This window comes from Neosynechococcus sphagnicola sy1, from assembly GCF_000775285.1.
GTDB lineage: Bacteria > Cyanobacteriota > Cyanobacteriia > Neosynechococcales > Neosynechococcaceae > Neosynechococcus > Neosynechococcus sphagnicola.
This window is the reverse complement of sequence record NZ_JJML01000016.1, coordinates 57,672-173,014: the sequence shown is the minus strand read 5'-3', so window position 1 is coordinate 173,014 and position 115,343 is coordinate 57,672. Positions and strand designations below refer to the sequence as shown.

Sequence of the window (115,343 nt, the reverse complement as noted above, 5' to 3'; positions counted from 1 at the left end):
GGGCATCTACCTGCCGATTCCAGGGATTGACCGTGCTCGCTTCATTCAAGATTTTCACAACAACCCCGTTGTCGGTTTCCTCGACATCTTCTCCGGCGGAGGACTGCGATACTTAGGTATTTTTGCCCTTGGAATTCTGCCATTTATTAATGCCTCAATTATTCTGCAACTTTTAACAGCGGCAATTCCAGCCTTGGAAAATCTTCAGAAGAATGAAGGCGAGGCTGGACGACGCAAGATTGCTCAACTGACCCGTTACGTTGCCCTTGGCTGGGCCATTATTCAGAGTGTTGGCCTTGCCCTCTGGGTTCGCTCCTATGCCCTGCCGTCAGCTGGGCCACTGTTCATGGTTGAGACGGTAATAGCTCTCACGGCGGGTTCGATGTTTGTCATGTGGGTGTCTGAATTAATCACAGAGCGGGGCATCGGCAATGGTGCCTCACTTTTGATTTTTATCAGCATCATTTCTGGCCTGCCGAATTCTTTAGGGCAGACGATTGAACTGGCACAGAGCGGCGATCGCAACATTGTTGGCGGGGTCGTGATTCTGTTGCTGGTGTTTCTGGTCATGATTGTGGGGATTGTCTTTGTCCAAGAAGGAACCCGTCGCATTCCCATCATTTCAGCCCGGCGGCAAGTGGGTCGGCGGATGTACCCGGAAAAGAGCAGTTATTTGCCCCTGCGCTTAAACCAGGGGGGGGTAATGCCCATTATCTTTGCCTCAGCGGTGCTGATTTTGCCAGCTTCATTGGCACAATTTACCCATAATGAACTGCTGGTTCAGGTTGCCAACCATCTGAGTCCCAGCGGCCCGACTCCCTGGCTCTATGTTGTCTTCTATTTGACCCTGATTTTGTTCTTTAGCTACTTCTACTCCTCCCTGATTGTCAACCCCGTTGACCTGTCACAAAACCTCAAGAAGATGGGATCAAGTATTCCAGGCATTCGTCCGGGGCGGGCGACCAGCGACTATGTGGAACGAGTTCTCAGTCGCCTCACCTTCTTAGGGGCAAGTTTTTCTCGGGTTGGTGGCAATTTTGCCCACAGCGGTGGAGAGTGCAACGCGAGTGCGAACTTTCCAGGGCTTGGGAGCCACTTCGCTCTTGATTCTGGTGGGGGTTGCCATTGATACAGCCAAGCAAATTCAAACCTATGTGATTTCCCAACGATATGAAGGAATGGTGAAGCAGTAAAAGTGCCACGACTTATCTTTCTAGGTGCGCCTGGAGCCGGTAAAGGAACCCAATCTCAAACACTGGCCCATTGGTTAAATATCCCCCATATCTCCACCGGAGATATCCTCCGTCAAGCGGTTGCTGAGGACACCCATCTCGGTCAAAAAGCGCAAGCTTACATGGGGCGTGGTGAGTTAGTTCCGGATCAGCTCGTGGTGGAAATGATTCGTGAGCGGTTGGGGCAGCCCGATGCTCACTTGGGCTGGATTTTAGATGGGTTCCCGCGCAATGTCACTCAGGCAGCATTCCTAGAAGTTCTGTTGCAGGAAATTAATCAGGGCTGTGATCAGGTCATCAATCTAGCGGTGCCGGATGACGTGCTGACGACGCGGCTGTTGGGTCGGGGTCGTCAGGATGATACAGAAGCGGTGATTCGGCGGCGTTTAGAAGTCTATCATCAGCAAACAGCCCCCCTAATTCATTTCTACAGCGATCGCAACCAATTGGTGACGGTCAATGGTGATCAGGATTTGGAGGCAGTCACCCAAAGCTTGTTGGCGGTCGTAACATCAACACCTCAAGCCCCGATTTAACGCCTTTGTAGCGACTGTCTCTAGGACTTCCCGGTGTCAGTTTGCTTGCAGCTACCATTGATAATGGTTAATAGGTTGTTCTAGGAGTCTAAATTTGCAGTCAAAGTGAGGGTCGAGGTCGATAGGGACTGACAATCATTCAATATAGGGTTGAGGCAAAACAAATTGGCTAAACAAGATTTAATCGAAATGGAAGGCACGGTAACGGAATCGTTGCCCAATGCTATGTTCCGAGTCAACTTAGACAACGGCTTTAATGTCCTAGCCCATATTTCCGGCAAAATTCGGCGCAACTATATCAAAATTCTTCCCGGCGATCGCGTGAAAGTTGAATTAACGCCCTACGACTTAACTAAGGGTCGCATCACCTACCGTCTTCGCAATAAAAAATAGCAAGCCTTGGGAACCCTTTCAGACCCAACTTGAATTGATTTGATTTTCTTCAAGAAAGCTGTTAGAATGATACTTTTGTAGTGACATAGGACTGGGCATGAAAGTCCGAGCTTCCGTTCGTAAGATTTGTGAAAAGTGTCGCGTCGTTCGCCGTCGCGGTCGGGTCGTTGTGATTTGTTCTAACCCAAAGCATAAACAACGTCAAGGCTAGCATGACTGTCCCAGTCATAGGCAGTCAGTTGCAAGACTGTTTGATTTTTTCGAGATCAATCGTGAGTTCAGTGAAGACCAGGAGAGAGAAGCGTGGCACGAATTGCCGGAGTAGATCTTCCCCGTGACAAACGTGTTGAAATTGGCCTGACTTACATCTATGGAATTGGGTTGTCCCGTTCCCAAGAGATCCTGAGTCAGACTGGCGTCAACCCAGACACCCGAGTCAAAGACTTGAGTGATGCCGAAGTTACAACGTTGCGGGAAGCTGTCGAAAGTAACTATCAGGTCGAAGGTGACCTGAGACGCTTGGAGTCAATGAATATCAAGCGTCTCATGGACATTGGCACCTATCGAGGACGCCGTCATCGTATGGGCTTACCTGTGCGAGGGCAGCGAACCCGGACAAATGCTCGTACCCGCCGTGGTGGTCGGCGGACTGTGGCTGGGAAGAAAAAAGCTCCTAGCAAGAAATAAGTAGCTGAGTCTATGACTCCATGACGCATACGTTATAACCCAGGCGAAGAATTTTGATATGGCGCGACAACCCGTTAGAAAAACTGGCCCTCGCAAACAAAAACGGAATGTACCGAATGGCGTGGCCTACATCCAATCGACTTTCAATAACACGATTGTGACCATTGCGGACACAGGAGGAGAGGTAATTTCTTGGGCTTCCGCAGGCTCTAGTGGCTTCAAAGGTGCCAAGAAGGGAACTCCCTTTGCAGCTCAGACGGCGGCTGAAGGTGCAGCCCGTCGAGCCATTGATCAGGGAATGCGGCAAATTGAAGTGATGGTCAGTGGGCCAGGGGCGGGTCGTGAGACCGCCATTCGGGCGCTCCAAGGCGCGGGACTGGAAATTACCTTGATCCGTGATGTCACCCCCATCCCCCATAACGGTTGTCGTCCCCCTAAGCGTCGCCGTGTCTAGGCAATTGCTTTGAACACCCGTCTTGGTTCTTTAGACAGGAAGGTGTTTCGCAGCCGCTAGAACCTGTATTGGAGCCAGTGGATTCAGGTCTAACCAACTCAGTGAACTGGTTCTCCAATCATCAGCAGCAGGCTGTACAGGCCTGCAATTTAGTCAGCAAAAGGGAGGTTGCTCGGTGGCACAGTTCCAAGTTGAGTGTGTAGAAACCAGCGTTGAAAAAMGATCAATGGCTGTTTAGTAAGTTTGTGCTAGAGCCGCTGGAGCGGGGACAGGGAACCACCGTGGGCAATGCCCTGCGACGCGTCCTCCTGTCCAATCTAGAGGGGGCAGCTGTAACTGGGGTGCGGATCGCAGGCGTCAATCATGAGTTTGCGACGATTCCAGGGGTGCGGGAGGATGTCCTGGATATTCTGCTGAGTATGAAGGCCGTGGTGCTGAAGAGTCATTCTTCTCAGCCCCAGATCGGTCGCCTCCGCATTCAGGGGCCAGCAACGGTTACCGCCGGACATTTTGATTTGCCCTCGGAGGTGGAGTTGGTCAACCCTGGCCAATACATTGCGACGATATCCGCAGGGTCAGTTCTGGAGATGGAGTTTCGAGTCGAACGGGGCAAGGGCTATCGTACCTTTGACCGCAGTCGCGATGAGTCCAGCACCTTAGACTTTCTCCAGATTGATGCTATCTTTATGCCCGTTCGCAAAGTCAACTATAGCGTCGAAGATACCCGGATTGGAGGTGCCTTGGAGAAAGACCGCTTGGTCATGGAAGTCTGGACCGATGGCAGTCTTACCCCCCAGGAATCTCTGAGTCAGGCCGCTAATATCCTCGTCGATCTGTTTAATCCGCTCAAAGATATCACCTTTGAGTCGACGGGGGGAGACTACGAGCCGGATGATGATCCTACCAGCCAAATTCCCATTGAAGAGCTTCAACTTTCGGTGCGAGCCTACAACTGTTTGAAGCGAGCCCAAATCAATTCAGTAGCAGATCTCCTGGACTATACCCAAGAGGATTTGCTGGAGATTAAAAACTTCGGGCAAAAGTCTGCTGAGGAAGTTGTAGAAGCTCTGCAACAACGACTGGGAATCACCCTGCCCCACGAAAAAGCTGCCAAGCCAGCTCCCTAAATTCTCGGAAGAATTATTTCAATTGAGCTTTTAATGTTACTCACTGCTGAAACCTATGCGTCATCGTTGTCGTGTTCCCCAACTTGGAAAGCCTGCTGACCAGCGGCAGGCTCTACTCAGAACCCTCACCACTGAACTAATTCGTCATGGTCGAATTACGACCACCCTGATTCGGGCAAAAGCAGTTCGCAGTGAAGCTGAGAAGATGATCACCTTGGCCAAGAATGGTTCTTTGGCTGCGCGTCGGCAGGCCATGGGCTATATCTATGACAAGCAGTTGGTTCATTCGTTGTTCGAGAAAGCGAGCATTCGCTATAGCGATCGCCAGGGAGGTTATACCCGGATTCTACGCACTGTGAATCGTCGGGGTGATAATGCCGAGATGGCAATTATTGAACTGACTTGAGGTTGAGTATGTTCCCCTCTCTGGCTGCAACCACCCATGATTTACAACGGGTCGCCCTGGTAATTCAATACCTGGGAACAGGCTTTCATGGCTGGCAACGACAGCCTCAACAGCGTACCGTCCAAGCGACAATTGAGGATATTTTGTCTGCAATCCTCGATCGCCGGGTGGTGCTCCATGGGGCTGGACGGACAGACTCAGGGGTTCATGCTGCGGCTCAAGTTGCCCATTTTGATGCCACTGCAACCATTCCGGCTCACCGTTGGGCTGATATTCTCAATCCCCGGTTACCGAACGACGTGGTGATTCGAGCTTCAGCAGCCGTTGCTCCCAATTGGCATGCCCGCTTCTCAGCTCTTTGGCGGCGCTATCGCTATACACTTTACACCGACCCGCATCCCAATCTGTTTGTCCGCCCCCTCACCTGGCATTACTATTACGAACCCTTGGATGAGGATCGCATGCAGGAGGCCTTAACACCGCTAGTGGGTCGCTATCATCTGGCTGCCTTTCATCGTGCTGGCTCCCATCGTGCCCATTCCTGGGTAGATGTTCAAGTAGCGGAATGTAAGCGGCGGGAACAATTTCTAGAGATCGAGGTGCAGGCCAATGGCTTTCTGTATGGCATGATGCGCCTGTTGGTGGGGCTCTTGGTTCAGGTGGGACGGGGGCAGCGATCGCCCGCCAGTTTTACCGAACTCTGGATGAAGGAGCGCCGTGAGGAGGTCAAGCATGCAGCCCCTGCCCAGGGTCTCAGTCTGCTGCGCATTGGATATCCAGACTGTCCCTTTCCGCCAGAAGTCTGGTATGACACCCAACCCAGATGGAGCCTATCGACTGATTGCCCAGCGGGCTGGGTCGTTGTCGAGAACAGTTCGCTGGATGCCCTAGAGGATCCTCCCTTCACCCCGGTGCTCTGCTGTTCAAACTTGGCTTAACCCTCAAAAATCTTGACCTCTACCCTTGATGAACATGAATAAGACCTATCTCCCACCTCTGGATTCCATTGAACGTAACTGGTATGTTGTCGATGCTACCGATCAGCGGCTCGGACGGTTGGCGAGCGAAGTTGCGATGATCCTGCGGGGCAAAAATAAGCCAACCTTTACTCCCCACCTGGATACCGGTGATTTTGTTATTGTTGTCAACGCTGAAAAAATTGCCGTCACAGGGAAAAAACGGACGGATAAAATCTACCGCCGCCATTCAGGACGACCCGGTGGGATGAAAACGGAAACCTTTGCCAAGTTACAGGCCCGGATACCCGAACGGATTATCGAACATGCGATTCAAGGCATGTTACCCAAGAATACCCTGGGACGGCAATTGTTTACCAAGCTGAAGGTGTATGCCGGACCTGAGCATCCCCATACGGCTCAAAAACCCCAAACCCTGATCATCAACACGATTCCTGGAGGAGCAGACTAATGCAGACGATCGAACAAAATGACCGCGTAGTTTATTGGGGAACAGGACGGCGTAAATCTGCGGTTGCCCGGGTGCGGTTGGTGCCTGGAAATGGGCAACTCACGATCAATGGCAAGGCTGGTGACCTCTATCTCCAATTCAACCCAGCCTATCTCTCCGCCGTTAAGGCTCCCTTGGAAACCTTGGGCCTAGAGCAGGAATACGATATTTTGGTCAAGGCCGAAGGTGGTGGGTTGACGGGGCAGGCCGATGCCGTCCGTTTAGGCGTGGCGCGTGCCCTTTGTCAGCTGGATCCGGATAATCGCAAGCCCCTGAAGGTTGAAGGTTATTTGACTCGTGATCCCCGCGCTAAGGAGCGGAAGAAGTATGGGTTACGGAAGGCCCGTAAGGCACCTCAGTACTCGAAGCGCTAACAACAGATTTATCGACAGTCGTCAATTTGGAGCGAAAACCATGCCAAAAGCCGAGATTCATCCCCAGTGGTATCCAGACGCTAAAGTCTATTGCAATGGTGAAGTCGTCATGACCATTGGTTCCACGCGGCCAGAACTGCATGTGGATGTTTGGTCTGGCAATCATCCTTTCTATACTGGAACTCAGAAGATCATCGATACGGAAGGTCGCGTTGAACGCTTCCTCCGCAAGTACGGCATGATGGAAGGTGCCGATATTCCTGGGAATGCCGTAGCTACTTCTCCCGCCAAGGATGGCAAGGCAACCTCCCAAGACAAGAAGAAGCGATAGTTGCCAGCTGAGGGATGGGCTGGTGGAACAAGCTTCATGTCGCCATCGGTTTAGAGATCTCTTGAGCCTGACGATAAGCACTGTCATCTTCCTGTTGTGATCGCTTCTTTATGGCTGAATCCTATCTACTGGATAAGCTCAAATCCGTTGAGCAAACCTTTGATGAACTCACTCGGCGTCTGGGAGATCCAGATATTGCTAGAGATCCGACTGAGTTTCAACGGGTGGCAAAAACACGGTCTTCCCTTGAACAGATTGTCCTCACCTATGAGATCTGGAAACAGACCCATCATCACCTAGCTGATGCTCGACAGATCCTCAAAGAGGCCAGTAGTGATCTCGAGTTGCAAGAAATGGCAGCCCTGGAGGTAGAGCAGCTCCAGAGTCAGCTTGACGAGTTAGAGTCCCGGCTGAAAATTCTCCTGCTGCCCCGCGATCCCAACGATGATAAAAATATCATGTTGGAAATTCGGGCAGGCACTGGAGGGGATGAGGCCAGCATCTGGGCCGGCGACTTGGTACGTATGTATTCTCGTTATGCCGAGAATCAGCACTGGCGGGTAAAGCTGGTCAGTGAATCCCTAGCTGACATGGGTGGGTTTAAAGAGGCGATTCTAGAGATTCAAGGCGAACACGTCTACAGCAAGCTGAAGTATGAAGCGGGGGTGCATCGGGTGCAGCGCGTGCCGATGACGGAGGCCTCTGGACGGGTACATACCTCCACGGCAACGGTGGCTGTTATGCCGGAGGTCGATGATGTGGAGATCCACATCGACCCCAAAGATATTGAGATGAGCACCGCTCGCTCCGGGGGGGCGGGGGGACAAAACGTGAACAAAGTAGAAACCGCTGCTGACCTGTTCCACAAGCCAACGGGGATTCGGATCTTTTGTACCGAGGAGCGATCGCAGCTCCAGAATAAGGAACGGGCGATGCAAATCCTACGGGCTAAACTCTACGAGATGAAGCTGCGAGAACAGCAGGAAGCGGTGACATCAAGACGGCGATCCCAGGTGGGGACGGGATCACGCTCAGAGAAGATTCGAACTTACAATTACAAAGATAATCGGGCAACCGATCACCGTTTAGGACAAAACTTTAGCCTGTTGACAGTGCTAGAGGGTGATCTAGAATCGATCATTCAAAATTGTATTTCTCAAGACCAACAAGAGATGCTAGAAGAAATGGCAGCGGATAGTAACCAACGGTCTGCGGTGGGTAGCTAATCTGCTGTGTGCTCGTCTTCTTTGCATCCCAGCCATGCCCCCTCCCCCTAGGAATATGTCGATCACATCTGCGGCTCAATTACTGCAACAGTATGCAACCGGAGTTCGAGGCTTTCTGCGGGTAGAACTGGAGGGAGCCAATCTACAGGGAGCCAATCTCCGGGGAGCCGATCTGCGAGTGGTGCGATTCTCAGCGGCGAATCTCTCAGGAGCCCATCTGCGGGAGACGATTTTGATTGGAGCCAATCTTTGCCAAACCAACCTCAGAGAAGCGGATCTGACGGATGCAGACCTGCGCGGTGCCAACCTTAGTGGCGCGGATCTCAGTCAAGCGGATTTGACCTATGCAGTGCTCAGCTACGCGGTCATGCGAACTGTGAACCTTCAGGGGACAACGCTTCAAGGAGCGAATCTACCGAAGGCAGACTTGCAAGGATCTGACCTCCGAGGGGCCAATTTGCGGAGTGCCAATCTGCGGGGGGCCAACTTGAGTCAGGCTGATCTGCGCACAGCTGATTTAATTAAGGCCAATCTCAGTGAAACAAATTTAACCGATGTCAACTTCCAGGGGGCGCTCTACAATCAGTACACTCGGTTCGATACGGGCTTTGACCCGTTGTATTGGGGGATGGTTTTTTCAGGGGAACTCTAATCCATGCCCAGGTTTCTGCACATTGCTGATATTCATCTAGGATTTGATCGCTATGACTGCCGCGATCGCACCCTAGATTTTTTCTATGCACTCCAGGACGTCCTAGAACGTTACGCGATCGCCCCTGCCGTTGACTTTGTGCTGATTGCGGGAGATCTGTTTGAGCATCGCAATATTCAACCGGGGGTTTTAAATCAAGCGCAACTTTGTCTGCAACATCTCCAAGCCGCCCAGATTCCGGTGCTGGCGATTGAGGGCAATCATGACAACCGCCCCTACGGCACCAAAACAAGTTGGTTGCGCTATCTGGCTGATTGGGATTTACTGATCTTGCTGGAACCCGGCGATACCCAGGGAGGCGAAGCCCTTTATCAACCCTGGAACCCCGATCGCAAGAGTGGCGGCTATATCGACTTGCCCTGCGGGGTGCGGGTGTTGGGTTCCCAGTGGTATGGTGCCTCGGCTCCCAAGGCGATCGCCCAATTAGCCACCGCCATTCAGGAACTCCCCCCTGGGCCACCCCATCAGATTTTAATGTTTCACCACGGTCTAGAAGGGCAGATTGCGCGCTATCAGGGAGCCTTACGCTACCGAGATTTTCTCCCCCTGAAGCGAGCTGGTATTGATTACCTAGCCCTCGGTCACATCCACAAACACTACACCCTAGAATCATGGATTTTTAACCCAGGCTCCCTAGAGGCCAACAACATCGAAGAGGGAGATTACCTGCGGGGAGCCTATCTGGTGGAGATCACTGCTGAGGGAGTGGTCGCTACTCTCAAACAGGATTACTATCAACGTCCGATTGTGCGGTTAGAACTCAAGACCCAAGGGCATGAGTCGGTTGAGGAAATTTACCAAGGGGCGATCGCCCAAATCCAGGCAGCCCGAGCGTCTGGTCAACTCAATTCTCCCCTCGCTCCCATTGTCGCTTTACGCATCAAGGGCTCGGTGGGATTTGATCCCTTGGACTTAAACACCAAAGATTTACAACGACACCTGCAAGACCTGAGTGGGGCTCTGATCTTCCGTCTGCAATATGAGGTCACCGCCATCCAGTTTCAGACTCCTGTGGATGAAACAGCTACGCCTACGGATCTGGAGCGGGAAGTCTTTAAAGATCTGCTGGCTGCCCATGGAAGTTACAAACATCGGATGGAACCCCTTGCCCAAGGACTGATGGATCTGAAGGGGCTACAGCTAGAGAATCGACCCGAGGCTGATCTCTACAAGTTTGTGCGCCAATTATTCACAGCGCCGCTGACTGTGGAAGTCCCGAATCTTTAGCTTTAGCCGATCCCAGTCGCTAGATGATAGAGCAACGGTGCCAACAACAAGCTGGGGAGAAACGAAGCAACCCGAATCGGAGCTACATCCAAGAGGGTTAAGCCCAACCCTACAATCATCAGTCCACCGACTCCTGTAGACAGCAGAACCCGAGGATCGGTTGTGGGGTTGGGAAGGAATTGAGCTAAGAAACCTGCTGCCAGCGATAATCCGCCTTGATAGAGCAGTATCGACACCCCAGAAAAGCCAACGCCAACCCCTAAACGACTCGACAGGGCGATCGCGGCAAATCCATCCATCGTTGCTTTTAAAGTCAGCAACCGACTATCTCCCGTGAGGCCATTGTTCAAGCACCCTAGCAGCGCCATGGGGCCGACACAGAACAACAAACTCGCAGTCACAAATCCTTCTGTAAAGCTACCATAGCCTTGCACATAGCCCTTGAGTTGTTCGCCGAGGCACCTTAGTCGGGCTTCAATCTGCCACCATTCTCCGAGCAAACCACCCATGAGCATGGAAACTAATCCCAACAACATCCCATCAAAGTAGTGGGTTTGGATCTTTAGCAGGTTGCCAGCCATGGTAAAGCCCACAAACAGCGTGATCAACCCCACTCCCTGGGTTATGATCTGGCGCAGTGCCGGGGCAAGAATTTCCTGGAGGCACAAACCTAGGGCAGTTCCTGAGATAACTGTGAGCACATTGAACCAAGTACCGCTGGTCTTTTGCCACAACTCTAACACCATGATTGGGGCGAGACTTTTTGCCAAGCAGCCTGCAACCTCGTGATTGTCTGTCACCGTCCACACAACCTTAACAAACGTGAGTTCGAGTTAAGCCGGAAGTAAATGTAGATCGAGGGCGAGAGCAGGTTTCTTAGGTTGATGACAGTAGGCAATCAAGCCACAGACCAAGTTGACCAAGAAGTTGACCGGAGAGCGAGGACGAGAATGTTCAATCTGGGAAATGTTCTGGAGTTGATCAATGACCGACTCAATGATGGCCCGCCGCCGGAGCAGCAATCTGTCGATGAGGGGCATTAATCGCCCCTTCATGTCGCGTTTGAGGCGGGTAATCAGTTAGATACTCAAGGTCTTCCAGAGATGCAGAGCTAAGGGTGCAGAAATAAATCCTTTGTCGCCAAAGACTTTGCCAACCAGCCGTTTAAGTAGTTTGGGTAAGGGCTTACGATCGTGGGTGTTGCCTTATCCCGAACACACGTTGTCAAAGGCTCTGCTGGGTTGAACCTCTCTGGTGGTTACTTCCAGTTCATCTAATTTTTGAGGGCGTTCTGGGCAATGGTCATTGGCGTAGCTGCTCCTCAGTTGCTAGATTGCCCTCTGACCATCGCAGCCATGCATCTAGATCAGCGGCACTGGAAAAGTCCAACAGTGCCTCACCCAGAGATTCTAGTTGGTTGAGAGCAAGGGCGCGGATTTGAGATTCACTGAGAGGGGTGATCTGGCCAATGCGACGGTTCAGTAGACGCAATACAAAATTCACCCCCTCCTCTTGACGGCCTTCTTGACGGCCTTCTTGAAGAGCTTCTTCTCGCCACTCTTGATAAATCACTGATTGCTGCATGATGTCTTTCCGAAGCACCTGATTGATCACATCTGTTTCCAATAATAACCCCGCCAAAATCCCCGCAGCGGCTGCTACATTGCTTTGCACCCTGGTTTCTGAAATTGCCTCCACCCGCTCTGCTACCTGGCGTAGCGTTTGTGCTCGATCCGGCGTTTGAGTCAACACAGCCAGCGGTAACAACCCCCTTGACTTCAGAAACAGTTGAGTTGGTTGTTCCCAGAGACGGATGACTTCAAATTCATGACGAGTTCCTGGAATTTCAAACACAGTCTCTTGAACCCGTTCAGAATTGGATGGGGTGAGATAAACTACGACCTGTCGCATTTGCTTTTTAGGAAACCGTCGAAAAACTCTCAGGCGATAATCCACCATCCTGAACCCCATGGTGGAATCCGATTGGGTCTGAAATTCGATGTGGAGGATGACTTCATCTGAATCAAGTAAAATCAGCGAGTCTGCACGAATCGGCTCGATCGACAGTTCCGAAGGACTCAGTGAGGTGAGGGTGATCGGTTCCCCCAGCAACCAGGATGCGAAATCTTCAGGAAAGCTCTCCGCCAGGAACTTACAAGTGTTATCAAACATGGAGCGATTTTAACAAATGACTCCTCGGTCGCTAGACCCGCCTCTGGCGATGGTCAATGATCGCTCTCTGAGCATTGCCCCCAAATGGGCAATTTCATCAGGGGGCTTCTGGGATTAATCAAGGAAGGGAGTCTCACAGTAAGTTCGCAGAATCTGGGCACAGTTGGCGATCGCCCCCAAATGGGTAATTTCATAGCCATGGGTATTTTCGGTGGGGAATCCCAGACAGGCGGCACGGGGAACATGCCCAAACTTCATGGCAATGGAAGCATCACTGCCAAATTGGCTCAGGGTTGCCAGTTGCAGCGGAATGTTGGCCGCCGCCGCCGCTTGACGGAGTTGCTGGTTGAGAGTTTCGTCATAGATGCCATAGCTATCCTGAGAGAGTAATACCGGAGCCACCCCATCTTGAATCGGATACTCAGATGACAAGGGGCAAATTTCCAGGGCAATTAAAGCCGCTAGCGGTTGGCGCTGACTAAAATAAAGGGCACCAACGGCCCCTACTTCTTCCTTGGCCGAGGCCACCAGATAGAGATCACATACAGGTTTCTGGATGGTGCGGGCTAGCTCCAGGAGAATGGCAACCGAGGCTTTATTGTCCAGGGTATAGCTGGCAATATGGTCTTTCAGCCGCCAGGGACGTTTGCGGTGTTTGCCCACCACCATGCGCGTCCCCGGACGAATCCCCGCCGCTGCCAATTCTTCGGGGGTACATTTAGTCTCGACCCAGGCATCTTCCCACCTCAGGGGCGCATTCTCCTGCTGAGCTTTTTGGGGGGATTCATGGGAAACATGGCGGGAGCCAAAACAGAGAATGCCACTCAGCGTGGTGTGATCGCCTAACAGATCCACCACCCCTTCGCCATAGACCCAGGGGAAAGATCCCCCAAGACGACGGACTTCGATCTGGCCAGTGGGACGAATGGCCTTGACGATAGCCCCAATTTCATCTTTGTGAGCGGTAATGGCGATCGCCGCTGCGGAGGTTTCTCCCGGCAGTTTGACAATCACATTTCCTGCTGCATCTTGCCAGACCCGTAAACCCCAGCCCTCGCAGGTCTCGAGCAACCACTGATCCATCGCTGTCTCGACACCACTGGGGGAGTGATGCAGCACCAATGTTTCAATGACCTGGAACCAGTGATCGTAATTCATCGCAATCCCTAACCTTGACTGGATCGATGACCGCTTCTTAGCCTAGCGACAAAGTAGCAGTTCAATGGGCCAGCATACCCAGATGCTCAACGGCAGCGGTATGCTGTTTTTCAGGTGGCTCCCTGCCTTGTCTGGTCTAGCCGATGCTGAAGCAAGCTGAACGCATTGAGTTTCTACTAAATTTGCCTCTGTTTCAAGACCTCGACAGTCCTGAGTTCTTGAGACGCTTGGCCGTGGCGATGGAAGAGGTGACCTTTGCCGCTGAGGAACCCATTCTTGCCCAAGGGGCGAGGGGAGACTTGCTGTACCTGATTGTCTCTGGATCTGTGCAGATCCACATTGGCACCACAGTGCTAGAACAATTGAACCCCAGTGATTTCTTTGGTGAACTCCCTCTCTTTAGTCCCGATCCTCCCCAGATCGCCATCCGTGCCCAGACACCCACCCACTGCTTAACTTTGAGCCAATTGCAACTCTATGGGGCGATCGATGTGGCACCGACCATCGCCCTTGGGATCATCCGCGTCCTTTGTCAGCGCATCCATCGCCTCAACCAGGTGATTGCCTCCCTAGCAGGGGCTTAACTCCGCAGACTGACACCAAATTTTTCCATCAATGCCTCCCGGACGTGCTGATGCACTGGTTCAATGTCCCCATCGGTAAGGGTGCGATCGCTGGCGCGATAGACTAAGCGAAAGGCCAAACTCCGCTTTCCAGCCGGTACCGTTTCCCCCCGATATTCATCAAACAGGGCAACGGATGCTAAGAGGTTCCCCCCTGCCTGGGTAATGACGCGGCGGAGTTCAGCCACAGATACCTGCTCCGGGCTTAAAAAAGGCAATGTCTCGGTCAGAGGCCGGATAGGTCGCATAGGGCTGAAAGATGGGCACCAGTTGCTCGTCCTGGTCCAGGGCATCCAACACCACATCCAGACTCAGTTCAAAGGCATAGACCGCCTCTGGAAACTCCCGCTCTTGCCGCAGTTGGGGATGGAGTTGGCCAAAGGTTCCCAGGCGATCGCCCTGAAACCACAAGGAAGCCGTCCGTCCAGGGTGAAATCGCTGATCCCGCCGATCAGGCTGGTATTCCACCGTCAGTCCTAGGCGTTGAAACACACACTCCAAAACCCCTTTGGCCTCAAACCAGTTCAGCGGTTGCTCCTGACCCCCCCCGTAACCAGCGCTCCTGGATCGGGTCGCCCCCGAAAATTCCGGAGATCGCATCCCCTTCTTGAATGCCGTCTTCTTCCTGCCAGAAAATCCGACCAATTTCAAAGCCCCAGAGAGAACCATTTCCCTGCTCCAGATTGTACTGAAACGCATCCATTAACCCGGTCAGCAAATCCGGACGCAGGGCTGAATACTCCGCAAACAGAGGATTGGCAATCACAACTTGACGGTTCCCCGTGGGTTTCCCCACCGAGTAGTGAATGAGTTCCGTCAAACCCACTGCTCGCAGACTTTCTCGCAGTTTGCGCGTGAGGATTTGATCGGGGGAGAGGTATCCTGGTTCTGTTTTGATCGGCAGGGTATCGCAAAATCGGTTGTATCCGTAGATGCGGGCGATTTCCTCAATCAGATCAATTTCTCGCTCAAGATCCCTCAGTCGATAGGGGGGAACCGTTACCTGCCAAACCCGAGGGTTCGCTGTTATCGTCACCGTACATCCCAGGGTGGTTAAAATTTGATCAATGGCAGTGGCTGGCAGCTCACCTAACTCCTCGCTGGTGCTTTCGAGGGGGAGGGCGGGGGCAGCTTGGGGAACCGCTAAATCCACAGGGCCTAACATCTGATGCACCCGATCCAATCGCAACTCAATGGAGCGAATACCCAAGGCTCCGAGACTATCAGCACTCACCTGGGCACTTACCTGTCCTCCCGCTAACTCCTGGAGCAGTCCCAGGGCACGGCGACAGGCCACATCTAGTTCAGCTTGATTCACCCCCCGTTCATAACGGGTGGATGCTTCTGTTCGCAATCCCTGGGCGCGAGCCGAGCGGCGAATCACAGCGGCATCAAAAATCGCCGCTTCTAGCACCAGGTTTTGGGTTTGCTCGTCCACTTCCGTTGTACTCCCCCCCATCACCCCTGCCAAGGCAACGGGCTGATGATTGGCAGTAATCAGCAGGTTCTGGGACTGGAGGGTTCTCACCTGACCGTCCAGGGTGGGCAGCATTTCCTGGGGATTGGCATACCGCACCCCCAGGGTTAATCCAGTTTCTTGGCCACGGGTGGCAGCCGCCACTAGGCGATCGCGGTCAAAGACATGGAGGGGCTGGCCCCATTCCAACAGGATGTAGTTGGTTACATCCACAACATTGTTAATGGGGCGAATGCCAGAAGCCTGTAACCGACGTTGGAGCCACTCAGGGGACGGGGCGATCTGCACTCCCGTGACAACGGTACCGATGTAGCGGGGACAAGCTGGGGGTTCGGCGATCGCCACATTGAGGGTGCTCACAGGCGACAGTACAGGTAGTTCTGGCGGCAGGGGCAACTTTAACGGTGCTCCAGTAATCGCTGCAATTTCTCGCGCCAAACCAACCATACTGAGGGCATCTGCCCGATTGGCCGTTGAGGTCACCTCTAAAATCACCTCATCCAGCCCCAGCAATGGCCGAGCATCACTGCCTGTGGGCAGGGGAGTGTCCGCCGGGGTGGCAAAAATATGGATACCAGCCGACTCCTTCGCCAATCCCAACTCAGTGAGGGAACAGATCATGCCCTCGGAAGCCACTCCTCGGAGTTTTGCCGCTCGAATCTTCAGATCTACCTTCGGTAGATAGGCGCCGAGAGTAGCCACCGGCACATAAACATCCGCACGGATATTGGCAGCACCACAGACAATTTGCGCGGGTTTGGGGGTACCAATGTCCACCTGACAAACACTCAGTTTATCGGCATTGGGGTGAGGCTGACAGGTCAGCACTTGACCCACCACCACCCCCTTGGCCCAAGTGCGGCGATCCTCAATCTCCTCCACTTCAAACCCAGCCATCGTCAGCATCTCAGCCAACACCTCTGGGGTACTGTGAATCTCTACGAACTCCTGTAGCCAGCTTAAAGCAACCCGCATTGAACCCGCTTATTCTTCATCTAAAGACTTCATTGAGGATGACAGGTAATTTCTGCCACTCCTGTCATATCGATCTTACTGCCTGTTGACGCTCTGCCCTGCGTTATCCCTGGCTCCCGCGACCACATCTGATTGCGAAGCTCTCGGAAAATTTCGGCTATCCTAGATAACAGGCAATATACCTATATCCAGATGGCATCCTCAACCGATTGCCAATCACAAAAGTAACAAAAGTAGATTCAATCGCCCTGAGCTGACGTCAATTGTGATTCACTTTAGAAGCTTTTTGATAGAGCTTCCCCGCAGATCGCCACTTGGTGCAGTCAGTTCTGCCCTGATCATCCGTCGAGAAAACCATCCGGTAATGCTGACCGTAGCGAGTGACAGTGAATGAGCTACTGCTTGAATCCAGCTTGTCCCCAACCAGAAAACCTGACTCACACTGAGCGTTGTCAAGCGTGTGGCTCTAGCTTGTTATTGCGCGATCGCTACCGAGTGATTCAATCCTTGGGGCAGGGGGGATTTGGCGCAACCTTTCTGGCCAAGGATGAATCCTTACCGGGTCAACCCAATTGTGTGATCAAACAATTGCGTCCCACCGCCACCGCTCCCCATGTGGTGCAGATGGCACGGGAACTCTTTGAGCGGGAGGCAAAGACCTTAGGGAAAATTGGTGACCACCCCCAGGTACCCCGACTTCTGGATTATTTTGCCAATAACCAAGAGTTCTATCTTGTTCAGGAATACATCAGTGGCCCAACGCTCCAGCAAGAGGTCAAACAGAATGGCCCCTTTACCGAGGCAGGGGTGAAACAATTTCTCAGCGAACTTTTACCGGTCTTGCAATACGTCCATAGCCAGCAAGTGATTCATCGCGACATCAAGCCTGCTAATATCATTCGTCGCCTGCAAGATGTCAAGCTCGTACTGATCGACTTTGGGGCTGTGAAAGATCAGGTCAGTCAAACCACCTTAATGGGAGAAGGGGGGCAAACTGCTTTAACGAACTTCGCCATTGGCACCGCTGGATTTGCCCCCCCTGAACAGATGGCGATGCGCCCTGTCTATGCCAGTGATATCTATGCGTTGGGTGTCACCTGTATCTATCTACTCACTGGCAAGTCTCCGAAGGATTTGGACTACGATCCGGCAACAGGAGAGATGCTCTGGCAGAAACATGTCCATGCAAGCGATCATTTCATCAGTGTGCTGAAGAAGATGCTGGAAGTTTCGGTTCGTCACCGCTACCAGAGTGCGAACGAAGTTCTGCGGGCATTGGATATGGAGCCATACCTAGACAGCTTGGCAAACAGCATGGTTGCTCAACCCGCACAACGACCAGCAGCACCACCGGACAATCGCCGCACCAGCGATCCTTCATCGATCTCTCGATCCGCGATGGCTATTCGGGCTCGTCAAGCCAAAACCGATCCCAATCTCCAGTCAGGCATGACTCGACAGCGCGCGACCACAGGTTCGATCCCCGACACCCATGCCCAAGGGCGAATGACTTCAGGCCACAAGCCTAAAGTTCCGGCTCGATGGGATGCCAATGGGCTACTGAATTCCTACGCTAGCGGTAATCGAGATTTTACCTCTCAAGATCTGCGGGAAATTAATCTGCAAAAGGTGGATCTATCGGGGGCAATTTTCCATGAGGCAGCTCTTTCAAACGCTAATTTGCAGGGGAGTAACCTGTTTAATGCCAACCTCGGTCGTGCTAACTTAAATGGTACGGTGCTCCGCAATGCCAGCCTGGTGAAAGCCTATTGCAGTCATGCGGATTTTCAAGGAGCGGATCTGCGCGGTGCCAACCTCACTAATGCCTACTTGAGTAATGCCAACCTGCGCGGTGCAAACCTTTGTGGTGCAAACTTAACGGGAGCCAAGGTGACAGACGAGCAATTGGCACTGGCCAAAACCAACTGGTCCACCATTCGCCCTGAGGGTAAAAAGGGGCTCTGGCAGTAGCGCTTAACCCCTGATCAAAAACAGCGCGGCTGATTACCGCGCTGTTTCAAATTGATTTATGTATGGGGCAGGACTAGGCCACCCACTTCTGAGCCACTAGCTCTGCCAGGTCTAAGACCCGTTGGCTATAACCCCACTCGTTGTCGTACCAGGCAATCACTTTCACCAGGTTGCTCCCCATGGTCATCGTTAGACTGGCATCGACAATTGAGGAGGCAGGATTCCCCCGATAGTCACTAGAAACCAGCGGTAAATCACTATAGAGCAGAATTCCCTTCATCGGGCCGTCCGAAGCAGCTTTCAGCGCCTGGTTGACTTGCTCCACGATCGCTGGCTGTTCCACTTCCACAACGAGGTCAACAACAGAGACGTTCGGTGTCGGAACTCGGAGGGCTAATCCATTGAGTTTGCCATTGAGTTCAGGCAGTACTAAGCCCACTGCCTTAGCAGCACCGGTGGTGGTGGGGACAATGTTGATCGCCGCTGCCCGTGCCCGTCGCCAGTCCCGATGACTGGCATCCAGAAGCCGTTGATCTCCGGTGTAACTGTGAGTGGTGGTCATCATCCCTTTGACAATGCCAAAGCTTTCGTGGAGAACTTTGGCAACCGGAGCCAGACAGTTGGTGGTACAACTGGCATTGCTAATGATCACATGCTGATCATGGGTGTACAGTTGATCATTGACACCGACAACAAAGGTGCCATCGTCCCCTTTGCCCGGTGCGGTAATCAGCACCTTCTTAGCGCCAGCATTGAGGTGTTTAGTTGCACCTTCGCGGCTGGTAAAGACCCCTGTTGATTCAATAATTAAATCAATTCCCCAGGCAGACCAGGGCAAATTCTCTGGATTCCGATCGGAGACACACTTAACGGTCTTACCATTGACGATGATGGAACTATCATCTGCACTGATGTCAGCATCAAAGGTGCCAAGCATGGAATCGTATCTCAGCAGATGAGCATTCGTTCTAGGATCAGAGGTATCGTTGACGGCAACTATGTCTATCTGGCTATTTTCTCTGCCCAGCCAGCATCGCATGAAGTTACGTCCGATGCGTCCAAAACCGTTGATGGCTACTCTAATCACTGCGCCTTGCCCTCGATGTTCAGTAAAAAAACCTTGTAATGACCCCAATCATATCCTAAAGCCTGAACAGTTCGACTCGCAGATGGCTCAAAATATTGGCCTGGAATCGTCAGATCTCAAGGTCTGCTGCGTGGAGATAAAGTTGGTGTTTCTTAATGTAAAGCTGTACGGATTCAGGTAGTAGGTAACGGATGGATCGGCGATCTCGCTGATATTGGCGAATCAGGCTTGAGGAGATATCAAGGGTGGGAATTTGCAAGAGTTGCCATCGTAGTCCTACCCCCCGTGCTGCCAACTGCTGGGTAATCTGCTGACACTGTTGCATCGGAGATTGTTTTGGGAGGGGAGGGCTGTGAACCAGATCACAGCAACCCCGAGGGGCCACCAGCCATTCACAGGTGGCGGCGACAGTTTGACACTGTTGCCAGCGGGGTAGGGTCTCAAAGGCATCAAGACCAATCACCCAAAACCATTCGGCATGGGGATATTGAACAGCTAAGTCCCTCAAGGTCGAGATGGCATAGGAAGGCTCTGCACGCCTAGCTTCTAGGGTTGACAGCCGAAAACGAGGCTGATCCGCGATCGCGATCGCCACCATCGCCGCTCGATGCTCGAACCCCGATTGTGGCTGGGACAATTTGTGGGGAGGGAGGTGGGTGGGCACCCAAATTACCTGATCCAATGCACATTGATTCAGTGCTGTTTCAGCAATCAGCAGATGTCCCCAATGAACTGGATCAAAAGTGCCACCAAAAATTGCAATTCTCGGCATGGAAAAATAACAACGGCCTTTAACCAAACGCTAGGCAGCAGCAATTCAACAGTCGATTTTAAAAGTAGCAAAAAGTAGAACTACCTGCCGCCGCGATCGCCATGAGACGGGTGAATCCGGACGGTCGGGAAATTCGTTAGATTGATTGGGATCCAAATCCTTTGAGAACCTTATGTTGTCAGCAAGGAATTCTTGCTATGATATCGCGTGATATCGGTGTGGTGTGGTGTGCAAGGAGTTTGTGATGCTGAAACCCGTTGATTTCAGCGGTCGGCCGTTTCACTTTATCGGCATTGGTGGAATCGGCATGTCTGCCCTAGCCTATGTTTTGGCCCAGCGTAAGCTACCCGTCTCAGGCTCAGATATTCGAGCTAGCCATATCACGGAACGCTTAAAGGCGATGGGGGCCAGGGTTTTTTACGGTCAGGAAGCTGCCAATCTGGGGTCTTTTCAATCCCCTGGGATGATCTCCACAACCCCCTCTCTAGTTCGTCATCTGTCTGTTACCTGACCCCCCCCTTGAGTCCCATCCTGCTATTTCATCCTTTACAGGCTCGGTGGATCTGCCCCAAGTGATTTGCTCCACGGCGATCAACCTGGCCAATCCAGAGTATCAAGCCGCATTGGATCTCGGTTGCCCGGTGTTTCACCGTTCCGATGTTTTGTCGGCACTGATTGCTGCTTATCAAAGCATTGCAGTAGCTGGAACCCATGGCAAGACCACTACCAGTAGCCTGATTGGCTACCTGTTATTGCAAGCGGGGTTCGATCCCACCATCATCGTGGGTGGCGAGGTGGCAGCCTGGGGGGGAACGCCCGACTCGGCAAAGGGGTGCATCTCGTCGCTGAGGCCGATGAATCCGATGGCTCATTGATCAAACATGCCCCGAGCATTGGTGTGATTACCAACATTGAACTGGATCACCCCGATCACTATGAGAATTTAGAGCAGGTCGTGGCAACGTTTCAGACCTTTGCCCACAACTGTCAAATTTCAGTAGGCTGCATTGACTGTCCCACCGTGCGCGATCGCCTGAGTCCCACGATTACCTATAGCTTGCGTCCAGCGACGGGAGCGGACTACGCAGCAGACAGCATTACCTATGGGGCTAGCGGGACGATCGCCCAAATTTGGGAGCGGGGTTCCCTGTTAGGAACGTTGGAAGTGCCGCTACTAGGTCAGCACAACCTGCAAAATGCCTTGGCAGCTGTCGCGGTGGGCCGCACCTTGGGTTTACCCTTTGCTGCCATTACGACGGCGATCGCCACCTTTGAGGGTGCCCGACGGCGCTTTGAAATTCGGGGCGAGTATGGCGGCATTCGCTTTGTGGACGACTATGCCCATCACCCCAGCGAAATTCAGGTGACCTTGGCTGCGGCTCGCCTCCAAGCCCAGAGCATCTGTCCCAGTAGCAATGACCACCGCGTCATCGCAGTCTTTCAACCCCACCGATATAGCCGTACTCTCACCTTTTTGAGCGAGTTTGCCCAGTCCTTTAAGGATGCTGACATTGTTGTCCTCAGTGATATTTATAGTGCAGGGGAACCCAACTCTACCAACTTGCAAGGACAACAGGTTGCCGAAGCCATTGGTAGACATCATCCCAGCGTCTACTATCAACCGTCTGTGCAATCCGTTGCTGCCTTTCTCAAGGAGACGCTCCAGCCCGGTGATACAGCCCTGTTCCTAGGAGCGGGCAACTTAAATCAGATCATCCCCGATGTCATGACTTTTTTCCAACATACGGATGTTGGGCAGGGAGTCGGTCTGTAACATAATTAGCAGCTGATGCGGAACTAGACATTAGTGATCCCATTCATGGGGTAGATGATTGGCCGATGCCTGAAGTTGTCAGACCCTAGGATGAGTTTTCCCAGAACCTATGCTCTTACTCCAACCCGCCGATATTCGGGCGCTGATTAAACCCAAAGTGACCTTGGCTAACTTCACCTCGTTTCGGGTGGGGGGACCTGCGGAATGGTTTGTTGCTCCACGAAATCTGGCAACCTTGCAAGCAAGTTGGGATTGGGCTCAGGCTCAAGGGCTACCCATTACTGTCCTCGGTGCTGGTTCTAACCTGCTGATCAGCGATCGTGGCTTACCCGGCCTGGTAATTTGTACCCGTTATTGCCGCGATACCCACTTCGACGCTGCCACGGGCCAACTCACCGCTGGCGCAGGAGAACCCATTGTCCGTCTGGCCTGGCAAGCAGCGGCCCAAGGATGGCGGGGAATGGAGTGGGCTGTGGGCATTCCTGGCACCCTAGGGGGAGCGGTGGTGATGAACGCTGGGGCGCATCAGGCTTGTATAGCCGATATCTTGATCAACACTCAAGTACTGTCCGCCCATGGCAACCTAGAAACCCTGGAGCCTCAAGACTTAGCGTTTAGTTACCGGACTTCTAAGCTGCAAGTGGATCGCCGCTTGGTGGTACAAGCAACGCTCCAGCTGCAAATGGGGCACGATCCGCAGCAGGTGACGGCGGCTACGAACGCTCACTTACAGCATCGTCATGCGACCCAACCCTACCATATGCCCAGTTGTGGCAGTGTCTTCCGGAATCCCGGTCCTCAAGCAGCTGGCTGGCTGATTGAGCGTACAGGCCTTAAGGGGTATCAAATTGGGGGAGCCCAGGTAGCAGAGCGTCATGCCAATTTTATTCTCAACTGCGGGGGGGTCAACCGCTGGAGATATCTATCAGTTAATTCACCACATCCAGGATCAAGTTGAGCAACGCTGGTCGCTACTGCTAGAACCGGAGGTTCGCATTCTCGGAGAGTTCCAGGCTGCTTGAGCTGACGGCATGCCAGCGGAGTTGGCAATTTAGGCCTTTTTTTGCACCTAGATTATAGAGCTCGAGCAACAGGCTCAGGGACTGTTTGGCATTCATACAGGTCGGTGAAAAGATTGGGGAGCTGGAGTATCTGAGACGAGTTTCTTGGATGGACTCGGAGTCAAAGCCATCAAGTTGCACCAACCGCATCGACCATTCTGTAAAACAACGAGCATCCACTGCCACAAACTCTACGATCTCAGCATTAAAATGACGAGGGTCTTTGAGAATGCGGGCATAGGTTTGACTGACCAGGGAGCGATCGCCCTCCAACGCTTGCAAGAACATGCCATTGCCAGAGCACAATAACCCGGTAATCCCAGCATGGGCATTGTTCGTCTGGGATTTTTCCATAATGTCCATCAGGTCTGGATAGCTTAAACCGGGCGCAGCGGAACTAAAGTAAACCATGCGGTGTAGACTCATCTCAATCCTGCCTCCTAGCCTCAAACCAACATCTCAGTGCTACCCCATGGGTACTCTGATATTGACTAGTCTGGCATGAATAGGGTTCTACTACCGTGGCGAGAATTCCGCCGTCCCCCCTTCGATGTGTCAGATTCAGCAGTAGGAATGCTAAGGTAAATGGCAGGATCGCGCCGCCCAAAGGATACGATTCCATACCCTAGCTGCGGGTACGATGGTTCCCAAAGTTCAGTTTTAGACACTTTATACGGTTAATGCGCTATGTCAAAAGGACAAGGATTTGGCTTCGGTCTGGGGAAGATGAAAGAGTTGACCGATGCCATTAAAAAGGCTCAACAGGTGCAGGAAGGTGCCAAAAAGCTCCAGGAAGAACTGGAACAGATGGAAATTGAAGGAGAAGCGGGGGGTGGCCTGGTCAAGGTAATTCTCAGTGGGAACCAAGAACCTCTGCGGGTTGAGATTGCCCCCCAACTGCTGACAGAAGGCGCAGAAGTGCTCTCTGATTTAGTGGGCGCTGCCATGAAGGATGCCTATCGGAAATCCACCGACACGATGCGAGTCCGCATGGAGGAACTCACCAGTGGCTTGGGACTCCCTGGTATGTAGTCAGGATGAACGCACCGAGACCTTACAAGTTATTGTTTGTCTGTCTGGGGAATATCTGTCGTTCTCCTGCGGCGGAAAATATCATGAATCACTTGGTTCAAGAGGCAGGTCTAGGGGAGCAAATCCAGTGTGACTCCGCCGGAACCTCGGGCTACCATGTGGGCAGTCCCCCCGATCGGCGGATGGTGGCCACTGCTCAGCACCGCAACCTCGTCATTCAGGGGCAGGCGCGTCGATTTCGCCCCCAAGATTTTGAACAGTTTGACCTCATCCTAGCCATGGATCGGGACAACTACCAGAATATTCTCGCCCTCGATCCCCAGGGGCGATACCTGGAACGGGTACGCATGCTCTGTGATTTTTGTACCCACAGCCCCCAGCAGGAAGTACCCGATCCCTACTATGGAGGACCTGAAGGCTTCAACCGGGTGATCGACCTATTGCTGGATGCCTGCACCGGGCTTCTTCAGCATTTAGTCCACCATCGCTACGTGATCAAAACTTAACAATGACAACGCCCTTCCGGGACTTCCAGGGCGTTTTTTGCGTTTGATAGACTTGTAGACTGAAAAATGCGGCATATCGTGTCTTGGGTTGCGGTCATCAATCGCCGTAATCTGGAAGTTTGAGTCATAGTAACGCAGTTCAGCAGTTGGGAGGAACACCCCGTGGAGAATACGCTCGGTTTAGAAATTATTGAAGTGGTTGAGCAGGCTGCGATCGCCTCTGCCCGCCTGATGGGCAAGGGAGACAAAAACGAAGCAGATCGAGTCGCTGTGGAAGCCATGCGAGAGCGCATGAATAAAATCTACATGCGCGGTCGCATTGTCATTGGGGAAGGTGAGCGAGATGATGCCCCCATGCTCTATATCGGGGAAGAAGTCGGCATCTGTTCTCAGCCGAATGCAGCGGAAATCTGTAACCTCGAAGAATTGGTTGAGATTGATATTGCCGTTGATCCCTGTGAAGGCACCAACCTTTGTGCCTACGGGCAACCGGGTTCGATGGCCGTGCTGGCGATTTCGGAAAAAGGTGGCCTGTTTGCCGCACCTGACTTTTACATGAAGAAGCTGGCGGCTCCTCCAGCAGCTAAAGGTAAGGTAGATATTAATAAATCAGCAACCGAAAACCTCAAGATCTTGTCTGAATGCCTGGATCGCGGCATTGATGAACTTGTGGTGGTGGTGATGAAGCGCGATCGCCATAACGATCTGATCAAGGAAATTCGGGAAGCCGGAGCCAGAGTCCAATTGATTAGTGACGGAGATGTTGGTGCTGCGATTAATTGCGGATTCTCAGGGACAAATATCCATGCCCTGATGGGGATTGGTGCTGCTCCTGAAGGTGTGATTTCTGCAGCGGCTCTCCGCTGCTTAGGCGCTCACTTCCAAGGGCAATTAATTTATGATCCCGAGGTGGTTAAAACAGGGCTAATTGGTGAAAGTAAAGAGGCGAACATTGCCCGCCTGAAAGAGATGGGCATTGAAGATCCTGACAAGGTTTACACCGCCGAAGAATTAGCCGGTGGTCAAACGGTTCTATTTGCCGGCACTGGGATTACCACGGGGAACCTGATTAATGGCGTCCGCCTTTTTTAAGGGGGGAGCTAGAACTGAAACCTTGGTGATTTCCAGTCAATCGAAAACCGCTCGATTTGTGGATACCATTCATATGTTTGATTCACCCAAGAATCTGCAACTGCGGTAGATAGAACAGCTGGGGAGGGAGCGACTGTCCTGCTTCCACCGATCTATCTGTCCTTGCCCCTAGTCCTTGCACACAAGAACTAGGGGTTTCCAAGGGGTAACAGCCAAAAGTCAATCACTGTCTTTCGGTGGCTCCTCCCCATGATTTAAATAGCAATGCGGCATAATCTGGCGAGATCACAAAGATGAATATTGTCGTTGTTGGGCTGAGTCATAAAACAGCCCCTGTGGAAATTCGAGAAAAACTTAGTATTCCAGAAACTCAAACAGAGTCTGCTTCTGCACAACTTCAAAGCTATCCCCATATCGAAGAAGTTGCGATCGTCAGCACCTGTAATCGCCTTGAGATTTACCTGGTGACCAGTGAAACCGAGCAGGGTGTCCGGGAAGTCACTCAGTTTTTATCTGAGCACAGCAAAATTCCCATGGCGGCGTTGCGGCAGCACTTGTTTATCCTGCTCCATCAGGATGCCATCATGCACTTGATGCGGGTGGCATCAGGCTTAGACAGCCTGGTGCTGGGGGAAGGGCAAATTCTTGCCCAGGTGAAGCAAACCCATAAACTAGGGCAGCAATTTAACAGCATCGGTCGGATTTTAAATCAACTTTTTAAGCAAGCCCTTACCGCTGGAAAGCGCGTCCGCACTGACACCAGCATCGGTACGGGAGCAGTTTCCATTAGTTCAGCAGCGGTCGAATTAGCCCACATCAAAACCCAAAATTTAGTAGACTGCCGGGTAGCAATTGTGGGGGCGGGTAAAATGTCCCGACTGCTGGTTCAGCACCTCCTGGCAAAAGGTGCCTCTCGAATTGTGATCCTGAATCGTTCCTTGGAACGGGCACAGGAATTAGCCGATCAATTTCAAGGTACCTTGACCGCTCGTAATGGTACGGGGGGATCAGGTTTCTGGAATCCGGGTTCACACCTTGACGGAGATGATGACAATTATTGCCAATTCGGACGTGGTGTTTACCAGTACCGCCGCTACCGAGCCCTTGCTCAACCGTGCCAAGTTAGAAGCGACCTTGGATGCCTGCCAAGCGCTGATGCTGTTTGATATTTCGGTACCCAGGAATGTGGACGCTGATGTCAACCAGCTGGCTCAGGTACAGTGTTTTAATGTCGATGATCTGAAAGCGGTAGTAGCTCAAAACCAGGAGAGTCGCCGCCAAATGGCGATGGAAGCGGAGGTTTTACTGGAGGAAGAGGTAGAAACGTTTCTCGTCTGGTTGCGATCGCTGGATACCGTCTCCACGATTAGTAGTCTCCGAGAGAAGGTCGAGACGATTCGTACCCAGGAATTAGAAAAGGCTCTATCGCGTCTAGGCAGTGAATTCGCCGAACGGCATCAAGAAGTTATTGAAGCCCTTACCCGTGGGATCGTCAATAAAATTCTCCATGACCCGATGGTGCAACTCCGGGCTCAACAGGACATTGAGGCTCGCCGACGAGCCATGCAAACCCTACAAATGCTCTTTAATTTAGAAGCCGCAGGTGAATCCTAAGCATTAGATCTTGGAACCCTCTTGGGGCTAAAGCTCCCAAGAGGGTTCCAACTAAGGGACTAAGATCGTCCACCAATCGATCTCTGAAAGGCTGGACGTTCAGACAGACGTTCTATATAGCTAACAATGGCGGGATACTCACTCAAATCCAGCTTCAGCATGATCGGAATGTAGGCTAAAACAGAACCGACAGCAACATCTGCCACACTAAACCCATCCTCTAGGAGAAACGGGTGCTGCTCCAACAGGTGATTCAAGGGAGACATTAACCGGGGTAGTTCTCGCTCCCGGTTCGATTCTACAAAAATGCCGGACACTAGGGTTGCATTGGCAAATAGAATCCACTGAGCCGCAATCGCCAGAGGTAGAGGAGTTAGCTGACCGTACTTCTGAGCCAGATAGAGCAGAATTGCCCCAGACTCCCAGAGTTGCAAGTCCTCATCCACAATCGCTGGCACCTTCCCAAAGGGATTAATTGCTAGGAACTCGGGTTGAAGATGGGCACCTGCCTGCATATCTAACAGGACAAACTCATAGGGAACAGCGAGTTCCTCTAAGTACCACTGGACAATGGACGCCCGACTCCGGGCACCGCCGTATAGTTTCACTTGAGTAAATTTGTGTTGGGTAAAGAATAAGAACGTGGACTTAACCACTCGCCACTTTAGCACCTCCAAGGGCATCAAGGCAGTGTTTTGAGCAACGATAGCAGTCCTAAGTCACTTGTAAATTTTGACTCTTTCTGGGTAAGGTTTTTAGGCTAATTTAGTTTGCGACTCATTTAGGATTGCTATAGTGCCACCACCCACTACAACGGTGGCAATGCAGAGAGTTCTGGCTTTGTAGACTATGCCTGGATTTCAGGCTTTAGCAGTATCCAGGATGTGATTACGCTCAATCGATCTGCCAGTCAACATAGCGTTTCTCGGTCAAGTGCAGTACACTCCCAGTTCTGAAGCTTTTGCCAGTCAAGAATCGGCTGTACTTCACTAGCTTAATAGCCGTTATATATGCTGGGTAGTAGCCCAGTTAGTGGGGGCAATGGCAGAGCGGTGTATCGGGATTTGGACAGCAGCCAAACGATCGGCTGATTGCTATTTTTATGGAAGTCTTCAAGGTGCTAAGCCAAGGCTAAAATTGCCTCAGTAAGCTCGAAGTTAGCAGCAACACTCTGGACATCGTCTAAGTTTTCCAGAGCATCCATTAACTTCCATAAGGCCCGGGCTTGGTCAGGGTTATCCACCACCACTGTATTCTGGGGAATCCAGCGAAGTTCAGCTTGGGCAACCCCATAGCCTAGAGCTTTGAGATGCTGAGTCAATGGTTCCAATTGCTCAGGAGCAGTAATCAGTTCCACGGCAGCAGCATCTTCAAATTCTGTCCACTCATAGGCATCCGCCCCAATCTCAAGACAGAGTTCCAGTAAGACATCCTCTTCCAGCAGCGAAGCTAGCATAGCCCCTTGGGGCGATCTCCTCGATACCTGAGCACAGGCTAACAATATCACCCCTCGCTGCTGAAATAACCAACCAACACAGCCCGTTTCCCCTAAATTCCCACCGTTTTTGGTCAAGGCAACCCTGAGATCAGCTGCGGTACGATTGCGATTATCGGTAAGCGCTTCCACCAGAATTGCCACGCCTCCAGGGCCATAGCCTTCATAACGGATCGCTTCCAAGGCATTGCCATCCGAGAACTTACCCACTCCTTTGGCGATCGCCCGTTCAATATTTTCGTTGGGAATGCCTGCGGCCTTGGCCTTTTCCACAGCTGACCGGAGTTGAAAATTGCCATCCAGGTCAGCCACCCCATTGCGGGCGGCCACAATAATGGCACGAGAAATCTTGGTAAAGGTTTGACCTTTCACTGCATCAACTCTAGCCTTCTGGCGTTTAATATTGGCCCATTTACTATGTCCTGCCATAGAATTTTGACAATCCGACGATCAACACAACACCAACTACTAGGCTGTCAATTTTTAGTTGATGAATAATTTTAAGAGCGGAAAGTTTAGAGGGGGTTTGAAAATCTCAAAAAAATATTGGGAAGAGTCCTAACTGGTGAATTAGGTTTGTTGCCTAGAATAAGCAAAACTGCTTAAAATTTCCAGATTCAGGCGGAGGTCTGGGCTACCATCCACAGCCACCAGCGATTGAGAGGGTAGTAGACAACCGGTGCCCAGAGACTACTGATAATGGCAGAAGAGAGGGCGACCTGCTGATGACGATTCCAGATTTCTGAGAGAATCTGGTACGCCTGGGGAAGGGAAAAACGACTTTGCTGCCAACTAAACTGGATAGCTGTTACCGTCTCTGCCAGCACAGACATGCCAAAGACAATCAAGGCCACCGAAATAAAGTCTTCCTGAGTGTAACGCTGTTTCTGCAACCGAGCAGTGAGGAAACCAACCATCGCCAAACTGAGGGCGTGGGTCGGGTGGGGTGCAGTCAGGCCATCCTGCAACAACCCCAAGACTAGCCCAGCGACAATTCCCTGGAGTGCAGTGCGTTTGACGCTCCAAGCAACCACCCAGATCAGTAGCCAATGGGGCGCAATACCAGCCAGTTCCATGCCTGGGAGCCGCACAGGGAGCAGTAACAAACACAAGATCACCGAGCCAATGGTGATCGCCCAGTCTAGACAGACACGTCCGGAGGGGAGCCAGGGAGAAAGATAAACCACGAGCTTGCGTCTCCCTAATGCACCTCAGAATCTTGGCCCGCTGACCCTTCTCGGGAGAGCGGCTGGTGGGGGTAAATTAACACGGCCTCCAGGGAACTCAGGGGCACCGCCAACTCAATCACCGCCTCAGGAGCGGGACTTTTGCTGAGATTGATCGATTCCACCCGACCAATGGCGACCCCCGGCGGAAATAGCTGACTGAAGGCTGAGGTGGAAACCAAATCACCCCGACGAACATCCGGATCTTTATCAAAGAACTCCATAATGGCACGACTGCTACCCTGACCACGGATAAACCCAGTGGCACGAGAACGACTGACCACAGCCCCAACCCGACTGGTGTGATCACTAATCAGCAGTACCCGACTGGTGTGATCGGTGACATGGATGACACGACCGGCCAGCCCCCCAGGGCCAGCGACGATATAACCGATTTGGATCTGATCCAGATGACCTCGCCCGATCGTCATCTGCTGCCACCAATGATCGGCACTACGGCCAATAATCGGGGCAACCATACCCTTATGGGGCTGGGATGCGACATAACCCAACAGGGCTTGAAATTGTTGATTTTGACTTTCCAGCTCCGCCAGTCGTGCTTGTAGTTCCAGAATCCGGGCATCGGTAATTTGCGCTTCCTGGGTGGGGTGCACCGTAAACGGCTGAGCCAGCCAGCGATAGACTTCAAAGTAGGCCGTGCCCTGGGTATAACGAAAAAACCAGGCAACTCCCAGAGCCATACCCATCAGTAAAGCCTGATACTTATACTGACTCCACCAGCGACGTATTGTAAGCATGTCCGTCGCTACATATTGCGAAAACGACCACTGAAGACACGCTCCAGTTGTTTGAAGTTCTCCAGCACCCGCCCCGTGCCAAGCACCACACAGCTGAGCGGATCGGCGGCGATGTGAGTCACAATCCCCGTTTCATGGCTGATCAAGGTATCGATGCCTTTGAGGAGTGCCCCACCTCCTGCGAGCATAATCCCACGGTCAATAATATCCGCCGCCAATTCGGGGGGGGTGCGTTCCAGGGTTCGCTTCACTGCTTCTACAATCACCGAAAGAGGTTCTGCCATGCTTTCGCGAATTTCCGGCCCCTTAATGGTCACCGTGCGGGGAAGCCCCGACAACAGATGAAGACCCCTCACTTCCATCGTAGCCTCGTCAATTTCCTGGGTTGGGTAAGCGGAACCAATTTGAATCTTAATTTCCTCAGCAGTGCGTTCCCCAACGACCAGGTTATGTACTTTCTTCATGTACTGGGTGATGGACTCACTGATTTCGTCTCCAGCGACGCGCACGGACTCACTGATCACCGTTCCCTGCAAACTAAGAACAGCAACTTCAGTGGTACCGCCGCCAATATCGATAATCATGTTACCCGTGGGTTCTGCCACCGGCAGTCCAGCACCAATGGCAGCGGCCACAGGTTCATCAATCAGATAGACATCCCGGGCACCCGCCTGGGATGCTGCTTCCATCACGGCGCGACGCTCTACCCCCGTCACACCGCTGGGGATACCAATCACAATCCGCGGTTGAATCAGTGTTTTGCCCTCGTTCACCCGGCGGATGAAGTGTTTGAGCATCAATTCAGCGGTATCAAAGTCAGCAATTACGCCATCCCGCAAAGGGCGGAGGGCTACGACGTTTCCCGGTGTCCGTCCTAGCATTTTCTTGGCATCTTCACCCACTGCCAGAGGAATGCGCCGGTCTTGATCCATAGCAACCACAGAGGGTTCTTGCAGTACAATGCCTCTCCCTGAAACATATACAAGGGTATTGGCGGTACCTAGATCGATACCCATATCCCGAGAAAAGCGATTAAAAAGACCCACGATCTGCCCCCAATCCGATGCCGTTCAGGAAATGTAAAGAAAAAGAAGTAATCGAGCAGGATTTTATTACGTTTTCCTTCTTGAGTCTAGTCAAGGGCCACGGCTCTCCTACCGACTACCGCGACCCAGCAACATATCTTAACGATCCCCACCATGTATGCAGGATCACAAGCAATGGCATCAAGATTACCGCGAATGCAGGCGGGACATTGACGGTAGCATCCCCTATGCGTCTTCACGCAACTTGTCCAAAACGCCCCGATCCTCCAGGGTGGAGGTGTCTCCCAAGATCTCCTGTCCGGCTGCTAAGGATCGCAACAAACGCCGCATAATCTTACCAGAACGGGTTTTAGGCAGGGCATCGGTAAACCGAATTTCACCTGGGCGGGCGATCGCACCAATTTCGCTGACAACATGCTGCTTCAGTGCCTGATTCAGTTCATCGCTGGGGTTGTGGCTGCCTTCTAAGGTGACAAAGGCAACGACCTCTTGACCCTTGAGGTCATCGGGCTTGCCCACGACAGCGGCTTCCGCTACGGCGGGATGGGAAACTAGGGCGGACTCAATTTCCATGGTGCCCAAGCGATGTCCAGCCACATTGATCACATCGTCCACCCGACCCATGATCCAAAAATAGCCGTCTGGGTCGCGGCGAGCTCCATCTCCGGCAAAGTAGAGATAGTGTCCATTCCGGGGCGGGATATGTTCCCAGTAGGTGTGACGGAAGCGTTCTGGATCGCCATAAATGGTTCGCATCATCCCTGGCCAAGGGTAGCGCACCACCAGATAGCCCCCATCATTGTCAGCCACAGGTTCCCCATCCAGATCCACCACATCGGCGAGGATACCGGGGAAGGGCCGAGTGGCAGAACCTGGCTTGGTAGCAATGGCACCGGGGAGGGGGGTGACCATAATGCCGCCAGTTTCTGTCTGCCACCAGGTATCGACAATCGGACAGCGACTGCCGCCAATGACTCGGTAATACCACATCCAAGCTTCAGGATTAATCGGTTCCCCTACGGTTCCTAAGAGTCGCAAGGAGGATAGGTTACGAGCATTGGGGTAATGTTCCCCCATTTTGATGAATGCCCGAATTGCCGTGGGAGCGGTGTAAAAGACATTGACACCATGCTTTTCAATCACATCCCAGGTACAGCCGGGATTAGAAGCACGGGGTGCCCCTTCGTACATCAGGGTAGTTGCACCATTGGATAGCGGGCCATAGACAATGTAGCTATGGCCGGTAATCCAACCAACATCCGCAGTGCACCAATAGACATCGGTATCCTGGAGATCGAAGATCCATTGGGTGGTGATGTGGGTATAGAGGTTATACCCCGCAGTAGTGTGGACAACTCCTTTGGGCTTCCCCGTACTACCGGATGTATAGAGGATAAAGAGTAAGTCTTCACTATCCATGGGTTCCGCCGGACAATCGGCACTGACCCCCGCCTGCAAATCATGCCACCAGTGGTCGCGACCCGGCTGCATCTGAATCTTTTGTTCAGTGCGGCGCACCACCAAGACATTTTCCACACTGGGAACCGCTCCGTCCGCTAGGGCTTTATCCACCTGAGCCTTGAGGGGAACAATGGCATCCTTGCGCCAACCGCCGTCTGCCGTCACCACCAATTTCGCTTGGGCATCAATCATGCGATCGCGCAGGGCTTCGGCACTAAACCCACCAAAAAACCACACTGTCGGGGGGCACCAATCCGCGCACAGGCCAGCATTGCGATCGCTGCCTCTGGAATCATGGGCATGTAAATGCCCACACAATCGCCCTTTTGCACTCCTAATTGCTTGAGCACATTGGCAAATTGACAGACTTCTCGATGCAACTGGGCATAGGTGAGGGTACGGGAGTCCCCCGGTTCCCCTTCCCAGATCAGCGCCGCTTTGTTCCGACGCCAAGTGCTGAGATGGCGATCGAGACAGTTGTAAGCAATATTGAGCTTGCCACCAACAAACCACTGGGCAAACGGAGGTTGCCAGTCTAGAACCTTTTCCCAAGGCTGAAACCAGTGCAATTCCTGGGTAGCCAGATCACTCCAAAATTGCTCAGGGTTAGCCTTGGCGGCATCATACAGCTGCTGATACTCTTCCAGGCTTTTGACACGGGCTTTCTCAGAAAATTCAGCCGGGGGAGGAAATAGACGCTGCTCTTGCAGAATTGATTCGATGGTGGACTCACTCATGGGGCGTGATCACAGAGCTGGACTGTTCCCAAACAATACTGTGTCTGCTGTACCAATGACCCAGCCAAAATCTTAAAGTTCTTGGAAATTCAGTGATACCAAGCCGAGCAGGGGTGATGCCACTCGGCGGCACACCCCAAAAAATAGCGCTGGTCAGGACTATGAGAACATGCTTAGACTTTCAAATCTCAATGCTGGCAGGCTGACTGACCCGCGATCGCACAAGGCTTCATGGCTCTTTTCATGAACCCTCGCCAGTGAGTGCAGATAGTATGAGGAAATAGAAAGTCCCCGAATTTTAAACTAATGTTTAGCTACTAGCATCACCAGACTACACTTGGTATCCTAAAATACATTCCAACATTCTAATCAACCGTTGGGTTAACTCTGCTACGTAAAACTGTCTGACTCGTACCTGACAGCTACAACTGTCAGGTATTTTTATTGCCAGCTCCAGCACCTCCCTGTACAGGTAAAAGTCCTCTGAGGCTGCAATAACTTCAACAGTCTCGATAATAATTCGTCAATCATGCGTCACCAGTACGCCGGGTTCTCGTTGCCAGGGCAACGTGTCAATACAATCTTCCTGGGCACAGTACTTCAGGTCGTCCAGACAATCTAACCCTAGCAATCGTTGCCCATGACTCGCATGGTGGAACATTTCTAGGAGTTGATGTTGCCAATGACTGTAGAGACTGTAGGCGTTAATCACCTCGTCATTGCCCGCCAAAGAAGCTAGGGGACAGTCTAGATGCGCCCGTAGGGCATGGACAATTGCCCCGGCACAGGTCGTATCCTCTAGAGAAAAACTTCCCTCCCAACCCGAACCCACCAACCAGACGGTCGCAGGTTGATGCTGCGCTAAAAAATCCACAACGGCTTGGCGATTAATAAAAGCGGCTGCCAAGACGGTAGGTGCTGACTGAATGCGCTGTAAGCATCGGGTGCCATTGGTCGTACTGATAAACAGTCGTCGCTGCTGCACCCGATCTGGGGTGCAATCGAGGGGAGAGTTACCGAGATCGCAGCCTGGAACTTTGACCCCCCCCTCGCTCTCCGGCTCGGAGGCGACGCTCTGGAGGCCACAAGTCACTCACTTGCATGAGTTCGTCTAGATCACTAAATACTTGAACCGCCTCCGCACCTGCCGCCAGTGCCGTTGCCATTGTCGTCGTTGCCCTGAGGACATCGATCGCGATCGCACAATCGGGAACCACCTCCGGAGGAGCCAATTCGGGGGTGTGGTAGACAAATATCTTCACAACCGAGCTATACCTACAAAATTGAGACTGCTGGAGTACCATTCTAGGATTTTCTGGTTCCGGGATTCGGGCTTGGTGCAGATTGTCCGCCTCCTTAATTCCCCAGAAATTATTAACAAATGTATTTTTTTTGCCGTCAAGCCGCCTTAATGTCTTGACGGCGCTGAAGGCAGTCGCTATCGTGGCTCCTATACCTGGGTAAAGCGATTGAACAGTGATATGCAGCCGAAACAGAAAGTGACGTTATATCTACCTTCAGATTTGCATCATCGCCTCAAGGTAAGAGCGGCCGTTGATTTAGAGCCGATGTCAGATTTGGCGGAGCGGGCAATCGACTTTTATCTAGCCCATCCAGAAGTGGTAGAGGAACAGGCAATCTACGGATGTGCCCATCGAGTCTACGGTTGCCCAGAATGTACAAGTTCCCTGGTCATGCGAGATGGACAGCTACTGACGCTGAGTAAGCAGTCCACAACGCTCACAACCCAAGAAGCTATTTCTGTAGAGAGTGTCAAGGTCAGCTCTAGTCCTGATCAACACGGTGAAGAAACATTAGTTCCATGCTAGGTAGCAGCTGGAGTTCGACCGCGGTTAAGGGATGTTGACACCATTTCTAGAAGGTCAATGGTCATGCAAGAAGAGCTTAGTATCCTGCTTCAGGCTCAATATCCACTCATCTACCTCGTCACTTCTGAGGAAGAGCGAGGTGAGGTGGCGATCGCAGCCATTGCCCAGAACAAGCCGCCTCGGCGGATGTTCCTCTGGACGGTGACCCATGGCATTGTTGAATATGGTCAACCCCGGACGGTAACTCAGCACAACACGATTTCTCCCCAAGCTGCGATTGAGTGGGTCATTCGCCAGCGGGAGCCTGGTATTTTTGTCTTTAAGGATCTGCATCCCTTTGTCGATAGCCCGGAAGTGACTCGCTGGTTGCGGGATGCGATCGCCAGCTTCAAGGGTGCTCAGAAGGCCATCATCCTGATGTCACCCGTCCAACAGATCCCCATTGAACTGGAAAAAGAAGTAGTGGTGCTGGACTACCCACTCCCCAATATTCCAGAATTGAACCAAGTGCTCTCCCAACAACTGGAGCAGGTACGAACCCGACGCATCAACACAGAAACGCGGGAAAAACTCCTGAAAGCTGCCCTAGGATTGACCCGTGATGAGGCTGAAAAGGTTTACCGCAAAGCCTGTGTCACCTCCGGTCGCCTCACCGAAGAAGAAGTAGAGATTATCCTTTCCGAGAAAAAACAACTGATCCGTCGCAACGGTATCTTGGAGTACATTGAAGAGGATGAAACCATTGAGTCCGTGGGCGGACTGGAAGAACTCAAGCGGTGGCTGAAGCAACGTTCCAATGCGTTTACCGAACGAGCGCGGGAGTATGGCCTGCCCCAACCCAAGGGGATGTTGATCCTTGGGGTGCCAGGGTGCGGCAAGTCGATGATTGCCAAAACGACCTCTCGCCTCTGGGGCTTACCCTTGCTGCGTCTTGACATGGGGCGTGTCTACGACGGTTCCATGGTGGGGCGTTCTGAAGCCAATCTCCGGAATGCCCTGAAGACCGCTGAGTCAATTTCCCCAGCAATTTTATTTATTGATGAACTGGACAAAGCCTTTGCTGGCAGCGCGGGTTCCGCAGATTCCGACGGCGGTACTTCCAGCCGTATCTTTGGTTCTTTCCTGACTTGGATGCAGGAGAAAAAATCTCCCGTTTTTGTCATGGCGACAGCTAATCGTCTAGAACGCCTGCCGGGGGAATTTCTTCGCAAGGGGCGCTTTGACGAGATTTTCTTTGTCGATCTCCCCAATAGTGAAGAGCGTCAGGCAATTTTTCAAATTCACCTATCCAAGCGGCGGCAAGATATTTCTCGCTTCGACCTCGACCAACTCGCCAACATTGCCGATGGCTTTTCTGGTGCCGAAATTGAGCAAGGATTGGTGGCTGCGATGTATGAGGCCTTTGCACAGGATCGGGAATTTACCCAGCTCGACATTATTGCGGCGATCAAGTCCACCCTGCCGCTCTCCAAGACAATGAATGAACAAGTCACAGCCCTGCGCGATTGGGCTCGACAGCGTGCCCGCCCTGCTGCGGCCTCCGTTGCTGAATACCAGCGATTGGAGTTTTAAAAGCTTTCTCTCCTGCTCCCAACAGGAGGGGAAAGGCTAGCCCCGTGCTAGCAGTTTCAACACCAGTAACTAACCAGGGGTAACCCACAGATGGTTAGGGGCTGATTCGCAAAAAGTGAACCGCCAATTACCAACGTTGTCCTTTCTTTCAAGTCTCCACAGGAGGAAACTCAAATGTCTCACTTTAGCACACTGCGTACGAAAATTACCGATGCTGAAATCCTCAAAGCTTCTCTCCGCGATCTGGGGGTTTCGGTGAAGACGGATGCTGATGTTCGGGGCTACAATGGCCAGCGCCTGCGCGCCGATATCGTTGCCGTTCTGGAAGGGGAGTATGATCTAGGCTGGACTCGGAATACGGATGGGTCATTTGACCTCATTGCCGATCTCTGGGGGGGTTGCGAAGAAGCACAATCAGACCGAATTGATCAACTCCATCAACCAGAAGTATGCCGTGAACAAGACCTTGGTCGAAGTCAAGCGTCCTGGTTTGCAGAATGCCAATGTAAAGCTGGTGCTGCAATAAGTTTTCTGCGCGTTCCCAAATACACGGGTTAGCCCTAGGGGTTAGCCCGTTTTTTATGTGAATAGGCTAAACTAACGGCTGTTTGGGTTTACCAGCGTTACCTAGGGTGCGGATGATGACCAACGTTTCGGTTACTGATGCTGACCCACCCATTCGTGAGCTACTGCGCCACTGGGGAAAAGAAGCTGAACAGTTATCGATGCAACAGCAGTTTCAGGTGACCCAAAAGGGTCTGGATGATTATGTCACTAGTGTTGATCGGGAGCTGGATCGGCAACTCTCAGCGGCCTTTGCCACACTTTTTCCCCAGGATGGCATTATTACTGAAGAAAATAGCCGCTCTCGTCGGGTATTTCATCAGGGGTATCGCCATCTGTGGTTAATTGATCCCGTGGATGGGACGGAATCTTTTATTGAAGGCAAACCTGACTATTCCCTGATGGTGGGATTACTCACGGCGTATCAACCCATGGCAGGTTGGATTTATGTGCCGGCTCAAGACCGGATGTATTTTGGGGGGCCAGAGTGGGGTCTCTTTCAAACCCGGGGTAACTATGCGCCAGAACCTCTCCCGGTGCGGGAACCCTTGCCTCCCTCGGTGGGTTACTGCCCCGTAATGATTGGAGCCCGTGATCAGATGAACTTTGGCAGAGCGATCGCCACCTTAATTCCCGAGATCCAGTTTCACTCCTTGGGGAGTTTTGGCCTCAAGGTCATTGAGGTAATTTGTGGCCGGGTGGGTCTCTATGTTTACTTAAATCGGCGGGTGAAGTTATGGGATACCACAGGGCCTCTCGCCTTAGCCCAGGCGGCGGGATTGGTGTGTTGCGATCTGACAGGTGAACCGATCCGCTTTCAACCCGATGTCATCCACGCAGAAACCCTCAGCCACCAACAAACCATTGTCATTGGCTGGCCCTCCTACATAGAAGCCCTCCGTCCCCGGATTCGCCAAGCCTTCAACGACTGGAGTCCGGCGGGCATTTACCGGGGATGAGTGCGGCAGCGTTATGGGGCCGGACTGACTGGGAAAATAGCCTGTAATGCCTGCTCCAGAGTTTCTCGCATCACGATCTGGTTTTCGTAAGCAATAATCACTCGGGCGAGGGTGGGGAGACTGTTTTGTTCGGCCTCCAGATACAGCGGTTCGACGTAGAGGAGGGAATGGTCAATTGGAATCACCAACAGATTTCCTTGCAGCACCCGTGAGCCTTCCCGATTCCAGAGGGAGATTTGTTGCGAGATCAAAGGATCTTGGTTAATGCGAGCTTCAATTTGCTCTGGGCCATAGACCAGTTGTTGTTTGGGAAACTGGTAGAGGAGCAATTTACCATAGTGCGCCCCATCGGATCGGGCTGCTAACCAGGCAATCATGTTACTGCGCTGGTTGGGGGTAAAAGGCATTAACAGAATAAATTCTGCCGTTTCAGCCGTGGGTAAGCGCATGATCAGATAGTAGGGATCCACTAACTTGGGCTTGGTACCGTAGATTTCCGTCGCCACCTGCCAGAGATCCTCCCGGTTGTAGAACACCTGGGGATCGGTCATGTGGTAGATCAATAACTGTTGAGCCTGAATCCGGAACAGATCTTCGGGGTAACGCAGGTGCAGTCGCAGGGGGGCGGGCAGGGCACTTAAGGGCTTGAACAAATCAGGAAAAATCGCCGCCCAGGTCTGAATCATGGGGTCGGAGGGATCGGCAATGTAAAAGTCCACACGACCGTTGTAAGCATCCACCACCACCTTGACGGAATTGCGAATGTAGTTGAAGGAGCCTTGTCCTGGGTCAGCATAGGGGTAGCGATCGCTGGTGGTATAGGCATCAATGATCCAGTAAAGGTAGCTGGAATTGGCGGGCGTGGTCGGGGTGGGTGGAATCTGAGCCGTGACTAGGTAAGGATTGGAGTCATAGCGCAAAAATGGGGCGATGGCCTGAATTCGCTGTTTGATACTGCGGCGAAACAACAGCTTGCTCTGGGGGGTAAAATCTCGAGTCAGGAGCATCTGCCAGTCGCGAAGGACTTGGGCAACCACCCAACGCCGCCAGCGGGAACCGAGGGGAATGCCCCCGAGACCATGATAGGTGTTATAGACATTCTCATTGCCACTGGGATAGTCCAACTCCTGAACCCGAGTCCCAGTCATGACATAGTTGTCGGTAATCTCACCGTAGTAGATGCGGGGATAGTTAATCGGAATACTCACCGCTAAGCGATCGCGGTTGGTAGCAAGTCCCTGCTGCGAATTAGCAGTCGGTGTGGCTCCAATATCCTGGACAAAGTAGTAGGGCAGCCCCCCCGGTGCCACCCGATTCACGGGATTCAGGGTATAGCCATAGCCATGGGTATAGACCAGGTGTTGGTTTACCCAGGTTTGGGCCGCCTTGGGAATAGCACGATAATCCAGCTCCCGTGCCGAGATCAACACCTGTTGATTGATAGCAGCCTTTAAGGTTGTCGGGTCTTCCTGCAGAATATAACGGTCAATGTCGGCATCGGGAAATTGATAGTACGGGCGAATCTGCTGGAGTTGGCGGTTGGTTGCTAGAAGCGGGCGGGTATCCCACAACCGGATATTGTCAATGGTGAGGTGGTTGGCTTGGAGATCCGACGGGGTCAGGGTTGCCTTCGGGGTAAAGATCTCCGCCTCAATGGCGTCTAGGGCAAAGGCGCGGCGGGTCAAGGCAATACTGCGCTGGAGGTAAGGGCGCTCCTGCGCCAACTCATTGGGCTGCACCACCAAGCGCTGGATGACGGAGGGCACCAGCAGGCTCAAGCCCCCGGCCATCACCCAGTAGGCACCGATGAGGGCGAGGAGTTGTCCCGCAGCTGCCTGTCGATACCCCACCCCAGCACGCCACCCCAGCACTAGGGCGATCGCCCCTGCCAACAGGCTCAACAAAGTGTAGATCGGCAGGTTAACGTGCAAGTCCGTGAAACTCGCCCCATAGAGCACTCCTTGGCCAGAGAACAGCAGCTCGTAGCGACTGAGACCGTAGCTAACGGCCAAACTCAGCATCAGAATGCTACCGAGGGTGCTCAGGTGGCGTTGTTGCACCCCAGAGAAACCCGGAAATCGACCCTGGCTAAGACTATCCCTGGAGAGCAGGTAGATCAGTAACGTCGATACAAAGCCATAAACACTGATCTCCACCCACCAGAAGGTCAACACCTCTCCCAGGGGGAGCTTAAACACATAGAAGCTGATCGGGCGGTTAAAAACCGGGTCGAACTGACCAAAATCCGTTGGGTGTAGAGATTGCAGGACTGTCATCCACTGTTCTGACAACAGCCAGCCCAAACCGAGGCTGAGGATCAGGGCGATCGCCCACAGCAGCAGGTGGGGATAGACCACCAGGGCGATGGCCAAACCAGCCAGAACAATGGGTTGCCAGGGGTGGTGGGGGAACTGACTGACCATTTGCCACACCAAGCCAGGACGGAGGCGACTGGCCAAGGGGGGTGAAAGTCCTTGAGGATCAGGGTGCCAGTAGCTAGCAGCAATCTGGGCATTGTGGAAGAGCAGCATACCCACCACCAACCCCAAAACCAGGGTCAGGGGGAGCAACCAGCCCAAACCCATCCCCTGCCCCATCTTGCCAGTGTCTGAGGTCGAAGGGTGGTGCCAACGGTGGGCCAAGACAAGATTTCCCAGCAAAAAAACAGCCGTGATCCCGGTGGCGATCGTCCACAGTCCAGCCTGGGTTTGCAACCGTCGCCACAGGACTGGCAGATATCCCACTTCCTGAAACCACCAGATCTCCACCAGGAAGCGGGCAATCAGATCGATCCCCACCCACAATCCTAGGAGCAAAACCCCGAGCCACCAGAGCCAACGCCAGGATTTAAGCCAAATGGGCATAGAAGGAAGAGAAGGAGAGGCAACTGTATCCCCATTGTGCAACGTTCCCTGGGCAACGTAACAATCTGCTGCTGTCAGACTGCGAAGCATGGGGGGAACCTGTTAAGCTGTGGGCGATACTAGCGATCCTTTCAGGAGATCCTGGGAAGAGCTAGTCTGTTTCTTAAAAAAGCAGCAATTTATCTGCGACGGAGGAGTCAATCGATGCGACAGGTGAACTTTGTCATCATCTTTGTCATGTGTTTAGCTTTGGTGCTCTTTGGCATTGAGAATACCGAGCCCAGCGTGATTCGTCTCGTGGAGGGGGTACAAATCCAAGCGCCCCTATCCATAGAACTCATTCTAGCCATGGGGATTGGGGCAGTTCTGGCCTGGGTTTTCAGTGTTTGGACAGGATTACAGGGGTTGATGGATGCCCGTCAATCCCAAGAAGTCCTGGAACAGAAGGACGAGACCATTCAAGAACTGGAGCAGGATATTGAGCGTTACAAGGTGGAGCTTCAAGAACAGCGGCGATTGCTCCCAGCCGCTGATCCCGTGGTCACCAAGGCTGAGGTAGAGGTATCCTGAGACACAGATCCTGAGAGGTACCTGGGATGGAGGAAGTAGGGCAGCTACCCGATGGGCTCTGGAGCCTGGGGGTGCCCCTGTTAATGCTGGGACTCGTGGTGGTAGCTGCAATCTTTTTTAGCCGTATCCAGATCAAGTGAGCAAGTGAGGGTTTTCATGACTGCTTCCCTAGCACAGCACGCGATCGCTCAACTGATTGATCTAGCGGAGCGGGGAGAAATTGACCCCTGGAATGTGCAGGTGATTGAGGTCATCGATCGCTACCTCAGTCAGATTCCTCCGTCTCATACCCAGGCGTCCCGAGAGGCAGAGCTGTCACAATCTGGACAGGCCTTTCTCTATGCCTCAATGCTGGTTCTGCTCAAGGCTGAGAGCTTGGTGCGACTCGATACCGAGTCTCCTGGCTCTGATCTAGAGGATTTCCTAGAAGAGATTGACAGTAGCAGTGAGCTTGTCCCCTCTCCCTTACCACCCCTGCTGGAGCGGCGGCTGCGGCGGCGGGCTGCCGCCCAGCCCTTACAGCAACGGCGAGTCACCCTCAAGGAGTTAATTGATCAGTTACAGCAGATGGCAACCACTCTGGAGAAGGAAACAGTCCCTCGTCCTCGACCCCGCCGGCCCCGTCCTCAGTCCCGCAACCAGGCCGCTCAAGTCATTGCCCAATTGGCGCACCAAGAGAACCTTTCAGAAATTGCCCTAGAACTGGAGCAGCTCTTGGCAGTTCGCACTCCCCAGGCTGCGGGGGAGGAGGGCTGGGTAGACCTGTTGCAACTGCTAGAGTGGCAACAAAAGAGTGATCGAGTAGGGGTGTTTTGGGGGTTATTATTCCTGTCAGCCCAATCCAAAGTTGAGCTAGCTCAGACAGAGTTTTATCAGGATCTGAGGGTACGATTTCTACCTGATTTACTACCAGTCACTGCACCTTCTCTGCCCTAGACCTGCAGCCGAATGATGGGCGAAGCGGCCCTCGATCAGTGACAAGGTGAGATCGCAGCAGCAGTGCCTCTGGTATTTTGGGTATTAATGCCCACTTTAAGTTTATACGTCTAAAGTATTTCCGGATTAAGAGACAAACCTTATGAAAGCCATGATTTTGGCAGCTGGCAAAGGAACGCGGGTGCGTCCAATTACCTATACCATACCCAAACCCATGATCCCGATCTTGCAAAAGCCGGTCATGGAATTTTTGGTGGAGCTTCTGCGTCAACATGGCTTCGATGAAATCATGGTCAATGTCAGCCATCTGGCCTATGAAATTGAGAGTTATTTTCGGGATGGGCAGCGGTTTGGTGTCCAGATTGCCTATTCCTTTGAAGGGCGGGTGGTGGATGGGGAATTGGTGGGGGAAGCCCTCGGTTCTGCCGGGGGGATGCGGAAAATTCAGGATTTCTCACCATTTTTTGACGATACATTTGTGGTGTTATGCGGAGATGCCCTGATTGATCTGGATTTGACCGCAGCCGTGAACTGGCATCGACAAAAAGGGGCGATCGCTACGGTGGTGATGAAATCTGTGCCCCGATCTGCCGTCTCCAGCTATGGAGTGGTGGTTACAGATGATCTGGGACGTATTCAAGCGTTTCAGGAAAAACCCGCCGTGGCCGAAGCCCTGAGCACCAATATCAATACCGGGATCTACATCTTTGAGCCAGAGGTTCTCGACTATATTCCCTCGGGTCAGGAATTCGATATCGGAAGTCAACTGTTTCCCAAGCTGGTGGAAATGGGGGCTCCCTTTTATGGCATTGCCATGGACTTTGAATGGGTGGACATCGGCAAAGTCCCCGACTACTGGCAGGCCGTCCGGGGGGTGTTGACGGGAGAGATCAAAAATGTTGCCATTCCAGGCCATCAGGTGATGCCTGGAATTTACACGGGCTTGAATGTGGCCGTTAACTGGGATCGGGTTGAGGTTCAAGGCCCCATCTACATTGGGGGGATGACTCGCATCGAGGATGGAGCCAGAATTATTGGCCCGACGATGATTGGCCCCAGTTGCCATATTTGTAGCGGTGCCACGGTGGACAACAGTGTGATTTTTGAATATTCCCGGTTGGGGGCAGGGGTCCGCCTCGTCGATAAGCTCGTCTTTGGTCGCTACTGTGTTGATAAAAATGGAGCGACGATTGATGTGCAGGCAGCGGCACTGGACTGGTTGATTACCGATACTCGTCGAGCCTTACCGACTCAATCCTATGAACAACAAGTGATCACGAATGTTTTAAATGCCAGTGAGATAGCTGACCGTAACTCCCAACTCTTAGGCTGAACGGGTTAGTTCGACGGTGATCTGACCCCCAAACTCTGGGATCGGCGGTGCCAACTTGGTGAGCCGGATCTGCACCTTGCCCACAGGGGTTGAGGTTAAGATTGCCTCGACAATGGCAGCCGCCAGCCGTTCCAGCAGGGCAAACCGGGCGCTATGAATCGTCTGCTGCACCATTTGAATCACGATGCGGTAGTCCAAGGTATCTTCGATGAGATCGCTGCAACCGGGCAGACTCAGATCAACCCAGAGGGTAATGTCAGCCTCAAACCATTGCCCTAAAACCTGCTCTTCTGGAAGCAGACCGGTGTAGCCATAGCAACGAAGGCGATTGATGTGAATGCAGTCCATCAGTTTAAGCGCTAGGGATCGCTGGCGAATGTTCTCCAAAAACACCCCAACTCCCGGTTGCAACCGGGAGTTGGGGTGAATTAGATTGTCTCTGAGATCATTGAGGCTGCAACCAATTTCAGGAAGGAACGGCGAAGAAGCTTAAATGATAGAGACTCCGATTAGCCGGGTGAGCATGAACCTCTTGCAACACGGCCTGACCACTCCAGGAGAGTTCAGGAATGCTGACTTGAATACGGGATTTTTTGACCACGGCATCCCGCACCAGAAATTCCGCAGCCTTCGCCGCCACGGTCAATTCTAAAGATTCGACGCCATTGTGGCCGTACAACACGGCTGGAATTAACCCAGAGCGACGCAGGGCATTGGGCTTGCTATCAACTGCACGTTTCTGACATTCAATGGTGAGTTCCATAGGGATATAAGTTCCAGAACAAAAGAAAGGACAACAAACAACAGCATCAAACTCCAGCGGTTTGAGAGGCACCATTGGCATAGAGCAGGGCTCGCTTGGGACCGTGGATGGGATCTTCCACGATAATGGTTTGGTCGCGGCTCGCTCCCAGTGAGACGATCGCGATGGGAACTTTGATCAGTTCAGCCAGGAACTTCAGGTAGTTGAGGGCCTGCACAGGCAAGTCTTCTAGAGAGCGACAGTCAGCTGTAGACTGCTGCCAACCTGGAAGGGTCTGATAAATCGGTTGGCAGCGGGCGAACTGGCGAGCGCTCGTGGGCAGTTCTAAACAACGTTGACCATCGAGTTCATAGGCGACACAGACTTGAATTTCCGCCAGTTCATCCAGGACATCCAACTTAGTAATCGCTAGACAGTCGAGGCCATTAATCCGCACTGCATAGCGGCCAATCACCGCGTCAAACCAGCCACACCGCCGTTGCCGCCCGGTGGTAGTACCGAATTCTGCCCCGCGATCGCACAAAAACTCACCCAATTGACCGTTCAATTCGGTCGGGAAAGGGCCTTCCCCCACTCGAGTGGTATAGGCTTTAGCCACCCCGATCACCCGATCAATCATCGTGGGGCCGATCCCAGCGCCCACACAGGCACCCCCCCGCGACGGGGTTAGAGGAGGTGACGTAGGGGTAAGTTCCGTGATCTAGGTCTAATAGGGTTCCCTGGGCACCCTCAAATAAGATATTGCGTCGGCGTTGAATCGCATCATAAATCTTAAAAGAGCTATCCACCACATGGGGTCGCAGCCGCTCAGCGTAACCGAGGTATTCCTCCACCACCGCTTCTGCGTCTAAGGGCGGTAGATTGTAGAGCTTTTCCAGAATTACATTTTTGTTGGCGATCGCCCAACGTAGCTGTCCCCGCAATTCCTCAGCATTCATCAAGTCAATGATGCGAATGCCGGTTCGCTCTGATTTGTCCGCATAGGTGGGGCCAATGCCGCGCTTGGTGGTACCAATGCGATGGGTTCCCCGCTGTTCCTCAGCAGCCTGATCAATCAGCCGATGATAGGGCATGGTGACATGGGCTGTCTCCGAGATCATGAGCAGATCGCAGGAGATGTTGAGCTCCAGGAGGCGATCCATTTCTTCAATTAATACTTTGGGGTCAATGACGGTTCCCGAACCGATAATGCACTCGGTATCGGGGTAGAGAATCCCAGAGGGAATCAGATGGAGCTTGAAGGTCTGGTCTTTCACCACAACCGTGTGTCCAGCATTCACCCCGCCCTGATACCGTACAACGACATCTGCTGACTTACTCAGCAAGTCTGTGATTTTGCCCTTCCCCTCATCGCCCCACTGGGCACCGATGACAACAACGTTAGCCAAGAGTTTTTAAATACGCTAAAGTTTTCACAAACTACAATTATGGTCAGTGGTTGTAACCACTGTCAACTTACTGGTTTGAATCTTTGAGTGTATTGGCCGATTCCCATACCACCCTATTCGAGTAGCCGAGGTTGCCATGACATTACACGCTGAGCTTCATCGACATCTGGGCGGTTCTGTAGTGCCGCGGGTTCTCTGGCGCTACTTCCATCGCAGCGACGCAGAACTGGCCCAACGATTTCCTGAGTATCCAGGGTTTGAGGAGTTCTACACGAAACCTCGCAAGAGCCTGGATGAATATTTGGAATTACATACCCTGGTGGAAGGCTGCCAAACCCTGAAAACGTTACCCTACTTTGTCTATCGGCTGATTCGTGGGGCTTACATTTTTGAAAATCTTGCTTATTTAGAAATTCGCTATACCCCTTACCTGCGAACGGACGCGGAGTTATCGGAGTCGGAGCGGATTGACCAAATGGCCGAGATTGTGGCGATGGTGGGTCGTGCCAGCCGGTTACCAGAGTATCCCATCGTCACCAGCCAGATCCTCTGTATGCATTCCCGCTTACCCAATGCGGTGAATCGGGCGATCGTGGATCTGGCAGCTCAGATGCCGAGTTACGTGTGTGCCGTCGATCTCGCAGGGGGCGATGCCCAGTATGCAGACCGCTTAGATGAGTTTGTAGAACTCTATGCCTATGCGCGATCGCTGGGATTGAAGACCACAGGACATCTCTATGAAACCCCCCAGGGTTGCTACCCAGAACTGATTCCCTACCTGATGCGAATTGGCCATGGCATTCAGATTCCCTTGCGGTACCCAGAACTGCTCGGGCAGCTGGCAGCGCGCCACCAGTGCCTGGAAGTTTGCCCGACAACTTATTTAAAGACCGGCACCCTTTTAGATCTCCAGGAACTGCAAGTTGTCTTCGATCGCTGCTTTGATGCTGGGGTGGATATTGCTATCTGCACCGACAATGCAGGTCTGCACAATGTCCGTCTCCCCTTTGAGTACGAAAGTCTGCTAACCCATGACATTATTGACTTTAAGCAACTACAGGCCTGTCAGGATGCAGCGTTTCGTCATGCCTTTGCCTGGCCCCACAGCGATCGCCCTGCTTGTTTACTGAGTGAACTTTTGAAGTCCGAAGTCAACACGGTTGCCCTAGAGGCTGTCTAGATAGGGTTAAGCCTCCCGATTCAGGGCAGTTTCTACTTGTTTTAACTCCTGCTCTAGGCGGCTCTTGAGCTTCTCGGGCAGGGGACGATTCGGGTAGGAGCTGTAGTGACCCGCAAGGGAATTCAATGCGGTGCGCATGGTGGTGAAGGAGGAGGATTTAGCAATCGAGCTATCCCGGCGATAGAGAGCTGCAAAATCATTGATCAACTGGCGAGTGGTTGATTGCACGGTGGTTTTGTCAGGAGCATTATCGGGAAGCTGAATCGCCTTGCGCAGGCCGTCAACCAGGGCTAATGTATCTTGACGATAATTGCCTGTAAGCCCAGAGGTGCTATTGCCAGCGCAGCCTGTTAAGCCAATGACGACAACTAAAACAAGAGCCAGCAAACCAGAAAAGTAGCGCTTCATGAGTGTTCGCCCAAACGTTACAAAAGTTTTAACTATTGGTAATCCTACCGCGATTGGGCAACGGGGATCGCATCAGCCAAAGCGTCCGCTGACGTATTCCTGAGTGGATTGCTGTTTAGGGCTACTAAAAATCACATCTGTGCGGTCATGTTCCACCAGGTAGCCAATTCGTCCACCCTTGGCCGTGGGTTCGACATTTAAAAAAGGCGGTCATATCCGACACCCGCGACGCCTGCTGCATATTGTGGGTGACAATCACAATGGTGTAACGCTCCTTGAGTTCATGGAGCACCTCTTCCACCCGCAGGGTAGAAATTGGGTCGAGGGCCGAGCAGGGTTCATCCATCAGAATCACATCGGGTTGCACCGCCAAGGTGCGGGCAATACACAGCCGTTGCTGTTGCCCCCCCGACAGCGCCAATCCACTCTCCTTCAGCTTATCTTTGACCTCATCCCACAGAGCCGACTGTCGCAGCGACTGCTCCACGAGGGCATCCATATCCCCCTTGTAGCCATTAATCCGTGGCCCAAAGGCAATATTTTCATAGATGGACTTGGGGAAAGGATTGGGCTTCTGAAACACCATGCCAATCTGACGACGGACTTCCACGGGATCGACATCAGGGGCATAGAGATTTTGACCGTGATAGGTAATCGCCCCTTCGGCACGGAACACTTTAATCAGATCATTCAAGCGGTTGTAGCAGCGCAGGAGGGTACTTTTGCCACAACCCGAAGGGCCGATGAAAGCGGTTACTTGATGCTTCGGGATATCCAGGGAAATATCGCGCAGAGCCAGAAAACTCCCATAGAAAACCCGGAGATTTTCAGCGCGGAGGACAATGTCGGCAGCGGGGGTGTTCTCAGAGGGAGTATTCATAAAAGTTGCACCAAAATTCAGGATTGTGGCTTAGTAGGTTTTACGGTGGGTTGCCCAACGAGAAATCACACTGGTAAAGAGCACCAGCACAATTAACACCAGAGAAGCAGACCAGGCTAATGCCTGCTGATTCTTGAACGGAACCGTGGCAAAGTTATAGATCAACACCGACAGGGAGGGAGTCGGTTCCAATATCGATCGGGGCCAAAATTGGGTAAACAGCGCCGTGAAAATCAGGGGGGCAGTTTCCCCAGCAGCACGGGAAATCGCCAACATCACCCCTGTAAGAATTGCCGGCAGGGCAGCGGGCAGCACCACCCAAAACACTGTCTGCATATTGGTTGCCCCCAAACCAACGGCTGCCTGGCGAACCTCATTGGGTATCAGTTTCAGGGATTCTTCGGTCGTCCGGGCAATGATCGGCAACATCAAGATAGCAAGAGCAAAGCCACCTGCGATCGCTGAGAAGCCCCCCGTGGTTAATACGACGACCCCGTAGGCAAACACGCCCACCACAATCGAGGGGACACCACTGAGAACATTCGTTGCAAAGCGAATCCAGGAAGCTAGAGAAGTTCCCCCCCCAAACTCTGACAGAAACACCGCTGCCATGACCCCCACGGGCACCGCCAAGCAGGCTCCCAGACCCACCATGAGCAATGTGCCAAGAATAGCGTTGGCAAAACCGCCACCTGGCACTCCTGGGGGGGGGGTTAGTTGGGTGAAGGCATTGAAGTTTAGCTGAGACACGCCCTGAATCAGCACATAGGAGATCACAGCAATCAGAGGGACTAGAGCGATCGCGGCAGCAGCGAAGGTAAGCCCGGTCATCAAGAACCCAAAGAGAGACCGAGGGGAACCCTTGGCTCGGCGAAAATTAGGGCCATTGCCGGGGGGGGGGTAGGAGAGGAACTTGCAGTCATAGCGTCGTAAGGTCTCCCTGGGAGAAAACTAGATCTTTTGCACCCTGCGTACTAACATTTCTGCCAATATGTTGATTAGCAGTGTCAGAAAAAACAATACGAGAGCGGCATACATCAAAGCCGACACCTGAAGTCCCTTGGCTTCGGCAAACTGATTCGCCAGCAAGGACGAGATGGTGTTCGCCGGGGCAAGAATCGATGCAGTAATGGTGTTCGAGTTACCAATTAACATGGTCACCGCCATGGTTTCGCCCATGGCTCGTCCCAATGCCAGCATAATGGCCCCAACAATGCCTGAAAAAGCAGCTGGTAGCATCACCAACAGAATTGTTTCCCAGGGGGTGGCTCCCAACCCCAGGGCAGCCTGTTTCAGCTCTTTAGGCACTGCAACTAGGGCATCTCTGGAAATCGCGGCGATCGTCGGCAGAATCATTATGGCTAGAATCACCCCTGCAGGCAGCATCCCTGGGCCACTCAGGGGGGTACTAAACAGGGGGAACCACCCCAAATGGCTATGAAGCCAGCCCGCCGGGGCTCGCAAAAGGGGAATCAGGACAAAAATTCCCCACAACCCATAGACGACGCTGGGAATCGCCGCCAGTAACTCAACGAAAAATACCAGTACCGTCTGCACCTGGGTTGGCAGGAAGTCCTCGGTTAAAAACACCGCCACTCCGAGGCCGACAGGAATTGCCAGTAACAGGGCCAGAAAAGAACTTGCCAGGGTGCCAAAGATTTGGGGTAACGCGCCGTACTGATCCTTGACGGGATTCCAGTCGGTGGAGGTCAAAAAGCCCAAGGCGAAGGTCTGCATGGCCGGAAAGGCGGCAATCAAAACCTCAAGGGTAATCCAGATCAACACTCCCGCGATCGCAAGGGCAAAAACCTGGGTCATCCAAACAAAGCCCCGATCCAGCTGTCGATCAACAGGGGAGCGGGGTTTTGCGATCGCGTGAGACTGCTTGAGAGTGAGTGTCATGGGCATTCTCGGAGAAAACTAGGGGGAGATGATCCAAGAGGGCTGCTTTCACCTTTGGGCAATACTGTGGAACTCTGGCGTAGAGGAATGCAGTACTGCCCTTGGGTAGAAGACCTAGGGGCTGATGGTGTCAACAGCCGCTGTAACCTTGGTTACAACCTCTGCAGGGAGGGGAACATAACCCAGATCAGGACTGAGTTTCTGCCCATCGGTTAAGCTCCACTTCAGAACCTCTTTCAGGGATTTTGCCTTTTCCGGATTGTCGTAGGTCTTGTAAGCCAGAACCCAGGTATAGGTGACAATCGGGTAGGAACCCTCCCCCTCTGGATCGGGGTCAAAGGCCATCAGGCTCTCAGGCAGCTGAATCTTGGCAAGCGCTGCCGCTGCAGACTCGGGGGTGTAGGTGACAAATTTACCCGCTTTATTTTCCAAGCTAGCAAAAGTCACATTGTTTTCCTTGGCATACCCGTACTCAATGTAGCCAATTGCCCCCGGTGTTTGTTGGATCTGAGCGGTCACCCCTTCATTACCCTTGGCACCGGTTCCCACAGGCCACTGAATTGACTTACCGTTTCCGGGGCCATTTTTCCAGTCTGGACTAATCGCACTCAGGTGTTTGGTAAAGGTTGCGGTCGTCCCGCTGCCATCCGAGCGATAGATGACTGCGATCGGCAGATCAGGTAACGTCACACCCGCATTGTCCTTGGCGAGTTTCGGGTCATTCCACTTGGTAATCTTGCCCTGGAAAATCGCCGTCAGGTTCTCTCGAGACAGCTTTAAATCCTTGACATCGGGCAAATTATAAGCGGCAACAATGCCGCCAGCGGTCATCGGTAACAGCAGAGCCCCGCGAGACACCTTGGCTACCTCATCCGGCTTCATACCGACATCACTGGCCCCAAAGTCTACGGTACCACCAACAAACTGTTGCACACCCGCACCACTGCCAACCGACTGGTAGCTAACTTGGACATTGGGATGGAGTTTGTTGTAGTCAGCAAACCAACGTTGGTAGAGGGGAGCCGGAAAAGTCGCCCCTGCCCCACTCAGGGATACGGTGGCACCAGGACTCGCTGTTCCTGTTCCTGTATTGGATTGAGGCGGATTACTTTGACAGGATGCCAAACCCACTGTCAAGGCCAGGAAGGGCAGGAAAAGGGCTTGACCAGCAGCAGATGGAATTCTTGAGAAGAGTTGCATTTGAGCTCTGGGGTGAACAGTTTTGCAGTAAACGTATCAAAGAGTACTGCTTGATCGTAAAGATTAGGTTAAAGCCTCCTGGGGTCTGAGAAGCAACTAATGGCTGGAAGCTAGGTTTCAGGGGTTTTTCCGCTGCTGGGAATTCTGCCCGCAGCCAGTCCACTGAGGTGATAAAATGCCAGCATTTGCTTCACTGAAACGTTAATTGAGTCCATCGTGCTTCAAGCATCCTTGCCCGGTTGCGCTCCTGATCGATTCGACTGGAATCAGCTTGCTAATTGCGCCTTAGCGGGGGAGCTGATTACTCGCGAACAGGCTCGAGCGGTGCTCCGTGCCCCCGATTCGGTCTTGTTGGAACAGTTGGCGGCGGCCTATCGGGTGCGTCGTCATTATTGGGGAAATCGCGTCCGCTTACATTTTTTGTTGAATGCCCAGAGTGGTCTCTGCCCAGAGGATTGCCATTATTGTTCCCAATCGAAAATCTCCAGCGCTGAAATTGAGAAGTACCCTTTGTTGGGCAAACAGAAAATCCTAGCAGCGGCGGAACGGGCTGCTGATTTGAAGGCCGGTACCTTTTGCCTGGTGATCTCGGGACGCACCCCCAATGAGGCAACCTTCGGAAAGGTTTTAGAGGCTGTTCAAGAGATTAAATCCAACTTCGACCTGAAAGTCTGCGCCTGTTTGGGTCTGTTAAGCGGGGAACAGACCCAGCGCTTAGCAGCGGCAGGGGTGGATCGGGTGAATCACAATCTCAATACCTCGGCAGATCACCACGGCAATATTTGCACCACCCATACCTACGGCGATCGCATCTCGACCCTGGAACAGGTCAAAGCCGCCGGGATTACCACCTGTTCTGGGGGCATTATTGGCATGGGGGAAGGTGACGACGACATCATCGATTTGGCTCTGTCCCTGGGGCAATTGGGCATTACCAGTGTACCTGTGAATTTTCTGATTCCGATTCCAGGGACACCGTTTGCGAATGTACAAACCCTCACCCCCCGTCATTGTCTCCGGGTGTTGTGCCTGTTTCGCTTCCTGCTCCCCTCCCAAGAGATTCGGATTGCCGGCGGCAGAGAAGTCCACCTGCGATCGCTGCAACCCCTAGGTCTCTATGCAGCGAACTCGATCTTTGTGGGCGACTACCTTACCACCCCCGGACAGGCCGCCCAAGCAGATTGGGAGATGATTTGGGATGCTGGCTTTGTGTTGGAAGCTGCCGATGGCTCACCCATGGAGAACCCTACAATGGTGGAAAACGGTGATGCTGACGATTCCCGATTGCACACCGTCCCCTGTTGAATGTCCCCTCTTGAATCACGCAAGTGGCAGCTTCCACTGAACTTCTCTGGGCTTTAGTTGGTTTATTCCTGACGATTAATGGCACCTTTTTAGAAGCCCAAATTACCAATCCTCCTTGGTATTGGAGCCTCAGTGGAATCGAAACCTATCCTCTAGGTGTCACCTACCAGGTGGGGGCGGTTTTACTGACAGGATGTTTGGGGGGGCGGAATGCGGCGTTGATCTCGCAAATTGCCTACCTGGGTCTGGGTTTATTTGGCTATCCAATCATTTCTGTCTTTGCCCAGGGGGGTGGTCTGGACTACCTGACCGAGCCAACTTTTGGCTATTTGCTGGGGTTCATTCCTGCTGCTTGGGTCTGTGGCTATCTGGCTTTTAAGCTACCGACTCGTCTGGAGTTACTGGCTCTGAGTTGTTTGGCAGGGCTGTTGACCATTCATAGCACCGGATTGCTCTACCTGGTGTTGGGACACCTGTTGCAATGGGGAAAGGACTTAGCGGCCTTGTCTCTCCCTGAGGCGATCCTGAATTATTCCCTGGTACCCCTGCCCGGTCAGTTGATTATTACCTGTGCCGTTGCCATCCTGGCGTTTTTTGCTGCGCTATCTGATGCTCTACTAGGATGCTGGGGGTAATCTGTGCCAACGCCCCCTAGAGAGATTGACACAATCCCTGGGAGGGCGATCGCATCTTGAGGGAGACTAAGAGTTAAAACCCTGCTTGAATATTGATCATGGTGACACTGCCCCAATCCCTGGAAGAAGCAATTGATCAGTCTAGAAGTGCTACCCAAGCTGCGATCTCAGCCGGGTACACACGATTACAAATTGAGCTGCTCCTACCGGAACTCAAACCCATGCCAGTCGCCCAAGAATGGCTGCTACCAACGGCTCCAGAAACCTGGCTACCAGCCCCCTGTAAGGTGCTGTTTGCTGATGCGGGGGCCGGAGCCTTGGCGCGGCGGGAGTGGCCGCTCGCCAATGTGGCAATCTACGGGCTGGGGGAGTTGAAAGCAACCGTAGAACCAGGGGATCAATCCTTTGTGCTGATTGCTCCGTCTGCCGTAGAAGTCGAGACGGTGGAAAAGCTGTGTCAGCAAGTTGGGGAGCGTCCCCTGATCATGCTCAATCCCCGCCTGGAAGATGCCAGCGTTACGGGCATTGGCTATGTGGGACGGCAACTGCGGCAGCGTTTTCTCAATACCTTTGAACCTTGTTACTACCTGCGACCGCTGGAGGGTGCTGTCTTGTTCCGCAGCTATCCAACCCCCTGGCAGATTTGGTTGGAGCAAGCGGGGAGCCATCAATGCGTGGCTGAAGTTCCCCTGAAACCCATCGGTGATGAACTGGATCGGTTGTTGATGCAGGCCAGTGGTCAACGGCGCCGTCAGGGAGGGTTTCTAGCAGACTTACAACGCCTCCTGCGTACCCTCAACAGGTAAAATATGATACACAGTTTACAATGACTTTCCCGCAGGTCGCAAGATCACGGAACAATTGCGGCATAATGGGACTAGCCTGACTCAGACACCTCCGTAGAGATGCGATCCCTAGCCCCGTGATTGCTCCGTAGATCGAAGACGGCTATACCCGTTCCGTACCTGAAGTAATGAGTACCAACAGCCAGCGTCAGATCGTTATCGGAGATGTGCATGGACATTACGCTGGCCTTATGACCCTACTGGAGGCGATCGCACCCAGTACAACGGATCAGGTTTACTTTTTGGGGGATTTGATTGACCGAGGACCCGAGAGCTCCCAGGTAGTTCGGTTTGTGAAAGAGGGTTCCCATCAATGTCTTTTGGGGAACCACGAACAATTTTTGTTAGATGCGTTTCCAGACAATCAGATCCAAAATCAAGCCTTGCAATCATGGCTCTATAGCGGCGGCCACATGACTCTGGTGAGCTATGGCGAGGATATGGATCTGCTGCTGGAGCATGTGGAGTGGATGCGAACGTTACCCCTATACATCGATCTAGGAGCTGTTTGGCTCGTCCATGCCGGAGTCAACCCCCAGATGCCCTTGGAAGCGCAAGGGGCTCAGGAATTCTGCTGGGTTCGTGAAGCCTTTCACAGTCATCCCCAGCCTTACTTCCCGGATAAATTAATCATTGCCGGACATACGATTACCTTCACCCTCCCTGGGGTTGCCCCCGGTGAGTTGGCTCAGGGTGCGGGGTGGTTAGATATCGATACCGGAGCTTACCATCCCAAGAGCGGCTGGTTGACAGGGCTGGATCTCACCAATCGCCAAGTCTATCAGGTCAATGTCTACCAGGACTGCCAGCGAACCCTCTCCTGGGAAGCAGCCATTACCCACATCGAACCAGCCCAGGTGATTCGCCATCGCCAGTTGCTAAGACTCTAAGAGACTGAGCAATTGGCGTTTATAGGCCAATCCATCCAGACCCTCCCCTTGGCTGGCTGTCGCCGGATCAATGGCTTGCTGCAAGGCAATAATCCGGGCAGCAGTCGCTGGGTGAGTACTCAAAAATGAGGGAATTGAACGCTCTGCCTGTAGTTTCTTGAGAAAATCCACCATGGCGATGGGGGCATAGCCAGAGCGTTTCAGCATTACCAGCCCTTTCTGATCGGCTTCCAACTCATTCTGACGACTACCGGGGCGGTTGATGGCTAAGTCCACCCCCAGGGAAACCAATCGGCTATCTTCCAGCCCCGCAACCGTCGCTATCCCTTTCTCTAACGCTGCTTTCCGCAATTGCTCGACGGCATGACGACTGCTGATATGTCCAATCTCGTGGGCAAGAACGCTGGCGAGTTGGGCCTCATTATCCGCTGCCCGGAGTAAGCCCGTATTGACGTAGACAAAGCCTCCCATCGTGGCAAAGGCATTAATGCTGCGATCGGCAACCACTTGAAACCGATAGGGGAGATTGGGGCGATCGCTGTTGGCTGCTAGTTGTCGCCCCAAACGATTAATGTAACGAGTCAGGGCGGGATTTTCATACAGCCGAATTTTTCGCCCGACGAGTTCACGGTTAATTTGTTGTCCTAGGGCGACTTCCTGACGATCAGAAATGGTCGAGAGGCGAATGACTTCAATTCCCTGACGCAGCAGATCACCCCAGGGAAATGCCTGGGTACGGGTGGGTGCACCCATGATCAATCCCAGTGCCACCCCCAGTGCCACTAAGGGATAGAGCCAGAAATGACGCAAACCCCTGCTGCTAAATCGATGCAATTGAACCATCGTTCTGGTGTGTGAGCAGTCTCTTAAAAAGACTGAGGTTACTGATCAGATTAGACGCAGGGAAGATGCTCGAAGTTGCAACAGCCATCTTCAGGCTGGGGAACACCAGTGCTGCTGCGTTTGCTATGGTATCCTGACCCAAGTCTAGCTACGAAAACAGCATATGGCTCTGATAGATCCGCAAGGACGTTTATTGGGCAAAATCAGTATTCTTGACCTGGGAGCCGCCTTGGTGATTTTGCTGGTAGTTGTCGGTATCTTTTTCTTCCCTGGTACCTCTGGTTCGGTTGCCCAAATTGGCGTGGCCACAAAGCCCGTTGAGGTCGATGTCATGGTCAAAGGCTTGGGGGTCAGTAATCCCCAAAGCCTAGTCAAGCCCGGTGAGAAGACAAATTTGATTATTCGGAATCAGCCCTACGGTCAAATTAATGTCAAGTCGGTGGAAATTTTGCCCCGTACCACCCCTGTCCCTCAACCCGACGGCTCTGTAAAAGCCTTGCCAGATCCCAGACCGGAACTGAAATTCAGTGCCGATCTCTTACTCACCCTGAGCGGTGAGGCCAAAATCACTAGCAAAGGCCCCGTACTGGGCAATAGCAATATCAAAGTTGGTACCTTGGTAGAACTGGAAGGGTTAACCTATGACTTTAATGCCAGTGTGATTGATGTGCGGATTCAGCCTTAAGTAGCGACATGCCGCCGCCCTTGTGGTGGTGTCTCTGGAAAATTATCAGCAGCAGCGATCGCCAAAAAAAGGGAGGCTCTGACCTCCCTGATGCAAACAAATCATCACCACCCCTCAGAGTACCTGCCCACCCTCCCCTGGCAGCAGGTTGGGAGGCAGTTTCGTTGTGGCAACACTGGGGACTGCTGTCCGAGTAATCTCCGCTTGCAGAACCGAACTATTGACAATGGCATCATTCGCCAGGGTAAACAGGGGATTTGAGAGAATGCCGGCGATGGAAGTTGCCACCACCGTTGAGATCAGGCCAATTTGCAACGGCCGCATCCCCGGTAAATTCCAGCGAATCTCTGGATAATTTTTGACAACCTCTGACATTTCCTGAGGTTCTTTTACCACCATCATCTTGATGACTCGAATGTAGTAGTAAATCGAGACCACACTGGTAATCAAGCCCAAGAGAACCAACCCGTAGGCACCGGCTCGCCAACCAGCCCAGAACAAATACAGTTTGCCGAAGAAACCAGCAAAGGGAGGAATGCCCCCAAGGGACAGCAGACAAATGCTCAGCCCTAGGGTTAACAGCGGATCTTTCTGATAAAGTCCGGCATATTCACTGATCTGGTCGGTGCCCGTTCGCAGAGAAAACAGAATCACACAAATAAAGCCTCCCAGGTTCATAAACAGGTAAACCAGAAGATAGAACACCATACTGGCATACCCTTCTGTGGTTCCCGTTATTAACCCAATCATTACAAACCCCGCCTGACCAATCGATGAGTAGGCCAAGAGGCGCTTCATGCTGGTTTGGGTGAGGGCAACTACATTCCCTAGGATCATGCTGAGTACGGCTAAGGCGGTAAACACATAGTGCCACTGCGCCTCCATGGATGGAAAAGCAGCCGCTAGCAACCGAATCGCCAAGGCAAATCCTGCGGCCTTAGAGCCAACGGATAAGAAGGCAACAATGGGGGTTGGTGAGCCTTCATAGACATCTGGAGTCCACTGATGAAAGGGAACTGCTGAGATTTTGAAGGCAATGCCAGCAATCACAAATACGAGGGCAATCACCAGTCCCAGAGATTCTCCCGTTCCTAGGGTTGCGAGGTTGGTACCAATGGCACTGAGGCGGGTTTCACCCCCTGATAACCCATAGAGCAACGAGATGCCGTAGAGAAAGATTGCTGAACTAGATGCCCCAATGAGCAGGTATTTGAGGGCTGCTTCGTTGGAGCGAGGATCTCGCTTCATGTACCCGGTCAGCAAGTAAGAGGAGATACTGAGGGTTTCCAGGGAGACAAAGATGGTGACAAGTTCATCAGCACCGCAAAGAAACATGCCACCTACGGTTGCAGTCAGTAGAATTGTAATGAATTCCCCTAGGGAGGTTCCTGTCTGCTCCACATAGCGGATCGACATGAGAATTGTCACCGCTGATGACAGGGCAATAATCCCCCGGAAGACCACACTCAGGGGATCTCCGTTAAATTCTCCCAGGAAGGCAATCGGATTGCTGGTATCCCATTGATAATAAAGAGCAATCATCGCTGCGAACAGTCCGGCGATCGCCCCGTAGGGAGTCCAGCGCGCAGAACTACGTCCAGCAATCAGGTCGGCAATCAAAACCAGCAACAAGGTGGTGATGACGATGCCCTCTGGCAGGATTGTCCCGGCATTGAGTTGAGCTACAAGACTGGCAAAATCCATAAGCTATATAAGGGATGGGAGAATGCAGATATTATAAGGCTCCCCAATTCTATCGGACGACCGCTCCCATTCTGGCTGCCTATGGCTGTATATCTAGGACAGCGATATCTTGAAAACTTTTCTCTATGATTGAGTCATCCGCATTGACCCTGGGTTGGCATCCCAGAGAGACTGCCTTACTGTCGCCAATTCGCGCTATACCTGGATCAAGCAAGTCCCGAATGACCCCGCACCTGCCCTTTCCGCAATGAAGGTCAGGGACTGCCATCAACCCACCAGATTCGATTCGCCTTTGCTACGCTGTCTTTGTTCGCGAAGTTACCCGTCCCATGTCAACCCTCGTCATCGTTGAATCCCCTACCAAAGCCCGCACGATCCGTAATTACCTGCCCGCCAGCTACCGGGTTGAAGCTTCGATGGGACATATTCGAGACCTGCCCCAGTCAGCCAGCGAAATTCCTGAGGGCGTCAAAGGAGAAAAGTGGGCACCCCTCGGTGTGAATGTCGATGCGAATTTTGAGCCTCTCTATGTGGTTCCCAAGGATAAAAAGAAGATTGTTAAAGCCTTGCAGGATGCTCTGAAAGAAGCCGATGAGTTATTGCTGGCAACGGACGAAGACCGCGAAGGAGAAAGCATTAGCTGGCATCTGACCCAGTTGCTCAAGCCCAAAGTCCCCGTCAGGCGCATGGTCTTCCATGAAATTACGGAGGATGCGATTCACGCTGCCCTTCGGAACTGCCGTGATATTGATGAACAACTGGTGCACGCCCAGGAAACTCGCCGGATTCTCGATCGCTTAGTGGGATATACCCTCTCACCGCTGCTGTGGAAAAAAACTTGCCTGGGGATTGTCGGCAGGACGGGTACAGTCCGTGGCTGTCCGCCTCCTAGTAACTCGGGAGCGCCAACGCCGTGCCTTTCGCACCGGGAGTTATTGGGATCTTAAAGCCCTCCTAGAACACGAACAGACCCCCTTTGAAGCCCGCTTGACAACTTTAGGGGGCATCCGACTGGCAACGGGGAGTGATTTTGATGAATCAACGGGGCAAATTGTAGCGGGACGGCAGGTGCTGCTGCTGAATGAAGCTCAAGCACGAGAACTGCAAGCACGGTTGCTGACCCAGCCCTGGAGCGTGACCCACCTAGAAGAGAAGCCCGTTACCCGCAAGCCTTCGCCTCCGTTTACCACTTCGACACTGCAACAAGAAGCCAACCGGAAGTTGCGCCTCACCGCCCGCGATACCATGCGAGTGGCTCAGAGCCTTTATGAACAGGGCTACATTAGCTACATGCGGACGGACTCCGTTCACCTGTCTCAGCAGGCGATCGCCGCCACCCGTGAATGTGTGCAGCAGATGTATGGTTCTCAGTACCTGAGTCCCCAACCCCGTCAGTACACCACCAAGAGTAAAGGGGCACAGGAAGCCCATGAAGCGATTCGGCCTGCGGGAAGTGCTTTTCGCACGCCCCAGGAAACTGGTTTAACTGGTCGTGAGTTACAGCTCTATGACCTGATTTGGAAGCGCACCGTTGCCACCCAAATGGCCGAAGCCCGTCAGACCCACATTACGGTGCAACTCCAAGTTGAAGACGCAGGCTTCCGCACCACTGGCAAGCGTATTGACTTCCCAGGATTTTTTCGTGCCTACGTGGAAGGCTCTGATGATCCCGATGCCGCCATTGAAGATCAGGAGGTGATTCTGCCCCTCCTCCGAGTTGGGGATGCCCCTGAGTGCCAGGAATTGAGAGCCGTTGGCCATGAGACCCAACCCCCGGCTCGCTACACCGAAGCCTCCTTAGTTAAAACCCTGGAAAGTGAGGGCATTGGTCGCCCCAGTACCTACGCGACCATTATTGGCACCATCATCGACCGGGGGTATGCCCAGATGGTTGGTCATGCGCTCATTCCCACCTTTACGGCTTTCGCCGTTACCACCCTTCTGGAAAAGCACTTTCCTGACTTGGTCGATCCAGGATTTACTGCCCGGATGGAGCAAACCCTGGATGAAATTTCTACGGGTGAAGCTCAATGGCTACCCTATCTACGGAATTTCTATTTGGGAGACAGTGGGCTAGAGACTCAAACTCGGGAACGAGAGGGGGCGATTGACCCCAATGAGGCTCGCACCGTGCAGTTAGAGTCTCCCTCGGAAGCCGCACTGCCCTATAAGGTTCGCATTGGTCGATTTGGTCCCTATATTGAAGTTGAGAATGATAGCGGTTCGGTTAAAGCCTCGATCCCCAAGGATCTCACCCCCGCCGATCTGAGCTTTGAGCAGGTGGAAATACTGCTCCGTCAGAAAACGGAGGGTCCAGATAAGGTGGGTTCCCACCCAGACACGGGAGAACCAATTTATCTCCTCGTCGGCAACTATGGTCCCTATGTCCAGTTAGGAGAAGCAACGGATGCCAGCCCTAAACCAAAGCGAGCTTCCTTGCCCAAGGGTGTCACCACCGACAATCTCACTCTAGAGACGGCAGTGGGTCTCCTCGCCCTCCCCCGTACCCTAGGCACCCATCCTGAGACAGGGGGTAAAATTCAGGCTGGTTTGGGACGATTTGGCCCCTATATCGTCCACGATCAGGGGAAAGAAGGAAAAGATTATCGATCCCTCAAAGCGGGAGATGATGTCCTGACGATCGCCCTGGATCGATCCTTAGAACTCCTGGCAGAGCCGAAAGGACGCCGGGGCAGTCGTGGCCAGATCAAACCCCTACGGGAGCTGGGGGCACATCCCGAAGATGCAGACCCTGTGAATCTTTATAACGGTCCCTATGGGCCTTATATCAAACATGGCAAAACCAATGTCTCGCTGCCTGAGGGAGAGACGATTGAAACAGTCACCCTAGCCATGGCGCTGGAGCTACTGGCGGCTAAATCCTCCCAGAAGAAGTCGGGACGAAAAACCAGTAAAGCTACTGCGATTCAGACTCCGGCCACCACTAAAACCTCTAAAACCACCAAAACATCCCGCAAAACCGTTGGTACGCCCGCTAAAACAGGGAAGCCGAGAGGGAGTCGCAAAACGACTTCATCAGGATCGTGACGGGAGTTGCAGCGCTTCACAGTTCCTGGCTTGTGATCACGCAACTCGTTTTCTGTAAAGAAGATCGGTGTCCCTAAACCCGTTCAGGCAGAGATCGACCGCTGACAGAGCAGCAGCGCAAACCAGTGTTGGGGATCTGTCCAACTATGGAGGGGTTGCAGTTGATAGGCTTGTAGCTCCGTCTTTAAGGTCGGCAGATCAAACTTGCGGGAAATTTCTGTTTGGATAGTTTCCGCCGCTGCCAGTGCCCCTCGAAAATTCAGGGTTTGTAAGGTAACTGTTTGGGAGACCAAACTCCGGAGGTGCATTTCAATCTGGTTTGCCGCAGTGTTATAAAACGCCCAATGAGCAAATTGCGATAGGTCAAAGTTGCCGTTAAATCGCCAGTTCAGATGCCGTAAGCAATTGAGGTTAAAGGCCGCAGTGATCCCCTGAGCGTCATTATAGGCAGGCTCCAGGATTTCAATCGATTTTTGCAGATCGACACCGAGCAGAAAATAATCGCCGGGTCGGAGTGCCTGCTGGACTTGGAGCAGAAATTTCTGGAGGGTCACAGCATCCAGATTGCCAATCGTACTCCCCAAAAAGATCAACAGTCGGGGGAGATCGGGGTCGGAGATTACCCGTGTTGGTTCCCCGAGGGAGTCACCGGACAAATTGACCAGGGCTTGCTCATAGGTTCCCACTCGGCCACAGATGTGGAGTTGGGGATACTGATCCAGCAACTCCAGGGCACTGGTTTTCAGCATCCCGCCACTGACATCAATCGGACAATAGTGCAAGGGAGCGGCCAGCTGACTATAGGCATCCAGCAGCAAACGGGTTTTGCTAGAACTGCCGCTGCCTAATTCCACCAGTTCGCACCCACCGGTGAACTCAGCAATTTCAGCCGCAGCAGTGGTTAAGATCCGCCGTTCAGTTCGGGTGGGATAATATTCCGGCAGAGTGCAGATTTGCTCGAACAGCAAGGAACCCTGATCGTCGTAGAAATAACGGCAGGGAAGGGTTTTGGGTACCTGACTGAGACCTTGAATCACATCCTCACCGTGATCCACTGTCTGGTCAGGAGTACCCAGGGGAATGTATTGGAACCGGGGTTGTGGCTGAGATTGATTCACCACTTCATAGAAAGTTGTCATTGATGGACTCCCTCACACAGGTTGGCTGGAAGCACAGCGGAACCCCGCTAGAATTTGCCGCACACCGGGATGATACCAGTTACGAAAACTGTTCCGCAGTGCCCAGGGACGGGTTGCCCAACTGCCACCTCTAAGGACACGATGCTGCCCATCAAAGTAAGCGGCAGAGTAGCCAGGGTAAGGATAGCCAACAAAATTGGGGTAGGGGGCAAAGTCAGTGGCTGTCCATTCCCAAACGTTGCCCAAACAGTCGTCACAGCCATAGTAACTTTGACCCTGGGGATAGGTCTGAACAGGGGTGGTGTGCCCTGGTTGATGATCATAGTTGCAGTGAGTTGGCGTTGGCGGTTCCATGCCCCAGGGGTACGGGGTGCGATCGCCCCAATTCTGGATTCCAGCTAGCGGCTTTCTCCCACTCAGCCTCGGTGGGCAGACGCTTGCCAATAAAACGACAGTAGGCTTCGGCTTCGTAGGCACTGACCCCACACACGGGATGCTGGGGTTGAGCTTCTTGCCAGTAGAGGGGCTGGGTCACTCCTTGAGATTGTCGCCAGCGCCAACCATCGGCAGACCACCAATGGGAATGCTCATACCCACCGGCCTGGATGAAGCTAGCAAACTGCCCTTGGGTGACAGGATATCGATCGATCCAGTAGGTGGGGAGATCCACCCAATGCTGGGAGCTTTCGTTGTCTAAGGCATCAAGGCGATCGCTGCCTTGCTGAAATTCTCCGGCGGGGATTTTAATCCAGTCATGGAGCCGCGCTGGGTGACGATGGATCGAGGTGAGGGCGCAAACCTCAGCAGTGTGTTGCTGCTGTATCTGCTTCAGGAAACTCATGGTTTCACCGTGTTGACTCTCGTGCTGAAGTAACCACAGCCAGAGTCGTTCTTGGGTTTCGAGGGGGGCAATGTCTAGAGTCTCCAGGGTTTGCTGTCGCACCGCGTGAACATAGGCCAGCAGAGTTATCAGGGGCGGTAAATGCTCACGCTCCGCTTTCGGTAGCCCATCGGCAGCAAATAAGTGCTGATATCGTCCGGCAAGTTCCCGTCCCTCAGCATGGTGCAAAAGCCAGTAGGCTTCTGTGTAGGCGATGTGTCCCAGGTGCCAACCCAGGGGGCTGAATTCAGCATGTATTTGCGATCGCAACCTTGACTCTTGTAACCCCTCAAGTAAGGCCAATGTCCCTTGACGACACTGGTACATCCATTGACGGATCTGCTGCCGATGGATCGAAGGCATCGGGCAATCCGATGGAGCACTGAGGGCGATCTGACTCAGCCGTGAATAATCTCCCATGAATGATTCGGTAAGAGTGTCATTGTTCAGTATCTCTAAGTATTTGCTGCAAATCTGTGCCATTGATGAACTGGAGATAAGAAAATTTTCAGGACACTAGGACTGTCGATCTAGAGCTGTCAGAGACTGGTGAGGCAAAGTTGGCAGCCTGACTAATCCATTGATGACCAATTCCTGGTTTTCATCGTTACTGGCGGATTTAGCCTGGAAACCAGCTGCTTAACCTATCTGCTACTTCCCCAACGTTTGATTACTCGGCCAGGGCTGACAAAAGATAAGCCCTGATTGCCACTGGCATTGATCATGACTGCCTCGATCACAGGGTCAGAAACGTCCCTTTGAGCCACCCACTCTACAATGAAAGCGGCCCCTGACCCACCACTGTCATCGTCTTGATTGACGACAAACGCTGTCGCAGCCAGGGAGCCAAGCTCTATGGGTTTCTCTATATATTTGCGAACAAGTTTACCGCTCGAATCGTAATAATTTGCAGAGGTAATAATGATTGGTTGAGTCAGGTCTGTGTTCCGCAAACTCAGCGTCGCGGTTAAGTCCAACTTTAAACTCTGCTCCCATGCGTAGATGTGCGAGTAGATGGGAACATAGACCGTTTGACCTGTAACAAGCTTCTTGTGGTCGAGGGTGACAACGTTCAATTGATCAACAGGAGCCCGTGGAGGTGGGGGTGATGTACAGGCTGTCAGAAACCCCAACACAAGGACGAAATAGCAATCTGGATACCGCTTCATGTTTGCCCATCCCTTTGCTCAACAACAGTTTCTGGAGCTGCTTCCAGGAGCAAGGTTGCCTTCTCTGGGGCAGATCGCATCCAGAGGGCAATAATACCTGCGATCGGAATCGAAAGAAACACCCCTAGCAATCCAGCGATCCGTTCACCCATCGAGAGAGCCAGAAAGAGCATCAGCATCAGCTGTCCACGGATAAATCCCAAAAGCTTTGCTGAAAGATGCTGATAAATCGATCGCGGGCATCCCCTGGCAAGAGGTTCAGAATTGATGGGATAGATGGCGGTGAACCCATGGTGGATAGCAAGGGGTAAATAGATTGAGAAAGGCACGATATCAAGCGTCCAGGTTGCGATGAAGCCCAACCTGATAAAGCAACAGCAATGCGATCACAGCTCCAACCAATCCAGACGCGATGGCATTAATCATTGCCTGAATCGCAATCATATTCGAGGGGGTAATCAGCGTTCCCGGTGCTGCAACGGTTGTCCCGATCTGATGGGGAACAACGACCGTTGCACCCTGGGGCAGCGTTAGCATTTTGAAGGTTAATTCCCCCACTCGCGTTAGAGCGATGATCACTGCGATCGTCATGGTGCCAAAATTGGCGAACAATCCAAGCTTCAGATTTCGAAGTACCTGGGACTTTGCGGGTCGCAGTAGGGCTGTCTCTAGACTGGCTGACAGTTGAGTATACCGGAAAGACCAGTAAATACTGAAGATGAGCATGATTAGACAGGCGATCGCTAACCATAACCCGAAAGAAAGCCCGCTACTTTGCCGTTGTTTGGGGTTGAATAGGACGGTTGTTAACACGACTAAAATTGGGATCACCCCGAGCACAGATTGCAGCCAGAAACCAATCCATCCCAGCCAGCGAAAGGAATGGGCAATCTGTTGAGGCGTCAGCCGCGGCGCTTCAACTTTGAGAAAGTCAAACATAAGAGGGGTCATTCTAGCAGAATGGACTGATTTTAATCTCTAAGGGTTGAATTCCCCGCTGCTTGCAGCGTACTCTAACTGATAAGTTGTACAGGATTCCCTACCGGACTCTGATTGATCCGACTGATACTTAAGCGCTTAGAGACTTCAGCCTCAAAAGATGTCATATGGATGCTAGGGATACTGGGAAAATTGGGAGGGGTTGGCTGAGCCGCAAGCGGATTGCCAGTATTGCCAAGCAGTATAGGCTAGGGTCGCCACCCCGGTCGCGATCGCCGCTTCATCAGCGGTAAACAGGGGGTGATGCAGAGGATAGTTGGGTTGATCGACAGACCCCACCCCTAGGCGAAACATCGCACCGGGAGCATGTTCGAGGTAGAGGGAAAAATCCTCAGCCCCCATGGAGGGATCGGGAATCATCTGCACCCGTTCCTGCCCCCAGATTTCCCGTGCCGAGCTTTCTAAGAGTTGGTTCAGTTGGGGGTCGTTTTGAACCGACGGCACCCCCCGACGGTAGTTGAGTTCGTAGCGGGCTCCGGAGGATTGACAAACATGGGAAACAATGGTTTCAATCCAGGAAGGCAGGCGATCGCGGGTCTCAGGATGGAGCGATCGCACCGTTCCCAGAAGTCGCACCTGATCCGCAATCACATTGGCAGCCCGTCCACCCTGAATTTGACCAATGGTCAGCACCACGGGATGCAGCGGGTTGTGGGTACGGCTAATCGCCTGCTGGAGGGTGGTGATGATCTGTGCCGCAATCCAAATGGCATCAATCGCTTCGTGGGGACGAGCGCCATGGCCAGATTCTCCTAAAATCAGCAATTCCAGATCATCTGCCGCCGCTGTCAAGGCTCCGTAGCGAATGCCCACCACACCCACGGGAATGCTGGGAAACACATGGAGAGAAAGAATGCTACTCACAGACTCCATGGCTCCATCGGCAATCATCCATCGGGCACCCTGAGAGGTTTCTTCCGCAGACTGGAAGAGGAAGCGAACCTTACCTGGCAAGTACGCCGCTAATTCCGCCAGTACCATGGCCGTCCCCAGACCAACGGTGGTGTGGATGTCATGGCCACAGGCGTGCATAATCCCCGATCGTTGGGAGGCGTAGGCCAATGGGGTTTGTTCTTGAATCGGCAAGGCATCCATATCGGTACGGATAGCCAGTAATCGCGGGTCATTGCCCCGACCGATTAACTCACCCACCACCCCCACCTTGCCCACGCCCTCACGCACCTGCAAACCCGCTGAAGACAGCACCCCTGCCACATAGGCAGCGGTTTGGTATTCCTGACCACTCAACTCTGGATGGGCATGGAGATGACGGTGGATTTCAATCAGGCGGGGGGTTGAGCTTGTGAGTGAGCTGCCGAATTTGGGTCAACATAAGTGCCGTTAGTCAAAAAAACTTCAACCAGGATCTACAACCTCGGTGCCCAACTTGAGGCCGCGAATGGAGTAGTCTAGCAGTTGCATCGGATGCACCACAGGCACAGTCCGGCCTTGTAGTTTTAAATGATGGGAGATCTGGACATAACAGCCAATATTGGCAGAAGCAATCAACGCAGACCCCCGTCTGCAAGAGATTTTCAACGTTTTTGCCGACCCAACTCTGCGGCTACTTCTGGCTGCAAGAGGTTATAAACCCCAGAACTGCCACAACAGAGGGCGGCATCCACAGGCTCTCGCAACGTGACACCGGGAATTTGCCGTAACAACTGCCGGGGTTGCAGACTAAGTTTTTTGGCCGTGGAGCATGTGGCAGGCATCCTGATAGACCACGGTCAGCGGGGTTTCTTGCAGGGGAGCCAAGGGGGTCGTTAAACCTACCTCAGCTAAAAATTCTTGAACATCCTTGACCTTGAGGGCAAATGCCCGAGCCCGCTCGGCATAATCGGGGTCCTCCGCAAGAATCTGACCATATTCCTTCAAGGTGTGACCACAACCCGAGGCGTTGATGATAATGGCATCAACGTCAATGTCGGCAAAGCTATCGATCATCTGGCGGACAAACCCTTGGGCTTGGACTTCTTGTCCTTGGTGATGGGAGAGGGCGCCGCAACAGCCCTGGCTCGGGGGGACAATCACCTCACAGCCATTGGCGGTCAGAACCCGCACCGTGGCATCGTTCACCTCCGGATTAAACAGCCGCTGCACACACCCTAGAATTAAACCGACCCGGAAACGTCGAACTCCTTGGGCAGGGTTGACTGGAGCCACGCGATCGCCAAAGGCTTGGGACGTCACTTGGGGAAGCAGGGATTCCATGGCCGCCAGTTGGGGAGCCACCGCTTTCAGGAATCCCAGCGATCGCACCAGTTTTTGCAGCCCTGATTGCTGGTACATTCCCAGGGGACGCAGTAGCAACCGCAGACGTTGGGGATAGGGGAAGATCGAGAAAATCAAGTGTCTCAGCAGGCGATCGCCCCAGCCTCGAGGATAGTTGCGTTCAATTTGGGGGCGGGTAGCAGCAATCAACTGGTCATACTTCACCCCTGAGGGACAGGCGGTGACACAGGAGAGACACCCCAAGCAAGAATCGAAATGCGGCACCGTCGCCTGGGAGAGGGTCGCTTACCCCCTGAAGAATCGCATTCATCAAATAAATCCGACCTCTGGGGGAGTCGGTTTCCGTGCCCATCACCCGATAACTGGGACAGGTGGGTAAACAAAATCCACAGTGAACACAGGTGTCGAGCACCTTAGAATTGGGGGCATGGTGGGTATCAAACCCACCCGGCGCGGCGGCGGGGGCACTCGGAGAGGCTTCAGAAGATTGCATAGCTCAAATACCACCAACAAAGCGATGGGGACTGAATAACTGTTGCGGGTCAAATTGTGCCTTTAACCCCTGCATCAACGGCAGGGCATTCCCTGAATACCCCCAAATATCCACCTGTTGCTTCAAGGCCATAGGGGCAGCCAATAGGGTGAGAAACCCTCGGTGACGCTGGCACAAACTGCGCATCTGGTTCAACAGCGAAGGGGAACCCGTACCCGCCGCTAACTGGAGCAGACCCAGACCACTGCCGACTTGCAGGTGGGCAGCCACCGTCGCTCCTGTCCAGGTATCCATTTGGGAGAGAACTGCCACCGCTGATTCAGACTCTACTCCGATTTTGCAAAGGATTCCAGTCATCAGCGGGGGAGCTTCCATCATTGCTCGCAATTGCAACCATAGAGCCGCTTCATCAGCTCCCTGATAAATTTGAGGCTGAAGCCCCAAGGTCTGAGCCAGTTGCAACAACCGCCGCGTCTGTTCTTCCACTCCCGCCGCAATGGTTTGGAACCGAATCAATAGACCTAAACCAGGCTTCTGTCCCAGGGCTGCAACCATGGCCGTGGATAACAGATCCAGAGCCGTCGGGGTTAAGGCCGTGGTCATCAGAGTTTGGAGTCCTTGAGCTAGGCGATCGCTGGCTCCGGTTAACAGGATCGTTTGAGACGCTTCTGGTAATGCATAAATGCGAAAAGTAAGTTGGGAGAGAATTCCCAGGGTGCCAAAGGAACCCGTGAACAGTTTCATCAGGTCATACCCAGCCACATTCTTCACCACCCGTCCCCCGGCTTTCGCCACCTGTCCATCGGCACGCACCAAGGAGATGCCCAAGAGTAAATCCCGCACTCCCCCATAGCGCTGGCGGAGGGAGCCAGCACTGGCGGTGGCAACAATTCCCCCCAAGGTCGCCGTTTCCGGATACAGGGGATCGAGGGGTAGAAACTGTCCAGCGGTGGCCAACCTCGTTTGTAATTCCCTGAGCTGCATCCCAGCTTCCACCGTGACCGTGAGATCCCCCACCGCATGTTCGACTAAATTCTGAAGCCGCTGGGTACTGACCACCAAGTCAATCGGGTGCGCCAGTCCACCCCAGTGAATTTTGCTTCCCCGACCACAGGGTAAGACGCGCCAGCGGTGGCGATGGGCAGCGGCCATGATTGCCCCTAACTCCTCCAGGGTCGTGGGAGAAACAACACAGCTGATCTGGGTCTCAGGGGTCACCGCTTGGCGGAATTTTTGCTGCTGCGTTAGCGCTAGATCCTCCCAAGTAGTAACGGCCTCCGCACCAAGCTGATCAATACAGGCTTGGGCGATCGCGGATGAACTGGACACAACAACTTCCTCCCTAAAACCGCTCAACGGCAGCAAACGGATGGGTCTTGGCCTGGGCCGCCTCGCCACAGGTACGGGGGGTGGGAAAGATTTTTCCTGGATTCGCTAGTCCCTGAGGGTTAAACACCTGACGCACCCACTGCATGGTTTCTAAATCCGCAGGGGTAAACATCTCCGGCATATAACAACGTTTATCGGCACCAATGCCATGTTCCCCTGAGATACTGCCCCCCACCTGCACACACAGTTTCAAAATTTCCCCCCCTAAGGCTTCCACCTGCTCAAGGGCACCGGGAACTTTGTGGTCGTAAAGAATTAAGGGATGGAGATTCCCGTCCCCCGCATGAAAGACATTGGCAATCTGATAGCCATACTCCTGCCCCAGTCGCTGCATTTCCTGGAGCACAAAAGGCAGCTTGGTACGGGGAATCACACCGTCTTGGACATAGTAATCGGGGCTGAGATGACCCGCGGCGGCAAAGGCAGCCTTCCGCCCCTTCCACAGCTTTAATCGCTGTTCGGCATCCGTGGCACTCACAATGCTTCGAGCCCCATTTTGCTGACAAATTGCCCCTACCCGTTCACAGAGGGCAGCCACTTCCACCGCCAGACCATCCAGTTCCACCAACAAGATGGCCGCCGCATCCCTGGGGTAGCATCCCGTGGCCACCACATCCTCCACGGCATTAATGCTGAGGTTATCCATAATTTCCATGCCCCCCGGCACCACCCCTGCGCCAATAATGTCGGAAACCGCTGCCCCCGCTGCCTCCACACTGGTGAAGTCTGCCAGCAAGACCTGGATGGCCTCAGGAACTTTTAAGATCCGCAGGGTAATTTCCGTGGCAATTCCCAGGGTGCCCTCTGAACCGACAAAGACCCCGGTCAAGTCGTAACCGGGCATTTCTGGCACCGCTCCCCCAACCTCAACCATTGAAGCATCGGGCAACACCAGCTTCAACCCTAAAACATGGTTGGTGGTCACCCCATATTTCAGGCAGTGAACTCCCCCGGAGTTTTCCGCCACATTGCCCCCCACCGAACAGACAATTTGACTAGAGGGGTCGGGTGCATAGTAGAAACCAGCCCCACTCACAGCTTGGGTCACCCAGTTATTAATCACACCGGGCTGGACCACGACACGCTGATTGTCCAGATCCACACTTAGGATCTGCCGCATCAGTGAGGTGACGATCAGTACACAGTTCTCAACGGGTAAGGCTCCCCCCGACAGCCCCGTGCCCGATCCCCTGGCCACAAACGGGATTTGATGTTTCACACAAATTCTCACAGCAGCGGCGACTTCCTCAGTGGTTCGGGGCAGCACCACCACCGCCGGACGCTGGCGATAGCTGGTGAGTCCATCACACTCATAGACCAGGAGTTCTTCCTTGCGACCTACCACCCCATTTTTCCCCAACACAACCTCAAAGGCTCGAAGGATGGGCTGCCAATCTCGCTGCAAATCGTGAGCCATGATGGATCGGTTCCTGAATCGTTTGTATCCAGTCTAGATGGGAAGCTTGCGCACCGCTTTGCCGCTGCGGGTCAAGAACCGTCCTAGTTCCGGAGGAGCAGCTACAATCGACAAACCCAGCGCCAGAGAGGATGGCTCTGGCCTTGCCGTCGAATCTGCAGCACTTGGTTCTCCAAGCATCGGCGATCTCGCTTGGGTAACCCCCAGATAATGTTGCGACTTTGCCAAATCAAGGTCGCAACTGTCATTCCGACACAAAAGGCCAGACCCAGGGTGGCCCCATAGTGATCGGCCAGACCATAACGCACCGCCACCCAGGTAAATGACTCGTGCCAGAGACCCATTTCATGGCGCAATGCCCAGAGAGAAAATGGCCCTAGGGTCAGCCACAACAGCAGTACGATCGCCCAGCGACCATAGACCGTCAATTCATGGAGTCGCTGCACTTGTTGCCGAAAAGTAGGGTCGGCAAGTACCTCTAACTCGCGAGTCGTTGAGAAGTCATCGGGAGACTGATGCATAACAAGGGGGGAACTGGCTCAGGTGTCTTCCAGAGAGGGAGCAGTCTCCCCAAGGTCAAGAACCGACTCAGGAACTGGGATGGCATGGCCACTTCGGACTCGCCACCAAGCCAAGAGGGTACTGGCAATAAAAATACTGGAGTATGCCCCCATGGTAAACCCGATGATCAAGGCGAGGGCAAAGTTTTTCAGGGTTTACCCCCCCGAAGAGGAAAATGGCTATAAGGGTGAGTAAGACGGTCAAGGTGGTGTTAATCGACCGGGTCAGGGTTTGATTCACCGCATCTTCCACAATGTCATTAATGTGGCGGTGGGGATGGAGTTGAATTGTCTCACGAATGCGGTCATAGATCACCACCGTATCGTTTACCGAGAAGCCGACAATGGTGAGCAGGGCGACGATGAATAAACTGTCAGCTTCTGTCCCCAGGGTCAACCCCAGGATCGAGAAAATCCCAGTGGTAATCAGGACATCATGGAACAGGGCGACGATCGCTAGGAGGGCGAAGTCCAACTGAAAGCGGAGGCTGAGATAGAGGGTGATGCCAGCAAAGGAAACTACTAACGCTAGCATTCCAGAGGCAAACAACTGCCGACCGATGGTGGGGCCAACGGTATCAATCTGGATGGTTTTCGGATCAAAGGCACCAATTTTTTTCGTCAGGGCACTCAAGAGTTGGGTGCGCTGGTTCACATCTAAGGTTTTGGTTCGCAGGGATAAGGCCTGTTGATCTTGCCCAATAATCTGAATGCTACTGCCCTCCAGACCCTGGGTATCTAAAATCTGACGAACCACCGCCACATCAATCGGCTGGCTACAGGTCTGGGGTTGGGTGCAGTCTAGCTCGAACTGGAGGCGAGTGCCACCGACAAAATCCAGGCTCGGGCGCAAAGGCGCCCCTAGCTGCTGCCAGGAGATCAGCATCGCCACCAGACCGCAGAGAATAATCACGGAAGAAATTGTCCACCACCAGGAACGCTGTTGGATAACTTGCAGTTTCATCAGGCGATCCTCGCGGTTGGATTGCCAGTTGGCAAATTGGGACAAAACAGACGGGGTTTGCGAAACACTGGAATCGAAAGTGCCACCAGCAGCAAGGTACGGCTACAGGTGATGGCGGTAAACATACTGACGACAACCCCGAGGGCCAGGGTGAGGGCAAACCCCCGCACCAGACCAGCACCCAACCAGAACAGCGCTGCACAGGCAATCAGCGTTGTGACATTACTGTCGAGGATGCTGGAGAAGGCTCGATAAAAGCCAGATTCTACAGCCCGATAGAGGCTCTTCCCAGCGCGGAGTTCCTCACGGGTGCGCTCAAAGATCAATACGTTCGCATCTACCGCCATGCCAATACTGAGGATAAAGCCAGCAATCCCTGGGAGGGTGAGGGTAACTCCCAACAGATCAAAGCAGGCAAAGGTCAGCAGGGAATAGATCAACAGGGACAAATCCGCGATCGCCCCTGGTAAGCGATAATAGGCCACCATAAAGATCAGCACCAGCAGCAGTCCGCCGATCCCGGCATAAATACTGCTCTGAATACTGTCTCGCCCCAGGGTGGCTCCCACGGTGCGGTTCTCAACCACCGCTACCGGGAAGGGTAAGGCTCCCCCTCGCAGTTGCACCGCCAGATCCAAGGAGGTTTGGGCATCAAAGTTGCCTTCGATAATCGCCGATCCCCCCGTAATTCCTGTTTCGGCAAAGGTCACCGGCACCACTGGAGCACTAATCAGATCTTGATCTAAGAAAATGCCGATGGCACGCCCGGTACCTGCGAGTTTCTTGGTGAGGGCAGCAAATAACTCCCCACCCTTGGTGTCAAAGCGAATGCCCACATTCCAGGTGTTGGAACTCGACTTGGGTTCCGGGAAGGCATCGGCAAGGTTTTTCCCCGTCAGTCCTTGATCTTCAAACAAGTTCAGTATTTCCTGGCGTGTCACCTTCAGTTCTTGTTGCACCTTGGTGATAGCACTGCGATCGCCCGTCTGATTCAGAACCGCTAGCTGGGTGAGTTTTTCTTGTTTTTGTTGACTCTCAATCCGGAGCTGGGCTTCGGTACCCGGTTTCTGGGCACGAAACTCTAACTGAGCCGTGCCTCCCAGCACCCGTTCAGCCTGTTCTGGATCACTGACCCCCGGCAACTGTACCAAAATCTGATCCTGGCCGGCAGTTTGCACCAGCGCCTCGGAAACTCCCAAGCCATTGACCCGGTTCTCGAGGACACTCCGCACTGCTTCTAGATCCTCAGGGGACGGTGGCTTACTTCCCTGGGGTACCTGCACCTGAATCGTCAGTTGGGAACCCCCTTGCAGATCCAGTCCTAAGTGCACGGGTAACTGCACAATGACGGTAATAGCAGCCATCACCAGCAGCAGGATCAGAATTAAAATCGAACGTTGTTTACCCATGGGTTGCAGACAGGGGAAAGAAATTAGACGTGTAAAGCCATCATTTTCTGAACCGCCTCGACAATTTGAGTCGGTTGCACAATGGTGAGATTTTCCAGATTGCCATTGTAGGGGGTCGGAATATCTTGGGAGGAGAGGCGCACCACTGGGGCGTCCAGTTCATCAAACAGGCGATCGTTAATCGAGGCAATTAATTCCGCCGCAATGCCCCCGGTTCTCATGCATTCTTCAACAATGATCACTCGATGGGTTTTGCGAACCGACTCGCCAATTGTCTCAAAATCTAAGGGCTTGAGGGAAATTAGGTCAATCACCTCTGGATCAAATCCTTGGGCTTCCAGGGTTTTGACGGCCTGTACCACGTGGTGACGCATCCGAGAGTAGGTCAGGAGGGTCACATCCCGACCTCGCCGTACCACTTCCGCCTGATCCAAGGGCAGTACATACTCGGTCTCTGGTAAATTTTCCTTGAGGTTATAGAGCAGGACGTGCTCAAAGAACAACACTGGATTATCATCCCGAATGGCGGATTTGAGCAACCCCTTGGCATTGTAGGGAGTGGAGCAAGCCACAATCTTCAAGCCCGGAACCGCTTGGAAATAGGCTTCTAAACGTTGGGAGTGCTCAGCACCCAGTTGTCGCCCCACCCCACCGGGCCCCCGAATCACCAAGGGAATCTTAAAATTGCCCCCAGAAGTATAGCGAAGCATCCCGGCATTATTAGAAATTTGGTTAAATGCCAGCAGCAGAAAGCCCATGTTCATGCCTTCAATGATCGGCCTCAGTCCGGTCATCGCGGCGCCGACAGCCATCCCCGTGAAGCTATTTTCGGCGATGGGGGTATCGAGCAGTCGCAGTTCACCGTACTTGTCATAGAGATCTTTGGTGACCTTGTAGGAACCGCCGTAATGGCCCACATCCTCACCAAGAACGAAAACGGTCTGATCACGGGCCATCTCTTCGTCAATGGCCTCTCGCAGGGCGTTGAATAGAAAGGTTTCTGCCATCGAAATCGATCGGGTTTAGGGGGTCAAACCCATATATTAGCCTGTCGGGGGACGGAGCGGGGAGGGAAGCAGCCACGTCATCGCCCGTCGTCCTAATGGCAACGATGCGGAGCTTGCCGCCCTCAGTCTCCCAGTCTTGACTGCTGCACCACAGCCACCAGTTGGGCTAAAGCCGCCTGGTGCTGCTCCCCGGTTTTTAAGTTTTGAGGGTAAACGTCCCCGTGGCTAGTTCGTCCGGCCCCATAATCACGCATAGGGGAATCCCCAATCGATCCGCTTGCTGGAATTGTTTACCTAGGGAACGCTCCTCAAAGACTGTCAAGACATTGATTCCAGCCTGCCGCAGTTGCTGGGAGATATGCAGATAGGTACCCATCAAGTCTTGACGGAAGTTGACAACCATTACCTGGGCAGGACTGCTGGAGAGCGGCTTCAGCAGTTGGGCATCTAGCAATTTGCGTAGCAGGCGGGTGAGACCAATGGAAATCCCCACCCCTGGCATTGTCTCACCCACAAACGTCCCCACCAGATCTTCATAGCGTCCGCCAGAACAAATACTCCCCAGGGATTCATAGCCAATTAAGTTGGTTTCATAGACGGTGCCGGTGTAATAGTCCAACCCCCGGGCGATCGCCAGATCAATGCAGAATTGATCCTCTGGAACCTTGAGATCCCGCACCCCCTGAATCACGGTTTGCAACTCTTGAACCCCCGATAGTAATTGCTCAGAATCTCTCAGTTGTTGAGCTGTGTCTGCCAATTGGGTGAGCATTTCATCCGCTGAACCCTGCAACTGGATAAAATTCAAAATCGCTGTTGCCTGCTCCTCCGTTAGGGCTTCAGCCGCTAACGCTGCTTTTACCCTGGTAGCCCCCACTTTCTCTAAGGTATCCATGATGCGAATACAGGGCTTGATTTTAGCCTCCGGCACGGCGATCGCGGCAAAGAACCCCGTGAGGATCTTGCGATTATTCATCCGAATCAAAAAGGGGCCAATGTTAATCCGGCTAAAGATTTCCGCAATGATGGCGGGCACCTGGGCATCGTAAAACAGACTCAATTGACCCCGACCCACCACATCGATATCACATTGGCGAAACTGGCGATAACGCCCTTTTTTAGCTCGCTCCCCCCGAAACACCATATCCATCTGATAACGGGCAAAGGGAAAGCTGAGTTGATTAAAGTGACGGGCAATATAAGCCGCCAAGGGAACGGTTTGGTCAAACTTTAATGCTCTGGTTTCACCCTCCCCTGCCGCCACCTCCGTTGCTGCTCCGGAGTCGTTACGAGCCAAAAGACTCGGGGGGAGAACGGGTTGAATACTGTAGAGAATGTTATCCCCTTGATTGCCCTTCGCCTGCAATACTTCTAAACGCTCAACGGCTGGGGTCTCAATAGGTGTAAACCCATAGCGCTCAAACACTTGGCGAATGGTATCCAGTAACGCCTGCTCCAGACGTTTTTCACCGGGAAGGAACTCAATATCAAAGCCACTGGGGGGCTTATAGTTAATCGCTTCTGCTTTTGCCATATTATAAGGATGCCCAAGGAATCTGTGTCAGAGCTGATTTCTAAACTGGGTGCAGAGCTGGGAGGCAGACAATTCCAGTATGAATAAAAAGACAGGACTTGAGTCCGCAGGCATTAGAATCACCAGCCAGAACTCTAACCATGGAGCTACAGCCCCTCCTCCAGACAGGGTAACTTAGTACTCTGGCAACTTTGAGTTGATGGCTCAAGGGTTTTAATTGGGGATACTTTGAGCGTTTTCAACCCATGAAAAAATTCTTGACGGCCCCCTGATCAATCGAGAACAGGTGGGCATTGTGATTTATCTTGGCAACGACAGCAGACTGCGAGACGCTGGATGAGAGCTATCACTGTTCAATGTGGTCAACAGTTGCTGGAAGGTATCGGACTGGGCACCAAAAATATAGTCCGGTGAAAACACAGCAATATCTGTCCCTCCGGCTTGTCGCAAATGATCCACAGCACGCAACAGGTCGTGTTGTTTGACAATAATCGTGACCGCGTACCACTGGGCATCATCTCTGGCATACACCTTGGCAACGGTGGGTCCGCGCAATCCTGCCAGTTGAAGCAGTTCAGGTTGATTCACCAAGCAGTGGGTGACATCTTCCGCCGATTGGCCACGAATATTGGCGGTAATCGATGCATATTTTTTGGCTTCTAGATGAGCCTCAATGGATTCCAGAATCAAGCGGGTGAGATGGAGTTTGCCTGGGTCTTGCAAGAGGCGCTTATTGCCAATGAGACAGGCCTGGGAACTGAGAATGGTGCCGCCACTGATTTGCTTCAGACGGTTTTCCCGGAGGGTGGTACCGGTGCTAGTGACATCGGCAATCATATCAGCATAACCCATGCTGGGAGCCGCTTCCAGTGCCCCTTTTGCCTCCACCAAGGAGAAGTGAATGACTCGTCGGTTATAGAGAAAATTACGGGTGAGATTGGAATACTTGGTGACAATCCGCAAATCCCGGCCTTTTTCCTTGAAATAGAGGGTGAGATCCGCCAGATCCTCCATAGAGGAGATATCGACCCAACTATCGGGAACTGCTAAGACTAACTCACATTTGCCAAACCCGAGTTTCCCGTAAACCACCAAAACATCCGCATGACCCTCGCCGTCTTCCCGCACCACATCGTAGCCCGTAATTCCCAGATCGACGCTTCCTTCTTGGACTTTCGTGAAGATATCCGCCGCCCGCTGAAACAGAACTGTGACATGGGGAAGTGCCGGAATTGAGCCTACATATTGTCGTTCGTTGGGTCGGGAAACCCGTAGTCCAGAAGCGGCCAACAGATCCAGGGTAGGTTTCTCTAAGGCTCCTTTACTGGGAACGGCCAGTCTCAGGGTAGACGGTGTTCCATTATTCATGGTTGCTCCTGTAAGCATGAATGTGTTGGGCGGCGGCATCCACAGCTAAGGGGTGTTGTTCGCGATTGTGCATCTGCTTTAACACCACAGTTGCCGACTCCCGTTCGATGGAACCCACCACGACGCAGAAGGGAATTTTCTGCTTATCGGCATAGAAAAAACTTGTTGGAGACGCTGCGATCCCGAACATCAAGTTCGACCCGTACCCCCGCGTAGCGAAGTTTCTCAGCCACCTCAATGGCATAGCCGTGTTCTGCCGGACTGACCGGAATCACTAGGGCATCGACGCTGCTCTGGTGTTTGACCCAGGGGGTTTTCTTCCTGCTCCAGCGCCAAGCGCAGTCGCTCAAGACCATAGGCAAAGCCCGTGGCAGGGGTATCTTTACGGCCCCCCAGAGTGGCGACGAGATCGTCATAGCGAACCCCCCCCACAGAGCTGTCGATCTTCCCCCACTCCCCTATGGTGAATCTCAAAAATCATCCCGGTATAGTATTGAATCCCTCGACTTAAGCCTAGATCTAGGCAGACCTGGCTGCCATCCAGGTTGTAAAAGGCCAATAGATCGGCGATCGCCCGCAGATCTTGCAGCGGTGCGCAATCAATCCCATAGGTCGCCAGCACCTGAGTTCCCTGACGGAGAATGGTCTCCGGGTCACCCTTCAGTTGAGCCAATTCACTTAAAAAGTCTAGCGCTAGACTGATGCGAGGGGTTTGATCCTGACGTTTTAGCTTCGTTAGCAGGCGATCGGCAATTTCCTCAGGCTCCCGGTTCCCCCCAAGATCAATGTTGAGGCTTTCCAACAAATCGAGGATCGCCTGCCGGGCAGACTCGTTATCCATGCCCCGAAACAGGTGTACCAGCCGTTGAGTATTGAGGGGATTGTCCTCATCGGTCTCTGGTGCGAGTTCCTCTGGGAGGAGTTGGCGGTCAGTTCCCGGAGCCTCGATTCCAGGCTGAAAGTCTGGATACAGTTCCGCCAAGCGCTGAGCCACCTGCTGCTTACCCTGGGGTTGCTTGAGCACGGACATCTGACCTAATAAAAAACTCCGCAGGCGGCTGTCTAGATCCAGATTATCCAGAAAGCGATTCAAGACTCCGATATTACCAATCACCACCTGATAGTTCCGGAGACCCAGGGACTCCAATCCTCGACAGGCGACTCGGATAATCTCGGCATCGGCCAAAGCCCCCGTAGCTCCAATTAATTCAATCCCGATCTGGGTAAACTGGCGGTAGCGAGCACGCTGGGGTTTTTTCATAGCGAAACACTGGCCCCGCATAGTGTAACCGCACTGGGAGCGAGTCTGCCTGAAAGTTATCGATATAAGCTCTCATCACCGAGGCCGTCATTTCCGGTCGTAAACAGAGACGACGATTCCGATAGACAAAGTCATAAAGACGGTCAATGATCTCCTCACCGGACTTGCGAAGGTACAAGTCTGTGTGTTCAATGATGGGAACATCCAAAGGACGGTAGCCAAAGGACTCAAAACAGCTCTTCAGCCGTTCTGTAATTTGCCGATTCAGTTCGCAGTCATCTGGCAAGGCATCAACAACGCCTCGCACCCGCTCGATCTTGGTCGTTTGCATCATCTCATTTCCAGGTGCCATCCCTACTTTACTGCCTTGCGGGACTGGGTTGGAGGCACAGCAATGGTCTCTTTGAGGAAACAGGTGGCAGCGATGGTGTCCAACTATCCCCCTTTCCCCAAGCAGCAGAAAGCCCCTCTGTTTTTTGATCAGAGGGGCCATCCTTCAAAGCCATAGGTCATCCAGGGCTGATGCCGAGGTGCTAAGGTAACAGCTCAGTCAAAGCAGCAGGGGAAAGCTCAGATTATGAGACCGGCACCAAGTCCGTATCTGCTTTTACAGTGCCCAGGGTGGTACCCGCGAGGAGAGTCGGAAAGCGCTTGTAAGGCACTACATCTTCTCCAAAATAACGGGCATATTCAGGGCTATCGATCATTGCATCCACCGCAGATCGCAGTCCGCCATCCGTTAACAGTTGATGGTACTGACGCATCTCTGTTGAGGTGGCCGGTGACCGACCCAGGAGATGACGGCAGAGGAATTCCACCACCTTGTTACTGGGATACGGGGTATAGAAGCGCTGGCAGTAGATTTCAGAACTAGCCAGTGTGCGGACAAACTCACGTACCGAGATTTCCCCGCTACGGAGCTTGGCTTCTAGATCACGATTCCGGAACTGTTCTGGAACCTGATCACTAAACAGATCCATCACCTGGGAGTAGAGGGCGATTAACAGTAACTCGGTTTCGGCTGCCGCCATGCCCGAATTCATCCGGAAGATGCGCACCGGACGGGTACGAGGAGTACCCAGTTCCCCAGACAGATCATTCTGATTGTGGCTGGAACGACCCAATTCAACCAACTGGGGTTGAGAGTTGGCAGCCTGATCCGCGATCGCCATCCCCATCAGCGGTAGCATGGCACCTTCTAAACGAGGCTTCACCGTGGCAAAACTGGGAACCACTAATTCCTTGTCCTGCCGCTTGAGCTTGTTGTAGAGCCGCTGGGTATTGGGGAAGTTGGCGGCTGGCAAGGTGGGGAATCGGTTGTAAGGAACCGTGTCTTCTCCAAAGGTCTGGGCATACTCAGCGCTGTTGACCATGGCACTGACAAAGCCCCGAATTCCTTGGGAGGCTAGGATTTGGTTATACTTGCGAATCTCTGCTTGATCCAAGGGAGCCCGTCCCAAGAAGTGCTTAGTCCCTAACTCAATCACCTTGGTATTGGGATAGGGGGCGTAGAACTGATTAATGTAGAGACTGGAACAACCTAGGGCTTCAATAAACTCCTTGAGGTTAATCTCGTTATTTCCTAATTTGCTCTCCAGGGCACTAAATTCGTTCAGGATCACATAGGGAGCCATTTCTCGCTCAAAGATTTGACGATAGGCGGCTCCGATCACTAGCTTCAGGTTAGGCTTATCCACCAGACCTGTCAGCTTGAAGACCTTAGACTGAACTCGCTGCTTGGGAACACCCTGGTTCATCCGGAAGTGGACATCGGGTTCTGTCCTCTCTTCCTTCACCGCACCTAATTCCACGTAACGAGGAGATTCTTCCTTGTCAATACGTGCCCCTGTTTCACCAATGCTGCCCAACCGCAGCGATCGCAGCGCCAAACCTGCGGGGGTTAAATACCGCTCGTAGGGAACCGTGTCTTCGCCAAAGCTTTCGCTGTACTCCACCGTATCCAGAATGGCATCGATCAGGGCATAGAAGCCTTTCTTGGCACAGATATCAAAGTAGGCATTGTTTTCTTGACGCCCGTAGGTAGGGCGACCCAATAAGCGGCGATGGATATACTCGACAGCCTTACAGACATACAGCGGCGTCCAATAGAGGGAACGGAAAAGATTGGACTTCGCCAATCGGCGGATAAATTCCCGTACCGTAATCTCACCATTCTCCAACTTAATTTCGTCCACCTTCAGGCGTTGGCCGTCGTAGACATCCCGCCCGAAGACCTGGAGATAGGCAGCCTTGATCACCGCCTGGGTAGAACTCTCCGAGAACTTAACGCTGATGCCCTGAGTTGGGTTACCGCGTTTTCCGCCCAAACCTGTAAAACTAGGCAATTGATCTAATTTGAACACCTTAGGTCCCAGAGAACCTGGTGCTACCCCACGAGCGGCAGGGTTACTCAACTGGTTATTAATTCCAGGCCCCCGGTTGATCAGAACTCGACGGGTATCTTTGCCAAAAGGAGCCGGACTGGCACTGGGATTTCGGGTTTCTTTGGGGAAGATAGCTCCAAACTGGATTTCCAGTGGGTCATTTCCAGATCCGTAGGGATGCTGATCGGGCAAGGCTTGCTCATAGGCCGCAAACAGGGTGATGAACTGCGGTACCTTCCGAAAGGGGGCACTGTAGTTAAACAAATCAAATTGAGGACCCCAATTACGGCATTCCTGAGCTTCCTGCCCTAAGCCCCGCAGGTAGGGAACCGTTTCCTCTCCAAAGTAATCACTGTATTCCACTGAGTCCACTAGGGCATCCACAAGGGCTGCCAGCCCTCCCTGGGAGATCAGGGAAAAGTACTTCTGAACTTCTTCTCGAGAACTGGGAGCGCGCCCCAGAAAGTGACGGAAAGCCAGTTCTAGTGCCCGACTATTGATATAGGGCTCATAGAAATTTTTGCGATAGAGGGGAGACTTACCCAACCGACGGACAAATTCCTTTACGGAAATTTCGCCCCCCTTCACCTTAGATTCCAGATCCGAAATCCGCAAACTATAGGCACGGGTAATATCTCGCTCAAATACCTGGCGGTAGGCAGCCTTAACCACATCATTCTTCTCTGTCGAAGAAAGACCTGGTTTCATCACAAACTTCGGTCGACGCTCAGCCGAGCTGAAGTAAATTTGGGGCAGTTGCAGACCTTGCTGATCCCCGGAAGGACGCTGACGCACTTTACTGGAGGGCGTGGGAGCCTTAAATTCAGTTAGCAGGACATCAAAATATTGAGCAACGATCGCCGCGGCTTCCCCATCTTGACGGAAGTAACCCAGAGCCGCAGCCCGCATCTCTTGCAGAGCAACAATGGTCGCGACACCAGAACAGGCTTGTTCAATAATTTCCCGCAACCCCCGGACATTCACCGTGATAATGTTTGGGTCGCCAGCAACAATCGCATAGGTGATGTAGCGTAAAAACCAGCTCAAGTCCCGTAGGGACTTCTGCATATTGCTGGGACCATAGCGAGCGACGTTGATCGGACGAAATCCTGGGGGAATGGGGCCGCCGCCTGTAGCACTGAACAGCGATCGGATCCCTTCCAGGATACCGCCACTGGTCTCAATATAGCTGGTAGTTCCTAACTTCATGGATTCCTTGGTATCCATAGGCGGAACACCTGCCATCGTCATCACAGGTGCCTCTTTGGGCTTCTCCAGGAAAGCCATGGGCGAACCACCCACAAAGATCCGATTCGCAGCTCGGGACACAATGATCTCAGAGCTTTGGGTCAGAATTTGGGCAATCTCCAGCCGCTTCGCACCCGAATTAAAATAGACTGTTAACTCACTTAGCTCTCCTCGCTCAAGGAAACGGTCTTGTTGTTCCGCTTGAGAGATCGTAGCCACTGGCACCGTTTGATAAAGTTGCGGACGCGCAACTGAGCTTCCACCACTTGCCTTAACACTCATTGGATTTCAAAGGCTCCCTTTTAGACGATCACTGTGTTAAACCTGGAGTGCGACCCAGTTATCCCCTCCAGTCCCGCTTCCCTCTGCGCTGAGTAGGAAGACACCCGGAAAGAATTCATCAAAATTGCTTAAGGTTAATCAACTCAGTTTTTAGATTAAAACGTTTTGGTCAACTCAGGTTTATTTATTAAGAATTGTATATTTTTTCCGGGACTTTGAGGGTGGTTTCGGTACTCTGTGGGAAATTCACCCTGAGAATATTATTAACTCTTGTAAAAAAACAAGGGCGTTATCGTTTATATCTCGGGACTAAGGGTTAGCCTGTCCCTGAAATCTTACAAGATGACGGGAAATAGAGAAATCTTGTACCCACGTCTCGGATGTTGACATGGGTAAGCAGAGTATCCTCTTTGAAGTCAGGGCTGGACATTCGCGCCTGCTACAGAATGTTACTCTGGGCTATCAGGTCAATAATTGGGATAGCGCATCAATCGAATCAGCGCTTTTTGATCGGAAAATCATATTTTTCAGGCTACGTTCGATAAATCGTTGATTGCAGATTGCAGGAAAGATACAAATGGACATCAATACAACTACGGGCTTCGTTGGTCTCTTGCTAGCCCTATCAGCATTGACATCGCCGGAAGCCATGGCTCGTGTCAACTCATCGATTGAAAACCCTCAGCCACCCACCATTGAAGCTCGGATGGCAGAAATTACCGCAACCTTAAGACAAAGAGAGACGCTCTTAGAAACTACATCTTCAGCAACATTACCGCAACCGTCCCCAGAAGAGATCAAACTAGCCAGAGCTGCTTGGGGAAATGGAGGGGGACGTGGGGTTGCTGTGGGCGGTGGAGGTGCAGCGTTCCGCAATAGTGGTGGTGGCGGTGCTGCCTTTCGCAACAACGGCGGTGGGGCGTTCCGCAATGGCGGTAGCTGGGGAAATGGCGGTTGGCGGGATGGTGGGGGCTTTGCTGACTTTCGCAACTGGTAGCTTTCCCCTCAAGCCCAACCTGTCTGTCCATTAGGGGCGAATCTGAACCGGCATCACAAGATAAGTCAGTTTTAGACCGCCCAGGGGTGTGAGTACCACTGGGCTGGTCGCTGTATTGAGCTGAATTTGCATATCAGCCGTTGTGAAGGTCTTCAAGCCATCCGTTAAGTACTTGACATTAAAGGCAATTTCCAGGTTCTCTCCAGACACTTGGGCTGGGATAGACTCCAAGCCACTGCCCACGTCTTGAGCATCCGCAGAGAGCTTCAGTTGCTGCAGCACACTATCAATCGTGAACTTAACGATGCTATTTTTCTGATCCGCCAGTACAGCAATCCGTTCCAGTGCCCCAAGGAGCAGGCGGCGATCCACCGTTATCTGACGCACAAACTGACGGGGAATCAATTGCCGATAGGCAGGATATTGACCTTCCAAGGTACGACTAGTGAGGCGCTGTTCCCCCCATTCAAAGACCACTTGACCTTGATCAATCAAGAGGGACAGAGGCTCCAGAGAGTGACGCACCCCCAAAAGACGCTCCAGTTCCCGCAAGGCTCGGGCAGGAACAGTGACCTCCAGTCCCGTTTCCAGATTGGACTCCGTTTCATCCTCTGCACCCTGAGTTTGCACCACTGCTAATCGATGGCCATCTGTGGCAGCAAATTCTAAATAATCGGGTTGTAACAGCAGGTGCACCCCTGTCAAGATTTGTTTGGTTTCGTCTGTACTAGCAGCAAATAAAGAGCCATGGAGTCCCTCCAGCAGCGCATCAACGGGCAAATGGGTGGCTTCCTGCCCCGTAATGACAGGCAGTTCTGGAAATTCTTCGGCTCCCATACCCCTGACCTGGTAGCTACCGGAACCAGATTGCAGCGTTACTAGCGTTTCACCTGCAGCAGCATCCAGGGTGACGGTATCACCAGGTAAGCGAGACACAATATCGTTCAGCAACTTGGCGGGCAAAGTTAGACTGCCCCCCATCTCGACTTCCGCAACAAAGCTCGTATGCATTCCTAGACTCAGATCAAAGGCGGTAAACCCCACCCGCTGAGTCTCTTCGTCTGCCACGACTCGGACATTGGCCAATACCGGATGGGAGGGCCGTGACGGCACCGCACGACTGACAAGAGAGAGGTGCGTATTCAGATCGTTTTGAGTGCAGACGAATTTCATAGGAATCTCGTAGCAGACCGGAGTAACTTGCGAATGCCTGCTTCTCCAGCTAAATCTTTGTTGGAGCATCCTAACACTCCTGATTCACAACAATCCAGTTGGAATCAATCTAACGCTGGCTTTAAACGGTTCCGGATCTAGATCTTTTTTAAAATAGTAGTAGTAGGGGCTGTGGAAACTGTGGAAAAAATTTTAAAGACCAGCTTCCATCAGGGCTTGAGTTACTTTTGACCTGTGGAAAACCTGTGGAAAAAATACCCTATTTTTCCACAGGGTATTTTTACTTGGATAAGTTTTCCCCGCTCATGGCAGAGTTTTCCACAGACGATCCACAGAAATTTCCACAGAAAAGACGAGGTTTTCCACAGGTTCATCTGTTCTTTGGAAAAATTTACAGGAAAAAGATATAAAAATTTGTACTATCTTGAATCCTCAAGAGTCATTTGCCTCAATAAACTTAATTGCGGCTTTGGGCGCGGCTAGCTAGGTTGATGCGATCGCCCAATTGGCGGAGGGTTTGGGCAATGGTGGGATCATTGTCTTTGAGTTGGGCGATCTTTTCGCAACTATAGAGAACGGTCGTATGATCCTTACCTCCAAATTCCTCTCCAATCTTGGGCAGACTCAAGTCTGTATGGTGTCGCATCATATACATGCCAATTTGTCGGGCTAGGCTGATCTCCCGGCGTCGGGAGTGTCCTTTCAGCTCTTCAAGAGTGATGCCAAAGGTGTCTGCGATCGCTGCCATTACAGTTTCGGGCAATGCTTCCACCTTTTCGGAAGCTGGATTCAGGACTGGCGAAATGTTATCAACGGTCATGGGGAGGCCGGAAATTGAAATATAAGCCACCGCTCGGATCAAGGCTCCCTCAAGTTCTCGAATGTTTGAGGTGTAGCTAGATGCGATGTACTCAATCACGGTGCGGGGCAGTCGCATGTTCTCGTATTCGGCTTTCTTTTGCAGAATTGCCATTCGGGTTTCTAAATCCGGTGGTTGGATATCAGCAATTAAGCCCATAGAAAACCGCGAACACAGACGTTCTTGCAGGCGGGGAATCTGGCTGGGAGGTCGATCTGAGGCCAGAACGACTTGTTTGCCTGCTTCGTGGAGCGTATTAAAAGTGTGGAAGAATTCTTCCTGGGTATATTCCTTGCCTTCAATAAACTGGATATCGTCAACGAGGAGCACATCGACAGCTCGGTAGTGCTCTCGAAAACTTTGCATACTGTCTTTGCGGATGGCCGCGATCAAATCATTGGTGAATTGCTCGGTAGAGACATAGAAAATCCGAGCATCAGGATGAATTTCTAAACGATAGTGACCAATCGCTTGCATCAGGTGGGTTTTGCCAAGTCCAACGCCTCCACACAAAAACAGGGGGTTAAACTCCCGTCCGGGGGATTCTGCCACCGCCAAACAAGCGGCGTGGGCCATGCGGTTGTTCGAACCGACCACAAACCGAGAAAAAACATACTTAGGGTTCAAGTCAGCTTGACGGGGGCGATTGGTCTGGGTCGGTTCGGGAGTAGCAGACACTGGGGGGATGGGCCACAGAAGTTCCGGATCTCCCAAGGTTTGATCCTCGCCCCCATTGGCGATGGTGATGTGAATATCAACTGGATACCCTAGGACATCCTGCACCACCTCGCCAATGGTTTTGATGTAGTACTTTTGGAGCCAATTACGGGCAAAGGGATTGGGGGTCTGTATCACCAGACAACCCTCCTCTAGCCGCTCTACAACTGCTGTTTTGATCCAGGTTTCAAAGGTCGGGCGACTCAGTTGTAGCTGAAGCCTCTCCAGTACTTGATTCCACAGATTTTCGAGAGAAAGGTCCAACACAAGCCTTTACCGTGAGTGTCATGGCGAACTCCTCCCGTTCCATTCCTAGAGGCAAAGACCGCATCTAGCTCGATAGCAGCCAGGAAACCACTCGCTATGCCTCGGAAAGCCCCTGGAAGGGGAGGTAGTCTTTCACCTTAGCAAATTCTATCGGGTGAAAAAACCGGGGTGGCTCCCTGGCTTCATTTTTACACTGCCAATCCCATCAGGACAGTTCTCTCATTACCGTTTTCCAGTAACAAATCACTACAGCGCTGTTAGGGCTTCGCAGGATCACACTTCCAGACCATATCAAACGTGAGTTCGGGATAAGAAAAGGGCGGAACAGATAGGCTGGAAGTACCAAAAAATCTTCATACCTCCACCGCCCTATATTTAGTCTAGAAGCCATATTTAGTCACGTCGATGATATCTGCCAGCAGTTTGAACTGCAATGGCAACAGCATTTGTTGAGTAGTGGAGCGATGCAACGACAGCGAGAACGCGGACTGTGTAACAGCGAGATTATGACGATCTTGGTCGCTTTTCACCAGTTGAGCGATCGCAACTTCAAACGCCCATTCAAGCGCGAAGTTCATCCCCTAGAGATCTTTCCAGGAGGGGCTCATAGGAATAGTCTGATGTTTAGTACAACATTGGGACAGCCCAATCAGCTACATACATCTTACAATTCTCGAATGGTTTGATCTATATTTTATCTATACCAGTTACGGACAACGACGCATCTATCGCTGAGAGAAATTGCGAAGAGAATCAATCGCTTTCAAAGTAGTCTTTCACGGAAGATTAAACGCAATCAATTTCAGGATGGGAGTTATTTGCCAGACACAGCCAAAGCCAAGGCTGAGCAACGAAGACGAGCAGCAAAGCCAAAGGCTAAAGAAATTTAAGCGAACTGTTTAGAAGAGATACAATAAGGGTTGGCAGCGTATCACAGTCCGGGAAAAATATCAGGTCGAACAAAAATGAAAGGCAGGAAATGACTCAGTCATGAAAGCATCTACAAGCTGATCTATACGAGGAAGGATTTCAGGGCGAATATGGATAGAGGAGCGTCCAGAGATCGCCAATCTTAAAATAGAGATAGGACATTGGTAAAGCGTTGTAATTATCGGTGATAATTACAACTAAATTATAATCAAATATGTGGATAAGACATCAAAATTTATATTAGCTTGTTTAGTAAAAAAAACATCTGAGGCGATCAATGCCGTTACATTAGACACTGATGTACTTCAGATTTGAACTGGCGAAATAAAATGGGTAACGGCAGCGATTGAGCTAAGCGTTCTAGCTTGACCTGTTTGACGAGTTGTAGGCTTCCAACGACAAGCACTAGGAGTAGATAGATTGCCTGGTGCAGTTCATTGTCCAGAATTTTCTGATATTGTTTAGCTATCATTTTGATAGGATAGCTCGGGCTTACTATTTCTGACCTATATTTTTTTAACTTATCGTGCTGCTGTATCTCTGGCTATATCAGGCTCCCAATCGCCTTTGTCCCCCTGCTAGGTAATTTCATGAGTCAGAAGCAACTGTCCTCGAAATCATTGAGCGAAACAAATCAAGCAAAGCTTACCTTTCGAGCGAAGGCATTAGAAAATATTTCATCATCAGAAATATTTCGCCAAAGACTTTCTGTCCGCAGCTTAACTCCCTGGTTTGCTTTATCTGTTTTAGGTACAATTGTATTTGCAATTTTGCTCTGGAGTATTTTCGGAAAAATTCCTGTGACCGTTCAAGGGCAAGGCATTTTACTACGTCCTCGTGAAGCTCCCGGCAAGCCACTAGAACTGAGTAACTTTGTCGCTCCCGGTGAAGGACGGATTGACCAGATACTGGTTCAGGAAGGTGATCAGGTTCAGGCTGGTCAGGTATTAGGCTTGATTGATCAACCAGATTTAAAGCTACAACTGAGAAACAAAAATAGAGAGCTAAAGCAGCTGAGAGACCAACAAGACGCATTAGCTGGTTTAGAAAGTGAATCCAAAGATCTCACTCAAAGGGCTATCTTAATTAAAAAGCAGACTATCAAGGCTGAAATCAAATCGCTCCAGGAGAGGGCAAGCTTCATTAGGAATACAAAGCTTAAATCATTAAAAGTGCAATACCAGGGTTTGAACAGCCAACTGAATCGAATGAAAGCTTTAGTAGATCTCCAAGAAACCAAAGTTTCTCGAACAGAACCTTTGGTTAAAGAGGGGGCGATTTCAGAATCCTCATTTATTGAAATTAAGGAAGAGGCGATTAGATCTGAAAACACTTTGAGCCAAATACAGTCTGATATTGAGAAAGTTGATGTGGAAATTACTACGGCAAAGGAGGAATATCAAAATACTATTGATCGAATTGCTGAACTGGGTGCTCAAATCAACGAGTTGGACAGCCAATTTATCAATGTTAATTTACAGGATCAAACCCGGAATGAAGAGCGTAAACTAAAAATTGAATCTGTTAAGGGTGAAATTTCTCTACTCGAATTGACCCTGCGGCAACGTAGCCAAATTATCAGTCCCTACTCAGGTATTATCCTGGATATGCTTGTCTCAGAGGGACAGATTGTTCAGCTTGGGACTCCCGCTGGTCAGATTCAGCTCAACAGATCCCCGTCCGTTCCCTTAACAGCCCTGATGTATTTCACACCTGGAGATGGCAAAAAGGTTGTTCCAGGTATGAAGGTATCCGTAACTCCTGATACAGTTAAGCGGGAAGAACATGGAGGGATTAATGGACGGGTCTTATCTGTGACTCCCTATCCTGTTAGTGAACAGTCAGCTCAAGAATATACTGGTGATAAGACCATTGCTGAAGCTTTGACAGAAAAGGGACGGAAAATTGAAGCTATTATTCGGTTAGAAGCCGATCCTAAAACCCCAAGTGGCTATATTTGGACTGCATCAAAAGGCCCTAACTTTAAAATTACTTCTGGGTCAATTGCTACGGGTTATGTCACGCTTGAGGAAAATCCTCCAATCACCTATGTATTGCCTATTCTTCGTAAATGGACTGGACTTTATTAATTTATTGATTACTCTAAAAGTCATGACTATCTTTTCTTTTTATCAGCCTGTTATTACATAATGAAAAATATTCCTCAGCGTGTTTCAACTCCTACTATCTTACAAATGGAAGCAGTAGAATGCGGTGCTGCTGCTCTAGCCATCATTTTAGGCTTTTATCATTGTTATGTTCCTCTGGCAGAACTGCGTCAGGTTTGCGGTGTATCTCGAAATGGTAGTAAAGCATCCAATATTGTCAAAGCAGCAGAAAAATATGGACTCAAAGCTGCAGGCTATCGGCTTGAGCTTGAATCTACTCAAAAGCTTTCGCCTCCCTTTATTGCTTTTTGGGAATTCAATCACTTTGTCGTCTTAGAAGGGTTTGAAGCCCAATTCGTTTACATTAATGATCCCGCAGTTGGACGACGTCGGATTAGCCTGGATGAGTACGATCGCTCCTTTACAGGTATTGTTTTAACCTTTAAACCGGATACAAATTTTCGCACCAGAGGCCAGCCCCCTAAAATTTTTCCCAGTTTAGTTAGACGCTTTATTAAAAGTAATTCAAAGCTTGAACTCATTTATTTAGTAGTTGCTGGTTTTTTATTGACTATTCCTGGTCTGGCAATAGCAATTTTTTCCAAAACCTTTATAGAAAATGTTTTGATTGAAAATCGACTGGACTGGCTCAGACCTCTACTGAGTTTTATTACTGCTATTGCCTTGCTACAACTGTTGCTTTATTTTTGGCAGTATCAGGGACTGCGTAGACTACAAAATCGTCTGTCAATAATTTTCTCGGCTGAGTTTATAGAACATATTCTTTGCTTACAAACCAGTTTTTATGATCAGCGATCGCCCGGAGAAATCGGTAGTCGGTTCATGCTTAATAATGCTGTTGCTCAACTTCTCTCTGGTGAACTAAGTAAAACCTTGATTGACATTGTTATGATGTCAGTTTATGGCATCATAATGCTAACTTACAGTATACCATTAACATTAATTGCATTATTGCTGGCTGGGATCAATGCACTTGGCCTGCACTGGTTTGCTCGGCAAAGAAGGGATACAAACTTACGCCTGGGTTTAGAGATGGGGCAGGCGATGGCCACCACAATTAGTGGACTACAAGCGATCGAAACAATCAAGGGTTCTGGGCTTGAAACTTACTTTTTTAACCGCTGGGCAGGTCTGTACTCAAAAGCTATTAACTCTCAACAGGAGCTAGCAGTCCCCACACAAATTCTCGGTATTTTACCGTCAACTCTCAATTCTCTGACCAATATGACCTTGATTATTGTAGGTGGCCTACAGGTCATGAAAGGTGAGATGAGCCTGGGTATGCTGGTTGCCTTTCAAGCCTTGATGCAACTATTTCTTGAACCAATTCTACGTCTGGTCGGAATGGGTAGTATTTTACAAGAAATATTTGGTGACATTGCTCGTCTTGACGATGTGCTGGATAACACAGTTTCTAAAGATCAAGATTTTTTTCAGTTTGCCTCTCCTACCCCCAACTCAACTGAACAGGTTGAATTTCGAGGACTCAAATTAGAGGGTAAAGTCTCTCTTAAAAATATTTTCTTTGGCTACAGTCCGATTGATCAGCCATTTATCGAAAACTTTAATCTATCAATTGAACCTGGGCAACGACTTGCGATTGTAGGCGGGTCAGGTTCTGGCAAGAGTACAATCGCAAAACTACTACTTGGCGTTTACCAGCCCTGGCAGGGTGAAATCTTACTTGATGATATTCCTAAAAAGACCATCTCCCGTGCCGTTTTGAATCAATCGATTGGCTATGTTTCCCAGGGTAGTGTCATTTTTTCTGGAACGGTTCAAGAAAATATTACATTATGGGACAAAACGATTTCTGATCTGGATCTTGTGCAGGCGGCGGTGGATGCTAATATTCACCTAAAAATTATGACTTTACCAGTGGGCTACCAATCCTACCTGCTGGAGGGGGGAATGAACCTGAGTGGCGGAGAACGTCAGCGGCTTGAGATTGCCCGTTCTCTGGTCAGGAACCCTACGATTTGTATCTTTGATGAGGCAACGAGTGCGCTGGATACTGAGGCGGAGGAACAGGTGATGCTCAGCTTACAATCCAGGGGACTAACCTGTATATTCATCGCCCACCGACTCAGTACTATTCGAGACTGTGACCACATCCTTGTGATGGAGAAAGGTAAGGTTGTTGAACAGGGAACTCATTCAGATCTCTGGCAAGAAAAAGGAGCTTACTATCGGATGCTGTCGATTCAGAGCGAATGAAAAATGACACATTCTTAGCACACCATTGCTATATCTGACGTCTATAGTTAAATTATTCACAGTTCAGTCATTTCTAAGGAAATATTTATGAACGAGACAGAAGGTCAAGACATTGAACGGCAACTCACCTCGCAAGAGCTAGAAGGCATTGCAGGCGGCTTTTGGGACGAGGTTGGGGACTTTTTTGGCAAAGTGGGTGGGGGTATTGTCGCTGGTCTTTCCGAAGTAGGCAAAGGTGAAATGAAGCGGGGCTACATGGCTACCGGGGATTACGCTGGAACAAAAGAAATTGATGCGAAATACCCCAGCATGAGTGATGTCTATAACTCCGCGAAAGATACCGTAGGAGCAAAAATTGGGGGAGGAAGTGTGGTTGTTGCTGGGGTTGCTGGTGCCATTTACGCTGGTGGTTCGGCTGTCGCTGGTTCTTTGAGCACTCTAGGGGCGGTTGCTATTGTTGCAATACCACTCTCGCAGCTAACAAGTCGCAATAATTCTAGCGGATCTGTAGGCAGTATGCCTAAACCTATAAGTTATGGTTCAGACGGAGTACCAATCTATCAAATCTCTAGTGTTTCTTCCAGTATCTCTGGTTTACAGATTAATGAACAGTCCCCGATCGGTGAGCAGCTTGTTGGAAACACTGTAAACAAGTTTTGTTCTGCTGAGCTACTCCAGAAGATGGGTATTCCTGATGATGCCCGTGTTGTTGGCTATGTCAGTGCCAAAGATGCTGATGCCAATTTCGTGAAAGAATTCAAAGCTGACTCTGGCTTGAACGACAATGCCAAGCTGGGCTATCTCCAGGTAGATTACTCAATTAATTCTGGAAATAATGAAACCCTTATAGTCCACAAGAATGTACCCTTGATCGATCTCGGCAACACCCAGCAGAATAATGCTGAGGAAACGAAACCTGCTACAGGAGGGATAAAACTTCCTGCATCTTCTAAAGGGTTGGGCAGGATCTCACCCTAATTGCCAGTATGGGCGAAATGAAATCCGCCTTAGACCTCTCTCAGCTTGCACTCTTAGCAATTCATCTTCAGCCCACGTTCGATCCACTCTATTAACTCCCTAAGGATATCGCTAGATCCAGGGACTTTTTCATTGTTCGACCAATTCTCAGACCCATGCTAACGGCAAAATCGCCAGAGTATTGACACACCCTGAGCACACTACTGCCACACCCACCTCCTACAGTTACATCATCAACAGTTCAGTCATTTTAGAGTCACAGGATTGGCACATCGGTTGACTATTATCAAACTGTTCATCAATCATTCAACCATTACTCAGGAGGCTTTATGAACGAAACAGAAGGTCAAGACATTGAACGGCAACTCACCCCGCAAGAGCTAGAGGGCATTGCTGGCGGTGGCGCAGTTGATGATTTTCTCGGTGAAGTGGGGGGGTCGCGTTTTAGAATTTGGTTACACTGTTGGACAAGCGTTTAAGGGGCTGTACTACGATGTAACCTCCGACGGTTTCAGTAACATTGAGAAAATGCGTGACATTCAGCAAAATACTGTCTCTCGGGCAGAACAGGTTTATATAGATACTAAAGACTCAGCCGGAACAAAAGTTTTGGGGGGTGGCGTTCTTGCTGTCGGTGCTGCTGCTGCCATTTACGTGGGTAAGGGTGCTGCTGCCGAAGCTTTGGCCGTGCTTGGAATCGGTGTCATGGTTAACAATTCAAGGTCAACCTCGTACTCTCCAAACGTCCCTTCAAATGTCACTTCCCGCTCTCCTAGTCAACAAGGAATGATTAATGAAATGATCAAGTGGTCCAGCTTGAAAGATTTACAACAGAAGCACTTGGACAACGGCGGTTCATTTAGCAATATGCCTCAAAGTCTTTCTTCCAGTATCTCTGGTTTACAGATTAATCAACAAACCCCGATCTGTGAGCAATTTGTTGGTAACACTGTAGACAAGTTTTTTCTTCTGAACAAATTCAGGCTTTGGGCGTTCCTGCTGATGCCCGGATCCTTGGTTACCGGGCAACTGGCGTTTCGGATGACTTTGTGAGAGGAATTCAGGCTGCGGGCTATAGCGGCGATGTCAAAGCAGGCTATTTAAGGGTAGAGTGGGGATCCGCTGCTGCTGGTCAAGTTGAGGGGATGGAAATTCCCATGATTGAGTCTCTTATTCCGACAAACAAAGTTGAGGAAACCAAATCTGTTAAGGCAAGTAATGATATTGATCCAAATCAAGCCTCTACCTCATCCTCCAGCCAGTTTGTTCCCAGGTGGTTAAAGAATGCTCCTAAAGGGGTCACATATAAAGGTTAATACTACCAACCTGTAATTCTAACAACCCGCTTTGAATCAACTTCATTCCCTCCCTCAGACCAGGGGAATTTCATTCTAAATAGAGGTAACGATTTTTGAGCATTTCAGCGATCGAGAGATAAAACCTCTGAAGTCTAGAATCGCGCATTCTCGTAGATGCATAAAATACTAAAATTTAGAATGAAACAGCCCTGCCCTCAGACTGCCCTCACTCCGAGGTTTTTTTCATGGTTTAACAAACGACTCAACCCATTCTAACGGGACAATCTCCAGAGTATTGACACAGGCTGAACACACTGCTGCCATCCCCGCCAACTTGACAAGAGAGTGTAGTATATTTACATTTTAATCTGTTTGTTTTCCTCTCGGCTGATGCGCTGGATTGGCACTGGGATTAGGGTGGCATTGATGATTTGCCCCCCTTACGCCTCATACTCTGACTGCCGCAGAAATCCTGCAAATTCCTCAAAGACCACTTCAATAAGTCTGGCTTGTCTCAATCGCTGGTCAAACCCTCCAAGGGTCGTCGCGTCCGGAATCTCCCCTCCTCCACACAAGCCCACAAACCGTCGGAATCACCCTTGGTCGTGTGCTTGGTATTCCACTTCTTCGTTGCTGAAGTTATAGAGTTGCTTCAAAATTAAGAGTTTGAACAAGATCAGCGGGTCGATGGCTTTCCGTCCACCTGAGCTTTTGCGAGCTTGCCTTGGCAGTTGCTCTAGGACTTAGCGCAATACCTCCCACGGCACTATCTCGTTGAGGTCTCTCAATTTGTCCTGACACGCTTCTAGTCGTTGTCGGCGTTTCTCAATTCTGCTAAAGCCTTTGCCCATCCCTGACTCTCTTCCAGCCTATCTCTAGCTTCAAACAGATCCTGCCTTGTCCTCGCTATTGTCATGAATTCTTTCTGTTTTTCGAGGTGCCCTTACCAGAAACCGTTATAAAGCATGGTATTTATATTTATAAGATTTTAGCTACCTCGTTGCACTGACACCCCAATTATGCACCTTCCAAAGTAACATGCACCCAGTTGATTAAATTGTTCGAGCGTTTCCATTGGCTGGGGGGTAAAATTTAGGGCATACCCTCAGCCTACTATTTGTTGAAATCTTAAACATTTAGCATGCCTGTATTTATTGAAGTATGCTATACATGCCAATAGCTAAAAATTTCTGTAATTAATTCTTAATACTTATGGTCATTGGTAATACATTTGAGCTGACTGGAAAACCAGCTCAAACCTGGTCTTTGGAAAATGGTTTTGCCATATTATTTTATACTTCTGCAGGCAGCAAAAGAAGATACAGATTACTCAATATCCCCCCTGGATTAGTCATATATGGATTACCTGCTTGCAAGGAATTCAGTTTGTTTGTTCAAACTTTAGGTGAAGGAATAATCTATCCGATAGAGGCTGAATTTAGAAATCAGACCATAGCAAGATGGCTTGAAACCCTGTATGGAACTATGCAGCCTTTGTTGTCGAATCCAGCACAGTTAGCAATCACAGATGAAAATATCAATGAATTAAAATCAGGTGAGTTATTTCGTACTGATGCGGGAGGTTGTAACTGGATAGCAGCTGTTCAGGGAAATATTCGCTGGCAGGGCTATGTAGATTTACCGATCGGACTGCCTATTCCAGTTACTCATAGCACAAGGATTGAGGCAATAACATCAGCAAAACTGAAAATTATTGAACCTGATTACTTAGGAAATGAATCTCAAATACTTGGCTTGCAATGGATTCATTCCCAATACCTAAGCTGGCTTAGTAAGATACACACGGAAAGAATTGAACAGGAGAAAAAAAGTTTACACGACTATGGTTATCATAATTTTAAGAATATTGAAAGTGCATACTGTAAGCTTAAAGACGTTTTATCAGGCGACGAAATAAATAATCGAGATGCTGATCCATTATCTGCTTCACTAAAAAAGATCGGCGACAAGATAGGGATTAAGTTTGCTACGAATTTAGTTAACAGAAATCAATCATTAAAAGAGAATTTACAACAGATTTCCAGAGCTTCGCGAATTCGTATGCGAGCCGTTAAATTGTTAGGAAAATGGTGGGTTAAAGACTCAGGTTTTCTGTTGAGCTATTGGCGGGAAAAGCAAGAACCCATTGCTTTAATCCCTCAATCAGGTAGAATCTATAAAGTATTTGACCCCAGTACAAAAAAATTTTCTTTAATCAATGAAGACGTTGCCGGTAAGATTAGTGACGTTGCATTTATTTTTACACGTCCGCTTAGACGTGAGTTACAAAGAGCCTGGGATTTAGTTAGCTTTGCACTTTATGGTAAATGGTTAGATCTAGGTTTGATTTTGGTATTCGCACTATTTATACAGATTTTACTTGTCCATATTCCAGCACAGTTTTATCACATATTAATTGACCAGGCAATTCCAGATTCAAACTATGGATTGCTTGCTCAGCTCGGAATGGGATTAATTGGGTCGGCGATCGCAGTAGCATTTTTTCAGTTTATTCAAAGTATGATCTTACTTAGAGTAGAAACATGGGCAGAATTTGATACGCAATCAGCTGTTTGGGATCGAGTACTTGATCTACCGATGAATTTTTATCGTCAGTATTCCAGTGGTGGGTTAACGAATCGAGTTTTCAGTGTAACTGAAATCAGAAAATTGCTAACTGGCTCAACATTACAGGCAATTATTTCAGGAGTTATATCCTTAACTAATGTTGGCATGATGTTTCTATACAATCCCACCTTAACTTGGATAGCTGTTGGATTGATCAGCTTAATTACCATTGCTACATTAATTCATGCCTATTTCATTCTGAAGATACATGAAGAAATGCGCCAGATGACAGGTAATCTTTATGGAATGATTGTTCAGTTTATTTCGGGAGTTACTACCCTCCAAGTCACTGGAGCAGTACCCAGAGCGTTTCTCACCTGGAGTGAACTATACAGTAAACGGCAACAGCTTATTTTAAGAACTCAAACCTGGGGAGATAGTCTGAGATTAATTAACCACGGTTCGACAATAGCAAGTACAGCAATTTTGTTTGGTGTAATTGGCTTTAACTTAGAGCAAGGGAATATCCTGACTGGAACATTTATTGGCTTTAATATTCTGTATACTAATTTTTTCCAAAATGCAACTCAGTTTACCTACACATTGGTCTCGCTTCTCCCGGTAGTCACTCTGTGGCGACAGGTTGAACCTATTTTAAAAGCACAGCTGGAAATCAAAGCCGATTGCCGTAACCCTGGTCAACTGCAAGGGTATATACAGGTGATCCAGTTGTGTTATCGGTACAATGTCGATCAACCCTTCACCTTAAATCAAGTTAATATTGAGGCTTCTCCTGGAGAGTTTGTTGCTATTATTGGTCCATCCGGGTCAGGTAAATCAACCCTGTTTCGACTGTTGCTTGGCTTTGACCAACCAGAAGCGGGAGCAATATACTATGATCATCAGGAATTAAGCCAACTGGACTTGCCTTTAATTCGCCGTCAGATTGGTCTTGTTCTTCAGCATTCCCGTCTACTATCTGGTTCAATCTACGAAAATATTTCCTGTGGTGAGGATATTAGTCGTGAACAGGTATGGGAAGCCTTAGAAAAAGCAAATCTAGCCGATGAAGTTGCTGCCTTACCAATGCAACTTGAAACTCGGATTAATGAGAGTGGTAACAATTTTTCTGGTGGACAAATTCAGCGTCTGATGATTGCCAGAGCCTTAGGTCATAACCCTAAAATTATCTTTTTTGATGAGGCAACAAGTGCTCTTGATAATCAAACTCAAGCAAGTATTACAGATACTCTGAGTCAACTGCAAGCCACCCGCATTGTTGTGGCACATCGACTCAGCACAATTCGCAAAGCCAACCGTATTTATGTGATGGATCGAGGTCAAATTGTTCAATGTGGTACGTTTGCTGAGTTAATGTCTGAGCAAGGATTATTTGCTAGTCTTGCAAGTCGTCAACTGGAGTAATTTCACAGACTCAACGGCTCCAGAACCAATGGGGATGGGATAGAGAGCCATGGATTGAAGATCAGGATAATTGACAATACGCGAAGCATGTTGCCGCAGATAAGTAAATAAGTACATAAGTTCTGATAGGCATTGCATACTGCATTCTTCAATAAATCTAGAACAGACTCCAGACCAAGGGGTATGCCAATCGATGAGCCTGAATCCAGTCCGTCAGATTCAGGTCATTTCTAAAACAGGCTCTCACCCAATGCTCATTCAGTCAGGGAGCTTTATAGTCTCTCCAATAGCTAGCTTCCCCGAGAATGGGCAAGGGTAAGCAGACTTTGCCGCCATCTAAACTAATAGAGCCAACCACGTCTGGTGTCTCTGGTAAATCTGACCCTATTGATATCGCCGACCGTTACCTTTCTTCCAAAGTGGGATGCTCCCGGTTCAGCAAATGTGATTCTTAGTGATTCATTCGTTGAATTCCCCCGATACAATGGAAAGGCAAGTCTTTGTCCTGTGAAGTGCTGGATTGCATTTTGGCATTTTGGTTGAACCATCACCAGGGAGTTACACCGAACCCATGACTACAGCAACTCAAACTCCGAAACGTAGTATTCAAATGACCGATGCGTCCCTGAATCAGGTCATCGCCCTCCGTGAGAAACAGGGTACTGATCTCTGCCTGCGTGTGGGTGTGCGTCAGGGAGGCTGCTCCGGCATGTCCTACACCATGACTTTTGAAGATCCCAGCAATATTCAAGAATCCGATGAAGTCGATGACTACGAGGGCTTCAAAGTTGTCTGCGATCGCAAGAGTATGTTGTATCTCTATGGATTGGTTCTAGACTACAGTGATGCCATGATTGGGGGCGGGTTCCAATTCACCAATCCCAACGCCAACCAGACCTGTGGTTGTGGTAAGTCGTTCTCTGCGTAATCTCTCCATGACTCAGACCATTGAAGCCCTCTTTGATAGTGGTGTTGAACGCTACAAGGCTGGGGAAGATCCTGAAGCCTTGATTCCGCTCTTCAAAGAAGTGTGCGATCGCTCCCCGAAAAGTAGTACCGCCTGGACCTGTTTGGCTTGGTTATATTTGCTGACCCAAAAGCCTAGTCAAGCCTATAAAGCAGCTCAAAAGGCAGTGAAGTTGAATCCTCAAGATCCCCAGGCTCGGGTAAATCTCGCTCTGGCAATGCTTGAGACCTCCCAAAAGGGGGTGCGGGAACACATTGAACTTGCAGGACAGCTGATATTGGCGGTACCGGAACTGCGGGATGAAATTCAGCAAAACATCGCTGAGGGTCTTGGTCGTCAACCCGACTGGAAGAGCTTAAGTCGGGTTCAGCAATGGCTATTTGAGGCTTAATCCAGGCATTTATGGATCTGACGGTGGTTTAACTCAACTGCACCACGGCTTGATCTGCCACTAGGGTTCTCGCTGTCAAGAGATCCTTAACGGTCATCCTCAAGAAACGCTGGTTGTCGATGTAAAACTGCACCTTAATCCGATCACTGCCGGGATAGCCCAGGGGATCGAGGGTGGCAATACTTCGTCCCCCCTCCCGATCATTTAGGGGCTGAACAGCAGTCTGGTCACTGCCTAAGGTGCGGGTGACAAGACGATCACCATCAAAGTAAATTTCCGTACCACAGGCTGCTGCTCCCAACTCTCCAATCACTAATTCAATGCTGGGTTGATTGGCCGCAGAAGCACCGAGAACCAGTTCCACGGGTTCTGCCATGGGGTAAGCTTGTCCTGAGGGAATCAAGCGATGCCAGTTGTGGCGATTTTGGCGACGATCCCAATAGCGAATTCCATAGCTATGGTAGAGAAAGTCCTGTAATTCAAAGCCCTGAGCCAGTTGTAGAGCACCCTGGGCAATGGCTTCAAAGGGGCGATCGCAGCGAATTTTCCCCGAATCAAAATATTGCTGCATCCAGGTTTGCACGGCGGGCATTTGCGCCGTTCCCCCCACCATCAGCACCGCCCCAATCTCAGATAGCTCTACCCCCTGACGACGTGCTTGCTGGGCAATCTGGCTCATACTCTCATCCAGACGCTGAAAAAACCCCATGGCTTTGAAGAATCTGCTCCAACTGCGACCGATCCAAGAAGAGTTCATAGCTATCAAAGGTTTGCGGATCAAAATAGACCTCACTCCCTTGGGTCTGAAGGGACAGCTGAATTTTCAGCCGTTCAGCCAGACGGGTAATCAAGGGGGATGGGGTGAGTCCCAGCGTGCTACAAAGATGATCGGTAATCCAGTAATCAATGTCGCTACCGCCGAAGTTCTGTCCAGCCTTTGCCAAAACCCGTGCTATTTTGGGTTGCTGTCCGGAACGCTCCGCTAATTGCTGATTTCCCCACTTGAGAATCAACCCCAAGGGCCTTGAGGCTGTTGATGTTCCGGTTGCCAGCTGCACTAAAGACAAATCAAGGGTGCCACCGCCAAAGTCAATCACCAGTAGCAACTCCTGCCCCAGCATCTGATAGCCTAGTGCCGCCGCCGTTGGTTCGTCGATCATTTGTACCCGCTCCACCTGCAACGATTGGCTTAACTGCCCCAACCAATGGCGATAAGTTTCAAAACTATCCACCGGAACGGTGAACACCAGGGAGTCTACGGGGAGTGGCAACGCCCGAATTCCAGCAATCACCTGGCGTAAAAAACTGGTGTCCAACCTGGTTGAAATCAACGGTCTGTCCATCAAGTTCGGGTAAAAACCCCTGGATAGAACTGCCAATTCCTCGCTTAAAGTTGCGAAAAAACCGTGGATCAGCAGCCAGATCCAATCCGCGATCGCACACGGTCTGTCCGACCACTACCTGATGGAGGGCAGCATCTTCCACATAAACCAGACTGGGAATCAAGGGGGGATTTTGCCCCATACGCATTGATAAACCCGGTAAACTCAGGGTTTCAGGTTTTTGGGTGACTGCATTCCAGCGACCGACAACGGTGTTGCTGGTGCCAAAATCAATTGCCAGGGTCATAGGCCAATTTCATCGCCACAGGTTGAACCACAGGTTGCTGCGAGAGGAGCTGACTCACACTGCCTGGGTGCAGTTGCCAACCACAGAGCCCTGCCAATCCCATCAAGATGCCAATTGCCGTAGGAAACATTGCCAGTCCATAGAGCCAGCGTTTTTGCGACAGGGAGGTCAGTGCCAGCAGGGCGATCGCCAAGGTTAAGGCAGCTTCTGAGAGATCAAACTGGTCATCATGATCATTTAAGGCTGCGTAGGCTGTCTGAAATCCCTCCGCCTTGGTCTGAAGGCTCGACATTTTTTCCGCCTGGCTCTTGACAAATTCCTGGTAGGCCAGAATCTGCTTTTGATAGGCGGGTCGCAGTGCTGGAGGCTGGGTGATGGCAGCCAGTTTTAATTGATCTAGCGTTGCCTGCCCAATTTGCAGGCGGATATTGCGAGCTTGATACCAAGCCCAGTAGTCAATCTTGTCAGCCTGTGCCTGCTGCATTTCTTGGGCAATGTTGCCAGCTTTGACGGAACAAATTCCCATAAAAGTCGCCAACAATGCCACGGTAATGGCGACCACATTGTTCAGTTGACTTTTACGCTGCTCCCCAGGGGACCCTGATTGACCCGCCTGATCCTCCGGCTCCTCATCTCCCGTCTCAATTAAATCCATCGGATCGACAGCCATTGCTTCCTCACCAACTCTCTGATCTGATCCTACTGAACTCCAGACACAGATGATGCAAAAATCCCCCACCACAGGGGCAGGGGATTCATGCAGTCAAACTAGCGCCGGGGCTAGCCGTACTTAGCCGCCGTCGAAGCAATCACAAAGGCTGCATAGGTGACAATGTAGCCAACGGTGAAGTGAGCCAGACCGACCAAGCGAGCTTGGACGATAGACAGTGCCACTGGCTTGTCCTTCCAGCGAATTAAGTTCGCCAGAGGGGTGCGCTCGTGAGCCCAAACCAGGGTTTCGATCAGTTCTTGCCAGTAACCTCTCCAGGAGATCAAGAACATAAATCCAGTAGCCCACACCAAGTGACCGAGCAAGAACATCCAAGCCCAGACGGACAAATTGGTGGTGCCAAAGGGGTTATAGCCATTGATCAGTGGACCCGAGTATAGCCACAGGTAATCCCGTAGCCAACCCATGAGGTAGGTTGAGCTTTCATTGAACTGAGCTACGTTACCCGACCAGATACCGAGATGCTTCCAGTGCCAGTAGAAGGTGACCCAACCAATGGTATTCAGCATCCAGAACATTGCCAGGTAAAAGGAATCCCACGCTGAGATATCGCAGGTACCCCCCCGACCAGGACCATCACAGGGGAAGCTGTAGCCGAAATCGTTTTTTATCGGGCATCAGCTTCGAACCACGAGCATCCAACGCACCTTTCACCAAGATCAAGGTGGTGGTATGCAGACCCAGGGCGATCGCATGGTGAACCAGGAAATCTCCAGGGCCAATGGTGAGGAACAGAGAGTTGCTCCCACTGTTAATGGCATCTAACCAACCGGGTAACCAAACGTTACCGTAGTTGGGCCAGGCGGTTGAAGCAAGGCTGCTGGAGTTCGATAGCAGGGTATCAAACCCATAGAGTAGCTTGCCATGGGCAGCCTGAATGAATTGAGCAAATACGGGTTCAACCAGAATTTGCTTCTCAGGCGTCCCAAAGGCTACGACAACATCGTTGTGGACATACAAGCCCAAGGTATGGAAACCCAAGAACAAAGAAACCCAACTCAGGTGAGAGATCAGGACTTCTTTGTGCTCCAGCATCCGAGCTAGCACGTTGTTCTTATTCGATTCGGGATCGTAGTCCCTGACGAAAAAGATCGCACCGTGAGCAAACGCACCCACCATCAAGAACCCAGCGATGTACTGGTGATGGGTATAGAGGGCTGCCTGGGTCGTGAAGTCCTTCGCCATAAAGGCATAAGGTGGCATGGAATACATGTGTTGAGCCACCACGGAGGTTATCACACCCAAACAAGCCAAGTGCCATCCCAGTTGGAAGTGCAGTGAGTTGTTATAGGTGTCGTAAATTCCTTTATGACCTTCACCGATCATGCCGCCAAAGGGAGTGCCCTTGGGTGGGTTATGGGCTTCTTGAATCTCTTTGATGCTGTGACCAATCCCGAAGTTCGTCCGGTACATATGGCCAGCAACAATAAAGATGACGGCGATCGCCAAATGATGGTGAGCCATATCCGTCAACCAGAGAGACTCGGTTTGGGGATGGAACCCACCTAAGAAGGTGAGAATCGCAGTGCCTGCACCCTGAGAGGTACCAAACACATGGCTGGCCGTATCAGGATTCTGGGCGTATACCCCCCAGTTACCCGTGAAGAACGGAGCCAAACCAGCGGGATGGGGCAATGTCGTCAGGAAATTATCCCAGCCAACGTGCTGACCCCGAGATTCTGGAATGGCCACATGAACGAGGTGACCTGTCCAAGCCAGGGAGCTAACCCCAAACAAACCTGCCAGGTGGTGGTTGAGGCGAGACTCAGCATTCTTGAACCAAGCCAGGCTAGGCCGAAACTTGGGTTGGAGATGCAACCAACCAGCAAACAGGAACGTTGCCGACAGTATCAACAGAAATAGAGCACCGCTGTAGAGATCTCCATTTGTACGCATCCCTTGGGTGTACCACCAGTGATAGACCCCAGAGTAGGAGATGTCCACGGGGTAAGAGGCACCCGCTTGGGTAAATGCGTCAATCGCTCCCTTACCAAATTGAGGGTCCCAAATCGCATGGGCGATGGGACGGATATTCAGTGGATCTTTGATCCACTGCTCAAAGTTACCTTGCCAAGCGACATGGAACAGGCTACCCGATGCCCACAGAAAAATGATGGCAATGTGGCCGAAGTGGGAAGCGAAGATCTTTTGGTAAAGATTCTCTTCCGTCATGCCATCATGGCTTTCAAAATCGTGGGCTGTGGCAATCCCGTACCAAATCCGACGAGTTGTCGGATCTTGGGCCAAGTCTTGGCTAAATTTGGGGAATTTAGTTGCCATAGTTCTAACTGAATCCTCCTTGGCGTTATCCTATAGCACCCATGCGAGCTAAGAAGAATGCCCAGGTGGTGGCAATTCCTCCTAAGAGGTAGTGAGCAACCCCAACAGCCCGACCCTGAATAATGCTCAGAGCACGTGGTTGAATGGCGGGTGCAACTTTCAACTTATTGTGAGCCCAGACGATGGATTCAATCAGTTCTTGCCAGTAGCCACGGCCACTGAACAGGAACATCAAACTGAAAGCCCACACGAAGTGAGCACCCAAGAACATTAGACCGTAGGCGGAGAGAGCCGAACCGTAGGAATTAATGACTTGGGAAGCCTGTGCCCACAGGAAATCACGCAACCAACCGTTGATCGTGATCGCACTTTGGGCGAAATTACCACCAGTAATGTGGGAGACCGTACCGTCCGGATCAAGAGTGCCCCAGACATCAGACTGCATTTTCCAACTGAAGTGGAAGATCACCACAGAGATGCAGTTGTACATCCAGAACAGACCGAGGAAGACATGATCCCACCCAGAAACCTGGCAAGTACCACCCCGACCGGGACCATCACAGGGGAACCGGAAACCAAGGTTCGCTTTATCAGGAATCAGACGTGAACTGCGGGCAAACAAGACACCCTTAAGCAAAATCAACACCGTCACATGGATCGTGAAGGCATGGATGTGATGCACCATGAAGTCTGCTGTCCCCAGGGCAATGGGCATCATGGCAACCTTGCCACCCACTGCAATAATGTCGCCACCAAAAGCTGGACTGACAGAGGCTAAGGCATTGGGTGCCGTTCCACCAGGAGCTAAGGCATGGATATGCTGAATCCACTGAGCAAAGATCGGCTGCAACTGAATGCCCGTGTCTGAGAACAAGTCTTGGGGACGTCCAAAGGCACGCATCGTGTCGTTATGGATATACAGACCGAAGCTATGGAAGCCCAAGAAGATACAGACCCAGTTCAGATGGGAGATAATTGCATCCCGATGGCGAATGACCCGATCCAGCAAATTGTTCTGGCTTACGACGGGGTCGTAGTCCCGCACCATGAAGATGGCACCGTGAGCCGCACCACCGACGACAAAGAAGACCGCCTAACCACATATGGTGGGTAAACAGTGACAACTGCGTGGAGTAGTCCGTTGCCATGTAGGGATAGGGAGGCATGGCATACATGTGCTGAGCCACGATAATGCTCAGAGAGCCTACCAGCGCCAAGTTGATTGCCAACTGAGCATGCCACGAGGTGGTCAGGATTTCATAAAGACCCTTGTGTCCTTCACCAGTGAAGGGACCCTTGTGAGCCTCCAGAATTTCCTTCATGCTGTGACCAATGCCCCAGTTGGTGCGGTACATGTGACCCGCAACAATAAATAGCACTGCCAGAGCCAAGTGATGGTGAGCCGTATCAGACAGCCACAGGCTACCGGTCACGGGGTTCAGCCCTCCCTTAAAGGTAAGGAAGTCAGAATAAGCACCCCAGTTAAGGGTAAAGAATGGAGTCAGTCCCTTGGCAAAGCTGGGATACAGTTCTGCCATTAGACCGGGCTTGAGAATCCACTCATGAGGCAGGGGAATGTCTGCGGCTGCTTTAATCAACTTGCCGCCGATGGTCAAGGGCTTCCCAGCATCAATCGCATCTAGGCAAGCTGTAATCGGGAGGGAAACATGAATTTGTTGCCCTGCATAACCCAAACAGCCACAACCCAGTAAGACAGCCAGGTGATGGTTCATCATTGACTCAGCATTCTGGAACCATTCCAGTTTGGGAGCCGCTTTGTGATAGTGGAACCAACCGGCGAATAGCATCAAGGCAGCCATAACGAGGCCACCAATCGCTGTGCAGTAAAGCTGGTAAGAATTTGTAATGCCATTGGCGCGCCACAGATAAAATAACCCGGAGGTGATTTGAATCCCGTGGAAGCCGCCGCCGACATCTGCATTCAAAATTTCTTGACCCACAATTGGCCAGACAACCTGAGCACTGGGTTTGATTGCAGTGGGGTTGCCTAACCAAGCTTCATAGTTTGAAAAGCGGGCACCATGGAAGTACATTCCGCTCAGCCAGACGAACACAACGGCTAAATGGCCGAAATGTGCGCTAAAAATTTTGCGAGATACGTCTTCTAAGTCGCTAGTATGGCTATCAAAATCGTGAGCGTTGGCGTGGAGGTTCCAAATCCAGGTTGTGGTTTTGGGCCCTCGGGCTAGGGTGCGGTCAAAGTGACCCGGTTGTGCCCACTTCTCAAAGGATGTTGGCACTGGATCGTTATCTACAGCAACCCTGACCTTTTTCCCTCGCTCTGTTGGACTAATTGTCATCGAGATTCTCCTCTCTTTGAACAAGGAACGAGGATTACTCCATCCCGGTAGTTACCAGAGGGTAACTGGCTTCTCTTGCTGATGGGCTTGACTGCCGAATAGCTAGGTAGAACGGGCTTAAACCACAAGTTCATGAGACCAGATTGAGCTTTGTAACTCTGTACTCTAAGCATCTACTTGACAGAAGACCACAATCCAGATCACTTATCTAACCTAAAAACTAGACTAGAACCGTGATGGAGACTGCCTTGATGGAGTTCTCAACGTGCATTATAGGTCTTGCCTAACGACGCTTTTGGTCGGAGTTAACAATAATTCAAGGTCGGCTCTCTTCCTTGGTGTGCAGGCATTTACATTACTTTTACCCTGAGGGAGGGTCTTGCAGTCACACAAAACTCAACAATACTTAAAAAACTGGATTGATAAGTATTTTCATATAAGTTTACAAGTTCAGAGGATGGATGGGCCAAAGTCAAGGCTTATGGGGAGGAACAATTGGCCTGAGAGGGATAGGAGGTCAAGTGAAGACATGATGTCTATCTATTTATGATTTATGTATATATATATGGAAATTTTTTGGGCGTTGCTGATTAGCGGTATGAATCTACTCTTTCTGGCAATCACAAAATTTACCTGTACTTGGCTTGTGGCATTGTCAAGATCTTCGATTCATAGTTGGATTAAGCAATGCCAATTTTTATGGTAGCAATTGAGCCTGATGGATAATTCCAGTCATCTGAGGCATCGTCAAGGTGTAAAAGTTGTGATACAGAGACTATTGCTTCAGGATCAGCCCTTCATCGCTACCCTCTCAATTCGACAGTGATCTGAAGAGGAGGTTGAGCTTTTCAGCTATAGTTCCCTATGGGAGACTCCAGCAGTCAGCAAGCATCAGGTGGGAGCAGGTGGCGTGTTAAGGATCAATTGGCAACGGACATTGAGAGCAGTATTGTCAGTTCTGATAGCAATGCTGCTGTTGGGAAACCTGCAAGGGTGCGGCGATCGCTTGCAAGTATCAGATACATCTGTCTCTGGCTCTCGTCCAACGCTGCGAGTCGGTAAAATTTCTGAGGTCTCTCCGCCAGGGGTCATACAGTTACTGCGCCAAGACTTAGATCGCTACCAGCCTCAGGTTAAGATTTTGACCCCCAAGCCTGATCAGGTAATCACAGATAACACCCTGGCTGTGAATTTTCAAGTTCGGGACTTGCCGATTTTCCAAAACCTCAAACTGGGTCTGGGACCTCATTTAGAGGTTGTACTGGATCATCAGCCTTACACTATGGTCTATGACATCAGTCAGCCGCTGGTTTTGGAAGATCTAGAGCCTGGAACCCATACCTTGCGGGTGTTTGCCTCCCGTCCCTGGCATGAAAGTTTTAAAAATGAGGGTGCCTATGCTCAAGTTACCTTCCATGTCTTTACCAAAACCAATGATAACTATCCCAGTGTGGAGCTGCCGCTACTGACTTACAGTCGTCCCACAGGTAGTTACGGGGCAGAGCCAATTCTCTTAGACTTTTACCTCACCAATGCGCCGTTACATCTAATTGCTCAAGAGCAAGCTGAGGATGACGTGGCTGACTGGCGAATTCGCTGCACCATCAACGGTCAAAGCTTTCTCTTAGATCGGTGGCAACCCCTCTATCTCAAGGGCTTTCAGCCGGGGAATAACTGGGTACAGCTAGAGTATCTGGATCAGCAGGGGAGACTGCTCCAGAATGGTTTTTTAACAATTCAGTGCGATTGATTACCTACGAGCCCAATGGTCAAGATGGGCTTGCCAAGCTTGTGCGTGGAGAGTTGACGGTGGCAGAGGCTCGCGGCATTGTTGATCCAACTTATCAACCACAGACCCCTAAGCCAACTCCCTCATTCGTCCCGTCTGCTGTAACAGCTTCTCCTAGCCCCGTGCAGACACCGATGCCCTCACCCGAGCATCTGAATCCCTCTAAAGCATCACCCGAGGCTCCATCGGTGCTATCCCGTTCCCCAGCCCCCACGCTGTCTGCGCCGTCTCCCCTCCAGACAGCAACTCCCCAACCACCCAAGGTCGAGGCAGACGCAACTGTCCCCATCAAGCCTGCTCCTGACCCCTCACCAATTTCTCAGCCAGAGCCAGCTATTCTAGAAACCCCAGTCCCCCCTGTTTCCCAGCTCTCAGAGCCTGTGAAACCAGTCATGCCGAAGACAGCAGAGGGTTTCTTGAATCGCTTCCGTCGTCCTCCGGTCAGCCCAACCCCCGTAGCATCGCCACCTCCTTCCCCAGCTACGGATGCCTCTGAAGTTTCTGAAGTTAAAGAACCAGCCTCCGGAGAGACTACACCCGGTGGATTAGCACCTACCCCTGAATTGACACCGACGGCTACGGCTTCACCAGAGCTTTCCCCTCAGTCCCCAGTGATTTCGAAACCCTCTGGGCGCAAGCTTCAGGACTACTTTCATCGCACTCTTGCCACTCCGAGTCGCTCTCCGGCTGCCTTGCCAGAAGTCTTGGAGGATCTTGGAAGCAACCTACCACCAGGGGAGGGTAGCCCCCCCCAGTGGCTCTGAGTCAGCTGAGTCCCCCACCCCCTAACCTGGAGGCATGGAAAAAAAGCCCCTCAAGCTTTACAAGCTCGGTTAAAAGCCCCCAGCGGAACTAGAGGCTGGACACGGCATGGTACACGCAACTTTACAGCCTCTTCAGGCTTAGGTTTTAAGTTTTTCAGCGATTAGCTTCTAAAGCAGCTTGAGCCTCGTTAGCAATTTGTTCGACGGCATCACTGGCTAACTGTGCCAGGGTTCCGAGGGTGTCGGGGCCTCCCAATCGTTGGAAAGCCTGAACCACGCGATAGCGAATTTGCCAGTCAGTATGGGCAGCATAGGGAATTAACAGGGGCACAGCTCGCTGATCCCCCAGTTCTCCTAGGGAACCAATCGCTGCGATTTGTAGTAAGTCAGTTCCTGAATCGAGGGCATCCTCCAAAAGCGGTAACGCCCGCAGATCTCCGAGTTCTCCCAAGGCAGCAACAATGCTAAATTTCAACAGCCATTCTGGGGTGCTGTTATAAACTGCTTCTAAATCTTCAAACAGCTCAGTTAAATGCAAGGCACTGATTGCATCGGCCGCCGCAGCCTGTACATCCATTTCTCGCTCATTGAGGAGGCGATCGCGGAGAATGGTTTGAGATCGGCCTCGATCCTGACTCCCCAGGGTTGCCATTTGGCTAAGGGCAGCATATCTCACGCGGGGATTGGCATCGGCAATTGCAGTCTGAATGAGTTCAAACGCTTGGTGTGGCTCGAGAGTCCGGAGGTGATTGACACCGCGCAGGCGATCGCCCAAATCCTCTGACTGGAGCAATTGTTGGACAGATTCCGGCGTTGGGTTCATAACGGCATGAAAAAATGGATATTTTTAAGTGAAATCAAGCTTATAAATGTTTTGAAGAAATCTAGGTTGGCTGGATAAACAGCTTCAGGACTGACTACCAGCCATTTCCCGTACAATGTCACCCCGGGTGAGCACTCCCATAACTTGCCCATGGGTATCAACCACGAGCAAGCGCTGCACTTTCTGTTCGTGCATTAACCGAGCCGCTTGCGGCAAAGACTGATCGGGGAGAATGGTCAAGGGTTCCGTACTCATCACCTCGCCGACGGTTTGTCCCAGCGCCTTGTGCAGATCGCGTTCGTGTCGGAGGGGATTTTCTAAGTAGATCACACTGTCTAACAGCATGATGTAGGCAGGGGGGGTGACACCTGTTTCTTGCCACATCAAGTCTGTTTCTGACAATGTACCGACCAGTTTTCCGGCAGCATTGACAACGGGCAGGCCACTGAAATGTCGCTTTGCCAGAATCTGAATAGCTTCCTGGAGTGGGGTTTCCGGTTGTACCACAACTGGATCGGGGGTCATGACATCTGCAACAGTCTTGGGCATGATTCGCCAGTAATGCTTAGAATTGCTCTCCCCCATTGTACCGAGAACGGGATCGCTCTACTGAGCTTGTTGGCGAGTGACTTCTTGAATGCGAGCTTGGAAATACTCTTGCCGGTAGTTGAGTTGCTTGGAAAGCTCCAACCCCCGTCGAAAAGCTGCGATCGCTTGGGGATATGACTTTTGCAGCAGGTAAATCTGCCCCATTTGATCAAAGGTGGTCATCCGCCCCATTAGATTGTCGGACTGTTGATTCACATCTAATAAATACTGGTAGATCCCCAAGGCTTCTTTGAGTTGGTTCTGGGAACGGTAGAAGTTAGCCACCTGTTCCAGGGCATCCGCAGCATAGACAAATTGGTTGAGAGGAACGCCCAGGTTGTAGGTCTCCTGATAGTATTTCAAGGCTTGATCCATGCGATTGAGTGCCTGGTAGTTCTGGGCGATCGCCAGTTTTAAGGCCGGAATTGGCTTCGGATCTTGGGCTTTGAGATAGATCTGAATTAACTGCTCCTGGGCCGCGATCGCGGCTTCTGGTTTTTTATCTTGCTCCGCCAGGTAAGCCAGTTGTAACAGAATTTCTACTTCAGTCAGCGGCTCTCCCGGAGGCATACCGGGGGTGTTGCGTTGGCTAGGATTACTGGTTGTGGGCGATCGCCGGGGCGGGGTCAGCACTAGAGGCGCTGGCTTTTGGCGCACCAGTACCAGGAGTTCCTGATAGGCAGCCGTGGCCTGGGGGTAGTCGAACCAGTTGAAATAGACTTCGGCAATCATGGTGAGAAATTGCTCCTGCGCCTTCAAATCTCCAGAGGCTCGCGCCCGAGCCATCAACTGCCCATAAACACCCAAGGCCAATTCGGGAGCCCGAATTTGCTCGTAGGATTGCCCTAGGGCCGACTGTAAAGTCACCAATTCCGAGAGCGGCAACGGAGGGCTGGTGAGACCCAGTTCAATCGCTTGCAGCCGTTCTGTAATCACCCGCAGATGGGTGGCCTGGTTCTCCTTCCACGCGCGATCGCCCACCCGCCCGAGGGCTTGAATTTCATCTAATGTCCCTAAATAGCGCCGCAGGCGCAATTCCCGAAACCAGATCTCAAAGGCCAAGACTTTGTTCTTGGCGGTAAAAGCAGCTGTCCCTTGAGCATTGAGTTCATTGACCGCTTTTAAGAGAAAGACGCGCTCCGTTTTTGATAGGGGACGATCCCCAGCTCCCGATGGTAACAGGGGATCGGAGGTGGTCATTTCCAGGGGGTTGAATGGGAAGGCTGAGGGTTTGGCAGGTGTCTCTGCCAGGAGTGGGAGAGGGCTGAACCCAACCAGTAGCAGGGTTACCTGGCTCAACGCAGCCACCCCTATGTACCAGCGTTGCCGGCAAACTGGGCGGAGGGATCTGGGATGACATGACATAATGAAATGCATTTGATGCGGTGAGAAAATTTGATTTCGCCAACGATCATTAATCAAACCATTAATGGTTTCGTCCTTCGGCTCTAGAGGCAGCAGGTAACTGGTTCCATACCATTTATGAACTTAAGCTACCACAGGCGATTGGGGTTCTGTCTCAGTTCCCAATCATAGGCAGTGGCAGGCCAGCCCCATCCAGTTGATGATTTTGAAGTGAGGATCATATGAAAGTTTTAGTTGTGGGTAATGGCGGTCGAGAACATGCCTTAGCTTGGAAGTTACTGCAATCCAAGGTCGTCACCCAAGTGTTTTGTGTACCGGGGAATGGGGGCACTGCCAGTCTGGAGGGCTGCCGAAATTTGCCGCTGAATGTGGATGATTTTGAAGGGATTGCCCGCTTTGCCCAGGTCCAAAATACAGGGCTGATCGTTGTTGGCCCTGAACTTCCCCTTGCTCTTGGCATCACTGATTATTTGCGCCAGGAAGGGTTAACCGTGTTTGGCCCCACCCAGGCGGGTGCCCAAATTGAGAGCAGTAAAGCTTGGGCAAAAACCCTGATGCAAGCCGTCGGAATTCCCACCGCTGCCGCCGCAGTATTCACAGAGCCAGCATCAGCCTGGGACTATGTCCAAAGAGAGGGGGTGCCGATTGTGATTAAGGCAGATGGATTGGCCGCTGGCAAAGGGGTGACCGTCGCAACTACCTTGGAAACTGCCCAGACTGCGATTCAGGAGGCATTTCAGGGTAAGTTTGGTCTCGCAGGCAACACCCTAGTGATTGAGTCCTGCCTGACAGGTGAAGAAGTCTCGGTGTTAGCCCTCACCGATGGACTGACCATTCGCCCCCTGGTAGCCGCCCAGGATTATAAGCGAATTGGAGAGCAAGATACTGGTGCCAATACGGGCGGTATGGGAGCTTACGCCCCTGCTCCCCTCGTCACCCCGACGCTGATGCAGCGAATCCAGGAGCAGATTTTGGAACCCGCGATCGCTGCCCTGCGCGATCGCCAAATTGATTACCGAGGGGTACTTTACGCCGGACTGATGATCACCCCCCAGGGCGATCCCCAGGTGATTGAATTTAACTGTCGGTTTGGGGATCCGGAAACCCAAGTGATTTTACCCCTGCTAGAGGGTCCCCTCGAACCTCTCTTACTTGCCTGTGCTCAACAGCAGCTCCAGCAACAACCGGAGATTGTCTGGAAGCCAGAGCAAGCAGCCTGTGTGGTTCTGGCAGTCGAGGGCTATCCCGACGCTTACCGCAAGGGGCAGGTGATTACGGGTATTCCTGAAGCCACCGACCTCGGTGCCCTAGTCTTTCATGGGGGCACCCAGATGAAGCCAGATAAGTTGATCGCCGATGGGGGGCGAGTGTTAGGGGTAACCGCTACGGGAGCAACCTTTGACCAAGCGATTGCCCACGCCTATGCAGCGGCTAATTGCATCCATTTTGAGGGCAAATACTACCGGCGAGACATTGGTCACCGCCTTCTCCAACCGATAGCCTAGATACCCCCGCTCAATGCCGTTAGAATTTAGGTATACTGAGCTGATTTTGCATCAGCGATCCCTATCTTTCCCCGATGCTCCGCCTTGATTCAACTGCTGAGAAACTTCCGTGAACTATTGACCCATTGGTGGTCTGAGTTCACCCTCCAGACCCGACTAATGGCTGCGGCAACCTTAGTCGTTTCCCTGCTGATGAGCGGTCTGACATTTTGGGCTGTGAACACCATTCAGCAGGATGCCCACCTCAACGATACCCGCTTTGGCCGCGATCTGGGGCTCCTGTTGGCTGCTAACGTTGCTCCCTTGGTGGCTGAAGATCACCGCACCGAGCTGGCACAGTTCACCCACCGCTTTTATAGCAGTACCTCCAGTGTGCGCTACAT

The 115,343-nt window shown here is 51.6% G+C and carries 87 protein-coding genes and 22 pseudogenes (2 of these 109 cut by a window edge); 52 read left to right on the top strand and 57 right to left on the bottom strand.

Annotation, left to right across the window (positions count from 1 at the left end; genetic code table 11):
• The 15 genes and pseudogenes from secY to DO97_RS07950 all read left to right on the top strand — a co-directional run.
• A pseudogene (gene secY / locus DO97_RS08015) lies at positions 1-1,193 on the top strand (preprotein translocase subunit SecY) (it extends 119 nt beyond the left edge of the window).
• Between the two features lie 2 nt (positions 1,194-1,195).
• Positions 1,196-1,768 carry an adenylate kinase gene (locus DO97_RS08010; protein WP_036532286.1) on the top strand — a complete coding sequence of 191 codons (573 nt, stop codon included), beginning with the start codon at positions 1,196-1,198 and terminating at the stop codon, positions 1,766-1,768.
• A 165-nt stretch (positions 1,769-1,933) separates the two neighbouring features.
• Complete coding sequence (gene infA, locus DO97_RS08005; RefSeq protein WP_036532284.1) at positions 1,934-2,161, top strand: translation initiation factor IF-1; 228 nt, start codon at positions 1,934-1,936, stop codon at positions 2,159-2,161.
• 97 nt (positions 2,162-2,258) lie between these two features.
• A complete protein-coding gene (gene rpmJ, locus DO97_RS22100) occupies positions 2,259-2,372 on the top strand; it encodes a 50S ribosomal protein L36 (RefSeq protein WP_072016402.1) in 114 nt (37 codons plus the stop codon).
• A gap of 92 nt (positions 2,373-2,464) precedes the next feature.
• Entirely contained in the window at positions 2,465-2,848 is a 384-nt protein-coding gene (gene rpsM / locus DO97_RS08000) for a 30S ribosomal protein S13 (protein WP_036532282.1), read from the top strand.
• Positions 2,849-2,906: 58 nt separating this feature from the next.
• The gene (gene rpsK / locus DO97_RS07995; RefSeq protein ID WP_036532280.1) at positions 2,907-3,302 is read left to right on the top strand and encodes a 30S ribosomal protein S11; all 396 of its coding nucleotides are present in this window, start codon (positions 2,907-2,909) and stop codon (positions 3,300-3,302) included.
• Between the two features lie 175 nt (positions 3,303-3,477).
• Positions 3,478-4,429 (top strand): annotated as a pseudogene (locus DO97_RS07990) (DNA-directed RNA polymerase subunit alpha).
• 55 nt (positions 4,430-4,484) lie between these two features.
• Entirely contained in the window at positions 4,485-4,835 is a 351-nt protein-coding gene (gene rplQ, locus DO97_RS07985; RefSeq protein WP_036532279.1) for a 50S ribosomal protein L17, read from the top strand.
• A gap of 8 nt (positions 4,836-4,843) precedes the next feature.
• Complete coding sequence (gene truA, locus DO97_RS07980; protein ID WP_081980672.1) at positions 4,844-5,773, top strand: tRNA pseudouridine(38-40) synthase TruA; 930 nt, start codon at positions 4,844-4,846, stop codon at positions 5,771-5,773.
• 34 nt (positions 5,774-5,807) lie between these two features.
• Positions 5,808-6,263, top strand: coding sequence for a 50S ribosomal protein L13 (rplM, locus tag DO97_RS07975; RefSeq protein WP_036532398.1), 456 nt, complete (start codon positions 5,808-5,810; stop codon positions 6,261-6,263).
• On the top strand, positions 6,263-6,676 hold the full coding sequence (gene rpsI, locus DO97_RS07970) for a 30S ribosomal protein S9 (protein WP_036532277.1): 414 nt from the start codon (positions 6,263-6,265) through the stop codon (positions 6,674-6,676). The genes rplM and rpsI overlap by 1 nt, the downstream gene beginning before the upstream one ends.
• Positions 6,677-6,716: 40 nt before the next feature.
• A complete protein-coding gene (rpmE, locus tag DO97_RS07965; RefSeq protein ID WP_036532276.1) occupies positions 6,717-7,007 on the top strand; it encodes a 50S ribosomal protein L31 in 291 nt (96 codons plus the stop codon).
• 110 nt (positions 7,008-7,117) lie between these two features.
• Positions 7,118-8,233: a peptide chain release factor 1 gene (gene prfA, locus DO97_RS07960; RefSeq protein ID WP_036532273.1), complete on the top strand. Its 1,116-nt coding sequence runs from the start codon at positions 7,118-7,120 to the stop codon at positions 8,231-8,233.
• 55 nt (positions 8,234-8,288) lie between these two features.
• Positions 8,289-8,885: a pentapeptide repeat-containing protein gene (locus DO97_RS07955; protein ID WP_072016401.1), complete on the top strand. Its 597-nt coding sequence runs from the start codon at positions 8,289-8,291 to the stop codon at positions 8,883-8,885.
• A gap of 3 nt (positions 8,886-8,888) precedes the next feature.
• Positions 8,889-10,172 (top strand): metallophosphoesterase family protein, encoded by a 1,284-nt coding sequence (locus DO97_RS07950; RefSeq protein WP_036532271.1) that lies wholly within the window; start codon positions 8,889-8,891, stop codon positions 10,170-10,172.
• A gap of 2 nt (positions 10,173-10,174) precedes the next feature.
• Here the strand turns inward: DO97_RS07950 and DO97_RS07945 are convergent, their stop codons facing one another.
• From DO97_RS07945 to DO97_RS07930, 4 genes and pseudogenes are all read right to left on the bottom strand, one after another.
• A complete protein-coding gene (locus tag DO97_RS07945) occupies positions 10,175-10,918 on the bottom strand; it encodes a DUF554 domain-containing protein (protein WP_036532395.1) in 744 nt (247 codons plus the stop codon).
• Positions 10,919-11,005: 87 nt separating this feature from the next.
• Positions 11,006-11,377: pseudogene (locus DO97_RS26190) on the bottom strand (transposase); the annotation flags it as partial.
• Between the two features lie 97 nt (positions 11,378-11,474).
• Positions 11,475-12,344, bottom strand: coding sequence for an Rpn family recombination-promoting nuclease/putative transposase (locus DO97_RS07935; protein WP_036532269.1), 870 nt, complete (start codon positions 12,342-12,344; stop codon positions 11,475-11,477).
• 114 nt (positions 12,345-12,458) lie between these two features.
• A complete protein-coding gene (locus DO97_RS07930; protein ID WP_036532267.1) occupies positions 12,459-13,502 on the bottom strand; it encodes a M42 family metallopeptidase in 1,044 nt (347 codons plus the stop codon).
• 143 nt (positions 13,503-13,645) lie between these two features.
• Between DO97_RS07930 and DO97_RS07925 the strand changes: the two genes are divergently transcribed.
• Entirely contained in the window at positions 13,646-14,086 is a 441-nt protein-coding gene (locus DO97_RS07925) for a Crp/Fnr family transcriptional regulator (protein WP_036532265.1), read from the top strand.
• On the opposite strand, the pseudogene pheT reads toward DO97_RS07925, so the two are convergent.
• A pseudogene (gene pheT, locus DO97_RS07920) lies at positions 14,083-16,577 on the bottom strand (phenylalanine--tRNA ligase subunit beta). The gene DO97_RS07925 and the pseudogene pheT sit on opposite strands and share 4 nt — an antisense overlap.
• 390 nt (positions 16,578-16,967) lie before the next feature.
• Here pheT and DO97_RS07915 point away from each other — a divergent pair.
• Positions 16,968-18,548, top strand: coding sequence for a serine/threonine-protein kinase (locus DO97_RS07915; RefSeq protein WP_036532264.1), 1,581 nt, complete (start codon positions 16,968-16,970; stop codon positions 18,546-18,548).
• 73 nt (positions 18,549-18,621) lie between these two features.
• Here the strand turns inward: DO97_RS07915 and DO97_RS07910 are convergent, their stop codons facing one another.
• Together DO97_RS07910 and nadD are read right to left on the bottom strand one after the other, a co-directional pair.
• Entirely contained in the window at positions 18,622-19,635 is a 1,014-nt protein-coding gene (locus DO97_RS07910) for a type I glyceraldehyde-3-phosphate dehydrogenase (protein WP_036532393.1), read from the bottom strand.
• A gap of 109 nt (positions 19,636-19,744) precedes the next feature.
• The gene (nadD, locus tag DO97_RS07905; protein ID WP_036532263.1) at positions 19,745-20,407 is read right to left on the bottom strand and encodes a nicotinate (nicotinamide) nucleotide adenylyltransferase; all 663 of its coding nucleotides are present in this window, start codon (positions 20,405-20,407) and stop codon (positions 19,745-19,747) included.
• Positions 20,408-20,651: 244 nt separating this feature from the next.
• On the opposite strand from nadD, the pseudogene murC reads away from it, so the two are divergent.
• Positions 20,652-22,181, top strand: a pseudogene (gene murC / locus DO97_RS30940) (UDP-N-acetylmuramate--L-alanine ligase).
• A 109-nt stretch (positions 22,182-22,290) separates the two neighbouring features.
• Positions 22,291-23,203: pseudogene (gene murB, locus DO97_RS07890) on the top strand (UDP-N-acetylmuramate dehydrogenase).
• Here the strand turns inward: murB and DO97_RS07885 are convergent.
• Entirely contained in the window at positions 23,159-23,668 is a 510-nt protein-coding gene (locus DO97_RS07885; RefSeq protein WP_081980671.1) for a BLUF domain-containing protein, read from the bottom strand. The pseudogene murB and the gene DO97_RS07885 overlap by 45 nt on opposite strands.
• Before the next feature lie 261 nt (positions 23,669-23,929).
• On the opposite strand from DO97_RS07885, the gene DO97_RS07880 reads away from it, so the two are divergent.
• The 4 genes and pseudogenes from DO97_RS07880 to DO97_RS07865 all read left to right on the top strand — a co-directional run bounded on the left by DO97_RS07880 (position 23,930) and on the right by DO97_RS07865 (position 27,486).
• Positions 23,930-24,274 carry a YbaB/EbfC family nucleoid-associated protein gene (locus DO97_RS07880; protein ID WP_036532259.1) on the top strand — a complete coding sequence of 115 codons (345 nt, stop codon included), beginning with the start codon at positions 23,930-23,932 and terminating at the stop codon, positions 24,272-24,274.
• A gap of 5 nt (positions 24,275-24,279) precedes the next feature.
• Positions 24,280-24,780, top strand: coding sequence for a low molecular weight protein-tyrosine-phosphatase (locus DO97_RS07875; protein WP_072016398.1), 501 nt, complete (start codon positions 24,280-24,282; stop codon positions 24,778-24,780).
• A 162-nt stretch (positions 24,781-24,942) separates the two neighbouring features.
• Positions 24,943-25,981, top strand: a pseudogene (gene glpX / locus DO97_RS07870) (class II fructose-bisphosphatase).
• Positions 25,982-26,165: 184 nt separating this feature from the next.
• Positions 26,166-27,486 (top strand): annotated as a pseudogene (locus tag DO97_RS07865) (glutamyl-tRNA reductase).
• A gap of 59 nt (positions 27,487-27,545) precedes the next feature.
• Here the strand turns inward: DO97_RS07865 and DO97_RS07860 are convergent.
• The 7 genes and pseudogenes from DO97_RS07860 to DO97_RS07830 form a co-directional block, all read right to left on the bottom strand.
• Entirely contained in the window at positions 27,546-28,142 is a 597-nt protein-coding gene (locus tag DO97_RS07860; RefSeq protein ID WP_239651566.1) for a glutathione S-transferase family protein, read from the bottom strand.
• Between the two features lie 464 nt (positions 28,143-28,606).
• Positions 28,607-29,410: a YebC/PmpR family DNA-binding transcriptional regulator gene (locus tag DO97_RS07855; protein ID WP_036532256.1), complete on the bottom strand. Its 804-nt coding sequence runs from the start codon at positions 29,408-29,410 to the stop codon at positions 28,607-28,609.
• Positions 29,411-29,598: 188 nt separating this feature from the next.
• Positions 29,599-30,168 (bottom strand): rod shape-determining protein MreD, encoded by a 570-nt coding sequence (gene mreD / locus DO97_RS07850; RefSeq protein ID WP_036532254.1) that lies wholly within the window; start codon positions 30,166-30,168, stop codon positions 29,599-29,601.
• Positions 30,169-30,182: 14 nt separating this feature from the next.
• Entirely contained in the window at positions 30,183-30,965 is a 783-nt protein-coding gene (mreC, locus tag DO97_RS07845; RefSeq protein WP_036532252.1) for a rod shape-determining protein MreC, read from the bottom strand.
• Between the two features lie 8 nt (positions 30,966-30,973).
• Complete coding sequence (locus DO97_RS07840) at positions 30,974-32,011, bottom strand: rod shape-determining protein (protein ID WP_072016397.1); 1,038 nt, start codon at positions 32,009-32,011, stop codon at positions 30,974-30,976.
• A 225-nt stretch (positions 32,012-32,236) separates the two neighbouring features.
• A pseudogene (gene acs, locus DO97_RS07835) lies at positions 32,237-34,209 on the bottom strand (acetate--CoA ligase).
• 523 nt (positions 34,210-34,732) lie between these two features.
• A pseudogene (locus DO97_RS07830) lies at positions 34,733-35,471 on the bottom strand (2-phosphosulfolactate phosphatase family protein).
• A 219-nt stretch (positions 35,472-35,690) separates the two neighbouring features.
• On the opposite strand from DO97_RS07830, the gene DO97_RS07825 reads away from it, so the two are divergent.
• The 4 genes and pseudogenes from DO97_RS07825 to DO97_RS07810 all read left to right on the top strand — a co-directional run bounded on the left by DO97_RS07825 (position 35,691) and on the right by DO97_RS07810 (position 39,133).
• Entirely contained in the window at positions 35,691-36,038 is a 348-nt protein-coding gene (locus tag DO97_RS07825) for a slr0373 family blue light stress response protein (protein WP_036532251.1), read from the top strand.
• Positions 36,039-36,101: 63 nt separating this feature from the next.
• Complete coding sequence (ycf46, locus tag DO97_RS07820) at positions 36,102-37,610, top strand: stress-responsive protein Ycf46 (RefSeq protein ID WP_036532386.1); 1,509 nt, start codon at positions 36,102-36,104, stop codon at positions 37,608-37,610.
• Positions 37,611-37,784: 174 nt separating this feature from the next.
• A pseudogene (locus DO97_RS07815) lies at positions 37,785-38,136 on the top strand (DUF1257 domain-containing protein).
• Positions 38,137-38,248: 112 nt separating this feature from the next.
• On the top strand, positions 38,249-39,133 hold the full coding sequence (locus tag DO97_RS07810; RefSeq protein WP_239651565.1) for a 3'(2'),5'-bisphosphate nucleotidase CysQ family protein: 885 nt from the start codon (positions 38,249-38,251) through the stop codon (positions 39,131-39,133).
• An 11-nt stretch (positions 39,134-39,144) separates the two neighbouring features.
• Here the strand turns inward: DO97_RS07810 and DO97_RS07805 are convergent, their stop codons facing one another.
• Positions 39,145-41,997, bottom strand: coding sequence for a UPF0182 family protein (locus tag DO97_RS07805; RefSeq protein ID WP_052128521.1), 2,853 nt, complete (start codon positions 41,995-41,997; stop codon positions 39,145-39,147).
• Between the two features lie 204 nt (positions 41,998-42,201).
• On the opposite strand from DO97_RS07805, the gene DO97_RS07800 reads away from it, so the two are divergent.
• From DO97_RS07800 to DO97_RS07790, 3 genes are all read left to right on the top strand, one after another.
• Positions 42,202-42,567: a LapA family protein gene (locus DO97_RS07800; protein WP_036532247.1), complete on the top strand. Its 366-nt coding sequence runs from the start codon at positions 42,202-42,204 to the stop codon at positions 42,565-42,567.
• Between the two features lie 156 nt (positions 42,568-42,723).
• Positions 42,724-43,503, top strand: a complete 780-nt coding sequence (locus DO97_RS07795; protein WP_036532246.1) for a segregation/condensation protein A — start codon at positions 42,724-42,726, stop codon at positions 43,501-43,503.
• Positions 43,504-43,645: 142 nt separating this feature from the next.
• Positions 43,646-44,836, top strand: coding sequence for a nucleotidyltransferase family protein (locus DO97_RS07790; RefSeq protein WP_036532245.1), 1,191 nt, complete (start codon positions 43,646-43,648; stop codon positions 44,834-44,836).
• On the opposite strand, the gene folB is transcribed toward DO97_RS07790, so the two are convergent.
• From folB to DO97_RS30935, 3 genes and pseudogenes are all read right to left on the bottom strand, one after another.
• A complete protein-coding gene (folB, locus tag DO97_RS07785) occupies positions 44,828-45,184 on the bottom strand; it encodes a dihydroneopterin aldolase (protein WP_036532382.1) in 357 nt (118 codons plus the stop codon). The genes DO97_RS07790 and folB overlap by 9 nt on opposite strands.
• 118 nt (positions 45,185-45,302) lie before the next feature.
• A complete protein-coding gene (gene rplY, locus DO97_RS07780; protein ID WP_036532244.1) occupies positions 45,303-45,599 on the bottom strand; it encodes a 50S ribosomal protein L25 in 297 nt (98 codons plus the stop codon).
• A 46-nt stretch (positions 45,600-45,645) separates the two neighbouring features.
• Positions 45,646-46,987 (bottom strand): annotated as a pseudogene (locus DO97_RS30935) (adenylosuccinate synthase).
• 136 nt (positions 46,988-47,123) lie between these two features.
• On the opposite strand from DO97_RS30935, the gene DO97_RS07770 reads away from it, so the two are divergent.
• Positions 47,124-48,167 (top strand): adenosine deaminase, encoded by a 1,044-nt coding sequence (locus tag DO97_RS07770; RefSeq protein ID WP_036532243.1) that lies wholly within the window; start codon positions 47,124-47,126, stop codon positions 48,165-48,167.
• Between the two features lie 6 nt (positions 48,168-48,173).
• Here the strand turns inward: DO97_RS07770 and psb27 are convergent, their stop codons facing one another.
• The 5 genes and pseudogenes from psb27 to pstS form a co-directional block, all read right to left on the bottom strand.
• Complete coding sequence (psb27, locus tag DO97_RS07765; protein WP_036532242.1) at positions 48,174-48,575, bottom strand: photosystem II protein Psb27; 402 nt, start codon at positions 48,573-48,575, stop codon at positions 48,174-48,176.
• Positions 48,576-48,647: 72 nt separating this feature from the next.
• A pseudogene (pstB, locus tag DO97_RS07760) lies at positions 48,648-49,455 on the bottom strand (phosphate ABC transporter ATP-binding protein PstB).
• Between the two features lie 30 nt (positions 49,456-49,485).
• The gene (gene pstA / locus DO97_RS07755; RefSeq protein ID WP_036532241.1) at positions 49,486-50,286 is read right to left on the bottom strand and encodes a phosphate ABC transporter permease PstA; all 801 of its coding nucleotides are present in this window, start codon (positions 50,284-50,286) and stop codon (positions 49,486-49,488) included.
• Between the two features lie 120 nt (positions 50,287-50,406).
• On the bottom strand, positions 50,407-51,357 hold the full coding sequence (gene pstC, locus DO97_RS07750) for a phosphate ABC transporter permease subunit PstC (RefSeq protein WP_036532380.1): 951 nt from the start codon (positions 51,355-51,357) through the stop codon (positions 50,407-50,409).
• A 114-nt stretch (positions 51,358-51,471) separates the two neighbouring features.
• Entirely contained in the window at positions 51,472-52,557 is a 1,086-nt protein-coding gene (gene pstS, locus DO97_RS07745) for a phosphate ABC transporter substrate-binding protein PstS (RefSeq protein ID WP_036532240.1), read from the bottom strand.
• Between the two features lie 216 nt (positions 52,558-52,773).
• Here pstS and bioB point away from each other — a divergent pair, with 216 nt between their 5' ends.
• The 4 genes from bioB (at position 52,774) to DO97_RS07725 (ending at position 56,232) form a co-directional block, all read left to right on the top strand.
• Entirely contained in the window at positions 52,774-53,862 is a 1,089-nt protein-coding gene (gene bioB / locus DO97_RS07740) for a biotin synthase BioB (protein WP_239651563.1), read from the top strand.
• Positions 53,863-53,885: 23 nt separating this feature from the next.
• Positions 53,886-54,497, top strand: coding sequence for a biotin transporter BioY (locus DO97_RS07735; RefSeq protein ID WP_072016396.1), 612 nt, complete (start codon positions 53,886-53,888; stop codon positions 54,495-54,497).
• 98 nt (positions 54,498-54,595) lie between these two features.
• Positions 54,596-55,303, top strand: a complete 708-nt coding sequence (locus tag DO97_RS07730) for a DUF1995 family protein (RefSeq protein ID WP_036532239.1) — start codon at positions 54,596-54,598, stop codon at positions 55,301-55,303.
• 167 nt (positions 55,304-55,470) lie between these two features.
• On the top strand, positions 55,471-56,232 hold the full coding sequence (locus DO97_RS07725; RefSeq protein ID WP_036532236.1) for a metallophosphoesterase family protein: 762 nt from the start codon (positions 55,471-55,473) through the stop codon (positions 56,230-56,232).
• On the opposite strand, the gene DO97_RS07720 is transcribed toward DO97_RS07725, so the two are convergent.
• The gene (locus DO97_RS07720; RefSeq protein WP_239651562.1) at positions 56,221-57,042 is read right to left on the bottom strand and encodes a M48 family metallopeptidase; all 822 of its coding nucleotides are present in this window, start codon (positions 57,040-57,042) and stop codon (positions 56,221-56,223) included. The genes DO97_RS07725 and DO97_RS07720 overlap by 12 nt on opposite strands.
• A 196-nt stretch (positions 57,043-57,238) precedes the next feature.
• On the opposite strand from DO97_RS07720, the gene DO97_RS07715 reads away from it, so the two are divergent.
• Complete coding sequence (locus DO97_RS07715; RefSeq protein ID WP_036532233.1) at positions 57,239-57,760, top strand: DUF4330 domain-containing protein; 522 nt, start codon at positions 57,239-57,241, stop codon at positions 57,758-57,760.
• A 114-nt stretch (positions 57,761-57,874) separates the two neighbouring features.
• Here DO97_RS07715 and DO97_RS07710 read toward each other — a convergent pair whose 3' ends face one another.
• The gene (locus tag DO97_RS07710; protein WP_036532232.1) at positions 57,875-59,464 is read right to left on the bottom strand and encodes an NAD(P)H-quinone oxidoreductase subunit N; all 1,590 of its coding nucleotides are present in this window, start codon (positions 59,462-59,464) and stop codon (positions 57,875-57,877) included.
• 329 nt (positions 59,465-59,793) lie between these two features.
• Here DO97_RS07710 and topA point away from each other — a divergent pair.
• Positions 59,794-62,512 (top strand): annotated as a pseudogene (topA, locus tag DO97_RS07705) (type I DNA topoisomerase).
• Between the two features lie 83 nt (positions 62,513-62,595).
• Here the strand turns inward: topA and egtD are convergent.
• The 21 genes and pseudogenes from egtD to DO97_RS07615 form a co-directional block, all read right to left on the bottom strand.
• On the bottom strand, positions 62,596-63,651 hold the full coding sequence (gene egtD, locus DO97_RS07700; RefSeq protein WP_052128510.1) for an L-histidine N(alpha)-methyltransferase: 1,056 nt from the start codon (positions 63,649-63,651) through the stop codon (positions 62,596-62,598).
• 12 nt (positions 63,652-63,663) lie between these two features.
• Positions 63,664-64,894 (bottom strand): annotated as a pseudogene (locus DO97_RS07695) (SUMF1/EgtB/PvdO family nonheme iron enzyme).
• A 281-nt stretch (positions 64,895-65,175) separates the two neighbouring features.
• Positions 65,176-65,700, bottom strand: a complete 525-nt coding sequence (locus DO97_RS07690; protein WP_036532229.1) for a DUF3124 domain-containing protein — start codon at positions 65,698-65,700, stop codon at positions 65,176-65,178.
• Positions 65,697-66,029, bottom strand: coding sequence for a hypothetical protein (locus tag DO97_RS24985; RefSeq protein ID WP_204368531.1), 333 nt, complete (start codon positions 66,027-66,029; stop codon positions 65,697-65,699). The genes DO97_RS07690 and DO97_RS24985 overlap by 4 nt, the downstream gene beginning before the upstream one ends.
• A 4-nt stretch (positions 66,030-66,033) precedes the next feature.
• The gene (locus DO97_RS07680) at positions 66,034-66,639 is read right to left on the bottom strand and encodes a DUF3611 family protein (protein WP_036532225.1); all 606 of its coding nucleotides are present in this window, start codon (positions 66,637-66,639) and stop codon (positions 66,034-66,036) included.
• Between the two features lie 174 nt (positions 66,640-66,813).
• Complete coding sequence (locus DO97_RS07675) at positions 66,814-67,986, bottom strand: M20 family metallopeptidase (RefSeq protein ID WP_052128509.1); 1,173 nt, start codon at positions 67,984-67,986, stop codon at positions 66,814-66,816.
• A gap of 69 nt (positions 67,987-68,055) precedes the next feature.
• Positions 68,056-69,427, bottom strand: a pseudogene (locus tag DO97_RS30930) ((Fe-S)-binding protein).
• Between the two features lie 3 nt (positions 69,428-69,430).
• Positions 69,431-70,756, bottom strand: coding sequence for an FAD-binding oxidoreductase (locus DO97_RS07665; protein ID WP_081980669.1), 1,326 nt, complete (start codon positions 70,754-70,756; stop codon positions 69,431-69,433).
• Between the two features lie 13 nt (positions 70,757-70,769).
• Positions 70,770-72,233, bottom strand: coding sequence for a glycolate oxidase subunit GlcD (glcD, locus tag DO97_RS07660; protein WP_156120487.1), 1,464 nt, complete (start codon positions 72,231-72,233; stop codon positions 70,770-70,772).
• Between the two features lie 101 nt (positions 72,234-72,334).
• Positions 72,335-72,754 carry a hypothetical protein gene (locus tag DO97_RS07655; RefSeq protein ID WP_036532222.1) on the bottom strand — a complete coding sequence of 140 codons (420 nt, stop codon included), beginning with the start codon at positions 72,752-72,754 and terminating at the stop codon, positions 72,335-72,337.
• Positions 72,755-72,772: 18 nt separating this feature from the next.
• Positions 72,773-73,757: pseudogene (secF, locus tag DO97_RS07650) on the bottom strand (protein translocase subunit SecF).
• The gene (secD, locus tag DO97_RS07645; protein WP_036532221.1) at positions 73,757-75,166 is read right to left on the bottom strand and encodes a protein translocase subunit SecD; all 1,410 of its coding nucleotides are present in this window, start codon (positions 75,164-75,166) and stop codon (positions 73,757-73,759) included. Before secD ends, secF begins: the two are co-directional and overlap by 1 nt.
• A gap of 23 nt (positions 75,167-75,189) precedes the next feature.
• On the bottom strand, positions 75,190-76,173 hold the full coding sequence (locus tag DO97_RS07640; protein WP_036532219.1) for an alpha-ketoacid dehydrogenase subunit beta: 984 nt from the start codon (positions 76,171-76,173) through the stop codon (positions 75,190-75,192).
• A gap of 122 nt (positions 76,174-76,295) precedes the next feature.
• Positions 76,296-77,707, bottom strand: a pseudogene (gene hisS / locus DO97_RS07635) (histidine--tRNA ligase).
• Between the two features lie 300 nt (positions 77,708-78,007).
• Entirely contained in the window at positions 78,008-79,075 is a 1,068-nt protein-coding gene (hisG, locus tag DO97_RS07630) for an ATP phosphoribosyltransferase (protein ID WP_052128508.1), read from the bottom strand.
• A complete protein-coding gene (locus DO97_RS24350; protein WP_052128507.1) occupies positions 79,068-79,265 on the bottom strand; it encodes a His/Gly/Thr/Pro-type tRNA ligase C-terminal domain-containing protein in 198 nt (65 codons plus the stop codon). The genes hisG and DO97_RS24350 overlap by 8 nt, the downstream gene beginning before the upstream one ends.
• Positions 79,219-79,350 carry a His/Gly/Thr/Pro-type tRNA ligase C-terminal domain-containing protein gene (locus tag DO97_RS30165; protein WP_420805863.1) on the bottom strand — a complete coding sequence of 44 codons (132 nt, stop codon included), beginning with the start codon at positions 79,348-79,350 and terminating at the stop codon, positions 79,219-79,221. Before DO97_RS30165 ends, DO97_RS24350 begins: the two co-directional genes overlap by 47 nt.
• Positions 79,310-79,507, bottom strand: a complete 198-nt coding sequence (locus tag DO97_RS26185) for a hypothetical protein (protein WP_052128506.1) — start codon at positions 79,505-79,507, stop codon at positions 79,310-79,312. The genes DO97_RS30165 and DO97_RS26185 overlap by 41 nt, the downstream gene beginning before the upstream one ends.
• On the bottom strand, positions 79,488-80,336 hold the full coding sequence (locus DO97_RS27530; RefSeq protein ID WP_052128505.1) for an ATP phosphoribosyltransferase regulatory subunit: 849 nt from the start codon (positions 80,334-80,336) through the stop codon (positions 79,488-79,490). Before DO97_RS27530 ends, DO97_RS26185 begins: the two co-directional genes overlap by 20 nt.
• Positions 80,284-80,670, bottom strand: a complete 387-nt coding sequence (locus tag DO97_RS20815) for an ATP phosphoribosyltransferase regulatory subunit (protein ID WP_162182963.1) — start codon at positions 80,668-80,670, stop codon at positions 80,284-80,286. The genes DO97_RS27530 and DO97_RS20815 overlap by 53 nt, the downstream gene beginning before the upstream one ends.
• A 241-nt stretch (positions 80,671-80,911) precedes the next feature.
• Positions 80,912-84,250, bottom strand: a complete 3,339-nt coding sequence (locus DO97_RS07615) for a phycobilisome rod-core linker polypeptide (protein WP_036532370.1) — start codon at positions 84,248-84,250, stop codon at positions 80,912-80,914.
• 577 nt (positions 84,251-84,827) lie between these two features.
• Here DO97_RS07615 and grrA point away from each other — a divergent pair.
• Positions 84,828-85,247 (top strand): GrrA/OscA1 family cyclophane-containing rSAM-modified RiPP, encoded by a 420-nt coding sequence (grrA, locus tag DO97_RS22085; RefSeq protein ID WP_072016394.1) that lies wholly within the window; start codon positions 84,828-84,830, stop codon positions 85,245-85,247.
• A 30-nt stretch (positions 85,248-85,277) separates the two neighbouring features.
• Here grrA and dnaN read toward each other — a convergent pair whose 3' ends face one another.
• Positions 85,278-86,420 carry a DNA polymerase III subunit beta gene (gene dnaN / locus DO97_RS07605; protein ID WP_036532210.1) on the bottom strand — a complete coding sequence of 381 codons (1,143 nt, stop codon included), beginning with the start codon at positions 86,418-86,420 and terminating at the stop codon, positions 85,278-85,280.
• Between the two features lie 457 nt (positions 86,421-86,877).
• On the bottom strand, positions 86,878-88,260 hold the full coding sequence (dnaA, locus tag DO97_RS07600; protein WP_036532369.1) for a chromosomal replication initiator protein DnaA: 1,383 nt from the start codon (positions 88,258-88,260) through the stop codon (positions 86,878-86,880).
• 374 nt (positions 88,261-88,634) lie between these two features.
• Between dnaA and DO97_RS30925 the strand changes: the two are divergent.
• The 7 genes and pseudogenes from DO97_RS30925 to DO97_RS07565 form a co-directional block, all read left to right on the top strand.
• Positions 88,635-88,862, top strand: a pseudogene (locus DO97_RS30925) (IS982 family transposase); the annotation flags it as partial.
• Positions 88,863-89,783: 921 nt separating this feature from the next.
• Complete coding sequence (locus tag DO97_RS07585; protein WP_036532207.1) at positions 89,784-91,283, top strand: NHLP bacteriocin system secretion protein; 1,500 nt, start codon at positions 89,784-89,786, stop codon at positions 91,281-91,283.
• A 60-nt stretch (positions 91,284-91,343) separates the two neighbouring features.
• Positions 91,344-93,539 carry an NHLP family bacteriocin export ABC transporter peptidase/permease/ATPase subunit gene (locus tag DO97_RS07580; protein ID WP_036532205.1) on the top strand — a complete coding sequence of 732 codons (2,196 nt, stop codon included), beginning with the start codon at positions 91,344-91,346 and terminating at the stop codon, positions 93,537-93,539.
• A gap of 87 nt (positions 93,540-93,626) precedes the next feature.
• Positions 93,627-94,517 (top strand): hypothetical protein, encoded by an 891-nt coding sequence (locus DO97_RS07575; protein ID WP_036532203.1) that lies wholly within the window; start codon positions 93,627-93,629, stop codon positions 94,515-94,517.
• Positions 94,518-94,846: 329 nt separating this feature from the next.
• A complete protein-coding gene (locus DO97_RS23795; protein WP_156120486.1) occupies positions 94,847-94,996 on the top strand; it encodes a hypothetical protein in 150 nt (49 codons plus the stop codon).
• Positions 94,997-95,045: 49 nt separating this feature from the next.
• Positions 95,046-95,570, top strand: coding sequence for a hypothetical protein (locus tag DO97_RS07570; RefSeq protein ID WP_156120485.1), 525 nt, complete (start codon positions 95,046-95,048; stop codon positions 95,568-95,570).
• On the top strand, positions 95,567-95,833 hold the full coding sequence (locus tag DO97_RS07565; RefSeq protein WP_036532199.1) for a hypothetical protein: 267 nt from the start codon (positions 95,567-95,569) through the stop codon (positions 95,831-95,833). The genes DO97_RS07570 and DO97_RS07565 overlap by 4 nt, the downstream gene beginning before the upstream one ends.
• Positions 95,834-96,408: 575 nt before the next feature.
• On the opposite strand, the gene DO97_RS30160 is transcribed toward DO97_RS07565, so the two are convergent.
• A complete protein-coding gene (locus DO97_RS30160; RefSeq protein WP_081980665.1) occupies positions 96,409-96,546 on the bottom strand; it encodes a transposase in 138 nt (45 codons plus the stop codon).
• Between the two features lie 481 nt (positions 96,547-97,027).
• Here DO97_RS30160 and DO97_RS07560 point away from each other — a divergent pair, with 481 nt between their 5' ends.
• From DO97_RS07560 to DO97_RS07550, 3 genes are all read left to right on the top strand, one after another.
• Positions 97,028-99,808, top strand: a complete 2,781-nt coding sequence (locus tag DO97_RS07560) for an NHLP bacteriocin export ABC transporter permease/ATPase subunit (RefSeq protein ID WP_081980664.1) — start codon at positions 97,028-97,030, stop codon at positions 99,806-99,808.
• 571 nt (positions 99,809-100,379) lie between these two features.
• A complete protein-coding gene (locus DO97_RS07555) occupies positions 100,380-100,736 on the top strand; it encodes a HesB/IscA family protein (RefSeq protein WP_036532364.1) in 357 nt (118 codons plus the stop codon).
• Positions 100,737-100,743: 7 nt separating this feature from the next.
• A complete protein-coding gene (locus DO97_RS07550) occupies positions 100,744-101,166 on the top strand; it encodes a tetratricopeptide repeat protein (RefSeq protein WP_036532197.1) in 423 nt (140 codons plus the stop codon).
• Positions 101,167-101,194: 28 nt separating this feature from the next.
• Here DO97_RS07550 and DO97_RS30920 read toward each other — a convergent pair.
• The 4 genes and pseudogenes from DO97_RS30920 to psaA all read right to left on the bottom strand — a co-directional run bounded on the left by DO97_RS30920 (position 101,195) and on the right by psaA (position 108,126).
• Positions 101,195-102,795 (bottom strand): annotated as a pseudogene (locus tag DO97_RS30920) (Hsp70 family protein).
• Complete coding sequence (locus DO97_RS07540) at positions 102,779-103,465, bottom strand: DUF4337 domain-containing protein (protein WP_052128501.1); 687 nt, start codon at positions 103,463-103,465, stop codon at positions 102,779-102,781. Before DO97_RS07540 ends, DO97_RS30920 begins: the two are co-directional and overlap by 17 nt.
• A 110-nt stretch (positions 103,466-103,575) precedes the next feature.
• Positions 103,576-105,805: pseudogene (psaB, locus tag DO97_RS07535) on the bottom strand (photosystem I core protein PsaB).
• A gap of 25 nt (positions 105,806-105,830) precedes the next feature.
• Positions 105,831-108,126, bottom strand: a pseudogene (gene psaA / locus DO97_RS07530) (photosystem I core protein PsaA).
• Positions 108,127-109,075: 949 nt separating this feature from the next.
• Here psaA and DO97_RS24980 point away from each other — a divergent pair.
• Positions 109,076-109,876 carry a hypothetical protein gene (locus DO97_RS24980; protein ID WP_204368528.1) on the top strand — a complete coding sequence of 267 codons (801 nt, stop codon included), beginning with the start codon at positions 109,076-109,078 and terminating at the stop codon, positions 109,874-109,876.
• Between the two features lie 161 nt (positions 109,877-110,037).
• Positions 110,038-110,679, top strand: a complete 642-nt coding sequence (locus DO97_RS24975; RefSeq protein ID WP_204368527.1) for a hypothetical protein — start codon at positions 110,038-110,040, stop codon at positions 110,677-110,679.
• A 154-nt stretch (positions 110,680-110,833) separates the two neighbouring features.
• Here DO97_RS24975 and nblB read toward each other — a convergent pair whose 3' ends face one another.
• The 3 genes from nblB to DO97_RS07510 all read right to left on the bottom strand — a co-directional run bounded on the left by nblB (position 110,834) and on the right by DO97_RS07510 (position 113,398).
• The gene (gene nblB, locus DO97_RS07520; protein ID WP_036532196.1) at positions 110,834-111,502 is read right to left on the bottom strand and encodes a phycobilisome degradation protein NblB; all 669 of its coding nucleotides are present in this window, start codon (positions 111,500-111,502) and stop codon (positions 110,834-110,836) included.
• Positions 111,503-111,586: 84 nt separating this feature from the next.
• On the bottom strand, positions 111,587-112,051 hold the full coding sequence (locus DO97_RS07515) for a CBS domain-containing protein (protein WP_036532194.1): 465 nt from the start codon (positions 112,049-112,051) through the stop codon (positions 111,587-111,589).
• A 57-nt stretch (positions 112,052-112,108) separates the two neighbouring features.
• Positions 112,109-113,398 carry a tetratricopeptide repeat protein gene (locus DO97_RS07510; protein WP_162182962.1) on the bottom strand — a complete coding sequence of 430 codons (1,290 nt, stop codon included), beginning with the start codon at positions 113,396-113,398 and terminating at the stop codon, positions 112,109-112,111.
• Positions 113,399-113,676: 278 nt separating this feature from the next.
• Between DO97_RS07510 and purD the strand changes: the two genes are divergently transcribed.
• Both purD and nblS read left to right on the top strand, forming a co-directional pair.
• The gene (gene purD, locus DO97_RS07505) at positions 113,677-114,960 is read left to right on the top strand and encodes a phosphoribosylamine--glycine ligase (protein ID WP_036532193.1); all 1,284 of its coding nucleotides are present in this window, start codon (positions 113,677-113,679) and stop codon (positions 114,958-114,960) included.
• Positions 114,961-115,044: 84 nt separating this feature from the next.
• Positions 115,045-115,343: the start of a two-component system sensor histidine kinase NblS gene (nblS, locus tag DO97_RS07500; protein WP_036532191.1), read on the top strand. The gene runs 1,663 nt beyond the window's last position; the window shows 299 of its 1,962 coding nt (coding positions 1-299); it begins with the start codon at positions 115,045-115,047; the stop codon falls past the right edge of the window.

What these genes read in the sequence shown, in the direction of transcription:
- rpmJ (WP_072016402.1), top strand. Translation starts at nt 2,259, where the DNA reads ATGAAAGTCCGAGCTTCCGTTCGTAAGATTTGTGAAAAGTGTCGCGTC.
- rpsK (WP_036532280.1), top strand. Translation starts at nt 2,907, where the DNA reads ATGGCGCGACAACCCGTTAGAAAAACTGGCCCTCGCAAACAAAAACGG.
- rplQ (WP_036532279.1), top strand. Translation starts at nt 4,485, where the DNA reads ATGCGTCATCGTTGTCGTGTTCCCCAACTTGGAAAGCCTGCTGACCAG.
- truA (WP_081980672.1), top strand. Translation starts at nt 4,844, where the DNA reads ATGTTCCCCTCTCTGGCTGCAACCACCCATGATTTACAACGGGTCGCC.
- rplM (WP_036532398.1), top strand. Translation starts at nt 5,808, where the DNA reads ATGAATAAGACCTATCTCCCACCTCTGGATTCCATTGAACGTAACTGG.
- rpsI (WP_036532277.1), top strand. Translation starts at nt 6,263, where the DNA reads ATGCAGACGATCGAACAAAATGACCGCGTAGTTTATTGGGGAACAGGA.
- rpmE (WP_036532276.1), top strand. Translation starts at nt 6,717, where the DNA reads ATGCCAAAAGCCGAGATTCATCCCCAGTGGTATCCAGACGCTAAAGTC.
- prfA (WP_036532273.1), top strand. Translation starts at nt 7,118, where the DNA reads ATGGCTGAATCCTATCTACTGGATAAGCTCAAATCCGTTGAGCAAACC.
- DO97_RS07955 (WP_072016401.1), top strand. Translation starts at nt 8,289, where the DNA reads ATGTCGATCACATCTGCGGCTCAATTACTGCAACAGTATGCAACCGGA.
- DO97_RS07950 (WP_036532271.1), top strand. Translation starts at nt 8,889, where the DNA reads ATGCCCAGGTTTCTGCACATTGCTGATATTCATCTAGGATTTGATCGC.
- DO97_RS07945 (WP_036532395.1), bottom strand. Translation starts at nt 10,918, where the DNA reads ATGGTGTTAGAGTTGTGGCAAAAGACCAGCGGTACTTGGTTCAATGTG.
- DO97_RS07935 (WP_036532269.1), bottom strand. Translation starts at nt 12,344, where the DNA reads ATGTTTGATAACACTTGTAAGTTCCTGGCGGAGAGCTTTCCTGAAGAT.
- DO97_RS07930 (WP_036532267.1), bottom strand. Translation starts at nt 13,502, where the DNA reads ATGAATTACGATCACTGGTTCCAGGTCATTGAAACATTGGTGCTGCAT.
- DO97_RS07925 (WP_036532265.1), top strand. Translation starts at nt 13,646, where the DNA reads ATGCTGAAGCAAGCTGAACGCATTGAGTTTCTACTAAATTTGCCTCTG.
- DO97_RS07915 (WP_036532264.1), top strand. Translation starts at nt 16,968, where the DNA reads ATGAGCTACTGCTTGAATCCAGCTTGTCCCCAACCAGAAAACCTGACT.
- nadD (WP_036532263.1), bottom strand. Translation starts at nt 20,407, where the DNA reads ATGCCGAGAATTGCAATTTTTGGTGGCACTTTTGATCCAGTTCATTGG.
- DO97_RS07885 (WP_081980671.1), bottom strand. Translation starts at nt 23,668, where the DNA reads ATGAGTCTACACCGCATGGTTTACTTTAGTTCCGCTGCGCCCGGTTTA.
- DO97_RS07880 (WP_036532259.1), top strand. Translation starts at nt 23,930, where the DNA reads ATGTCAAAAGGACAAGGATTTGGCTTCGGTCTGGGGAAGATGAAAGAG.
- DO97_RS07875 (WP_072016398.1), top strand. Translation starts at nt 24,280, where the DNA reads ATGAACGCACCGAGACCTTACAAGTTATTGTTTGTCTGTCTGGGGAAT.
- DO97_RS07855 (WP_036532256.1), bottom strand. Translation starts at nt 29,410, where the DNA reads ATGGCAGGACATAGTAAATGGGCCAATATTAAACGCCAGAAGGCTAGA.
- mreC (WP_036532252.1), bottom strand. Translation starts at nt 30,965, where the DNA reads ATGCTTACAATACGTCGCTGGTGGAGTCAGTATAAGTATCAGGCTTTA.
- DO97_RS07825 (WP_036532251.1), top strand. Translation starts at nt 35,691, where the DNA reads ATGCAGCCGAAACAGAAAGTGACGTTATATCTACCTTCAGATTTGCAT.
- ycf46 (WP_036532386.1), top strand. Translation starts at nt 36,102, where the DNA reads ATGCAAGAAGAGCTTAGTATCCTGCTTCAGGCTCAATATCCACTCATC.
- DO97_RS07810 (WP_239651565.1), top strand. Translation starts at nt 38,249, where the DNA reads ATGATGACCAACGTTTCGGTTACTGATGCTGACCCACCCATTCGTGAG.
- DO97_RS07805 (WP_052128521.1), bottom strand. Translation starts at nt 41,997, where the DNA reads ATGCCCATTTGGCTTAAATCCTGGCGTTGGCTCTGGTGGCTCGGGGTT.
- DO97_RS07800 (WP_036532247.1), top strand. Translation starts at nt 42,202, where the DNA reads ATGCGACAGGTGAACTTTGTCATCATCTTTGTCATGTGTTTAGCTTTG.
- DO97_RS07795 (WP_036532246.1), top strand. Translation starts at nt 42,724, where the DNA reads ATGACTGCTTCCCTAGCACAGCACGCGATCGCTCAACTGATTGATCTA.
- DO97_RS07790 (WP_036532245.1), top strand. Translation starts at nt 43,646, where the DNA reads ATGAAAGCCATGATTTTGGCAGCTGGCAAAGGAACGCGGGTGCGTCCA.
- folB (WP_036532382.1), bottom strand. Translation starts at nt 45,184, where the DNA reads ATGGACTGCATTCACATCAATCGCCTTCGTTGCTATGGCTACACCGGT.
- rplY (WP_036532244.1), bottom strand. Translation starts at nt 45,599, where the DNA reads ATGGAACTCACCATTGAATGTCAGAAACGTGCAGTTGATAGCAAGCCC.
- DO97_RS07770 (WP_036532243.1), top strand. Translation starts at nt 47,124, where the DNA reads ATGACATTACACGCTGAGCTTCATCGACATCTGGGCGGTTCTGTAGTG.
- psb27 (WP_036532242.1), bottom strand. Translation starts at nt 48,575, where the DNA reads ATGAAGCGCTACTTTTCTGGTTTGCTGGCTCTTGTTTTAGTTGTCGTC.
- pstA (WP_036532241.1), bottom strand. Translation starts at nt 50,286, where the DNA reads ATGACCGGGCTTACCTTCGCTGCTGCCGCGATCGCTCTAGTCCCTCTG.
- pstC (WP_036532380.1), bottom strand. Translation starts at nt 51,357, where the DNA reads ATGACACTCACTCTCAAGCAGTCTCACGCGATCGCAAAACCCCGCTCC.
- pstS (WP_036532240.1), bottom strand. Translation starts at nt 52,557, where the DNA reads ATGCAACTCTTCTCAAGAATTCCATCTGCTGCTGGTCAAGCCCTTTTC.
- DO97_RS07730 (WP_036532239.1), top strand. Translation starts at nt 54,596, where the DNA reads ATGGTGACACTGCCCCAATCCCTGGAAGAAGCAATTGATCAGTCTAGA.
- DO97_RS07725 (WP_036532236.1), top strand. Translation starts at nt 55,471, where the DNA reads ATGAGTACCAACAGCCAGCGTCAGATCGTTATCGGAGATGTGCATGGA.
- DO97_RS07715 (WP_036532233.1), top strand. Translation starts at nt 57,239, where the DNA reads ATGGCTCTGATAGATCCGCAAGGACGTTTATTGGGCAAAATCAGTATT.
- DO97_RS07710 (WP_036532232.1), bottom strand. Translation starts at nt 59,464, where the DNA reads ATGGATTTTGCCAGTCTTGTAGCTCAACTCAATGCCGGGACAATCCTG.
- egtD (WP_052128510.1), bottom strand. Translation starts at nt 63,651, where the DNA reads ATGACAACTTTCTATGAAGTGGTGAATCAATCTCAGCCACAACCCCGG.
- DO97_RS07690 (WP_036532229.1), bottom strand. Translation starts at nt 65,700, where the DNA reads ATGAAGCGGTATCCAGATTGCTATTTCGTCCTTGTGTTGGGGTTTCTG.
- DO97_RS07680 (WP_036532225.1), bottom strand. Translation starts at nt 66,639, where the DNA reads ATGTTTGACTTTCTCAAAGTTGAAGCGCCGCGGCTGACGCCTCAACAG.
- glcD (WP_156120487.1), bottom strand. Translation starts at nt 72,233, where the DNA reads ATGGCTCACGATTTGCAGCGAGATTGGCAGCCCATCCTTCGAGCCTTT.
- DO97_RS07655 (WP_036532222.1), bottom strand. Translation starts at nt 72,754, where the DNA reads ATGCATCAGTCTCCCGATGACTTCTCAACGACTCGCGAGTTAGAGGTA.
- secD (WP_036532221.1), bottom strand. Translation starts at nt 75,166, where the DNA reads ATGGGTAAACAACGTTCGATTTTAATTCTGATCCTGCTGCTGGTGATG.
- DO97_RS07640 (WP_036532219.1), bottom strand. Translation starts at nt 76,173, where the DNA reads ATGGCAGAAACCTTTCTATTCAACGCCCTGCGAGAGGCCATTGACGAA.
- hisG (WP_052128508.1), bottom strand. Translation starts at nt 79,075, where the DNA reads ATGAATAATGGAACACCGTCTACCCTGAGACTGGCCGTTCCCAGTAAA.
- DO97_RS24350 (WP_052128507.1), bottom strand. Translation starts at nt 79,265, where the DNA reads ATGTTCGGGATCGCAGCGTCTCCAACAAGTTTTTTCTATGCCGATAAG.
- DO97_RS27530 (WP_052128505.1), bottom strand. Translation starts at nt 80,336, where the DNA reads ATGAAAAAACCCCAGCGTGCTCGCTACCGCCAGTTTACCCAGATCGGG.
- DO97_RS20815 (WP_162182963.1), bottom strand. Translation starts at nt 80,670, where the DNA reads ATGATGCAAACGACCAAGATCGAGCGGGTGCGAGGCGTTGTTGATGCC.
- DO97_RS07615 (WP_036532370.1), bottom strand. Translation starts at nt 84,250, where the DNA reads ATGAGTGTTAAGGCAAGTGGTGGAAGCTCAGTTGCGCGTCCGCAACTT.
- grrA (WP_072016394.1), top strand. Translation starts at nt 84,828, where the DNA reads ATGGACATCAATACAACTACGGGCTTCGTTGGTCTCTTGCTAGCCCTA.
- dnaN (WP_036532210.1), bottom strand. Translation starts at nt 86,420, where the DNA reads ATGAAATTCGTCTGCACTCAAAACGATCTGAATACGCACCTCTCTCTT.
- DO97_RS07585 (WP_036532207.1), top strand. Translation starts at nt 89,784, where the DNA reads ATGAGTCAGAAGCAACTGTCCTCGAAATCATTGAGCGAAACAAATCAA.
- DO97_RS07580 (WP_036532205.1), top strand. Translation starts at nt 91,344, where the DNA reads ATGAAAAATATTCCTCAGCGTGTTTCAACTCCTACTATCTTACAAATG.
- DO97_RS07575 (WP_036532203.1), top strand. Translation starts at nt 93,627, where the DNA reads ATGAACGAGACAGAAGGTCAAGACATTGAACGGCAACTCACCTCGCAA.
- DO97_RS23795 (WP_156120486.1), top strand. Translation starts at nt 94,847, where the DNA reads ATGAACGAAACAGAAGGTCAAGACATTGAACGGCAACTCACCCCGCAA.
- DO97_RS07570 (WP_156120485.1), top strand. Translation starts at nt 95,046, where the DNA reads ATGCGTGACATTCAGCAAAATACTGTCTCTCGGGCAGAACAGGTTTAT.
- DO97_RS07560 (WP_081980664.1), top strand. Translation starts at nt 97,028, where the DNA reads ATGGTCATTGGTAATACATTTGAGCTGACTGGAAAACCAGCTCAAACC.
- DO97_RS07555 (WP_036532364.1), top strand. Translation starts at nt 100,380, where the DNA reads ATGACTACAGCAACTCAAACTCCGAAACGTAGTATTCAAATGACCGAT.
- DO97_RS07550 (WP_036532197.1), top strand. Translation starts at nt 100,744, where the DNA reads ATGACTCAGACCATTGAAGCCCTCTTTGATAGTGGTGTTGAACGCTAC.
- DO97_RS07540 (WP_052128501.1), bottom strand. Translation starts at nt 103,465, where the DNA reads ATGGCTGTCGATCCGATGGATTTAATTGAGACGGGAGATGAGGAGCCG.
- nblB (WP_036532196.1), bottom strand. Translation starts at nt 111,502, where the DNA reads ATGAACCCAACGCCGGAATCTGTCCAACAATTGCTCCAGTCAGAGGAT.
- DO97_RS07515 (WP_036532194.1), bottom strand. Translation starts at nt 112,051, where the DNA reads ATGCCCAAGACTGTTGCAGATGTCATGACCCCCGATCCAGTTGTGGTA.
- purD (WP_036532193.1), top strand. Translation starts at nt 113,677, where the DNA reads ATGAAAGTTTTAGTTGTGGGTAATGGCGGTCGAGAACATGCCTTAGCT.